Origin of the sequence: Pseudomonas oryzagri (assembly GCF_020831405.1) — a bacterium.
GTDB classification, from domain to species: Bacteria; Pseudomonadota; Gammaproteobacteria; order Pseudomonadales; family Pseudomonadaceae; genus Geopseudomonas; species Geopseudomonas oryzagri.
In genome coordinates this window covers 1-110239 of record NZ_JAJHPU010000031.1, presented here as the reverse complement: position 1 = coordinate 110239, position 110239 = coordinate 1, and the positions used below count along the sequence as shown (strand labels likewise).

The window sequence follows — 110239 nt, the reverse complement described above, 5'->3', positions numbered from 1 at the left end:
GCTGCGCTCGGCCGGCGAGCGCTGCCCGCGGCGCAGGACCTGCTCCGCGCTGCCGCGCCAGATCAGCCGGCCGTCGCGGTCGATGAAATCGAGCTGCAGCGTGCCAACCTGGTAGTCGTAGGTGCGCACCTCGGTATAGGGATAGCCCCACATGCCACCCCAGTAGCCACGGCCCCAGTAGCCGCCGCCGGCGTAGGCGGTGGCGACCTGCTCCTGGCGGCGGTCGACGATCATGAAGGCCTGCACGTGGAAGTCGGCCGCCGCCGGGTCGGCGGCCTGGCGCAGGCCGCGTTGCTCGAGCTGCTGGGCGACCGCTTCGCGCACGCGCTGGGCGGTCAGGTCGCTGCTCAAGCGCGGGTCGTCGGGGCTGTACCGGACCGCCGGCTCCTGCCAGGCCCAGCTCTGCAGGCTGGCGTAGTCACGGTGAGGGTCGAAGTCGCTGTCCAGGCGCACGGTCTGGCAGGCGGCCAGGGCGAGCAGTGCGGCAATCAGGTACAGATGGCGCAACATGAGGGAGCTCCCGCCGGCGGTTGTCGGCCGGCTGTCCTTTCAGTGTGGCGCGTCGGGGACGGGGGTCAAGGCGGCGGGAAGCTGCTCAGCGCCTCGGCCACCGCGCGGCGCAGGCTGTCGGTCACGCTGGCCGGGCCGCTGCCGGCGCGCACCGCCTCGCCGCTGCCGGTCCACACGCGCACGCCGCTGTGGATGTCGAACAGTTCGAGCTGCACCACCTCCACCGGGAAGCTGACGATGCGCACCACCGGCACCGGCGTCGTGCCCCAGTAGCCGGCATGGCGGTCGTAGATCGCGAAGCCGTCGCCGTAGGCGGGCTCGTCGTAGATCTGCCGCTGGTGGATGCTGGTGCGCTGCAGCACCCGCAGCTCCAGGGTGGCCGGCGCCTCCTCGGTGGCCGGGCGCAGGCCGCGCTGATCGAGGGCGGCGCTGACGATGCCGGCCAGCGGCTCGTCGATCGCCATGCCCCACTGCCAGTTGCGGTAGCGGCCGAGATCGATCGGTGCCGGCGGGTAGCTGCCGGGGTCGGCCTTGGCCGCCGCCTTAGAGTCGGAGGGCGTCGGCGGGTAGGGCAGGTGGCTGGCGCTGTAGGGATTGGCGCGGCAGCCGGCGAGGGCAGCCAACAGCAGCAGGACCAGTCGGCGGCGCATGGCGGCGGTTCTCAGCGGCGCGGCCGGCACAGCCAGTGCAGGTAGCGGCCGAGTCCGGCGAAGGCCGGGTGGCGGCGGTGGGCCAGCTCCATCTCCAGCAGGTCGGTCAATTCGGCGCGGGCCTGGAACTCGGTGGGCATGTAGTCGTGGAACACCCGCACCCCGCTCTGCTGCTCGATGGCGAACCAGTCGTCGAGCTGGCCGGCCAGCTCGCGCGGGTCGAGCGGGCGCTGCGGGGTGAGACTCTGCCCCTCGCCGGCGAAGCGCTCCTTGCGCAGCTTGCGGAAGTGGCCCTTGAGCAGGTTGCGGTAGATCAGCGCGTCGCGGTTGTAGAAGGCCAGCGACAGCCAGCCGTCGGCCGCGGTGAGCTGGTGCAGCACCGGCAGGATCGCCGACGGCTCGGCCAGCCACTCCAGCACGGCGTGGCAGAGCACCAGGTCGAAGGGCTGCTCGAACTGGCCGAGCAGCTCCTGCCACGGCGCCTGCACGAAGCTGGCGGCGAGCCCGGCCTCGGCGAAGCGCGCGCGGGCGCCGTCGAGCATCGGCGCGGCCGGTTCGGCGAGGGTCACCGCGTGGCCGTGTTCGGCCAGCCACAGGCTCATATGGCCGAGGCCGGCGCCGACGTCGAGCACGCGCAGCGGGCGCTCAGGCAGCGCCTCCTTGAGGTCGGCCTGCAGCACGGCGAGGCGGATGGCGCCCTTGGCGCCGCCGTAGATCTTCTCGGCGAAGCGGGTGGCCAGCTCGTCGAAGTGGCGGTCGGTGGGCAGGTGCATGTCGGCGCCGCTCATCGCTTGTAGCGCCGTTCGGTGTCGGCCAGCTTGGCGCGCACCACCTGTTCCAGGTCCAGGCCCAGCTCACCGCAGAGCAGCAGCAGGTAGAGCACCACGTCGCCGATCTCCTGGCCGGCGTGTTCCAGCTTGTCGGCGGGCAGGGCGCGCGTCTCGTCCTCGTTCAACCACTGGAAGATTTCCACCAGCTCGGCCATTTCCACGCTGGCGGCCATGGCCAGGTTCTTCGGGCTGTGGAAACGCCGCCAGTCGTTGTGGTCGCGGATGGCGTGCAGGCGGCGGGTCAGTTCGTCGATGTTCATGGGTGCTCCTTCAATGGAGCATAGCTTCGACTGCCGCCGGTCGGCCTGCAAGTCCGGCGCGGGGCGGTGCGCTATTGCAGACGGTACTTCTTGACCTTGTCGAACAGGGTGGTCTTGGCCATGCCGAGCGCCTGGCTGGCCTGGCTGAGATTGCCGCCGTGGCGCTCGAGGGCATCATGGATCAGGCGCTTCTCGAAGGCCTCCACCGCCTCGGCGAAATTCGGCCCGCCGCTTTCCGCGCAGGCGCCGCCCTTCTTGAACGCCGGCAGGCCGAGGGCGAAGCGCTCGGCGACGTTGCGCAGTTCGCGCACGTTGCCCGGCCAGTCGTGGGCCAGCAGGGCGGCGAGGGTGTGGCGGTCCAGCTCCGGCGCCGGGCGGTCGAAGCGCAGCGCGGACTGCTGCAGGAAGTGCTCGAACAGCAGGACGATGTCCTCGCGCCGTTCGCGCAGCGGCGGCAGTTCGAGGGTGACCACGTTGAGGCGGTAGTAGAGGTCGCTGCGGAACTGGCCGCTGCGCCCCAGTTCGTCGAGGTCGGCCTTGGTGGCGGCGATCACCCGGCAGTCGACGGCGATGCTCTGGTTGGAGCCGAGCCGCTCCAGGCTGTGCTCCTGCAGCACGCGCAGCAGCTTGATCTGCAGGTTGACCGGCATGCTCTCGATCTCGTCGAGGAACAGGGTGCCGCCGCTGGCGTGCTCGATCTTGCCGATGCGCCGCTTGCCGGCGCCGGTGAAGGCGTGCGCCTCGTGGCCGAAGATCTCGCTCTCGAACAGGCTTTCCGGCAGGCCGCCGCAGTTGAGGGCGACGAACGGCCGCTCCTGGCGCCGGCTGAAGTCGTGCAGGCAGCGCGCCACCAGCTCCTTGCCGGTGCCGGTCTCGCCCTCGATCAGCACGTTGGCCGAGGTGTCGGCGACGTTGGCGATCAGCTCGCGCAGCTGGGCCATGGCCGGCGAGCGGCCGATCAGGCGCTCCTCCAGGGCTTGGCGGCCGGCCAGCTGGCGGCGCAGCGCGGTCACCTCGCGGGCCAGGCTGCGCTGCTCGAGGGCGCGACGCGCGACGTCGACCAGCCGCTCGGGGGAGAACGGCTTCTCCATGAAGTCATAGGCGCCCTCGCGCATCGCGCCGACCGCCATGGAGATGTCGCCGTGGCCGGTGATCAGCACCACCGGCAGGCTGCGGTCGCGCGCCTTGAGCTCGGCGAGCAGGGTCAGGCCGTCCATGCCGGGCAGGCGGATGTCGCTGATCACGATGCCGGCGAAGTCGGCGCCGACCCGCGCCAGCGCCTCCTCGGCGCTGCCGACGCCCTCGCTGGGGATGTCCTCGAGGGCCAGCGCCTGCTGGCAGCCGAGCAGCACGTGGGGATCGTCTTCGACGATCAGGACGGTAAGGGGCTCATTCATCGCGGCGGGGCTCGGCAGGAGAGGAGGGCAGCAGCGGCAGGCGCAGCTCGAATAGCGTGCCGCCGTCCTCCGGGTGCTGGGCGGTGAGGCTGCCATGGGCGGCGGCGGCCAGGCTGGCCGACAGGGTCAGGCCGAGGCCCAGGCCCTGCTCGCCCGGTTTGGTGGTGAAGAACGGCTCGAACAGCTGCTTGCGCAGTGCCGGCGGGATGCCGGGGCCGTTGTCGCGCACGGTCAGCCGATAGTGGTCGTCCTCGCACGCGCCGTCCAGCCACAGCTGGCGATCGCTCTGCGCGCTCAGGGCGTCGATGGCATTGACGATCAGGTTGACCAGGATCTGCTCCAGGCGGGTCTGGTCGATGGCCAGACGGGCGTCGGCGCAGGCGCGGTGCAGGGTCAGCGGCGTGCGTTCCAGGCGCGGATGGAGGAGGAACAGCGCGGCGTCCACCGCCTTGCCGACCTCGGCCTGGCCGCCGTCGCCGCCGCGCTTGGCGAAGGCGCGCAGGCTGGCGGTGATGCGCCCCATGTGATCGACCAGCTCGTTGATGGTCTGCAGGTTGCTGCTGGCGGTGGCGTTGTCGCCGCGGGCGAGGAAGCGCACGGTGTTGCCGGACAGGGTGCGCAGGGCGGCCAGCGGCTGGTTGAGTTCGTGGGCGATGCAGGTCGACATCTGGCCGATCACCGCCAGCTTGCCGGCCTGGATCAGGTCGTCCTGGGTCTTGCGCAGGCTTTCCTCGGCCTGGCGGCGTTCGCGGATCTGCGCCTTGAGGTGTTCGTTGCTGGCGCGCAGGTGCTCGGTGCGCTCGGCGATCTTGCGCTCGAGCTGGTTGTTGGCCTGCTCCAGCGCCTCGCGCGCGGCCAGGCGGGTGGCCAGCACCTTGCGCCGCTCGTTCCAGGCGATCAACAGGAAGGCCAGCAGGGCGACCGCCACCGCGGCCAGCATGCCGTGGCTGGTGGCGGCGCGGCGCACGTCGCGCACCGGCGAGAGCAGGGTGAAGTCCCAGGGCTGGTCGGCGAGGCGGTGGGTCTGCGCCAGGTAGCTGACCGGCTGGCCGCCGCTGGGGTCCGGCAGGCTGAGCAGCTCGCTGTCGGCGGACAGGCGCTGGCGGCTCAGCGGCTGCAGCTCCTCGAAGCGCGTCCAGTGGTACTGCAGGCTGGTGGCCAGGGCGGCGCGCCGCGCGTCGTCGAGCGGGCGCACCGAGCGGAAGCGCCGCGCCGGGTCGCTGGAGAGGATGACGATGCCGTTGCCGTCGCTGACGTAGGCCTGCAGCTGGGCGCGCTGCCAGCGCTTCTCGAGCGCTTCGAGGCGGATCTTCACCACCGCCACGCCGACGATCTCGCCGCCCTGGCGCAGGCCGTGGGCCAGGTAGTAGCCGGGCTCGCCGGTGATGCTGTCAAGGCCGTAGAAGCGTCCCGGCTTGCCCTGCATGGCGTCCTGGAAGTAGGGGCGGAACGACAGGTCGTCGCCTTGGAAGCTGTCGGCGTCGCGCCAGTTGCTGGTCGCCACCACCCGGCCGCTGCGGTCGATCAGATAGACCACGCGGCTGCCGCTGCGCTGGTTGAGACCGGCGAGCCAGGCGTTGACCTGGGCGCGGTGTGGCTCGCTGGGCTCGCGCAGCAGGAGGCCGACACTGTCCTCCAGTTCGAGCAGGCTGGGCAGGTAGGCGTGCAGGCTGATCGCGCTTTCCAGCGCGCCGGCGTGCAGTTCGAGCTGGCGCTCGCCGTTGTCGGCCAGCGCGCGCAGCCCAGCCCGCTCGCTGAGCTGGTAGGCGACCAGGCCGCAGCCGAGCATCAGCAGCAGGACCAGCAGCGGCACGTGCAGGGGCGGGATCAGGCGCGGGTTCACGGTCAGCGAGGGCGGCAGCGCGCGAGGGGGGAGATGGGGGGATTGCATCACAGTCGGCGGCGGGCGACCAGCCCGGCGCCGTGGCGGCCGGGCTGGTCGCGGAGGATCAGTATTCCCAGAAGATCCGCTGCAGCTCCTTGCTGTCCTGGGTCTTGGTCAGCGCGACCGCGGTGAGGATGCGCGCCTTCTGCGGGTTGAGGTCGTGGGCGACCACCCAGTCGTACTTGTCGTCCGGCTGTTCGGCGTTGCGCAGGACGAAGCCGCCCTGGTTGACGCGCGAGGAGCGGACGATCAGCAGGCCGTCCTTGCGCAGCCCCTGCAGCGCCGGCACCACGGCCGCGGGCACCGAGCCGTTGCCGGTGCCGGCATGGATGATCGCCTTGGCGCCGGCTTGGGTGAAGGCCTTGTAGCTGCTGTCGTCGACGTTGTTGTAGCTGTAGGCGATGTCCACCCGCGGCAGGCTGGAGATCTGCCGGATGTCGAACTCGGAGTTCTGGGTGTGGCGCTTGACCGGCTGGCGGAACCAGTAGCTCTTGCCTTCCACCACCATGCCCAGCGGCCCCCACGGGCTCTTGAACGCCTCGGTCTTGATGTTGACCATCTTGCTGACGTCGCGGCCGGAGTGGATCTCGTCGTTCATGGTCACCAGCACGCCCTTGCCGCGCGCCTCCTTGTTGCCGGCCACGGCCACGGCGTCGTACAGGTTGAGCATGCCGTCGGCGGACATGGCGGTGCCCGGGCGCATCGAGCCGACCACCACGATGGGCTTGTCGGTGTGCTCGACCAGGTTGAGGAAGTAGGCGGTCTCCTCCAGGGTGTCGGTGCCGTGGGTGATGACGATGCCGTCGACGTCCGCGCTGTCGGCCAGTTCGGCGACCCGCTTGCCAAGCTGCAGCAGATGCTCGCTGGTGAGGCTTTCCGAGGCGATCTGGAATACCTGCTCGCCGCGCACGTTGGCGAGGTTGGCGAGTTCCGGCACGCCGGCGATCAGCTGCTCGACCGGGACTTTCGACGCCTGGTAGGTGGCGCTCTGCGCGGCGCTGGCACCGGCGCCGGCGATGGTGCCGCCGGTGGCCAGGATCACCACGTTGGCCTTGGCGGCCGGTTCGGGATCGGCCGCCTGCGCCGCGTGCGGCAACAGCAGGCACAGGGCGAGGACGCTGGGGGCGACGGTCTGCAACAGGTTCTTCATGGCTTGCCTCTCTTGTACTTTTTCTGGGTAGTGCGCTGAAGAAACTCGCCTGTGCTAGTGGCCTGTGCGGTTAGTTGGTTAACTCAAGTTCGGATGACCATGGTTCCGAGACAAGGCGCCGCGACGAGTCATAGCAGAGCTATGGCGAGGAGTGGCAACGCAGTATCGGGGCCATGGGCGCCGAAATTGACTGACTGAACTAACCAAACAGGCCACCAGGCACGGGCGAGGGTTGGGGTCAGTGCTGGAGGATCTTGGCGAGGAACTGCTGGGCGCGCTCGGAGCGGGCGTGGATGTCGCCGAAGAACTCGTCCTTGGCGCAGTCCTCGACGATCTGCCCGCGGTCCATGAAGATCACCCGGTCGGCGACCTTGCGGGCGAAGCCCATCTCGTGGGTCACGCACATCATGGTCATGCCCTCCTGGGCCAGCTCGACCATGACGTCGAGCACCTCGTTGACCATCTCCGGGTCGAGCGCCGAGGTCGGTTCGTCGAACAGCATCACCACCGGGTCCATGGCCAGCGCGCGGGCGATCGCCACACGCTGCTGCTGGCCGCCGGACAGCTGGCCGGGATGCTTGTGGGCGTGGGCCTTGAGGCCGACGCGGTCGAGCAGCTTGAGGCCCTTGTCGATGGCCTCGTCCTTGCCGCGGCCGAGCACCTTGGTCTGCGCGATGGTCAGGTTTTCGGTGATCGACAGGTGGGGGAACAGCTCGAAGTGCTGGAACACCATGCCGACCCGCGAGCGCAGCTTGGGCAGGTCCGTGGCCTTGTCGGCGATCGAGGTGCCGGCCACCACGATGTCGCCCTTCTGGAACGGCTCCAGCGCGTTGACGCACTTGATCAGGGTCGACTTGCCGGAGCCTGACGGCCCGCACACCACCACCACCTCACCCTTGTCGACCTCGGTGCTGCAGCCGGTCAGTACCTGGAAGTCGCCGTACCACTTGTTGACGTTCTGGATGGAAATCATACGGCTAACCTCTTCTGCAGGAGTTTGACCAGCTGGGACGCGATGAAGCTGACGCTGAAGTAGACCAGGCCGGCGAAGATCAGGAATTCGTGCGGCTGGCCGATGATGTCGCCGCGCGAACGGGCGCTGTTGAGGAAGTCCATGAGACCCACGGTGTAGACCAGCGAGGTGTCCTGGAACAGGATGATGCTCTGCTGCAGGAGCAGCGGGGTCATCTTGCGGAACGCCTGCGGCAGGATCACCAGACGCATGCATTGACCGTAGCTCATGCCCAGCGCCTGTGCGGCGCCCATCTGGCCCTTGGGAATGGCCTGGATGCCGGCGCGGACGATCTCGCAGAAGTAGGCCGCCTCGAACATCACGAAGGCCACCAGGCACGAGGTGAAGGCGCCGACCGGGGTGTCCTCGCCGGTGATCGCACGCAGCAGGAAGGGCACCGCGAAGTAGAACCAGGTGATCACCAGGAGCAGCGGGATGGAGCGGAAGTAGTTGACGTACAGCCCCGCCAGCCGGGCCAGCATGGGGTTGTGCGACAGGCGCATGAGCGCCAGCAGAGTGCCGAGGGCGACGCCGCCCAACACACCCAGCACCATCAGCTTGAGGGTCATCAGCATGCCCTCTGCGAGGCCGGGCATAGCCGGCAGGATTGCGCTGAAATCCATCATTTGCCTCCTACGGACATCAGGCCGGGCACCGCCACCTTCTTCTCGACCCCGCGCATGAGCAGCATCAGGCCCATGTTCAGCACGAAGTAGATCAGCGTGGCCAGGGTGAAGGCTTCGAACAGGTTGGCGGAGAACTCGGCGGTCTGCTTGGTCTGCGCGAGCAATTCCATCAGGCCGATCAGGGACGCCACCGCAGAGTTCTTGAAGATGTTGAGGAACTCGGAAGTCAGCGGCGGGATGATGATGCGGAAGGCCTGCGGCAGCAGCACGTGGCGGTAGATCTGCGGCAAGGTGAAGCCCATGGCGCGAGCGGCGGCGGCCTGGCCCTTGGGCAGCGCCTGGATGCCGGTGCGCACCTGCTCGCAGACCCGCGCGGCGGTGAACAGACCGAGGCACACCACCACGCTCAGGTAGGCCGAGGTGGCCGGATTGAGGTCCTGCTTGAACCACAGCTCCAGCGGTTCGGGCAGCAGATCGGGAACCAGGAAGTACCAGAGGAACAGCTGCACCAAGAGCGGCACGTTGCGGAAGATTTCCACGTAGGTGGTGGCGATACCGGAGGCCCAGCGGTTCGGCACGGTGCGCAGCACGCCGAGCACTGCGCCGAGCGCCAGGGCGACTATCCAGGCCGCCAGGGCGACGGCGAGGGTCCAGCCGAAACCGGTGACGAACCAGTCGAGGTAGATCTCGCTGCCGATGCCGGTGGACTTGAAGAATATGCCCCAGTCCCAGTTGTAGTTCATGCGGGTTTCCCCTTCGATGATTGACGCAAGGTCGGGTGGCCGCCGGGCAGCCGCCCGTTTCGCTTAGATCTGCTCGGCGGACTTGTCGGTGGGCTCGGCGATCAGCTTCTTGATCTGCTCGCTCATCGGGAAGTTGAGGTTGAGGCCCTTGGGCGGTACCGGCTGGAGGAACCACTTGTCGTAGATGGCGTTGATCTCGCCGGACTTGTAGGTGGCGGTGATGGCCTCGTCGACCACCTGCTTGAAGGCCGGGTCGTCCTTGCGCAGCATGCAGCCGTAGATCTCGAAGGACTGCGGGGTGCCGACCACGGTCCAGTCGTCGGGCTTTCTGGCCTTGACCATTTCGCCGTAGAGCAGCACGTCGTCCATCATGAAGGCCACCGCGCGACCGGACTCGAGCATCAGGAACGACTCGCCGTGGTCCTTGGCCGAGATGATGTTCATGCCCATCTGCTTGTCGGCGTTCATCGCCTTGAGCAGGCGCTCGGAGGTGGTGCCGGCGGTGGTCACCACGTTCTTGCCGGCCAGATCGGCGAAGTCCTTCACGCCGGAGGTCTTCTTGGTCAGCAGGCGGGTGCCGACCTCGAAGATGCCCACCGAGAAGGCCACCTGCTTCTGGCGCTCGAGGTTGTTGGTGGTCGAGCCGCACTCCAGATCGACGGTGCCGTTCTGCACCAGGGGAATGCGGGTCTGCGAGGTGACCAGGTTGTAGCGCACCTTGAGGTCGGGCATGCCGAGCTTCTGCTTGAGCGCTTCGACCACCTTGAGCTGCAGGTCGTGGGAGTAGCCGATCGGCTGGCGCGGGTCGGTGGCCAGGTAGGAGAAGGGGATGGAGGCGTCGCGGTGACCGAGGGTGACGGTGCCGGACTCCTTGATCTTCTTCAGGGTGCCGGTGAGTTCCTCGGCGGCGAAGGCCGGGCCGGACAGCAGGGCGATGGCGACGGCGGTGCTCAGCAAACGGGAGGCGATACGCATGAGTGTTTCCTCGACTTGTCGTTATGTGCGTGGACGCGATGGCGGCGATCCGCAGATGGGCGGCGGATGGCGCGACTGACAGGTCGATTGCAGGATGCGGGCCAGCTTCTTCTGTGCTGAGTCATGATCATAAGTAATTGAAAGTAAAGGATTTATTTTCAAGGTAAGGACGCTCGAAGCGCGCCGGCATCCGGATCTCCGGATAACCGGCGGCGCGGCGTTCGGAAAACCGGACGCCGCAGCGCTCAGTGCGGAAGAACCAGGTCGAGGAAGCGCCGGGCACGCTCGCTGCGCGCCGACAGGTCGCCGAAGAACTCGTCCTTGGTGCAGTCCTCGACTATCCGTCCCTGGTCCATGAAGATCACCCGGTTGGCGACCTGACGGGCGAAGCCCATCTCGTGGGTCACGCACATCATGGTCATGCCGGCGTGGGCGAGCTTGACCATGACCTCCAATACCTCGTGGACCATCTCCGGATCGAGCGCCGAGGTCGGTTCGTCGAACAGCATCACCACCGGGTCCATGGCCAGCGCGCGGGCGATCGCCACGCGCTGCTGCTGGCCGCCGGACAGCTGGCCGGGATATTTCAGCGCCTGGTCGCGCAGGCCGACCCGCTCGAGCAGCTTGAGGCCCTTGTCGGTGGCCTCCTCCTTGCCGCGGCCGAGCACCTTGATCTGGGCGATGGTCAGGTTCTCGGTGATCGACAGATGGGGGAACAGCTCGAAGCTCTGGAATACCATGCCGACCCGCGCGCGCAGCTTGGGCAGGTCGGTCTTCGGATCGGCGATCGAAGTGCCGTCGACCACGATGTCGCCCTTCTGGAACGGCTCCAGGGCGTTGACGCACTTGATCAGGGTCGACTTGCCGGACCCGGACGGCCCGCACACCACCACCACCTCGCCCTTGTCGACCTCGGTGCTGCAGTCGGTGAGCACCTGGAAGTCGCCGTACCACTTGCTGACGCTCTTGATCGAGATCATACGGTTAACCTCTTCTGCAGACGCTTGACCAGCAAGGAGGCGGAGAAGCTGAGGACGAAGTACACCAGGCCGGCGAAGATCAGGAATTCGTGCGGCTGGCCGATGATGTCGCCGCGCGAACGGGCGCTGTTGAGGAAGTCCATCAGGCCGACGCTGTACACCAGCGAGGTGTCCTGGAACAGGATGATGCTCTGCTGCAGGAGCAGCGGGGTCATCTTGCGGAATGCCAGCGGCAGGATCACCAGACGCATGCACTGGCCATAGGTCATGCCCAGCGCCTGGGCGGCGGCCATCTGGCCCTTGGGAATCGACTGGATGCCGGCGCGAACGATTTCGCAGAAGTAGGCCGCCTCGAACATCACGAAGGCCACCAGGCACGAGGTGAAGGCGCCGACCGGGGTGTCCTCGCCGGTGATGCCGCGCAGGATGAAGGGCACCGCGAAGTAGAACCAGGTGATCACCAGGAGCAGCGGGATGGAGCGGAAGTAGTTGACGTACAGGCCGGCCAGGTTGGACAGCAACGGGGCGTGAGCCAGGCGCATCATCGCCAGCACGGTGCCGAGCGCCACGCCGCCGGCGACGCCGAACACCAAGAGCTGCAAGGTCAGCAGCATGCCCTCCAATAGCGACGGCAGGGCAGCGGGAATCGCGCTGAAGTCCATCACTTGCCTCCCACGGACATCAGGCCGGGCACCGCCACCTTCTTCTCCACGCCGCGCATGAACAGCATCAGGCTCATGTTCAGCACGAAGTAGATCAGCGTGGCCAGGGTGAAGGCCTCGAACAGGTTGGCGGAGAACTCGGCGGTCTGCTTGGTCTGCGCGAGCAATTCCATCAGGCCGATCAGGGACGCCACCGCAGAGTTCTTGAAGATGTTGAGGAACTCGGAAGTCAGCGGCGGAATGATGATGCGGAAGGCCTGTGGCAGCAGCACGTAACGGTAGATCTGCGGCAGGGTGAAGCCCATGGCGCGCGCCGCGGCGGCCTGGCCCTTGGGCAGGGCCTGGATGCCGGTGCGCACCTGCTCGCAGACCCGCGCGGCGGTGAACAGACCGAGGCACACCACCACGCTCAGGTAGGCCGAGGTGGCCGGATTGAGGTCCTGCTTGAACCACAGCTCCAGCGGTTCGGGCAGCAGGTCGGGGACCAGGAAGTACCAGAGGAACAGCTGCACCAAGAGCGGCACGTTACGGAAGATTTCCACGTAGGTGGTGGCGATACCGGAGGCCCAGCGGTTCGGCACGGTGCGCAGCACGCCGAGCAGAGAGCCGAGCAGCAGGGCGATGATCCAGGCGCTCAGTGCCAGGGCGATGGTCCAGCCCAGGCCGGCGAGGAACCAGTCCAGATAGATCTCGTCGCCGATCCCGGTGGACTTGAAGAACACGCCCCAGTCCCAGTTGTAGTTCATGGTGGCATTCTCTCTTCAGCGTGGCTCAGGCATCCGCCCGTGCGGGGAGGCGCCCCGCACGGGCGGCCGACCTACATTTCCTCGGCGGACTTGTCGGTGGGCTCGGCGATCAGCTTCTTGATCTGCTCGCTCATCGGGAAGTTGAGGTTGAGGCCCTTGGGCGGTACCGGCTGGAGGAACCACTTGTCGTAGATGGCGTTGATCTCGCCGGACTTGTAGGTGGCGGTGATGGCCTCGTCGACCACCTGCTTGAAGGCCGGGTCGTCCTTGCGCAGCATGCAGCCGTAGATCTCGAAGGACTGCGGGGTGCCGACCACGGTCCAGTCGTCGGGCTTTCTGGCCTTGACCATTTCGCCGTAGAGCAGCACGTCGTCCATCATGAAGGCCACCGCGCGACCGGACTCGAGCATCAGGAACGACTCGCCGTGGTCCTTGGCGGAGATGATGTTCATGCCCATCTGCTTGTCGGCGTTCATCGCCTTGAGCAGGCGCTCGGAGGTGGTGCCGGCGGTGGTCACCACGTTCTTGCCGGCCAGGTCGGCGAAGTCCTTCACCCCGGAGGTCTTCTTGGTCAGCAGGCGGGTGCCGACCTCGAAGATGCCCACCGAGAAGGCCACCTGCTTCTGGCGCTCGAGGTTGTTGGTGGTCGAGCCGCACTCGAGGTCGACGGTGCCGTTCTGCACCAGGGGAATGCGGGTCTGCGAGGTGACCAGGTTGTAGCGCACCTTGAGGTCGGGCATGCCGAGCTTCTGCTTGAGCGCTTCGACCACCTTGAGCTGCAGGTCGTGGGAGTAGCCGATCGGCTGGCGCGGGTCGGTGGCCAGGTAGGAGAAGGGGATGGAGGCGTCGCGGTGACCGAGGGTGACGGTGCCGGACTCCTTGATCTTCTTCAGGGTGCCGGTGAGTTCCTCGGCGGCAAAGGCCGGGCCGGACAGCAGGGCGATGGCGACGGTGGTGCCCAGGAGACAGGAAGCAAGACGCATGAGGGGATCCTCCACTCCTCGAGTTGGCGGTAGGGCGATGCGCCGGGGCTCATCAATCCGACGGCCGGTCGATCGCGCTTAGGCCAAGTCTAGTCGCCGCGTGGAGGGCGGCATGGCGGATTGCCGGTTATGCGAAGCTTTTTCTCCAGGCCTGTCGGTCACGCTCAATGTCGAGGGCGCTCCAGCTCGCCGCTGAACAGCTCGTCTTCCAGATTGTCACCGGGAATCGCGTGTTCCTCGGCCGCCCAGGCACCGAGGTCGATCAGCTTGCAGCGCTCGCAGCAGAACGGACGGAACGGATTGTCGGCGGTCCACTCCACCGGGGCGGCGCAGGTCGGACAGGCGACGGTAAGCGGCTTCTTCATCAGCGGCCTCCCTTGAGGGTCAGGTAGTAGTCGTGCAGGCGTTCGACCTCGCGCTGCAGCCAGGCCAGGTCGCGGTCGTTGACCAGCACGTCGTGGGCATGGCGCAGGCGCTCCTCGCGGCTGGCCTGGGCCTGCAGGATGGCGCGCACCTGCTCTTCGGGCACGCGGTCGCGCGCCAGGGTACGCTCGATCTGCAGCTGCTCCGGTGCATCCACCACCAGCACGCGCTGGGCCATCTGCCGTTGCGGCGCGGACTCGACCAACAGCGGCGAGACCAGAATGGCGTAGGGTGAGCGCGCCTCCTCGAGCGCGTTGCGGATTTCCTCGCGGATCAGAGGATGCAGCAGTTGCTCCAGCCACTGGCGCTCATCGGGAGCCTGGAAGATTCGCGCGCGCAGCGCGGCGCGGTCCAGAGCGCCGTCGTCCCTGAGGATCTGCGCGCCGAAACGATCGACGATATGGGTCAGCGCCGGACGCCCCGGCTCCACCACCCAGCGCGCCGCCTGGTCGGCGTCCACCTGGTGCACGCCGAGGCTGGCGAAATGGCTGGCCGCGGCGCTCTTGCCGCTGCCGATGCCGCCGGTGAGGCCGAGAATCCAGGGTTTCATGGAGGTGAGAGAGTCCGTTGCCGCGATGGCGCATTATCGCCCGGTTAGCGGCGGCGCTCCACTGGAAGCGCCCTCTCCGCGGGTGGGAGAGGGCGGGACGGTCAGCCGCCGAAGCCGGCGAAGCGCAGGTAACTGCCGGTAATGACATCGCCCCACAGCAAGGCGATCCAGCCGGCGAGCGCCAGGTAGGGGCCGAACGGCAGCGGCGTGCCGCCATCGGCGCGGCGCACGCGCAGAATGATGATGCCGAGCACGGCTCCGACCATTGAGGAGAGCAGGATGGTCAGCGGCAGGATCTGCCAGCCGCCCCAGGCGCCGAGCATGGCCAGCAGCTTGAAGTCGCCGTAGCCCATGCCCTCCTTGCCGGTCACCAGCTTGAACAGCCAGTACACCGACCACAGGCTGAGATAGCCGGCCACCGCGCCCCAGAAAGCATCGCTGGGCGTAGCCAGCAGCCCCGACTGGTTGACGATCAGCCCCAGCCAGAGCAGCGGTAGCACCAGCACATCGGGCAGCAGCTGGTGGTCGGCGTCGATCAGGCTCATCGCCAGGAGACCCCAGGTCAGCAGCAGCACCGCGCCGGCCTGCCAGGTGAAGCCGAACTGCCAGGCGACCACCGCGGAAAGCACCCCGCAGGCCAGTTCCACCAACGGGTAGCGCAGGCTGATCGGCGCCTTGCAGCCGGCGCAGCGACCACGTAGCAGCAGCCAGCTGAGAATCGGGATGTTCTCCCAGGCGCGGATCTTGTGGCCGCAGTGCGGGCAGTGCGAGTCCGGCAGCAGCAGGTTGAAGCGCTCGGCCGGCTCGACGTCCTGCAGCTCCAGCACCTCGCGGGCTTGGGACTGCCAGTCGCGCTGCATCATCACCGGCAGGCGGTAGACCACCACGTTGAGGAAGCTGCCGACGAGCAGGCCAAGGATGGCGGTGCAGAAAACGAAGGCCAGTGTATGGCTGGCCAGGAGATCAAAAATATTCATGAGTCAGACGACAGAGCCCATCTGGAAGATCGGTAGGTACATGGCGATGATCAGGCCGCCGACCAATACACCGAGCACGGCCATGATCATCGGCTCCATCAGGGTGGTCAGGTTGTCGACCATGTTGTCCACTTCCGCCTCGTAGTACTCGGCGACCTTGTCCAACATACTGTCCAGCGAGCCGGCTTCCTCGCCGATGGAGGTCATCTGTACCGCAAGGGCTGGGAACACTCCGGTGGTGCGCATGGAGAAGTTCAGTTGCATGCCAGAGGTGACGTCCTGCTTGACGCGATTGACCGCCTCGCGGAATACCACATTGCCGGCGGCGCCGGCTACCGAATCCAGTGCTTCCACCAGCGGTACGCCGGCAGCAAAGGTGGTAGACAGAGTGCGAGCGTAACGCGCCACCGCACTCTTATAGGTGATCTCACCCACCAGAGGCAGTTTTAGCAGAGTGCGATCCACTTGGTTGCGGAATTTTTCCGAGCGCTGGTGGACTGCCTTAAACGCGTAGAGAGAGCCGACAATTCCTAGCAGGACAATAAACCACCATTCCTGTAATGCCTCAGAAAGATGAATCACCATCTGGGTAAAAGCCGGCAATTCGGCGCCGAAGCTGGAGAATACCTCCTGGAACTGTGGCACCACCTTAATTAGCAGGATGGACGACACGACCAATGCGACCACAACTACTGCGATCGGATAGGTCATCGCCTTCTTGACTTTGGCCTTGAGTGCCTCAGTCTTTTCCTTGTAGGTGGCGATGCGGTCCAATAGAGTTTCCAGAGCACCAGCCTGCTCACCGGACTCCACGAGGTTGCAGTAAAGATCGTCGAAATATAGTGGCTTCCTGCGTAGAGACGTAGCTAGGCTGTTGCCGGCGGCTACCTCCTGCTTCACGTCCAGCACCAGGGCACGCATGTTCTGATTTTCCACGCCGTCGGCAATGATGTCGAATGACTGCAGCAGCGGTACACCGGATTTCATCATGGTGGCCAGTTGCCGGGTGAAAAAGGCAATGTCTAGCGGCTTGATCTTCTTGCCTTTGCCGCCTAGCAGCGAGCCGGTTTTCTTCTTCACCTTGAGCGGGTTGATGCCCTGCTTGCGGAGCTGGGCCTTTGCCAGGGCCGGATCCTGAGCGCTAATCTCGCCCTTGACCTTGGCCCCCTTGCGGTCGGTGCCTTCCCAGACAAAGGTGCTGTTCTGTAGTGCTTTTGCCGCCATGGTTAATCCTTGGTCACGCGGTTGACTTCCTCGAGGCTGGTCATGCCTTGCATGGCCTTGAGCAGGCCCGAGGTGCGCAGATCGTTGAAGCCTTCTTCGCGGGCCTTGGCCGCGATTTCGAGGGAGTTACCTTCTTCCATGATAATGCGCTGCAGGCCCGGCGTGATTTTAACCACTTCATAAATACCCACTCGGCCCTTGTAGCCGCCCTTGCAGGCATCGCAGCCGACTGGCTGGTAGAGCTTGAATTTGCCGATCTGGTCTTCGGGGAAGCCTTCCTTGATGAGGGTCTCGTGCGGTACGTCATGCACCTTCTTGCATGCCGAACACAAGCGGCGTGCCAGGCGTTGGGCGATGATCAGGTTGACCGAGGTGGCGATGTTGAAAGAGGGCACGCCCATGTTGCGCAGGCGGGTGAGGGTTTCGGGAGCGCTGTTGGTGTGCAGGGTGGACATTACCATGTGGCCGGTCTGCGCCGCCTTGACGGCGATCTCGGCGGTTTCCAGGTCGCGGATTTCGCCGACCATGATCACGTCCGGATCCTGGCGCAGGAAGGCGCGCAGCGCCTGGGTGAAGTCCATGCCCTGCTTGGGGTTGACGTTGACCTGGTTGATGCCCTCGAGGTTGATCTCCACCGGATCTTCGGCGGTAGAGATGTTGATGTCGGGGGTGTTGAGGATATTGAGGCCGGTATACAGCGACACGGTCTTGCCCGAGCCGGTGGGGCCGGTGACCAGGATCATGCCCTGCGGTTGGCTGAGAGCTTTTAGATATAGCTCCTTCTGGCTTTCCTCGTAACCCAGGGCGTCGATACCCATCTGCGCGCTGGTGGGGTCAAGGATCCGCATCACGATCTTCTCGCCCCACAGAGTCGGGCAGGTGTTGACGCGGAAGTCGATGGCCTTGTTGGCCGAGATCTTCAGTTTGATCCGCCCGTCCTGCGGCTTGCGTCGCTCGGAAATATCCATGGCGGCCATCACCTTTAGGCGCGCGGAGATGCGGCTGGCCAGTTGGATCGGCGGCTTGGCCACCTCGTGCAGCATGCCGTCGGTACGGAAGCGCACTCGGTAGGCTTTTTCATAGGGCTCGAAGTGCAGGTCCGAGGAACCGCCGCGGATGGCGTCGAGCAGCATCTTGTTGACGAACTTGACTACCGGCGAGTCGTCAGCCTCGTTTGCTGCGGCTTCCTCCTTCTTTTCTCCGCCCTGCTCGATGTCGACGCCATCAAGGTCGACATCGCCTAGATCCTCCATGCCGGAGCTGGTGCTGTCGAAGAACTTATCGATCGCTTCGCCAAGCTTGTCGTCCTCGACCAGCAGAGTTTCCACGCTCAGGCCGATGCTGAACTGGATGTCGCGGATCGCCTGCTGGTTGGTAGGGTCGGAGACTCCCACGAACAGCAGATTGCCACGGCGCAGCAGCGGCAGCACGCGGTGCTCGCGGATCAGCTTTTCGCTGACCAGCTCCTTGGGCTGCAGCTCCTTGTCCAGCGCCTTGAGGTCGAACAGCGGCAAGCCGAACTGCTCGCTGGCCATTTCCGCCAGAGCTCGTGGCTTGACCAGTTTGTTCTGCACCAGATGGCTGACCAGCGGAACCTTGTTGCGCAGTGCTTCGGCCTGCGCCTGCTGCGCCGTCCTGGCATCCAGCAGCTCGGCGAACACCAGTTGGCGGGCCAGGCCGGTGAGGGCGATGGAGTCGTTCATGGGGGAGGCAACCTGCTAATCCGGTGGCTGCCTTATAGCGCAATGCCGTTGCGCTGCCAATTCCACACGGGCGGTGTGACAAAAAACGGCAGATCCTGGCGCGGGTGGGTTTCCGTGAGCCAGGTGGAGGTCTGTGAAGCCCACGGAACAAGGCTTTCGCAAAGTTGGCACGCGGGCTGCATTGACTTGATCAGGTCCGCAAGACCTCCTCTCTCTACATGGAGTACCACTGATGAAAGCGCAAATGCAGAAAGGCTTTACCCTGATTGAACTGATGATTGTGGTTGCGATCATCGGCATCCTGGCCGCCATCGCCCTGCCGGCTTACCAGGATTACACTGTTCGTGCACGTGTCACTGAGGGCCTGAGCTTGGCTTCTGGTCTGAAGGCGCTGGTGGCTGAGAACTACGCCAACGACACTACCTCCGCCACCCTCTGCCAGGGCGCTAACACCACCGCTGCGGGTCATGTGTCGACCATCACTTGCGATAACGCCACTGGCGAAATTGAAGTGACCATGGATGCTACTGCCCGTAGTGTGGTCCTGACTCTGACCCCGACTCTCGCTCCCGGAGCCCCGGTTGGTTGGGCTTGCGTAGGCTCGGACGCCACTCTGGTTCCGGCTGAGTGCCGTTAAAACTAATAGGGGACAGACTCCGGTTAGTTTAGCTTGATCCACACAACGCCCCGCTTATGCGGGGCGTTGCGTTTGTGCGTCCAGCATGGGCGCACATCCTGCGGATGTAACTGCCGTCGTAAGTTGATAACAGTGCAGGAAGGGGTGCGCGACTACTGCTGAACGTGACCGAGCGTGGAGAGAAGCGTGTGCGTATCTCAGCTTTCTCCCCGATGTAACGTGGCGTTTGAGGCAGATTGGTACTTTAGCGCGATTGCTAGTCCAGCCGTTCTTATGGCCTGATTCCCCAATCCAAATTTCCGGGGGAATCACCGTCATGAAACCGCACTGGGCCGAGCGTTTGCGCTATACCATGCATCACCAGGCCGATGCCCTGGGCAACCTGCTGGTGGAGGGCTTTCACTATCTGGCGCTGTTCGCCATCGGCGGTACCGTGGCCTGGGCGGCGGTGGTGGCGTTCTGGGGGATGGTTGGCAAGGGGGCGGCGAGCATCGACGACATCCTCCTGCTGTTCATCTACCTCGAGCTGGGCGCGATGGTGGGGATCTACTTCAAGACCAACCACATGCCCGTGCGCTTTCTCATCTACGTGGCGATCACCGCGCTGACCCGCCTGCTGATCGCCGACATCCAGCACGAGCACAAGCCGAGCATGGGCATCGTCCTGGTCTGCGGGGCGATCCTGCTTCTGGCCGTGTCGACCCTGGTGGTGCGTTATGCCTCGGCGAAGTTTCCCATTCCGGCGCAGGACTCCGGGCGCAAGGGTTTCGACGCGGCGAGCCTGGGCGACAAGCCCTGAAGCCATTGCGGGCGATCTTGGGGGCTGCTGCGTAGCCCCCTTCCATCCGTAGGCGCAAGCTTGCTCGCGACTAAGGCATCGCCCCAAGCTGGCTTCTACGCTTCTACGCTTCTACGCTTCTACGCTTCTACGCTTCTACGCTTCTACGCTTCTACGCTTCTACGCTTCTACGCTTCTACGCTTCTACGCTTCTACGCTTCTACGCTTCTACGCTTCTACGCTTCCACGCTTCCACGCTTCCACGCGGGCTGCCCTTGGCGAACGAAATCGCGAACGGGAGAGAACCTACTCGCCGAAGTGCCCCCGCAGCCGTTCGGCGCGAAACTCCAGGCTGGAGGGGCGGTAGCCGGCGCGCAGCGGCGGCAGCGGCAGGCATTCCTGCCAGTCGCTGTCCGGCAGCAGGGTATGCGGGGCGCGGTAGTGGGGGCTGTCGTAGCGGTTGTCGGCGAGGTTGATGCTGTCGCCGCTCTGGTAGGCGCCGACCTGCCAGCGCAGCTCGTGCAGAGTGGCGTCGCTGCCGTTGCGCAGATGCGCGCGCAGGGGGCGGTCGGCGGGACAGGCGGCGTCCAGCGCCAAGGTCAGCTCCACCCGCTCGAGACGTCGCTGCTCGCCCTGTTCCTGCCAGGCCAGTCCCAGCGCCACCAGCCCAAGGGCGAACACCGCCGCCAGGTTGAGCGGGATCGCCCAGGCGGGATAGCGGATCAGCAGGGCCAGCCAGCTGAGGATGAGCAGAGTGCCGATCAGCATGTCGCCCCCTCCGGCGCGTGTCAGTCCTCGGCGTGGTCGCGCAGGAACACCAGCTTGTCCGCGCTCGACTGCTCGGCGGCGTAGGAGTAGCCGGCGAGGTCGAAATCCTTGAGCGCCTCGGGATCACGCAGGCGGTTCTGGATCACGTAGCGCGCCATCAGGCCGCGGGCCCTCTTGGCGTAGAAGCTGATGATCTTGTACTGGCCGTTCTTCAGGTCCCTGAACTCGGTGTCGATCACCTGCGCCTTGAGCGCCTTGCGCTTGACCGCGCCGAAGTACTCGTTGGAGGCGAGGTTGAGCAGCAGTTCGCTACCCTGCGCGGCCAGCGCCTGGTTCAGCCACTCGCTGATGCGCTCGCCCCAGAACGCGTAGAGATCCTTGCCGCGGCCGTTGGCCAGTTTGGTGCCCATTTCCAGGCGGTAGGGCTGCATCAGGTCGAGCGGCCGCAGCACGCCGTACAACCCGGACAGCATGCGCAGGTGCTGCTGGGCGAAGGTGAAGTCGTCCTCGGCGAAGCTGTCCGCATCCAGTCCGGTGTAGACGTCGCCCTTAAAGGCGAGCAGCGCCTGCTTGGCGTTTTGCGGGGTGAACTCCGGCGTCCACTGCGCGTAGCGTGCGGCATTCAGGCCGGCGAGCTTGTCGGACAGGCCCATCAGCTCGGCGATCTGCGCCGGGGTCAGTTCGCGCAGCTGGTCGATCAGCTCCACGGAGTGGTCCAGATACTCCGGCAGGGTATGGCGCGCGGTGACCGGCGCGCTGGTGTAGTCGAGCGTCTTGGCGGGTGAAATCACCATCAGCATGGCGGGGCTCCTCGGACTTTGGCCCGATTCTAGCAGCGCTTTTCCGGCCTGGCTGCGGGCTTGACCTGGCCCCGGGGCATGGGCGCAATCTAGTCACATCCCTCTGAATGGAACCGCTCAGATGGCCGCATGCGATCACTCGCGCTGGGAATCCTCCCACGACTACCGCCCGCTGGAGCAGCGTGCCGAACGGCAGGCATGGATGGTGGTGGCGCTCACCGGCGTGACCATGCTGGTGGAGATCGGCGCCGGCAGCTGGTTCAACTCCATGGCCCTGCTCGCCGACGGCTGGCACATGGCCTCGCACATGCTGGCCATCGGCCTGACCGCGCTGGCCTACCAGATGGCGCGGCGCTATGCGCGCGATCCGCGCTTCGTCTTCGGCACCTGGAAGATCGAGGTGCTCGCCGGCTTCGCCAGCGCGCTGCTACTGGTCGTGGTGGCCGGGCTGATGGCGCTGGAATCGCTGGTGCGCCTGTGGCGGCCGGAGCCGATCAGCTTCGACCAGGCACTGTGGGTGGCCGCCATCGGTCTGCTGGTCAACCTCGCCTCGGCCTGGCTGCTGCACGACGAGCACGGCCATGATCACGGTCACGCGCATGGACATGACCACGACGGCGCCCATGCTCACCACGACCACGACCACGACCACGACCACGACCACGACCACGACCACGACCACGACCACCCGCATGCCCATGCTGAGGGACAGGCGTCCGCCGGCCGCGACCTCAATCGCCACGCCGCCTTTCTGCATGTGCTGGCCGACGCGCTCACCTCGGTGGCGGCGATCGCCGCCCTGCTCGGCGGCAAGTACTTCGGCTGGAGCTGGCTGGACCCGCTGATCGGCGTGGTCGGTGCGCTGATCATCGCGGTGTGGGCCAAGGGTCTGCTGCGCGAGACCAGCCACGCGCTGCTCGATCGCGAACTGGACGACGGCGCGCTGGCGCGGCGGGTGCGCGCGCTGGTCGAGGAAGACCCGGACAGCGAGGTGACCGATCTGCACCTGTGGCGGGTCGGCCGCGCCCAGTACGCCTGTCTGCTCAGCCTGGTGACCCACGCCGAGCGCCAGCCGGACGACTTCAAGGCGCGCCTGGGCGTGCTTGGCGAACTGGTGCACCTCACCGTCGAGGTGAACCGCTGCGACGCCGGTCACCCACCGCTGGCTGCGCACTGAAAAACAGGAGCGAAAAACTCCTGATGGCCGGCGCGCAGACGGACGGCCACCTAGACTGCAAGGCAGGAGGGAATCAACGTGGGGAGGAGGGAGTCAAAACCTGTAATCACTCGGTAAACGTTCAGGACGCAATTTGGCTGCAAGTCGCCCCCTGCCCCCAGAAACGCAGGCGGGGCGGCTCCAAGGGGCGGAGCGCCTGCGGGCATTCCGTCGCTGAGCAACGGGACCGGAGTACGAACATGGAAAATCACGCGGGCAAAACCACCTACCCCAGGCTATATGTGCTCGATACCAACGTCCTGATCCACGACCCCAATGCCCTGTTGAACTTCCAGGAGCATCAGGTGGCCATCCCGATGACCGTGCTCGAGGAGCTCGATCATCTGAAGACCAGCAAGCACAGCGTGGCGGCCGAGAGTCGCCAGGCCATCCGCCTGATCGACCAGCTGCTCGGCGAGGCCACCCCGGCCCAGGTCGAGCAGGGCGTGCCGATCCAGCGCGGCAAGGGTGCGCCCCGCGGCAGTCTGTCGATCCTCATGAGCCGTCTGGACACCACCGTCAGCGGCCTGCCCGAGCACCTCAACGACAACAAGATCATCAATCAACTGGTCGAGTTGCAGGGCCGCCGTCCGGACGTCGAGGTGGTGCTGGTCAGCAAGGACATCAACATGCGCCTGAAGGCGCGCGCCTGCGGCGTGGCCGCCGAGGACTACCACACCGACCAGCTGGTCGACGACGTGGCCCTGCTGTCGCGCGGCTACCACACCGTGCCCGGCTCGTTCTGGCAGAAGGTCGGCAAGGTCGACACCCGCCAGGAGATCGGCCGCACCCTGCACCGCGTGCAGCTCAGCGACGCGCTGCCCAACGTGCACGTCAACGAGTTCATCGTCGACGAGCAGGGCTTTGTCGGCTGGGTCAAGGAAGTGCACAAGAGCCACCTGCTGCTGCTCGACCTGCACCAGGAACCGCTGCTCCACCAGGAGGCCTGGGGCCTCAAGCCGCGCGACATCTACCAGGCGCTGGCGCTGTATGCGCTGCTCGACCCGGACATCTATCTGGTCAACCTCACCGGCGCGGCCGGCTCGGGCAAGACCATTCTCGCCCTGGCCGCGGCCATCGAGCAGACCATGGTCAGCAAGCGCTACCGGCGCATCATCGCCACCCGCAGCGTGCAGGGGCTGGACGAGGACATCGGCTTCCTGCCCGGCACCGAGGCGGAGAAGATGGAACCCTGGCTGGGCGCCATCACCGACAACCTCGAGGCGCTGCACATGGACGACGAGAGCACCCACGGCAGCGTCGACTACATCCTCCAGCGCGTGCCGTTGCAGTTCAAGTCGCTCAACTACATCCGCGGGCGCAGCTTCCAGCAGAGTCTGCTGCTCATCGACGAGTGCCAGAACCTCACCCCGCACCAGATGAAGACCATCATCACCCGCGCCGGCAACGGCTCCAAGGTGGTCTGCCTGGGCAACCTGGCGCAGATCGATACCCCCTACCTGTCGGCCCCCAGCTCGGGCCTGACCTACCTGACCGAACGCTTCAAGGACTTCCCCCACGGCGTGCACATCACCCTCCAGGGGGTGCCGCGCTCGCTGCTGGCCGAGTACGCCGAGGCGCATCTGTAAGGACCGGCCGGAAGCCGCCAGGGACGACGGCTTCCGGCACTCGGTCAACCCTGCGGGGCAATCGCCCCCCTCGCAGGAGCCAGCCGACTCCTGCGGGCGCTGCTCCGGCGGCCTGTCGTGGACGTAGAATGGCGCTCCGTTTTCCTTGCGGAGTCCTGCCGTGGCCGCCTCGTCCTCCCCTATCCGTGCTCCGCGCCGCCACTGGCGCCGTGTGCTGGCCGCGCTGGCGGGCGTGCTGCTGCTCGGTATCGCCGCGCTCGCCGCCTACCTGCACGGCAAGCAGCCGCAGCGCGCCGGCGAGCTGCATCTGGCCGGCCTCGCCGCGCCGGTCGAGGTGCGCTTCGACGCCCAGGGCGTGCCGCACATCCGCGCCGAGAACGAGGCCGACCTGTACCGCGCGCTGGGCTACCTGCACGCCCAGGAGCGCCTGTTCCAGATGGAGATGCTGCGTCGCCTGGCGCGCGGCGAGTTGGCCGAGATCCTCGGCGCCGGTCTGGTCGACACCGATCGGCTGTTCCGCACCCTGCGCCTGCGCGAGCGGGCGAGCGCGCAGGTGGCCCAGGCCGACCACGCCAGCCCGGCCTGGCACGCGCTCGAGGCCTACCTCGACGGCATCAACCAGTACCAGGCCAGCCGGCCGCTGCCGCTGGAGTTCGACCTGCTCGGCATCCGCCCACGGCCGTTCAGCGCCGAGGACAGCTTCAGCGTGATCGGCTACATGGCCTACAGCTTCGCCGCCGCGCTGCGCACCGAGCCGGTGCTGACCCATATCCGCGACCAACTGGGTGCCGACTACCTGGCGGTGTTCGGCCGCGGTGCACCGCCGTCGCCAGCGAGCCCGGCGCTGGCCGCTGCCGACTGGCGTGGCCTGCACGCCCTCGCCCGGCTCGGCGACGAGGCCCCGGGGCGCGGCGGCCTCAGCCAGTTCGAAGGCAGCAACGCCTGGGCGATCGCCGGCGCGCATACTGCCAGCGGCAAGCCGCTGTTGGCCGGCGATCCGCACATCCGCTTCAGCGTGCCGCAGGTGTGGTACAGCGCCCATCTGTCGGCGCCGGGCTTCGAGCTGTACGGCCAGCACCACGCGCTGATCCCCTTCGCCCTGCTCGGCCACAACCGCGACTTCGGCTGGTCGCTGACCATGTTCCAGAACGACGACCTCGACCTGATCGCCGAGCGGGTCAACCCGGCGAATGCCGAGCAGGTCTGGCACGACGGCCGCTGGGTGGATCTGGAAAGCCGCACGGAACGGATCGCGGTGAAGGATGCCGCGCCGGTCGAGCTGACCCTGCGCCGCGCGCCGCACGGCCCGCTGGTCAACGACGCGCTCGGCGCGCTGGCCGGACCCACGCCGATCGCCCTGCGCTGGCTGTACCTGGAGGCCGCCAACCCGATCCTCGATGCCTTCTACCGTCTCAACCGCGCCGACAGCCTGGCCAAGGGCCGCGCGGCGGCGGCCGGCATCGAGGCGCCGGGGCTGAACATCGTCTGGGCCTCGGCCAGGGGCGACATCGCCTGGTGGGCGGCGGGACGCCTGCTCGAGCGTCCGGCCGGCGCCGATCCGGGCTTCGTGCTCGACGGCGCCAGCGCCGAGGCGGCGGCGCCGCGACTGCTGCCGTTTTCCGCCAATCCGCGCGAGGAAAACCCGCCGCGCGGCTACGTGCTGTCGGCCAACCAGCGCCCGGCCGGCGATGCGGTGCCCGGCTACTACAACCCGGTGGACCGGTACCGACGCCTGCGCGAGCGTCTCGACGCCGCCGGCGTACGCTGGGACGTGGACAACAGCCAGGCGCTGCAACTGGAGGCGGGCAACGGCTTTCCGCAGCGCATTCTCGCCCCGCTGATGGACGAGCTGCGCGCCGCGGCGGGTGCGGACGAGCAGGCGCTGCTCGGCGAACTGGCCGCCTGGGACGGCGAGCACCGACTCGGTTCGCGCGCCGCGGTGCTGTTCAACCAGCTGCTCTACCAACTGGCCCGCGAGGCGATGGCCGACGAGCTGGGCGAGCCCTTCTTCAAGGCGCTGCTCGCCACCCGCGCGGTCAGCGACGCGCTGCCGCGGCTGGCCGCCGATGCCGGCGCGCCCTGGTGGGACGACCGCGCCACGCCGGCGCGGGAAAGCCGCGCGGCGATAGTCGCGCGTGCCTGGCGGGCCAGCCTGGTCCATCTGCGCGCCACCCTGGGTGCCGATCCGGCCGGCTGGCGCTGGGGCGCGGTGCACACCCTGACCTTCGAGCACCCGCTGGGCCGCGTCGCGCCGCTGGACAAGCTGTTCAACGTCGGCGCCTTCGCCGCCCCCGGCACCCACGAGGCACCCAACAACCTGGCCCAGCAGTTCGGCCCGGCGCCCTGGCCGGTCGGCTACGGTCCCTCGGTACGCCGCCTGATCGACTTCGCTGCGCCGCAGCGGGCGCTGGCCAGCAGCCCGCTGGGGCAGAGCGGGGTGCCGTTCGACGGCCACTACGCCGACCAGGCCGAGGCCTACTTGGCCGGCGCCTATCGGCCGATGGCGCTGGACGAGGCCGAGATCGCCGCGCAGACGCGTGGTGTGCTGTGGCTGCGCCCCTAGGGGCGCGAACTCAGAGCCTGCTCACGATCTGCTACGCGTCGGCCAAGCGGCGTTGAAACGTAGCGAAGCGGAGTAACAGCCGCAGGCTGGCCCGCAGGGCGAGCGGAGCGAGTCAATCGGTTTCGGACAGTGGCTTGCCACTGAACGCCCGAAGGGGCGAGCGGAGCGAGTCATGCTCATTTACCGTTCGTAAACTCCGCTTCCTCAACCGATTTCCGCGGGGCCGCCTAGGCCTTGCCTGGCTCTAGCTCGCGAGATCGTGAACAGGCTCTCAGGGCTTGGGCAGGTATACCGCCAGCACGTCGCAGGTGGCGCCGTGCAGCAGGTCGTTCGAGGTCGAGCCCCGCAGCAGGGCCATGCCGTGGCGGCCGTGGCTGCCGGTGACGATCAGGTCGCAGCCGCGCTCGTGGGCCACGCGGTGCACTTCCTGGGCGACGTGGCCGAACAGCACGTGGCAGTCTTCCGCGGCCAGTTGCGGATGCCGGCTGCGGAATTCCGCCACTTTCTGGCTGGCCTTGTCGAGCTGCGCCTGGTGCATGGCCTTCATCTGCACCTCGTCGCCCACCACGTTGGTGAAGACCAGGGTGGAAACCGGCTCGAGCACGTGCACCAGGGACAGCCTGGCCGCGCCGGCGGTCAGGGCCGCGGCGCGCTCGATCACCTTGTGGCAGTCGTCGGTCAGGTCGACCGCGATCAGCAGATGCTGGTAGAGCATGGCAGGTCCTCCTCGGCAGCAGTCAGCCAGAACAGTATGGCCGTGCCACGGAAAATCACGCGCCGGCCCGCGGACGATTAGCCGGCCCGGCGACGGCAGGCGATAATGGCCGCCCATCCCCGAGGAAACCCGCGCCCGTGATATTCGAAATCAAGCCGATGGATGCCGAGCAGTACCGCCGGCAGACGCGGCGCAGCACCCTGACCATCATCCTGACCTTCGTGCCGCTGGCCCTGCTGCTGTCCGGCCTGCTGGTGCTGCTGTTCGGCAGCCCCGGCGGCGACAACTTCCGCTGGAACCTGGGCGGGGTGATCGGCGGGCTGCTGCTCACCGTGCTGCTGGTGCGCCGCCTGTACTGGACGCAGCCGTGGATGGCCGCGGCGGTCTACGGCTGGCAGCTCAAGCGCAGCCTGATGAGCGTCACCAACGTCATGCACCAGGTTCAGGCCGGCGTCGCCGCCAACGACCCGACCGCCATCAAGCTGCTGCGCTTCTACCACCTGGGGCTTGCGCAGATGCACCAGCTGGACGGCAACTCCAGCGGCCTCAGCCAGATGGTGCACGAGATCGACGAGCATCAGGCGCGCATGCAGGCGCTGGGCATCGATACCGAGCAGAACCGCCTCGATCCGGCCTGGCTCGCCGCGCTCAAGCGCCCCGGCCGCTGAGCGCCGCGCGGGTCAGGATGCTTGGCCCAGGCGCCGCCAGGCCGCCTGCGCCTGCCAGGTGTCCAGCCAGGCGGGCAACTGCCCGGCCGGCATCGGCCGGGCGATGCCGTAACCCTGCACCAACTGGCAGCCCAGACTTTGCAGGGCCTGGCCGTGCTCGAGGGTTTCCACCCCCTCGGCGATCACCCGGCGGTTGAAGGCGGCGGCCAGGCGGATCACGCCATCGACGATGGCGCGGTCGTCGGGGTCGACCAGCATGTCGCGCACGAAGCTCTGGTCGATCTTCAGGGTGTCGATCGGCAGCTGACGCAGGTAGGTCAGCGATGAGTAGCCGGTGCCGAAGTCGTCGAGGGCGAAGCGGATGCCCAGACGCCCGCAGGCGCGCAGCACCTCGATGGCCCGCGGCATGTCGGTGAGCGCCGCCGTCTCGAGGATCTCCAGCTCGAGCAGCTCGCGCGGGATGTCGGGGTAGCAGTTCAGCAGGCTTTCCAGGCGCTCGACGAAGTCGGCGTGCATCAGCTGGTGGGCGCTGATGTTGACGCTGACATCGAGCGTCAGGCCCTCCTTCAGCCACTGGTCGAGCTGGGCCAGCGCGTTGTCGAGGACCCACTCGCCGAGCGCCCGCTCCAGCGGCTCGACGCTCTGGAAGTAGGGCAGGAACTCGCCCGGGGCGATCAGCCCGCGCCCCGGGTCCTGCCAGCGCACCAGCGCCTCGACGCCGAGCACCCGGCCGTCGCTCAGGTCGACCTTGGGCTGGTAGTGGAGGACGAACTCGCCGCGTTCGAGGGCGATGCGCAGTTGCTCCAGGTGCAGGCGGTGCCCCTGCGCCTTGCGATGGCTTTCCGGGTCGAACAGGTGGTAGCAGTTCCTGCCGGCTTCCTTGGCCAGGAACATGGCCTGGTCGGCATGCCGCAGCAGGGTGTCGCCGTCGACGTTGTCGTCGGGATACAGGCTGACGCCGACGCTCGCCGAGGTGTGCAGGGTGGCGCCGGCGACCTGCAGCGGCGCGTTGATCGCCGCCAGTACCCGGTTGAGGATGTTCGCGCAATCTTCCGGCGAGTCGATGTCGGCGAGCAGCAGGGCGAACTCGTCGCCGCCCAGGCGGGCCAGGGTGTCCTCCGCGCGCAGCACCTGCTTGAGGCCGCTGGCCACCGCCTGCAGCAGCGCGTCGCCGGCATCGTGGCCGTGCCGCTCGTTGATCTGCCGGAAGCCGTCGAGGTCGAGCAGGCACACCGCCAGCGACTTGCCGGAGCGCGCCGAGCGGGCGATGGCCTGTTCCAGGCGGTCGGCGAGCAGGCGGCGGTTGGGGGTGCCGGTCAGCGGGTCGTAGTGGGCCACCCGGTCCAGCTCGGCCTGGTGGTTCTTCAGCGGGGTGATGTCGGAGAACAGGCCGACATACTGCTGCACGGCGCCGCTGGCGTCGCGCACGGCGGACAGCGAGAGCAGCTGGGCATAGCGTTCGCCGCCCTTGCGCCGGCTCCACACCTCGCCGCTCCAGAAGCCCTGCGCCTGCAGCGCCACCCAGGGCGCGGCGTCGGCCGTCGTGGCGAAGCCCTCGGCGTCCAGCCACAGCGGCGGCTTGCCGAGCGCCTCGTCGGCACCATAGCCGGTGATGCGCACGAACGCCGGGTTGACCCGCACGATGCGCCGCGCGGTGTCGAGCACCATGATGCCCTCGTAGCTGGACTCGAACACCGCCGTCGCCTCCTGCTGGGCCAGCTCGATGCGCTTGCGCGCGGTGATGTCGCGGGCGATGGCGAACAGCCCGCTGACCTCGCCGGTTTCGTCGAGCAGCGGGCCGCGGCTGACGGAGAACACCAGCTGGCGGCCCTGGGCGGTCACCAGGTGCTCGTCGTGACTCATCGCCTGCCCGCTGTGCAGCACCTCCTGGTCGTGGCGGGCGATGGTCACCGCGGGCGCCGCGGCGAACAGCTGCGCGTCGGTCTTGCCGAGCACCTCGTCGAGCGGCCGGCCGACGAAGTCCGCGGCGGCCTGGTTGGCGAGCAGATAGCGGCCGTGGCGGTCCTTGACGACGATGGCGTCGGCGGCCGCCGCCACCAGCGAGTCGAGCAGGCGGCGGTGGAAGCCCAGTCCCTCGCGGGCGCGCTTGAGCAGCTCGATGATCACGCAGAGGGTGGCGCCGGTCAGCACGAAGAAGAACAGCTGGAGGCGGTCGATCTGTGCGTCGACCAGCAGGCTGCCGAGCGGCGGCAGCGCCAGCCAGGCGGCGCCCAGCGAGGCGAGCAGGGTCGCCAGCAGGCCGGGCAGCAGGCCGCCGATCAGGGCGCTGAGGGCAACGGGCAGAACCAGCAGGATCAGCAGGCGGTGGCCGTCGTTCGCCATGGCGAGGCTCTGCTGCAGGCCGAGGGCGACCAGGGTGATGGTCAACGTGAACAGCCAGACCAGCCAGCCGTTGCGGCGCGGCGAGATCGCCCGCACCGACAGGCGCTCGAGCAACGAATCGGCGGCCTCGGCGCGCGTGCCCGGCACGGCGCGCAGGGCGACGTAGAGCAGCGCCGAGGTGCTCAGCACGAACAGCCCGCCCTTCCAGCTCGAGGCGCGCAGGATGGAATCCTTGTCGGCGAACAGGCCGAGCAGATGGTCCGAGAGCAGGATCCAGCCGAGGCCGAACAGGAAATAGGCGAGCGTCACGAGGCGGATGAAGGTCGGCCGCGACAGGAGAACCATCGGAGTTCCTCTCCATCTTTTTGCCGCGATGGTGCCACAGCCGTCGCGCCCCTCCAATCGTCCGCCGGGCGGAAACGCCGCAGCGGCAAGCCGCCGCGCCGGTGCCGGCGGCCCGCCGCCCGGTTCCCGGCCTACTGCAGGCGCACCGCCAGCTTGGCCACGTGCTCGCCCTGGAAGCGCGCCAGGGCCAGCTCCTTGGCGCTCGGCTGGCGCGAGCCGTCGGCGCCGGCGATGGTCGCCGCGCCGTACGGCGAGCCGGCGCGCAGCTCGCTGATGTCGGTCAGCTCCGGCGCGCTGTAGGGCAGGCCGACGATGACCATGCCCTGGTGCGCGAGGGTGTGCCAGAACGAGGTGATGGTGGTTTCCCCGCCGCCGCCGGTGCCGGTGGAGGTGAACACGCTGGCCAGCTTGCCGATCAGCGCGCCCTTCACCCACAGGCCGCCGGTCTGGTCGAGGAAGTTGCGCATCTGCGCGGCCATGTTGCCGAAGCGGGTCGGCGTGCCGAACAGGATGGCGTCGTAGTCGGCCAGCTCCTGCGGATTGGCCACCTCGGCGGCCTGGTCGAGCTTGGCGCCGGCCTTGCGCGCGATCTCCTCGGGCATGGTTTCCGGCACCCGCTTGAGGGTCACCTCGACCCCCGCCACGCTGGCGGCGCCGGCTGCCACCGCCTCGGCCATCTGCTCGATATGGCCGTACATCGAGTAATACAGCACCAGAACCTTTTTCATCGGCATGACTCCAGAGGATGGCTGTGTCCGTTCAGCCTAGCCGCACGGGTGACCTTGGCCAGTGCCGGCCGCTATCATCCGTCGCCTGTTCGCAAAGGGGGTTCGACATGCTCAACGGCCTGTGGCTGGGGTTCTTCATCATCGCGGCCGTCGCCGCAGGCGCGCGCTGGCTGGTCGGCGACGACGCCGGGGTGTTCGCCGCCATGGTCGAGAGCCTGTTCGCGATGGCCAAGCTGTCGGTCGAGGTGATGATCGTGCTGTTCGGCACCCTGACCCTGTGGCTGGGCTTTTTGCGCATCGCCGAGCGCGCCGGCCTGGTCGAGCGCCTCGCCGTGCTGCTGGGACCGCTGTTCCGCCGGCTGATGCCGGAGGTGCCGTCCGGCCATCCGGCGCTCGGGTTGATCACCCTCAACTTCACCGCCAACGCCTTGGGCCTGGACAACGCGGCCACCCCCATCGGCCTCAAGGCGATGCGCGCGCTGCAGGATCTCAACCCCAGCCAGACCACGGCGAGCAACGCGCAGATCCTCTTTTTGGTGCTCAACGCCTCGTCGCTGACCCTGCTGCCGGTGTCGATCTTCATGTACCGGGTGCAGCAGGGCGCCGAAGACCCGACCCTGGTGTTCCTGCCGATCCTCCTGGCCACCAGCGCCTCGACCCTGGTCGGCCTGCTGTCGGTCGCCTTCATGCAGCGCCTGCGCCTGCACGATCCGGTGGTGCTGGCCTGGCTGGGCACCGGGGCGCTGGCGCTCGGCGCCTTCATGGCCTTCCTCGCCGGGCTCTCCGCCACCGCCCTGGCGGTGCTGTCCTCGCTGCTCGGCAACCTCACCCTGTTCGGCCTGATCCTCGCCTTCCTGCTGTTCGGCGCGCTGCGCCGCGTGCCGGTGTACGAGGCGTTCGTCGAGGGGGCGAAGGAGGGCTTCGAGGTGGCCAGGAACCTGTTGCCCTACCTGGTCGCCATGCTCTGCGCGGTGGGCGTGCTGCGCGCCTCCGGGGCGCTGGAGTTCGGCCTCGACGGCATCCGCGCGCTGGTCGAGTGGGCCGGCTGGGACACCCGTTTCGTCGACGCGCTGCCCACCGCGCTGGTCAAGCCGTTCTCCGGCAGCGCCGCGCGCGCCATGCTGATCGAGACCATGCAGAGCCATGGCGTCGACAGCTTCCCGGCACTGGTCGCCGCCACCGTGCAGGGCAGCACCGAGACCACCTTCTACGTGCTGGCCGTGTACTTCGGCGCGGTCGGCATCCAGCGCGCCCGCCACGCCGTGGGCTGCGCGCTGCTCGCCGACCTCGCCGGGGTGCTGGCGTCGATCGCGGTGTGCTACTGGTTCTTCGGTTGAGGGCGCGACGGCCGGCGGCTTGGCAGGGCACGCGCATGAATGACTGCCGCGCTGGCTGGTTCCACTGTAGGGGCGAATTCATTCGCCTTGCTCGGCCATTTGGGCGAATAAATTCGCCCCTACGGGCCGGGAAATCGGCTTCATGCGATTGCCCCGGGCGACTTGGCACCTGCCGGCCTGCGTGCTAGAGATGGCCGTCACGTTCGCCGGAGTTCGCCGCCCATGACGCCCCCTGCCACCCCCGCGCCGCCCCTCGCCGAGCTGGACAGCCTGAGCCGGCGCGCCGAGCAGTTGCGTCAGGCGGCGCAGTGGCGGCTGAGCACCCGCGATCCCGCGCAGGCCTCCAGCGGCCTGCACGAGAGCTACAGCCCGCACCGCCTGCATCTGCACGGCGATCCCGCGGCCTTCGACATGCGCCTGGCGCGCCAGCCGCTGGGCAGCCTGGAGCTGAGCTGCCTGTCGTTCGGCACCGAGGTCGAGTTGGAGCAGGCCTGGACCACCGACTTCGTACTGGTGACCACCCAGCTGTGTGGCCACTCGCGGATTCGCACCCGCGCCGACGAGGTGCAGGGCGCCGCCGGGTTGATCGTCGTCGACTCGCCGGAGGCGCCGGTCACCAAGCGCTTCAGCCCGGACAGCTGGCGCCTCAACCTGCGCATCGACCGGCCGGCCATCGAGCGCCTGTTCGAGCGTCTGTACGAGCGCCCCCTGCACGGGCCGATGCACTTCCACCCCGCCATCGCGCAGGCCAGCGCCCTGCACGAGCGCTGGCTGGCGCTGCTGCGCCTGGTGACCAGCCAACTGGGCACGCCCTCGGCGCCGGCCCTGCTCGGCCCGCTGGAAGAGATGGCGATGCTCCTCCTGCTCACCGAGCAGCCGCACAATCACGCGGACCTGGCGCAGGCCGCACCGCCCTTGCCGGCGCCCCGCCACGTGCGCCGGGCCGAGGAGTACATGCGCGCCCATCTCGGCGAGGCGCTGACCCTCGCCGCCATCGCGGAGGCCAGCGGCACCAGCATCCGCAGCCTCACCGCGGGTTTCCGCCAGTTCCGCCAGACCACGCCGATGCGCTGGCTGCACGAGCAGCGCCTGCAGGCGGTGCGTCGTCACCTGCAGCGGGCCGCCGCCCACGAGAGCGTCTCCAGCATCGCGCTGCAGGGCGGCTTCGCCCATCTCGGCCGCTTCGCCGGCGACTACCTGCGCCGCTTCGGCGAGGCGCCTTCGGCCACTCTGCGCCGCGGCTGAGCGATTTCCACCCGATCCGGACAGTCCTTGCCGGATGCGGATAGGCCCGTCTGCGGCCATCGGCCAAGCTGTGCCTGCCTGACCGCCACGCCTTGCGTGGCGCCTACAAGAACAAAAAATTGCGAGGTTCCCCCCATGAAGCCCGTGCTTTCGCGCCTGGCCGTGTCCCTGCTGCTGGCCTGCGGCGCCGGTTCCGCCCTGGCCGCACCGATCACCCTCAAGGTCGCGCACTTCCTGCCGGTCAACTCCAACGCCCAGCAGAAGGTCATCCAGCCCTGGTGCGACGAGCTGCAGCAGGCCTCGGCCGGCCGCCTGGTCTGCCAGATCTATCCGTCCATGCAGCTGGGCGGCACCCCGGCCAAGCTGGCCGACCAGGTCCGCCAGGGCACCGCCGACGTGGTGTGGACGGCGCCGGGCTACTCCGCCGGGCGCTTCCCGAAGACCGAGGCCCTGGAGCTGCCGGGCGTGCTGCCGCAGGGCGGCCTGGCCGCCGGCCGGGTGATCTGGAGCTTCTACCAGCAGCACCTGACCGACGAATACGCCCCCTACAAGGTGCTGGCCATGCACGCCGACGGCGGCATGAACCTGCACACCGCCAGCCGTCCGCTGCGCACCTCGGCCGACCTCGTGGGCCTGCGCCTGCGCGCGCCCAACCGCAGCATTTCGCGCACCCTCGAGGCGCTCGGCGCGGTGCCGGTCGCCATGCCTCCGGCGATGGTCACCGAGGCCCTGTCCAAGGGCGTGGTGGACGGCGCCTCGGCGGTGTGGGAGGTGGTGACGCCGACCAAGATGGACGAGATCACCCGCCATCACCTCGAGTCGCCGGCCGACCAGCCGGTGCTCGGCGCCACCGTACTGGCGATGCTGATGAACAAGCGCACCTACGAGCGCCTGCCGGACGACCTGCGCGCCATCGTCGACCAGCACAGCGGCTTGCCACTGGTCGAGCGCTTCGGCCGGGTGTGGGACGAGGCCGGCGAAGCAACGCGCGCCAAGGTCATCGCCGCCGGCCACGAGGTCAACCAGCTGGCCGCCGACGACTACCGGCAGATGCTCGAGCGCCTGCGCCCGGCCGAGCAGCAGTGGATCGCCGAAGCGAAGGACAAGGGTTTCGACGGCCAGGCGCTGCTGGACGCCGCGCGGGCCCAGACGGCGCAAGCCGCGCGTTGAACGCGCGACAGGCCCATTCAGGAGAGGAGAGGAACATGAGCAACAACTACTACGAGCGTCCGCAGCGCTTCAGCGAAGAGGAATGGCAGGCCCGCGTCAGGCTGGCGGCGGCCTACCGGATCTTCGACCATCTCGGCTGGTCCGAGTCGATCTACAACCACATTTCCCTGCGCGTGCCGGGCCCGGACAAGCACTTCCTGACCAACCCCTTCGGCCTGCACTACTCCGAGGTGTGCGCCTCGAACCTGGTCAAGGTCGACGTACAGGGCAACGTGATCGGCCATTCCGACTGGCCGATCAACCCGGCCGGCTTCACCTTCCACGGCGTGATCCACGACCGCCTGCCCGACGCGCACTGCGTGATGCACGTGCACACCACGCCGACCATGGGCGTCTGCTGCCTCGACGAGGGCCTGGAGTTCAGCAACTTCTACGCGGCGCAGCTGTTCGGCAAGATCGCCTACCACGAGTTCGAGGGCATCACCGTGCACGCCGACGAGGGCGAGCGCATCCTCGACAGCGCCCAGGGCAAGCCGGTGCTGCTGCTGCGCAACCACGGCCCGGTGATCATCGGCGCGACCCTGGCGCAGGCCTTCTCGCTGATCTGGCTGGTGCAGCGCGCCTGCGAGGTGCAGCTGGCGACCCGCTCGATGGGCGCGGGGCGGCTGATCCCGGAGCAGGTACTGCGCAAGTGCGTGGCCGACTCGCTGAACTTCGATCCCAAGTATGGCGCCGGCGAGGACGCCTTCTGCGCCTTCACCCGGCTGGTCGACCGCATCGACCCCAGCTACCGCCACTGAGTAGCGGCGGCGCCGCGGGGCTTGGCGAGAGGGCTCTTGTCGAGCGCCTGCGGACGATCCTATAAGGCTTCCTCGACCGTACAGGAGAATCGAACATGAAGGTCTGCATCGTCGGCGCCGGCGCCATCGGCGGTTTCCTCGGCAGCAAGCTCGCCGCCGCTGGCGCCCGCGTCAGCGTCCTGGCCCGCGGCGCCAAGCTGGAGGCCCTGCGTAGCCACGGCTGGCGTCTGCAAACCAGCGAGAGCGTGCTGCAGGTGCCGGTCACCGCGGCCGACAATGCCGAGGCGCTCGGCGTGCAGGACTTGGTCATCATCGCGGTCAAGGGCCAGGCGCTGGCCGAACTGGCGCCGCGCCTGGCGCCGTTGATCGGCGCGGATACGCTGGTGCTGCCGGCCATGAACGGCGTGCCCTGGTGGTTCTGCCAGGGACTGCCGGCCTTCGCCGAGGCGCCGCTGGCCAGCGTCGATCCGAGCGGCGCCATCGGCCGCACCATTCCGCTGCAACAGGTCGTCGGCTGCGTGGTGCACGCCAGCTGCACCAGCCCGGAGCCCGGCCTGGTGCGCCATGTGATGGGCAACGGGCTGATCGTCGGCGAGCCGGCGGGCGGTGCGTCCGCGCGCGTGCAGCGGCTGGCCGAGTGGCTCGAAAAGGCCGGCTTCGCGGTCACCGTCAGCGCCGATATCCGCTACGACATCTGGTACAAGCTGTGGGGCAACCTGACCATGAATCCGGTCTCGGCCATCACCGGCGCGACCATCGACCGCCTGCTCGAGGACGAGCTGGTGCGCGAGTTCTGCTCGGCCGCCATGCGCGAGGCCGCCGCCATCGGCCGGCTGGTCGGCTGCGACGTCACCCAGAGCCCCGACGAGCGCCACGCGGTGACCCGCAAGCTGGGCGCCTTCAAGACCTCGATGCTGCAGGACGCCGAGGCCGGACGCGCCATCGAGCTGGACGGCATCGTCGGCGCGGTGCGGGAAATCGGTCAGCGCCTGGGCGTCGCCACCCCGAGCATCGACGCGCTGCTCGGCCTGACCCGGCTGTTCGCGCGGGTCCACGGCCTGTATCCGGAGGCTGCGCAGCAGGGTTGATGGCGTAGGGTGGAAAACCCGCGTAGCGGTTTTCCACCGATATCCCCGCAGGCGTCCGGGCGGTGGACAATCGCTGTGCGAGTTGTCCACCCTGCGGTTTGTCAGCCCACAAACACGAAGCCCCCGCAATGCGAGGGCTTCGTCGTTCAGCAGTAGTAGGGTGGAAAACCGCGCAGCCTTTTCCACCAGGTGGCTCGCCGAATCAGAACGCCGGCACCACCGCGCCCTTGTACTTGTCGGCGATGAACTGCTTCACCTCCGGGCTGTGCAGGGCCTGGGCCAGCTTCTGGATGGCGGCGCTGTCCTTGTTGTCGGCGCGGCTGACCAGGATGTTCACGTAGGGCGAGTCGTTGCCCTCGATGGCCAGGGCGTCCTTGGTCGGGGTCAGGCCGGCTTCCAGGGCGTAGTTGGTGTTGATCAGCGCCAGGTCGACCTGCTTGAGCACGCGCGGCAGGGTGGCCGCTTCCAGCTCGCGGACCTGGATGTGCTTGGGATTGCCGGCGATGTCCTTGGGCGTGGCGGTGATGCCGGCGCCGTCCTTGAGGGTGATCACCCCGGCCTTGGCCAGCAGCAGCAGGGCGCGGCCGCCGTTGGTGGCGTCGTTGGGGATGGCCACGCTGGCGCCCTCGGGCAGCTCGTCGAGCTTCTTGATCTTGCTGGAGTAGGCGCCGAAGGGCTCGACGTGCACGCCGGTCACGCTGACCAGGTCGGTCTTGCGGCTGGCGTTGAACTCGTCGAGGTAGGGCTGATGCTGGAAGAAGTTGGCGTCGAGGTTGCCCTGCTGCACCTGCAGGTTGGGCTGCACGTAGTCGGTGAACACGCGCACCTTCAGCTCCACGCCCTGCTTGGCCAGCAGCGGCTTGACCACTTCGAGGATCTCCGCGTGCGGCACCGGGGTGGCGGCGACGCTGAGGGTTTCCGCCTGGGCGGTGGCGGCGAAGGCGGCGAACAGGGTCGCGGCGGCCAGCAGTTTCTTCATGGTCGAACTCCTTGTGGGATGAAACGCCGGGCCGGCGGATGGCCGGCCCGGTCGGATTACTTGCGCGAGAAACGGATCACCAGACGGTCGCCGACGCTCTGCAGCACCTGCACCAGCACCAGCAGGAGGATCACGGTGACCGCCATGACGTCGGGCTGGTAGCGCTGGTAACCATAGCGCACGGCCAGATCGCCCAGACCGCCGCCGCCGATCAGGCCGGACATGGCGGTGTAGGACACCAGGGTGATGGCGGTGACGGTGACCGCGGCGAGCAGGCCGGGGCGCGCCTCGGGCAGCAGCGCCGCGAGGATGATCTGTTTGGTGCTGGCACCCATCGCCTGGGTCGCCTCGATGATGCCGCGGTCGACCTCGCGCAGCGCGGTCTCGGCCAGGCGGGCGAACAGCGGCGTGGCGCCGACCACCAGCGGCGGGATGGCGCCGGCGGCGCCCAGCGAGGTGCCGACGATCAGCTCGGTGAGCGGGATCATCAGGATCAGCAGGATGACGAAGGGCACCGAGCGCAGCACGTTGACCACCAGCGACAGCAGGCGGTAGACGGGGGTGTTGGCGAACAGCTGGCGCGGGCCGGTGAGGAACAGCAGCACGCCGAGCGGCAGGCCGAACAGCACGGTGAACAGCAAGGATCCGCCGAGCATCGCCAGAGTGTCGAGGCTGGCCTGCCAGATCTCCGGCCAGAACACGTTGGGCAGCAGTTTCTCGAGCATCAGCGCAGTACCTCGACATGCACGTCGGCGGCGTCCAGGCGCGCCAGGGCGGCGTCCAGGTCGCCGCCGGTGAGGGCCAGGGTCAGCTGGCCGTAGGGGGTTTCGCGGATGCGGTCGATGCGCCCGGCGAGGATGCTGTAGTCGACCCCGGTGTCGCGCGCCACCTGGCCGAGCAGCGGTGCGTAGGTCGCCTCGCCGCGGAAGGTCAGGCGCAGGATGCGTCCCGGCACGTGGGCGAAGTCGTCCTGCTGCTCGCTCTCGTCGACGTGCTCGGCCTCCAGCACGAAGCGCTTGGTGGTCGGATGCTGCGGATGCAGGAACACGTCGGCCACCGCGCCCTGCTCGACGATCACCCCGCCGTCCATCACCGCCACGCGGTCGCACACGCGGCGGATCACGTCCATCTCGTGGGTGATCAGCACGATGGTCAGCTTGAGCTCGCGGTTGATCTCGGCGAGCAGCTGCAGCACCTGGCCGGTGGTCTGCGGGTCGAGGGCGCTGGTCGCCTCGTCGCAGAGCAGGATCTTCGGCTCCAGGGCCAGCGCGCGGGCGATGCCGACGCGCTGCTTCTGGCCGCCGGAAAGCTGCGCCGGGTACTTGTCGGCGTGCGCGGAGAGCCCCACGCGGGCCAGCAGCTCGCTCACCCGCGCGGCGATGGCCGCGGCGGGCAGCTCGCCGGCGAGCCTGAGCGGCAGGGCGACGTTGTCGGCCACGGTCTTGGAGGCCAGCAGGTTGAAGTGCTGGAAGATCATGCCGATGCGCTGGCGCAGGCGGCGCAGGCCGGCGGCGTCGAGCGCGGTGGCGTCTTCGCCGGCGATCAGGATGCGCCCGCCGGAGGGCTCCTCGAGGCGGTTGATCAGGCGCAGCAGGGTGCTCTTGCCGGCGCCGGAGTGGCCGATCAGGCCGAAGATCTCGCCGGCGCCGATCTGCAGCGACGTCGGCTGCAGGGCGGGAACGTCGCGGCCATTGACCCGGTACGCCTTGTGGACGTTGTCGAATTGGATCACGGGAAAACCTTGTGGGTGAGGAAACGGGCCTTGGCGGGGAAGCAGTGTAGCGGCCCGTTCTTAGTGCGAAAAATGCTTTGAATGACTATCCATATGCCTGAATGGCAGGGCGGCGGCTCACTGGGCGATGTCTTCGCCGCCGTCGCCTGCGGCCGGCGCCGCCGGCTGCAGGGTGCCGCCCAGCCCGTTGGTCAGCGCCGGGGCCTTGGGCATCAGCGCGCGGGCGCGCGCCAGGGCGGTGGTGGCGGCGTTCAGATCGCCCTTCTCGAGGGCCTGCTGGCTGCGCTGCAGCCAGGCGTCGGCGAGCAGGCGCTGGTAGGTCTCGACCTGCTCGTCGTCCTGCTCGCGCAGGTGGCCGAGGGTCAGCCCGGCCGCTTCCAGCTGGCCGGCGCCGAGCAGGCGCTCGAACTGCTGACGCTCGCGGAGCTGGGCGCGCGCCTCGGCGTTCCACGGCAGGCTGTGGCAGGCGGCGAGCAGCAGCAACGCGAGCAGCGGCAGGCAGCGAAGGGCGCGGGTCATGACACAAGCCTCGGGCTGTTCAGAAACTAGGCAATTCTACACTGCCCGGCGCGCCTGCAGGAAGCTGGGCATGGCGGGCGCCCCGCAGCGGGGCAGGAAAGCGCGAAATTCCTATACAATATCTGTCCATTTAAATATTCTTGTATAGGTTTTGGTGCGACGCATCGCGTCGCCCGCTTGCACCTGCCACAGGCCGGATGAGGGACTGCCATGAACATGTCTGCTGATGCGCCCCGGGGCCGGGAGCCCCGGCTGAAGACCGTCTGCCAGCAGCAGCTGGCCGAGCTGGCCGGCACGATGGATGGACTGCGCGTGGCCATCGTCGCCTCGGCCAGCGGCTTCCCGCTGGCCTGCATCGGCCTGGAGGCCCAGGAAGGCCGGCGCATCACCGCGCTGGGCGCGGCACTCGACGCCCTCGGCCAGCGCCTGGTGCAGGAGCTGGCACTGGGCGCACAGGAAAGCGCGCTGATCGAGTCCGCCGCGGGACTGGTGCTGTGCCGCCAGGTGGTCAACGGCATCACCCCGATGGTCCTGCTGGTGGTGACCGGCGAGAACAGCAATCCCGGCTATGCCCTGTGGGCGGTGAAGAAGGCCGCCCGTGCCCTGGGCGAATCCCTGAGCGCGCCGGGGAGCGGCGCGCCAACCACAAGCGAGAGAGAGCAATGAGCGCAATCAACGACAGCCTGGAACAACTGATGAGCATCGACGGCGCCCAGGCCTGCGCGGTGGTCGACTACGGCAGCGGCATGCTGCTGGGGGCGGCCGGCGGCGGCCTCGACCTGGAGCTGGCCGCGGGCGGCAATACCGAGGTGATGCGCAGCAAGGTGAAGACCATGCAGATGCTCGGCCTGGACGACAGCATCGACGACATCCTGATCACCCTCGGCAAGCAGTACCACCTGATCCGCCCGCTGGCCAAGGCCAGCGACCTGTTCGCCTACTATGTGCTGGACAAGTCGAAGGCCAACCTGGCCCTGGCGCGGCGCAAGCTGGCCGAGGTGGGCGACGCGCTGGAGGTGTGAAGCGTCGGGGCCGCTGTCCCGTCGCCGGGCGGCTCAGGCCCGGCGCGGCAGCAGGAAGCTCAGCAGGAACAGCGCGGCGGCGCTCACCACGATGGACGGCCCGGCCGGGGTGTCCTGGTACCAGGACAGGGCGAGGCCGGCGCACACCGCGACCAGGCCGGTCAGACTGGCGCCGGCGGCCATCTGCTCGGGGCTTTTCGCGTGGCGCTGGGCGCTGGCGGCGGGAATGATCAGCAGCGAGGTGATCAGCAGCACGCCGACGATCTTCATCGCCACGGCGATCACCACCGCGATCAAGAGCATCAGCGCCAGGCGCAGGGCGCCGACCGGCAGGCCCTCGACCCGCGCCAGCTCCTCGTGCACGGTGAGCGCCAGCAGCGGGCGCCACAGCCAGGCCAGCACGCCGAGCACCAGCGCGCTGCCGGCGACGATCCAGGCGAGGTCGCCGGTGCCCACCGCCAGCAGGTCGCCGAACAGGTAGGCCATCAGGTCGACGCGCACCGCGTCGAGGAAGCTGACGGTGACCAGGCCCAGCGACAGCGTGCTGTGGGCGAGGATGCCGAGCAGGGTGTCGGCGGCCAGCGGCTGGCGCTGCTGGAGGACCACCAGCAGCACGGCGAGGATGATGCAGCCGACGGTCACCGCCAGGGTCGGGCTGACGTCGAGCAGGAAACCCAGCGCCACGCCGAGCAGCGCGGCGTGGGCGAGGGTGTCGCCGAAGTAGGCCATGCGCCGCCAGACCACGAAGGAGCCGAGCGGTCCGGCGACCAGCGCCAGGGCGAGCCCGGCGAGCAATGCGTTGAGCAGGAAGTCGGGCATGTCAGTGCTTGCAGTTCGGGCCGTGGACGTGGGGTTGGGGGCGCAGCACCACGCTGCCGTGGAGGTCGTGCTGGTGGTCGTGCTGGTGGTGGTAGATCGCCAGGCTGCGCGCGTCGTTGCCGAACAGCTCGCGGAACACCGGGTCGCTGCTGACCTGCTCGGGATGCCCGGAGCAGCACACGTGGCGGTTCAGGCAGACCACCCGGTCGGTGGCGCTCATCACCAGGTGCAGGTCGTGGGAAACCATCAGCACGCCGCAGCCATGGCGCTTGCGCAGGCGGCCGATCAGCCGGTACAGCTCGCTCTGCCCGGCGATGTCGACGCCCTGCACCGGCTCGTCGAGTACCAGCAGTTCCGGCTGGCGGAGCAGGGCGCGGGCCAGCAGCACGCGCTGCAGCTCGCCGCCGGAGATCTTCTGCAGCGGGCTGTCGATCACCTTGCTGGCGCCCACCTCGCCGAGCGCCTCGAGGGCGCGGGCGCGGTCGACGCCGGGCACCAGGCGCAGGAAGCGCAGCACCGACAGCGGCAGGGTCGGCTCGACCTGCAGCTTCTGCGGCATGTAGCCGATGCGCAGCCTGTCGCGGCGCCATACGCTGCCGCTGTGCGGGGCGAGCAGGCCGAGCACCACGCGCACCAGGGTGGTCTTGCCGGCGCCGTTGGGGCCGATCAGGGTGACGATCTCGCCGGCCTGCAGCTCCAGCTGCACGTCCTGCAGCACGTCGGCGCCGGCGAAGGCGACGCCGACCCCGTCGAGGCGGATCAGCGGCTCGCTCATGCGGCCTCCCGGCACTGCGCGCACAGGCCGACCACCTCGACCATCTGGCTCTCCGCGGCGAAGCCGACCTCGGCGGCGGCCGCGTGGATGGCCGCGCCGATCGCCGGCTGCTCCACCTCGATGGCGGTGCTGCACTGCCGGCAGATGAAGAAGTGACCCTGGTGGCTCTGCCCCGGGTGGTTGCAGCCGATAAAGGCGTTCAGCGAGGCCAGGCGGTGGATCAGGCCGTGCTCGAGGAGGAAGTCGAGCGCGCGGTACACGGTGGGCGGCGCGGCGCGGCGGCCGTCCTCGGCGCTCAGCACGCCGAGGATGTCGTAGGCGCCGAGCGGCCGGTGGCTCTGCCAGACCAGCTCCAGCACGCGCCGGCGCAGGGCGGTCAGGCGCGCGCCGCTGCGCGCGCACACGGCGTCGGCGGCGGCCAGCGCCGCGCTTACGCAATGGCTGTGGTCGTGAGGGTGACAGGCCAGCGGGGTGGTCGCCATGGTGGCACATCCGGAGCAAAGGGATGTTATTGTATAACACTTATTCCTCGAGAGAGAGCATTGTCGTGCGCCCACGCCTGTCCCTGTTGTCCGCCGCCGCCCTCGCCTGGCTCGTGGCCGCCCCGGCGCACGCCGAGGTGCGCGTGCTGACCAGCATCAAGCCGCTGCAGCTGATCGCCGCCGCCGTGCAGGACGGCGCCGGCACGCCCGACGTGCTGCTGCCGCCGGGCGCCTCGCCGCACCACTACGCACTGCGCCCCTCCGACGTGCGCCGGGTGGGCGAGGCCGACCTGCTGTACTGGATCGGCCCCGACCTCGAGGCCTTCCTGCCGCGCGTGCTGGAGGGCCGCCGGGCGCCGACCCTGGCGGTGCAGGAATTGTCCGACCTGCACCTGCGCCGCTTCGGCGCGGAGCATCGCCACGACGACGAGGAGCATGCCGGGGAGGAACACCACGACGACGATGACGCCGAGGACAGCGGCCACGACCAGGCCCATCGTCCGGGCACCCTGGACGCCCACCTGTGGCTGCTGCCGGCCAACGCGCGGGCGATCGCCGCGCGCATGGCCGCGGATCTGGCCAAGGCCGACCCGGCCAACGCCGCGCGCTACCAGGCCAACCTGGCCGCCTTCGAGCAACGCCTGAGCGCCGCCGACGGCCGGCTCAAGGCGCGCCTGGCGCCGCTCAAGGACAAGCCGTTCTTCGTCTTCCACGAGGCCTTCGACTACTTCGAGGAGGCCTACGGCCTGCGCCACGCCGGGGTGTTCGCGCTGGGCGCCGAGGTGCAGCCGGGCGCCCGCCACGTCGCCGCGATGCGCGCGCAACTCAAGGCCGCCGGACCGAGCTGCGTGTTCAGCGAGCCGCCGCTGCAGCCGCGCCTGGCGCAGACCCTCAGCGATGGCCTGCCGGTGCATCTGGCCGAGCTGGACGCGCTGGGCTTCGACCTGAAGGCGGAGGCGGGCAGCTACGAACGGTTGCTGGAGCAGCTCGGCGACGGCCTGGCCGGTTGCCTGGAAAAGCTCTGAGGCAGGGGATAGCGTAGGGTGGGTCAGGCCGCAGGCCGTAACCCACCAACCGGCCGCCAGCCCGGCAAGGGGAGAGGCTTGGTCGGCCATAGGGGATGCCTGGCGGCATCCTTGGTGGGTTACGCCGCTGCGCGGCTAACCCACCCTACAACTACCGCGTGGATCGCCACCCGGGGGATCGCCAGCCGGCGGCCGGCCGCCCCGTGGATCGTCACCCTCCGGACGGCCACCGCGTGGAAAATCGCTGCGCGAGTTTTCCACCCTACGAACGGCCGCGGGGACGGCGTAGGGTGGGTTAGGCCGCAGGCCGTAACCCACCAACCGGCCGCCAGGCCGGCAACGGGAGAGGCTTGGTCGGCAACGGGAGAGACCGGGCCGGCAAGGCGGGATGCCTGGCGGCATCCTTGGTGGGTTACGCCGCTGCGCGGCTAATCCACCCTACAACTACCGCGTGGATCGCCACCCGGTGGATCGCCACCCGGCGGATGGCCGCCCCGTGGATCGTCACCCTCCGGACGGCCACCGCGTGGAAAATCGCTGCGCGAGTTTTCCACCCTACGAACGGCAGCGCGGAAGACGTAGGGTGGGTTAGGCCGCAGGCCGTAACCCACCAACCGGCCGTCAGGCCGGCAACGGGCGAGGCCCGGCCGGGAATAGGGGATGCGTGGCGGTATCCTCGGTGGGTTACGCCGCTGCGCGGCTAACCCGCCCTACAACCAGCGCCTGACCCGCGCACAGTAGGCGCGGTACTCCTCACCGAACAGGCGCTCGAGTGCACGCTCCTCCGGCGCGATCTGCACGCGGCCGATAAGCCAGACGAACAGCGGCAGCAGCAGGAAGTTGACCGCGTTGCCGAAACCGAGCGCCAGGGCGGCGAGGATCAGTGCATCGCCCAGGTAGATCGGGTTGCGCGACACGGCGAATACGCCCGAAGTCACCAGATGACTGGCCCGCTCGGGGGTGAGCGGATTGATCGTGGTGCGCGCCCTGAACATCGTCCACGCCGCCGCGGCCAGCAGCGCGAGGCCGGCGAGCAGTAGCAGGCCGGCCAGCGGGCGCTGCGCGGCGAAGGCGAAGCCGCCCAGCGGCAGGTGCTCGGCGAGCTGCCACATCGTGACGCCGAACAACGCGACCAGCAGCGGCGGGGGAATCAGCGGCATGGCGGCGCTCCTCACTCGTCCTGCCACGCACAATAGCAGCCCACCGCCAGGCCCCCGGTGCTGCGCACCGGCCGGCCGGCGAGCAGCGCCTCGAGCACCGGCTCGATAAAGCTGTTGGCCGAGGTGCAGGTGGCGCCCTCGCTGTACGGGCCGAGGTAGGCCAGCTTGCCGTCCTGGTCCCAGATCGCCACCGCCGGGCTGGCCGGCAGCTGTTCCGCGCCGGGCAGCTCGGCCAGCGGCTGCAGGGCCTTTAGGGTATCGGGCAGGTGGCCACGGCTGCCGGGCTTCTGCCAGACGTGGAAGCTCACCCGGTCGCCGAAGCGCGCGAGCAGTTCGGCCAGATGCTGCTGGTTGCCGACGTTGCACGGGCAGGGCGGGTCCCACAGGTGCACCACGCGGATCCTGCCCGGCCCGGCCAGCTCGGCCGGCAGGCGCAGGGTCGCGGCGTCGAACAGCACGGTGGTCTCGCCGAACGGGCGGATGTAGCGCGCCTGGTACCACTGGTAGAGGCCGCCCAGCACGAGTGCGCAGACGAGGGCGAGCAGGGCGAGGACGAGGGGCTTGCGGCGGGACATGCGGGCAACCGGCGGAAAATGACGGCCAAGCTTGCCATGTCGCGTCGCCGGTCTGAAGATCGACCATAGCCATCCATCAGCCCAAGCCGCCGCCTGCGGCCGAGTTCATGAGCGAAACCTTCGACCCCCACCGCCTGCGCCGGCAACTGCCGCCGCTGGCCACCGCGGCGGCCGAGAGCGGCCCGCAGGTGCAGGCCTACCGCCGCTACTACGGCCTGCAGCACCGTCCCGACATCCACAGCCGCCTCGGCTGGGTGGAAGTCGAGGGGCGGCGCGTCGCCGTGCAGGGCTGGTGGCGCGACGACGCGCGCGCCACCGTGTTGCTGCTGCACGGCTACTACGACCACATGGGCCTGTACCGCCACGTGTTCGACTGGGCGCTGGCGATGAACTTCGCCGTGCTGTCCTGCGACCTGCCCGGCCACGGCCTGTCCGAGGGCGTGCCGGCGAGCATCGACGACTTCGCCGAGTACCAGGCGGTGCTCGCCGCGCTGCTGCGCGCCGCCGAGCTGCTGCACCTGCCGCAGCCCTGGCACCTGTTCGGGCAGAGCACCGGCGGCGCCATCCTGCTCGACTACCTGCTGACCGGCGCGCCGCGCCCGGACCTTGGCCAGACCGTGCTGCTCGCCCCGCTGGTGCGCCCGCACGCCTGGCAGCGCGCCAAGCTCAGCTACCAGCTGCTCAGTCCGTTCGTCAGCCAGGTCGCCCGCCGCTACAGCGACAACTCCAGCGACAGCGCCTTCCTCGACTTCGTGCGCCGCGACCCGCTGCAGGCGCAGAGCCTGCCCACCGCCTGGGTCGGCGCGCTGGCGCGCTGGATCCCGCGCATCGAGAACGCGCCGGCCTCGGCGCAGCGGCCGCTGATCATCCAGGGCGACGCCGACATGACGGTCGACTGGCGACACAACCTCGACGTGCTGCGCGACAAGTTCCGCGGCGCCGAGCAGCTGATCCTGCCCGGCGCGCGCCACCACCTGGTCAACGAGGCACCGGGCCAGCGCCAGCGGCTGTTCGACCTGCTCGGCGAGCGGTTCGCCTGAGCGGCGCGCCTGCTATCATCGGCACGCCCGCCCCGCGCGGCTCCCCCAGACAACCCAGGCGCAAGAGATCCCCTTCCCATGTTTGACGGCATCGTCGACTTCATCACCCAGACCGGTTACCTCGGCGTCTTCCTGCTGATGGTGGCGGAAAACGTGTTCCCGCCCATCCCCTCCGAGCTGATCATGCCGCTGGCCGGCTTCGCCGCCGCCAAGGGCGAGCTGAGCACCGTCGGCGTGCTGCTGGCCGGTACCGCCGGCTCGGTGTTCGGCGCGCTGCCCTGGTACTACGCCGGCTACTTCTTCGGCAGCGCGCGGCTGAAGAAGATGGCCGGGCGCTTCGGCCGGGTGATGACCCTGTCGCCGCGCGACGTGGATACCGCCTGCGTGTGGTTCGAGCGCCACGGCTGGCAGGCCACCCTGTTCGGCCGCCTGGTGCCGGCGGTGCGCACGCTGATCTCGGTGCCCGCCGGCATGGTCGCCATGCCGCTGCGCGCCTTCCTGTTCTACTCGACCCTCGGCTCGCTGGTGTGGACCGGCGCGCTGACCGCCGCCGGCTACCTGCTGCACGGCCAGTACGCGCTGGTCGCCGACTACGTCGACCCGCTGTCCAAGGTGGTGGTGCTGGTGGTGGTCGGCATCTACCTGTACCGCCTGGTGACCCACAAGGGTGCCGGCGCCGAGGCCTGATCCGGCTTCCGCCCCATCCCGCGTTACCCGGCCCGAGGCATTGCCTCGGGCTTTTTATTTGCGGCGCCGGACGGGGGTGTTTTAGTAAGCCATGCATATTGTAAGCTGTGCTTACTATTTGCGAGGTGCCCATGTCCCTGCTGCACAACGACAACCTTGGCTTCCTGATCGCCGACGTTTCCCGCCTGCTGCGCCGCAGCTTCGAGCAGAGCCTGGAGGGCAGCACGCTGACCCTCGCCCAGGCGCGCGCGCTGATCTACGTGGCCCGCCGCGAAGGCTGCCGGCAGGTCGAGCTGGCCGAGCTGCTCGAGGTGCAGCCGATCACCCTGGCCCGCCTGATCGACCAGCTGGTGGCCGCCGGCCTGGTCGAGCGCCGCGCCGACCCCAGCGACCGCCGCGCCTACCGGCTGTTCCTCACCGCCGCCGCCGCCCCGCAGCTGCAGGCCATCGAGCAGACCGCCGCGCTGATCCGCGGCGCGGCGCTGGCCGGCCTCGACCAGGACCAGGTCGCCGCGCTGCTGGCCGCCCTGGGCCAGGTGCGCAGCAACCTCTGCGGCGCCTGACGCCCGCGCCGCCCCCCAGCGAGGAGCCCTGCCATGAACCAAGCCCTGCCCGTCCTCGAGCCGTCCCTGAGCGCGCCGCCGCGCCGCCAGCGCCTGCGCCTGCTGCTCCTCGTGGTGGTGCCGCTGGCCGTGCTGCTCGGTGGCGCCGCCGCCTACCTGCACGGCGGCGGCGAGGTGGAGACCGACAACGCCTACGTCGCCGCCGACAAGGTGCCGGTCAGCGCCGAGGTGTCCGGCACCGTCCGCGAGCTGCTGGTGGCGGAGAACCAGACGGTGGTCGCCGGCCAGCCGCTGTTCCGCCTCGATGCCGCGGCGTTTCGCATCGCCGTGCTGCAGGCCGAGGCGCGCCTGGCCCAGGTGCGCACCGACCTCGCCGCGCTCAAGGCCGCCTACCGCGCCAAGCAGGCGGAGATCGCCCTGGCGCGCACCCGCCGCGACTTCGCCCTGCGCGAGCAGCAGCGCCAGGCCAACCTGGTGGCGCGCAACTTCATCTCGCCGGCGCGCTTCGACGAGGTGCGCCAGACCAGCGCGCTGGCCGCCCAGCAGGTGGTCGCCCTCGACGAGGACCTCAAGCGCATCGCCGAGAGCCTGGGCGGCAGCGCCGAGGCGCCGCCCGAGGCGCACCCGCGCTACCTGGCCGCGCAGGCCGAGCTGGCCCAGGCGCGTCTCGACCTGGAGCGCTCCGAGGTGCGCGCCAGCCAGAGCGGCACGGTCAGCCGCCTGCCCAAGCCGGGCCAGTACCTCAAGGCCGGCGCCACCGCGCTGGCCCTGGTGGTCGACGGCCGCCTGTGGGTGGAGGCCAACTTCACCGAGAAGGACCTCACCCACATGCATCCCGGCCAGGCGGTGGACATCCGCATCGACACCTACCCGGATATCCGCTGGCGCGGCGAGGTGGAGAGCCTGAGTCCGGCCACCGGCGCCGAGTTCGCGGTGATCCCGGCGCAGAACGCCACCGGCAACTGGGTGAAGGTCGCCCAGCGCGTGCCGGTGCGCATCCGCCTCGCCGCCGGCGCCGACCAGCCGCCGCTGCGCGCCGGGCTCAGCGCGCTGGCCACCGTGCACACCGGCCAGCGCCGCAGCCTGCTCGGCGTGTCGCTCTGAGGCCGCCGATGAGCGCCGACAGCGCCCAGCGCGTGTTCGTCACCCTGGCGGTGATGCTGGCGACCACCATGCAGGCGCTGGACACCACCATCGCCAACGTCGCCCTGCCGCACATGCAGGGCAGCCTGGGGGTGACCCAGGAGCAGGTCGCCTGGGTGCTCACCTCCTACATCGTCGCCTCGGCGATCTGCCTGCCGCTGACCGGCATCCTCGCCGCGCGGCTGGGCCGCAAGCGCCTGTTCGTCGGCGCGGTGGTCGGCTTCACCCTGGCCTCGATGCTCTGCGGCGCGGCGCAGAGCATCGAGCAGATGGTCCTGTTCCGCCTGCTGCAGGGCGTGTTCGGCGCCTGCCTGGTGCCGCTGTCGCAGGCCGTGCTGCTCGACACCTGGCCGCCCGCGCGGCACGGCTCGGCGATGGCGCTGTGGGGCGTGGGGGTGATGGTCGGGCCGGTGCTCGGCCCCACCCTGGGCGGCTGGCTGACCGAGTACTACAGCTGGCGCTGGGTGTTCTACATCAACCTGCCGTTCGGCCTGCTCGCCTGGTTCGGCCTGGCCGCCTTCGTCCGTGATACGCCGACCGATCCGGGCCGGCGCTTCGACCTGTTCGGCTTCGCCCTGCTCAGCCTGGCGATCGGCGCGCTGCAGCTGCTGCTCGACCGCGGCCAGTCGCTGGACTGGTTCGCCAGCGCGGAGATCGTCGGCGAGGCGCTGCTCGCCGGCCTCGCCCTGTACCTGTTCGTCGTGCACATCTTCACCAGCGCGCAGCCGTTCATCGAGCCGGGGCTGTTCCGCGACCGCAACTTCAGCGTCGGCCTGCTGTGCATCTTCATGATCGGCATCATCCTGCTCGCCACCATGGCGCTGCTGCCGCCGTTCATGCAGAGCCTGATGGGCTATCCGGTGCTCGACGTCGGCGTGCTGCTGGTGCCGCGCGGGGTGGGCACCATGCTCGGCATGCTGGTGGTCGGCCGGCTGAGCGGGCGGGTCGATGCGCGCGCGCTGATCGGCTGCGGCCTGCTGCTGACCAGCCTGACCCTGTGGCAGATGACCGCCTTCACCACCGAGGTCGACGCCTGGACCATCGTCCACAGCGGCTTCCTGCAGGGATTCGGTCTCGGCCTGGTGTTCGTGCCGCTGTCCACGCTGACCTTCGCCACCCTGGCGCCGCGCTACCGCAACGAGGCCACCGCGCTGTACAGCCTGCTGCGCAACATCGGCAGCGGCATCGGCATATCGCTGGTGATCGCCTACCTGGCGCAGCGCACGCAGATCAACCACGCGCTGTTCGCCGGCCCGCTCACCCCGTTCAACCAGGCGCTCGGCCAGGCCGTCGAGGCGGGCGTCTACGACCTCGACACGGTGGCGGGGCTGGCGCGGCTGGACGGCGAGGTCGGCCGTCAGGCGGTCATCCTCGCCTACCTGCAGGACTTCCGGCTGATGATGTTCGTCACCCTGGCGACCCTGCCGCTGCTCCTGCTGCTGCGCCCGCCGCCGCGCCCGACCACGGCGGCGTGACGGCGGGCGCCGGCGGCCTCAGCGCGCCGCCTGGCCGTTGTACTTGGCCACCAGCTGGCGCGCCTCCTGGAGCAGCGCGGCGCCGTCGGCGTAGCCCTGGCCCTCGACTTCCGCCACCCACTCGTCGTCCAGCTTGCCGGCGATGGCCATCCAGCGCTGCTGCTCGGCAGCGTCGAGGAAGATCACTTGGTTGCCGCGCTCGCGCGCCAGCTGGCGGTCGGCCTCCAGGGCGCGGGTATCCCACAGCCGGCCGGCGCGCGCCGACAGGGCGCGGCCGCTGTTGGCGTCGATGATCTGCCGCAGGTCTGCCGGCAGGCTGTCGTAGCGCGCCTTGTTCATCGCCAGCACCAGCACCGGGTGCATCAGCTTGGGCATGCCCTCGGCCATCTCGGTGTGGTACTTGACCCGCTCCTGCAGCTTCACCGAGCCGACCACGTCCCACGGCACCGCGGCGCCGTCGAGCAGGCCGCGGGCCAGCGCGGCGGGCACCGGGTTGATCGGCATGGCCTGCGGCTGGCCGCCGAGCAGCTCGATCAGCCGGCTCTGCACGTGGTTGGCGGTACGCAGCTTGAGGCCGGCGAGGTCGGCCTGGCTGCGGATCGGCTGCTTGCGGCTGTGCAGCACCACGCTGTCGGTGAGGTGGGTGGCGAGCAGCTGCACGCCCTGGTACTCGCGCTGGCCGTGGCGGGCGAGAAAGTCCCACAGCGCCTGGCTGCTGGCCTCGGCCGAGCGGTTCATGAACGGCAGCTCGAAGGCGCCGGTCAGCGGATAGGCGCCACCGTTGTAGCCGGGCAGCGCCCAGACCACGTCGGCGCTGCCGCTGCGCGCCTGGTCGAGCAGCTGCGCGGGCTTGCCGCCCAGCTGCATCGCCGGGAAGAAGTGGAAGCGGATGCGCCCGCCGGACTCGCGGCTGATCCTGTCCGCCCAGGGCTGGATCAGTTCGCGCTGGGTCAGCGAGTCGTTGGGCAGGAAGTGGTGCACCTTGAGGGTGACGACCGCTTCGGGAGTGGCGGCGGCATGGGCCGCCAGGCCGGTGCTCAGGCAGAGCGCCGCCAGGGTTGAGCGCAGGTTTTTCACCGTGACTTTCCTTTGTTCTTGTGGTCTTGGTGGGGTACGACTGCCCGACCGGGCAGCGGCGCTATGCTGGTGCGCGCCCGGACCGCCGAACAATCCGCCGCGGCGGCTTGTGTGCGGTAGGCGCACACAATGTGCGGGTAAAGGCCGTGGGCCGGGTGGGGCGGGGAGGGGCGCGCGCGTTGGCCCCGCCGGCCTGTCGCGCGGAGCGCCCGCGGGGGCGGCGCGGGCGATTTTTTACCCCGTTTTTATGCCCCCGCCGCTAGGATGGCCTGTCTTCGCGCCTTCGGGATGGATCCACCGCCGCCGTGCTCGTCCGTCGCTATCTGCCCGCTCTGCTGGCCAACCTCGGTGTCACGCTGCTGATGCTGCCGCTGCACGACACCCTCGCCCTGTCCAATACCGCGCTGCCCTACGTGCTGGTGGTGGTGCTGGTCGGCAGCCGCTACGGCCGTGGCCCGGCCATCGCCGCGGCGCTGCTCGGCTCGCTGCTGTACGCCCACGTGTTCGTGCCGCCGCGCTTCTCCCTGGCGATCACCGAGGTCCAGTACCTGCTGGCCGCCGCGGTGATGCTGGTGGTGGCGCTGCTGGTCGGCCAGCTCTCCGCCTCGCTGCAGCGCCGCGTCGCCCAGGTGCAGGCGCGCGAGCGCCAGGTCCGCGCGCTGTGCGAGCTGACCCGCCAGCTGAGCGCTTCGCTGACCCCCGACGAGGTGGCGCAGGTCGCCCGTCATTTCCTCGCCAGCGTGCTGCACGCCGAGGAGTGCCGGGTGGTACCGGAAAGCGCCCTCGCCGCGCCGCCGCCCCCGCTCACCGCCGCCCTGCTGCGCGCCGCCCTGGCCGGCCGCGGCCCGCAGCTCAGCGCCGGCCGGCGGGCGGAGCAGCGCCTGGTGCTGATTCCGCTGGTCGGCTCCGCCGGCACCCATGGCGTGCTGGCCTGCGAGCTGCCCGCCGCGCAGGCCGAGGCGCCGGCCAGCGGCGAGCTGCTGGAGACCCTCGCCTCGGTGGTGGCGGTGGCCCTGGAGCGCACCCATTTCGCCGAGATGGCCCGGCAGACCGAGCTGCGCCGCTCGGCCGAGGCGCTGCGCAACTCGATTCTCGCCGCCCTGTCCCACGACCTGCGCACGCCGCTGACGGTGATGGTCGGCCTGGCCGACACCCTGGCGCTGGGCAAGGTCTCCGCGGAGCGGCAGAAGAGCATGCTCGCCGCGCTGCGCAACCAGGCGCTGTCGCTCAGCCAGCAGGTCACCAACCTGCTCGACATGGCCCGCCTGCGCTCCGGGACCATCGAGCTCAACGAGGCCTGGCAGCCCATCGACGAGGTGATCGGCGCCACCCTGCGCCTGGTCCGCGGCCAGTGGAAGGACCGCGAGATCAGCGTGGACATCCCGCCCGACCTGCCGCCGCTGCGCTTCGACGCGGTGCTGATCGAGCGCCTGCTGTGGAACCTGCTGGAGAACGCCATCAAGTACTCGCCGGCCGACACCCCGGTGGAGCTGGTGGTGCGCCGCGTCGGCGCGTGGCTCGAGGTGATGGTCTGCGACTGGGGCCCGGGCCTGCCGGCGGAGGGCGGCGAGGAGCTGTTCGGCCTGTTCCGCCGCGGCCAGAGCGAGTCGAGCATCCCCGGCGTGGGTCTCGGCCTGGCGATTGCAAGGGGTTTTGCCGAGGCCCACGGCGGTCAGGTGCTGGCGGAGAACCGTCTGGGCGGCGGCGCCTGCTTCCGCCTGCGCCTGCCGCTGGGCAGCCCGCCGACGCTCGGCGAACTGGAGGAAGCGACATGAGCGAAACGCAGAGCATCCTGCTGGTGGAGGACGACCGGCAGATCCGCGAGCTGGTCGCCGCCACCCTGGAGGGCGAGGGCTACGCGGTGGTCGAGAGCGCCAGCGCGGCGCAGGCCGCGGTGGAGGTCGGCGCGCGGCGCCCGGACCTGCTGATCCTCGATCTGGGCCTGCCGGATCGCGACGGCATCGAGTTCGTCCGCGACTACCGCGCCTGGTCGGCGGTGCCGATCCTGATCCTCTCGGCGCGCAGCCAGGAGGCCAGCAAGGTGGCGGCGCTGGACGCCGGCGCCGACGACTACCTGACCAAGCCGTTCGGCGTCTCCGAACTGCTGGCGCGGGTGCGCGCCCTGCTGCGCCGCCGCCACCTGGGCAGCGGCGAGGCCGAGCCGACCATCGCCTTCGGCGACTGCCTGATCGACTGCGTGCGCCGCGTGGTGACCCGCGGCAGCGAGCCGCTGCACCTCACCCAGATCGAGTACCGCCTGCTGATCCTGCTGGCCTCCAACCCGGGCCGGGTGCTCACCCACCGCCAGCTGCTGCAGCAGATCTGGGGCGGCCGCGCGGTGGAGAACCACCAGTACCTGCGGGTCTACGTCGGCCACCTGCGGCAGAAGATCGAGCACACCCCGGCGCAGCCGCGGCATATCCTCACCGAGATCGGCGTGGGCTACCGCTTCCAGGTCTGAGAGCCTGTCCACGATCTGCTGCGCGTCGGCGATGTGCCGGTGCAGCGCCGCGCCGCGAAGCAGCAGCCGCAGGCCGGCCCGCAGGGCGAGCGAAGCGGGTCGATCGCTGGCTCCCGCTCGCCAGATCGTGCACAGGCGCTGAACGGGTGCACAACGACGAACGCCCCGGCCCGCTCGCGCGGCGCCGGGGCGCTTTCACACCGCCACGGCAGTCGGGCTCAGCCCATCGCCAGGCGCGCCAGCCGACCCTCCAGCTGGGCGACGTGGCCGTCCTCCTCCGAGGCGAACTCGGTGGCCATCGCCCTGACCCGCGGGTTGCCGGTGGCGGCGGCGATGCCCTCGTAGAAGTCGCGGCTGCGCCGTTCGCCGTCCAGCGCCAGTTCCAGGGCGGCGGGCACGTCCATGAAGCCGTCCACGCCCTCCCAGCCGGCGGCCTCGGGGCTCACCCCGTCGGGCCAGGCGAACTCCTCGGCGCGCAGGTCCGGCGGATAGTGGAAGCCGCCGCGCTCCATGGCATCGGCCAGGTGCAGGCGCGAGAAGTGCGCCATCTGCCGGAAGAAGTCGGCGACTTCCGGGTCACCGAGGGTCTGGGTGGCGGTCGCCAATTCCTCGTAGCGGCGCGCCGACTCCTTCTCCAGGACGATGGCGTGGGCGAGGAAACGATGGATGTCGTCCATGCCGCGCCCTCAACCGAACTTGAACAGGATGCCGAACCCGCCGCGTGGCCATTCCCATTCCACGTTGCGGTGCTCGTCGCAGATGATCCGGCAGGTGCCGCACTCCAGGCAGCCGTCGGTGCTCAGCACCACCCGGCCGTTGGCTTCGGCGGTGTAGCAGCCGGCCGGGCAGCACACGGTGCACTGCTGGTTGCTGCACTGCGCGCACAGCTCGGCGTTCTTGATGGCGATGTGCGGGCGGCCGACGTCCACCCGGTAGCGGTCCTGGAACAGCTTCTCTTCGACTTTCGACATGATGGTTCTCCTTACTGGACCGCACGCCAGAACTTGAGGGCGTCGCCGAGCAGGCCCAGCAGCGAGCGGGAGGCGAGGAAGCTCTTCTTGATGTCCTTCTCCTTGGTCTTCTTGTCCACGCCGTCGACCCGGATCAGGGTCTGCGCGGCGCGCGACAGCAGCTCGGGATAGGTGGTGAAGAACTGCTTGTTGTGGTGGAAGATCTCCGGCATGCGCCGGTACTTCTTCAGGTCCTTCATGACGAAGCTGTCGTCCAGGCGCGCCTTGTAGGCGGCCAGGTTGGCGGCGCTGAACGGCTTGCCGGCGGCCTTGAGCTCGATCAGGGTCTGCGCCGCCAGCATGCCGGTGGTCATCGCCAGGTTGGAGCCTTCGCGGTGGATGCCGTTGACGAACTGCCCGGCGTCGCCGGCGATCAGCCAGCCGTCGCCGAACACCTTGGGCACCGCGTGGTAGCCGCCCTCGGGGATCAGGTGGGCGGCGTACTCCTTCATCTCGCTGCCGGCGATCAGCGGCGCGATGGAGGGGTGGGCCTTCATGCGGTCGAGCAGCTCGTAGGGGGTGACCTTCTGCTCCTTGAAGTCGGAGAGCATGCAGCCGACGCCGAGGGTGATCGACTCCTTGTTGGTGTACAGGAAGCCGGTGCCCATCATGCCGGCGCTGATCTTGCCGGCCATCTCGATGACCACGCCCTCGTCCTCGCCGATGTTGAAGCGCGCCTCGATGGTTTCCTGGGGCAGGAAGTGGATTTCCTTGACCGCCAGGGCGACGTCCTTGGGATCGATCTCGCCGCGGAAACCCGCCTTGACCGCCAGGCGCGAGTTGGCGCCGTCGGCGAGGATCACCGCGTCGGCGTAGATCTCGCCGCCCTTGCGGTCGGTGCGCACGCCGACCACCCGGCTGCCGTCCTGCAGCAGCTCGCTCACCGTGGTCTCGCAGATGGTCAGCGCGCCGGCCTCGCGGGCCTTCCTGTTGAACCACTGGTCGAAGTGCGCGCGGATGATGGTGTAGCGGTTGTACGGCGGCTTGTTGAAGTCCTCGGAGCGGTAGTGGCTGCCCATGTAGGAGGTGTCGTCGAGCACCCACACGCGCTGCTCGATCAGATGGCGCTCCAGCGGCGCGTCGTCGCGAAAGTCGGGGATGATCTTCTCGAGGGCGTCGGAGTAGAGGATCGCGCCCTGCACGTTCTTCGAGCCGGGGGTCTCGCCCCGCTCGATCTGCAGCACCTTGAGGCCGCCCTTGGCCAGAGTGTAGGCGGCGGCGTTGCCGGCCATGCCGGCGCCGACCACGATCACGTCGAATTTTTCAGCCATGGTGCTCTCCTGTCAGCCGGCCTTGCGGGCCTGGGCCAGGTGGGACTTGAAGGCATCGGTCAGCGCCGGAAGGATGGTCATGGCGTTGCCGACGATGCCGTAGTGGGCGAAGTCGAAGATCGGTGCGTTGGGGTCGCTGTTGATGGCGATGATCACGTCGGCGCCGTCCATGCCGACCCGGTGCTGGATGGCGCCGGAGATGCCGACGGCGATGTACAGCTTGGGCCGCACGGTCTTGCCGGACTGGCCGACCTGGCGTTCCAGGTCGGCCCAGCCGGCCTGCACCACCGGCCGCGAGGCGCCGACCTCGGCGCCCAGCACGCGGGCCAGCTCGTGGACCAGCTGGAAGTTCTCCGGGTTCTTCAGGCCGCGGCCGCCGGCGACGATGATGTCGGCGAACGGCAGGTTGGGCTTGTCGCGGCTGTCGTCGGCGATGAACTCCAGTACCTTGGTGACGATGGTCTGCTCGTCCATGGCGAACGGCACCGGGATGATCTCGCCGCTGCGCGCGGCGTCGGCGTCGGGCATCGACATCACCCGCGGGCGCACGGTGGCCATCTGCGGGCGGTGGCGCTGGGTCATGATGGTGCACAGCAGCGAGCCGCCGAAGGTGGGCCGGGTCGCCGCCAGGTTGCGCGTCTCGGCGTCGACCGCCAGCTCCGTGCAGTCGGCGACCAGGCCGGTGCCCAGGGTGGTGGCCACCGAGCCGGCCAGGTCGCGGCCCAGGGTGGTGGCGCCGAGCATGAGGATCTCGGGCTGGTAGGTATTCACCAGGTCGGTCAGCGCCTTGGTGTAGGGCTCGTTGCGGTAGTCGGCGAGCACCTCGTCCTGCATCAGGTAGCACTGGTCGGCGCCGTACTGGAAGGCCTCGGCGCAGATCCCCGCACCGCGCTCGCCGGGGCCGCAGATCACCACCCCGCACAGCTGCGCGCCCAGGGTGTCGGCCAGCTTGCGGCCTTCGCCGAGTAGCTCCCAGGACACCGTGTGCACCTCGCCGCGCTCGCTCTCGACCACCACCCAGACGTGCCGGTAGTTGACGAAGCGCGGGTCCAGCTCGACCTTCTTCTTCGCCGGCTTCTTCGCTTGTTCGCTCATCTTGCGCTCTCCGCTTCAGCTCGCCCGCTTGGCGATTTCCTGTTCCAGCTTGGGATGCTGGGTGAACACCTTGGCCAGTAGGGTGGCGGCCAGGTTCTTCGGGTCGTGGTCCTGGGTGTCGACGATCTCGGCGCGCTGGCTGCGCGGCTTGGGCGCGAATACCTTGCTCACCACGGTCGGGCTGCCCTTGAGGCCGATCATCTCCACCGCGTCGATGCCGGCGGCGGCGCGGTCCCAGACCTTGAGGTCGTAGCGGGCGGCGCGGAACAGGTCGTCGAGATCGCCGAAGCGCATCTCGTTGGTGCCCTCGAGCATGGTGATCAGGCAGGGGGTGGAAGTGCGCAGCAGCTGCACGCCGCCCTCGGCGCGGCGCTCGACGAGGATCTCGCGCTTGTCGCGGTCGAGGTCGACGATCTTCGACACGTAGGTGAGCAGCTGGAAGTCGAGGCGCTTGGCGATGCCCGGGCCGACCTGGGCGGTGTCGCCGTCGATGGTCTGCTTGCCGGTGAAGATCAGGTCCACCGGCATGTTGTCCATGATCTTGCGGATGGTGGCGCTGAGCGCGTAGGAGGTGGCCAGGGTGTCGGAGCCGGCGAAGGCGCGGTCGGAAACCAGGATGGCGTCGTCGGCGCCGAACGACAGGCACTTGCGCAGCGCCGCCTCGGCCATCGGCGGGCCCATGCTGACCACGGTGACCGTGCCGCCGAAGCGGTCCTTGAGGCGCAGCGCCTCTTCCAGGGCGAACAGGTCGTAGGGGTTGACGATGGCCGGCACCCCCTGGCGCATGATGGTGTTGGTCACCGGGTGCACGCGGATCTGGGCCGAGTCCGGGACCTGCTTGATGCAGACGACGCTATGCATGTCGGATGCTCCGAGAGGGTGGGGGCTCAAACGGCCTGGTAGCGCGGCACGTTCTTGTCGATGACGATGCAATCGGCCGGGCAGTTGAGTACGCACTGGGCGTCGTCGTGGTGGCCGATGCACTCGGTGCACTTGTCGGCATGGATGGCGAACACGCCGCCCTTTTCATAGATGGCGTCGTTCGGGCAGTCGGATTCGCAGGCGGCGCAGGCGGTGCATTGGGAGGCGACGATCTTGTAGGCCATGGTGGATTCTCCGAGCCGGATTAAGAGGATTGGGCAGGAGGAGAATTGCAACGGCCATGCCACGCGGTTTTTATATAAAAACCACGTAAAAATGCTTTTTAATCAAAGATTTGCAAGTTGTGATCTTTATGCGATCAAGCGCGGATAAATAAATATTTACGTCGCATTCCAATCAATCTTTTCGGGCAATGATTGGCGCCCCGTATATATATCCGCGGCCCGGTTGACGGCTTTATCGGGATGACTGAAGTGGGCCTGGCGTCACTCGGCCGCGGCGGGCTGCGCGCAGGCGCAGGGCTCGCCGTGCGCGGCGGCGACCAGATCGCCGAGGATGCCGCATTCGCCCGCGCGGTGGCTGGCGCCGCAGCGGCCGCGCAGGGCGGTCAGTTGCCGCTCCAGGGTGTGCAGGCTGTCCAGACGCGCGCGTACCCGGGCCAGATGCGCGTCGATCAGCCGGTCGATGTCGCTGCAGTCGGCGTCCGGCCGGGCGACGAATTCCAGCAGGCGCTTCACGTCCGCCAGCGGAATGTCGAGGGCGCGGCAATGGCGGATGAACGCCAGGCGCTCGAGGTGCTCGGGCCCGTAGGTGCGATAGCCGTTGCCGCTGCGCGCCGGGGCGGGCAGCAGGCCGCTCTTCTCGTAGTAGCGGATGGTTTCGACGTCGACGCCGAGCGCCCGCCCCAGTTCGCCGATGCGCATGCGCGTTCTCCCGAATTGGCCAGTCGTCGCAGGTTACGCCGCTTGACCCTGGAGTGACTACAGGGTGTGCAATGGCGGAAAACCCCCTGCAAGGAGAAAACCCATGGCCGGTTGCTGCAGCGGCTGCACCCCCGACACCCGCGCGGTCAGCCCGCGTTTTCGGCGCGCCTTGTGGCTGGCCTTGATCGTCAACGCGGCGATGTTCGCCGTCGAGATCGTCGCCGGTATGCAGGCCGGTTCGGTGTCGCTGCTGGCCGATGCCGTGGACTTCGCCGGCGACGCCGCCAACTACGCGATCTCGCTGGCGGTGCTGGCCATGGGGCTGGTCTGGCGGGCGCGGGCGGCGCTGGTCAAGGGCCTGACCATGGCCGCCTTCGGCCTGTTCGTGCTGGGCCGGGCGCTCTGGAGCGCCTACGCCGGCAGCCCGCCCGAGCCCTTCACCATGGGCGCGGTGGGCCTGCTGGCGCTGTTCGCCAACGCCGGCGTCGCCCTGCTGCTCTACGCCTTCCGCGACGGCGACGCCAACATGCGCTCGGTGTGGCTGTGCAGCCGCAACGACGCCATCGGCAACCTCGCGGTGCTGCTCGCCGCCGCCGGGGTGTTCGGCACCGGCAGCGGCCTGCCGGACGTGCTGGTCGCGCTGATCATGGCCGCCCTGGCCCTGTCCGCGGGCGTGGCGGTGGTGCGCCAGGCGCGCGGCGAGCTGGCGGCCGCGGCGCTGGCGCCCGTCACCGTCGCGTCCGCGCCGCGGCCGGTGCGTATCGAGTGACGGCCGAGGGGCGGGAGCCGTTCAGCCCTTGACGCAGACCAGCGGCCGCAGCTGCGCCACGCGCCGCGCCAGGCCCGCCTGCTCGGCGGCCTCGACCACCGCGTCGACGTCCTTGTAGGCCAGCGGCGCCTCCTCGGCGACGCCGCGCAGGCTCGGGCTGCGGATCAGGATGCCGCGCCGCGCCAGCTCCTCGACCACGCTGCGGCCCTGCCAGCGCTGCAGCGCCTCGTGGCGGCTCATCGCCCGGCCGGCGCCGTGGCAGGCCGAGGCGAAGGCGTGCTCTGGGCCGCCGCCGCCGGCCAGCACCCAGGAGGTGGTGCCCATGCTGCCGCCGATCAGCACCGGCTGGCCGACTGCGCGGTACTCCTCCGGCAGCTCCGGATGGCCGGGGCCGAAGGCGCGGGTGGCGCCCTTGCGATGCACGAACAGCCGGCGCCGCTCGCCGGCGATGAAGTGCTGTTCCTCCTTGCAGGTGTTGTGCGACACGTCGTACAGCAGCGGCATGCGGATACCGGGGAACAGCTCGGCGAACGCATCGCGGGCCAGCTGGGTGAGGATCTGCCGGTTGGCCAGCGCGCAGTTGATCGCCGCGCGCATGGCGCCCAGGTAGCTCTGCCCCAAGTCAGAATCGAGCGGCGCGCAGGCCAGCTCGCGGTCGCTGAGGGCAATGCCGGCGCGCGGCGCGGCGATCACCATCTCGCGCAGGAAATCGGTGCCGATCTGGTGGCCCATGCCGCGCGAGCCGCAGTGCAGGGTGACCAGCACGTCGCCCTCCGCCAGGCCGTAGGCCTGCGCCGCCTTTGCGTCGAACAGCGCGTCGACCACCTGCACCTCCAGGTAGTGGTTGCCCGAGCCGAGGGTGCCCATCTCGTTGCGCTGGCGGTGCTTGGCCTCGGCGGACACCTCGGCCGGCACGGCGCCGGCCATGCAGCCGTGCTCCTCGATGCGGGCGAGATCCGCCGGCGTGCCGAAGCCCTGCTCGACCGCCCACTTGGCGCCGCCGCGCAGCATGGCGCCGATCTCGGCGCCGCCGAGGTGGAACGCGCCGGTGCTGCCCAGGCCTGCGGGAATGCGCCGGTACAGCACGTCGGCCAGGCGCTCCTTGACCCTCTCGACCTCGTCCAGCGTGAGGCCGGTATGCAGGTTGCGCACGCCGCAGGAGATGTCGAAGCCGACGCCGCCGGCGGACACCACGCCGCCCTCCTCGGGATCGAGGGCGGCCACCCCGCCGATCGGGAAGCCGTAGCCCCAGTGGGCATCGGGCATCGCGTAGGCGGCGTCGACGATGCCGGGCAGGGCGGCGACGTTGGCCAGCTGTTCGCCGACCTTGGCGTCCATCGCCTCGACCAGCTCGCGCGAGGCGAAGATCACCCCCGGCACGCGCATGGCGCCGTGGCGGGGCATTTCCCATTCGAAGGGACCGCGCTGATGGAGTTGCGAAAGGTTCATGGAGCCTCCTGCCGGTCCGCGCTGGGCGGCCGGTGCAGTGGCACCCTCCCTGGCGGGGATGTCGTCGAGCCACTATAGGCCCCTGGCGGAGGCGCGGGTGGGCCGGTCATCCGCCCGCCGGGCGCGCCGCGGCGCCTCACTCCATGCCCGGCAGCGGCGGCGGCGCTTCGTGCTCGTCCTGGCCGGGCACCTCGGTCAGGGTCGCCTCGGTGAGCAGCAGCACGCTGGCCACCGACACCGCGTTCTCCAGGGCGATACGCACCACCTTGGTGGGGTCGACGATGCCGGCCGCGTACAGGTCGACGTACTGGTTGGTCGCCGCGTCGAAGCCCACCGGGCCGTTCTCGGCGAGGATGCGCGCGACCACCACGCCGGCGTCCACCGCCGAGTTCTCGGCGATGGTGCGGGTCGGCGCCTCCAGGGCGCGACGGAGGATCTGCACGCCGGTGCGCTCGTCGCCGGCGCACTGCTCCTCCAGCGCGGCCAGCGCCGGCACCGCGCGCAGCAGGGCCATGCCGCCGCCGGGCACGATGCCTTCCTCGATGGCCGCGCGGGTCGCGGCGATGGCGTCGTCGAGGGCGTCCTTGCGGGTCTTCATCTCCGCCTCGGTGGGCGCGCCGACACGGATCACCCCGACCCCGCCGGCGAGGCGCGCCAGGCGCTCCTGCAGCTTCTCGCGGTCGTAGTCGCTGGAAGCCGCCTCGATCTGCTTGCGGATCTGCGCGATGCGCGCCTCGATGGCCTCCTTGCGCCCGCCGCCGCCGATCAGCGTGGTGCTCTCCTTGTCGACCACCACGCGCCTGGCGTGGCCGAGCTGGCGCAGCTCGGCCTGCTCCAGGCGCAGGCCCAGTTCGCTGGAGATCACCTGGCCGGCGGTGAGCACGGCGATGTCCTGGAGCAGCTCCTTGCGCCGCTCGCCGAAGCCCGGCGCCTTGACCGCCACCGCGCGCAGGATGCCGCGGATCTGGTTGACGATCAGGGTGGCCAGCGCCTCGCCCTCGATGTCCTCGGCGATGAACAGCAGCGGCCGGCCGCTCTTGGCGATCTGTTCGAGCAGCGGTACCAGCTCCTTGAGCAGGCCGATCTTGTGGTCGCAGAGCAGCAGGAAGGGATCGTCGAGCACCGCCTGCATCTTCTCGGCGTCGGTGATGAAGTAGGGCGAGATGTAGCCGCGATCGAAGCGCATGCCCTCGACCACGTCGACCACCGTCTCGGTGGTCTTCGATTCCTCGACGGTGATCACCCCTTCGCCGCCGACCCGCTCCAAGGCGTCGGCCACCAGCGCGCCGATGGGGTCGTCGTTGTGCGCCGAGATGGCCGCCACTTGGGCCTTCTCCTTGCGCGTCTTGACCGGCCGCGACAGCGCCTTGAGCGACGCCACCGCCGCCTGCAGGCCGCGGTCGAGGCCGCGCTTGAGGTCGATGGCGCTGGCCCCGGCGACCACGTTGCGCACGCCGTCGGCGAGGATCGCGTGGGCCAGCACGGTGGCGGTGCTGGTGCCGTCGCCGACCGCCTCGCCGGTGCGCTCGGCGGCCTGGCGCAGCATCTGCGCGCCGAGGTTCTCCTCGGCGTCCTCCAACTCGACCAGCTTGGCGATGGTCACGCCGTCGTTGCACACCGTCGGCGCGCCCCACTTCCTCTGGATCAGCACCGACTTGGACTTGGGCCCCAGGGTCACGCGGATCGCGTCGGCCAGTTGGGTGGCGCCGCGCAGCACCTTCTCGCGCGCGGCGTTGCGAAATAGCAGCTTGGTGTGGGGCATGGGCGCGGCCCTCCCTCGGGATTCTGCCTGCAGGCTCGACCGGCGGCGGCCTGCGCACCTTGCGCGCAGTCAGGCCGCCGGCATCCTTTCAGCGTAGCGAGGGGCGGGCGGTTGCGCGCGCCTTGACGGATCGTTCACCTCGGCCGGGCGATACTGCGGCCATCCCGGTTCAGGAGGATTCGCCGTGTTGTACAGACTGACAGGTTCGCTCGCCGCCGCCGCCCTGGCGCTGCTGGCCGCCGTGCCGGCGGCGCAGGCCGGCCAGCCGGAAATCTACGGCTGGGTCGAGGAGGGCCGGCTGCTCCCCGAGGGCGTCACGGTGAAGAGCAAGCTCGACACCGGCGCGCTGACCTCCTCGCTGGACGCCAAGGCGCTCGAGCGCTTCGAGAAGAACGGCGAGAAGTGGGTGCGCTTCAAGGTCGAGGTCAAGGACAGCGACACCGGCAAGGCGGTGAGCATGCCCTTCGAGCGCCGCGTCGAGCGCGACATCAAGGTGCGCGGCGCCGGCGGCGCCGAGCGCCGTCCGGTGGTCATGATGCGGATGTGCCTGGGCGACCAGCTGCTCGACGAGCAGTTTTCCCTCAACGACCGCGGCGACATGCTCTACCCGGTGCTGATCGGCCGCCGCACCCTGGAGCACCTCGGCGCGGTGGACGTCTCGCGCACCTTCACCCATAAGCCGAGCTGCGCGGGCGGCAAGGCTCAGAACAAGTAGCGCTGCGCCAGCCAGGTGCCGAGCAGCAGCCAGAGCGCGACGATCAGCACCGCGGCGAGCCGGCTTCGCGGCCGCGCCGCGCCGGCCGCCTCCCAGGCCTGCGCCTGCTGGCGGCACGCCTCGAACACCGGCGCGGGAATCAGGCGCAGCGCCAGCAGGATGCCGAGCGGCAGCAGGATGACGTCGTCCAGGTAGCCGAGCACCGGGATGAAGTCGGGAATCAGGTCGATGGGGCTGAGCGCGTAGGCCACCACAGCGAGGGCGAGCAGCTTGGCCGCCCACGGGGTGTCCGGGTGACGGGCGCAGAACCACAGCACCATCACCTGGCGCTTGAGGCTCCTGGCCCACTGGCGCGTCCTGTCGAGGGCCTTCTTCAGCATCGTGCGGTCGTCCGGGCGGCGGCGGAAGGCCCAGCATAACGGCGCGCCGGCCGTTCAGACATCCACCACCGCCTGCGCCAGCCACTGGCCGTCGGCCTGCCGACACACCTTCAACTCGCAGAACGACACTCCCTTGGCCTCCGCCGCCGGCTGGTGGCGCGCCACGTCCAGCGCCTCGCCCCAGACGGTGGCGTGCAGGCGGCTGCCGTCGATCTGCACCTCGAAGCGCGAAAACAGCTGGTGGCGGGTGGCCATGCGGTAGATCAGCGCGTTCAGCCAGTCGACCAGCAGCAGCTCCGGATCGGGCGCGGCGCAGTCGATCTGTACCGCCTGCCTTGGCGCGACGGTGGCCGGATCGCAGATCGCGGAGGTCAAGGCCAGCGCCGCACCGGCGAACGCCTCCTCCAGCGTGGCGCCGGTGCCGCGCACGCCGATGTCGGCCTCGTGGGGGAAGGTTTGCCAGGGCATGGGAATCATCCGTCAAGAGGCTGTCGATGTGATCAAGGGGCCGCGGCTGCGGTATCCGCCTGCCGCGCCAGAAACGCCTTCACCGCCTTGCGCATGGTCGGGAAGTACAGGGTGTCGTCCGCCGCGAGCGCATGCGTCTTGCGCCATTCCACGATCTCCTGGCGCCGTCCTGCGATGACCAGTTGCACGCCCTTCTGGCGCAAAGCCGTCTTCAGGTCCTCGACCACGAAGTGGCCCGTCACATCCATCTGGGTGATCGGGATGGCATCCACGACCAGCCAGCGCAGACCCTCGCCGGCACGCGCGACGGCGCGCTCCACCTGCTGCTTGAAGTAGTTGGCGTTGAAGAACACCACCGGCGCATTGAAGCGCAGCAGCAACAGGCCGGGCCAGGTGGTCGCCTCGGGATGGTTGGCCAAGGGATGGAATCCCGATATGCCTTCCACCTTGCCCAGCACATCTACCCGGGGCCGCGAGTAGAGTTTGACGAAGCGGATCAGCGACAGGATGACCACCACCAGAATCGCCTGGATGGAGCCCACCCAGATCACGCCAGTAGTGGCCAGCATCGCGAAGGCAAACTCGATTCGGCTGAAGCGGAACAGCACTACCAGGGCACGCAGATCCAGCAGCGAGACCGACGCGATGACCAGCACCGCGCCCAGCGCGGCGACCGGCACGAAGCGCAGGGGTTCGGCGAGAAACACCAGCACGAGGCCGATCGACAGCGCCGCGATGACGCCGGTCAGCTGGGTACGGCCGCCGGCGGCATCGCTCATCGCTGTCCGTGAGTCGGCACCGCTGATGGCGAAACTCTGGGTCAGCGCTGCCGCGATGTTGGCCGCGCCGAGGGCGGCGAATTCGCGGTCGGCGTCGATATCGTAGTGGTTCTTGGCGGCGAAGCTGCGTGCGGTCAGCATCATGCTGGAGAAACTGACCAGCGCCAGCCCCGCCGCCGAAGCCGCCAGTTCGTCGAACAGGTGCAAGGGAACGTGCGGCAGCTGCAGCTCCGGCAGGCCGGCGGGCACCGCGCCGACGACGGCTACACCGTGCTGGTCGAGACCCAGGACAGCGACCACGAGCGTCGCGACGACCAGCGCCACCAGGGCCGCCGGCAGCCGCGGCAACAGGCGCGGCGAAATCAACAGCACGGCAAAGGTGATCAGTCCAACCATCAGGGTCGGCCAGTGATAGTCGGCATGCTGTGCGAGCAGCTGCACCAGCGGCCCCAGCACTCCGGGCGCATCGATGGACACGCCGGCCAGCTTGCCCAGTTGCCCGGTGAGGATGTGCAGGGAAACCCCATTGAGGAAGCCGACCAGGATGGGTTTGGAGAGAAAGTCGGCCAACGCCCCGAGGCGGATGAAGCTCGCCAGAATGCAGAACACGCCGGTCAGCCCGGCGAGGGCGACCGACAGCGACAGATAGAGCCCGGCATCGCCGGCGGCGAGCGGCGCCAGCGCCGAGGCCACCAGCGCGCAGGTGGCGGCGTCCGGGCCGACGATCAGCTGGCGCGAGGTGCCGAACAGGGCATAGACCAGCAGCGGCAGGATGCTGGCATACAGACCGACCACCGGGCTGAAGCCGGCGAGCTGGGCATAGGCGACGCCGACCGGCAGGGCTACCGCGGCCACCGACACGCCGGCGACCAGGTCGCTGGGCAGGTCGCGGGGCCGGTAGGCGAGCAGCGCGGCGAGCCCCGGGGCGATGCGTCCGAGCCAGCGCGAGAGAGGGTTGCGAGGCGTCTTGCCCATGCTGGAACCCTTTGCCAGAGGCCGGAAGTCAGCGGCGCGAAAGGAGCCGACGTTGCTCCAGGAAAGCCTAGGCGGCAATCCGGCGCCAGTCAGCTTGCACACTGGCGAGCGGGATGGCCGGAGCCGCCGAGGACCCGGTCGCCGCGACCTGAGCGCAGCAAATCTCGACAGGGGAGGCCCCGCGCGGGCGGGAGAGGGCGGATGCGGGCGCTGCAGAGCCCCGGCGCCGAACGTGTCCGGCGGCGACCGGCAGGGCGCATCTGCGGCAGCGGCGGGGGCCGCGTTCGACCCGACCGGCGGGGATGAAAGTTTGCTTGCAAACTTGAACAGTCGCCCCTGTCGCCCATACTCCAGAGCGCTTTCGCCGAACCATGGCAACTCTTCCACCCCTTAGAAACCACTCAAACGGAGGTAGCGAGCACAAGGGGGCGCCCCAGGCTGCCATGTTGTCCCTCCCCGCCCCGCGTGGTGGGCGTCTCTCGCTAAGAAATGATGAAACGGATTCCTGGACTTCGTCTCAAGGCAGGCCTGGCATTGCTTTCCCTGCTCGCTTTCACCCCGGCCCACGCGCAATCGCCAGCCGGCAAGCTGCCCGCCTACGGCGCGGCCATTCAACAAACCTCGGTGTCGGGGTTGTCGTCGGGGGCCTTCATGACCTCCCAGCTGTACGTCGCCTTCTCGGACATCATGGTCGGCGCCGGCATCGTCGCCGGCGGGCCGTATTTGTGCGCCAAGTCCTGGGCGGGCAACAGCCTGATGGAAAACGCCACGACCACCTGCATGAACCCGCTGACCGCGCGCAGCGGCCCCAACACGCCGGCGCTGGTCGAGAAGACCAACTGGCTGGCCGAGTACGGCTACATCGCCCCGCTGAGCAACCTCAAGGACGACCGCATCTATCTCTACAGCGGCGCCAGTGACAGAACCGTCACGACCACGGTGGTGAACCAGACCAAGGCGTTCTTCCAGTCCGTCGGCGTGCCCGAAGCCTCGATCAAGTACGAGAAAGGCAAGGCCGGCCACGCCCTGCTCACCAACAACAGCACCGATACCTCCTGCCCGTTGACCAAGCCGCCCTTCATCAACGACTGCGACTTCGAGCAGTCCGGCACCATCCTCAAGCAGATCTATCCGGGCCTGAAACCGCCGGCCGAGCAGTTGAGCAGCCCCATCATCGCCTTCGACCAGTCGGAGTTCCTCGACTCGCCCTACACCAGCATGAGCGATACCGCCTATGCCTATGTCCCCGCCGCGTGCCGCAACGGCACCAGCTGCCGCATCCACGTGGTGTTGCACGGCTGCAAGCAGGGCGCGCAGGTGATCGGCGACAAGTACTACGCGCAGACCGGCTACAACCAGCTGGCCGAGGCCAACGACCTGATCATCCTCTACCCGCAGGTGCAACCTTCCACTTCGACGCCGCTGAACCCCCAGGGCTGCTGGGACTTCTGGGGTTACTCCTCGCCGAACAATCCCACCCCCGACTATTTCACCCGCAATGCCCCCCAGTTGCGCGCCATCCACAAGATGATCGTCCGTCTCTCCGAGCCCAGAACCTGAGCCATTCATTTGCCAAGGGGAAACACCATGACAGCCAATACCGCAGTTACCGAGATCGATCCCAAGCTTGCCGAGGCGCTCAGGCGCTGGAGCGACTACGCGAGCGAAAGCGCCCAGGGCCTGCAGGAGCTGGGCGAAGCCTTCACGCCGGTCAAGGATGCCCTGCAGATCGGCCAGCAGATCGTGACTTCGATGCAGCGCATCAACTGGACGCCGGTCGACAACAACTGGACGAACCCCACGGCCCTGACCGCGGCCTATCGGGATCTGGCGGACATCCAGCTGGCCGCCCTGGACCGCGGGAGCGACTGCTACATCCGCTTCCTGACCACCACCCTGGGCGCTGGCAAGCAGCTCGCCGGAGCCCTGCGCGGCGTCTCGTCGCCCCAGCAGCTGCTGGCCGCCTATCTGGGCTCCAGCCTCGACATCCTCCAGCAGTACCAGGCCGACGCCGAGGAGCAGGCGGCGACGCTCAACCAGATCCAGTCGGCCTGCAATGCCTGGCTGCAAAGGATGCTGGAGGGTGGCGGCGCCCAGGGTCCGGGCCAAGCCGCCGCTTGAATGCCTCGGCAAGGGACGACAGCGCCGGGCAATCCGGCGCTGTGCTCCCGGCGCAACACCGGCGGCCTCCCGAAGTGGGGCCGCCAGCCAGGCTTGCCGCCGCGGCCCGGGTTGGCCACGGGCAAAGGTTCGCCCTCGACCGTCCTCGTCCCCGGGCGAGGGGCCGGAACGCGCCACTCCAATTGTTTAGCGATTGGTAAACCAAGCATTCGAATTGCTGGGTTTTTGCGAAGCGAATCCTGTGCGAACGTGGGCCATCCGCTCCCGCTGCGCCGGGAGCCCAGCTCATCAGGCGCCGGCAGGGCCGGCACACCACATGCACGCAGGAGAGCACGCCCATGTCGCTGGCAGAGCAACTCAAGCTGGATGCCCACTGGATGCCGTTTTCGGCCAACCGCAACTTCCAGCGTGACCCGCGGCTGATCGTCGGCGCCGAAGGCAGCTGGCTGATCGACGACCAGGGCCGCCGCATCTACGACAGCCTGTCCGGCCTGTGGACCTGCGGCGCCGGCCACTCGCGCAAGGAGATCCAGGAGGCGGTGGCCAAACAGCTCGGCACCCTCGATTACTCGCCGGGCTTCCAGTACGGCCATCCGCTGTCGTTCCAGCTGGCCGAGCAGATCGCCGAGCTGACCCCGGGCGAGCTGAACCACGTGTTCTTCACCGGTTCGGGCTCCGAGTGCGCCGACACCGCGATCAAGATGGCGCGCGCCTACTGGCGCCTCAAGGGCCAGCCGCAGAAGACCAAGCTGATCGGCCGCGCCCGCGGCTACCACGGCGTCAACGTCGCCGGCACCGCCCTGGGCGGCATCGGCGGCAACCGCAAGATGTTCGGCCAGCTGATGGACGTCGACCACCTGCCGCACACCCTGCAGCCGGGTCTGGCCTTCACCAAAGGCATGGCGGAGACCGGCGGCGTGGAGCTGGCCAACGAGCTGCTCAAGCTGATCGAGCTGCACGACGCCTCCAACATCGCCGCGGTGATCGTCGAGCCGATGTCCGGCTCGGCCGGCGTCATCGTGCCGCCCACCGGCTACCTGCAGCGCCTGCGCGAGATCTGCGATCAGCACAACATCCTGCTGATCTTCGACGAGGTGATCACCGCCTTCGGCCGCATGGGCAAGTGGACCGGCGCCGAGTACTTCGGGGTGACTCCGGACCTGATGAACGTGGCCAAGCAGATCACCAACGGCGCCATCCCGATGGGCGCGGTGGTCGCCAGCCGGGAGATCTACGACACCTTCATGCACCAGGCCAGCCCCGAGTACGCGGTGGAGTTCACCCACGGCTACACCTACTCGGCGCACCCGGTGGCCTGCGCCGCGGGCCTGGCCAGCCTGGAGCTGCTCAAGCGCGAGAACCTGGTCGAGCAGGCCGCGGAGCTGGCGCCGCACTTCGAGCAGGCGTTGCACGGCCTCAAGGGCGCCAAACATGTCGTCGACATCCGCAACTGCGGCCTGGCCGGCGCCCTGCAGATCGCCCCGCGCGACGGCGACGCCATCGTCCGCCCGTTCGAGGCCGGCATGGCGCTGTGGAAGGCCGGCTTCTACGTGCGCTTCGGCGGCGACACCCTGCAGTTCGGCCCGACCTTCAACGCCAAGCCCGAAGAGCTGGACCGCCTGTTCGATGCGGTCGGCCAGGCCCTCAACGGCGTCGCCTGATCGCTGGCGATCCCGCCACCCCCAATCCCTTTAGCCCCGCCCCCGGCGGCGGGGCTTGTCGAGCCAAGGAAAATAAAATGAGCCTCATCCCCCATCTGATCGACGGCGTACGCACCGCCAGCCAGGGCCGCAGCGCGGACGTATTCAACCCGTCCACCGGCAGCGTCAGCGGCCAGGTCGCCCTCGCCGACCGCGCCACCGTGCAGCTCGCTATCGACGCGGCCAGGGCCGCCTTCCCGGCCTGGCGCAACACCCCGCCGGTCAAGCGCGCCCAGGTGATGTTCCGCTTCAAGCAGCTGCTCGAGCAGCACGAGGCCGAGATCGCGGCGCTGATCAGCGCCGAGCACGGCAAGACCCTCGAGGACGCCGCCGGCGAGCTCAGGCGCGGCATCGAGAACGTCGAGTTCGCCTGCGCCGCCCCGGAAATCCTCAAGGGCGAGTACAACCGCAACGTCGGCCCGAACATCGACGCCTGGAGCGACTTCCAGCCGCTGGGCGTGGTCGCCGGCATCACTCCGTTCAACTTCCCGGCCATGGTGCCGCTGTGGATGTATCCGCTGGCCATCGTCTGCGGCAACTGCTTCATCCTCAAACCCTCCGAGCGCGATCCCAGCTCGACCCTGTTCATCGCCGAGCTGCTGCACCAGGCCGGCCTGCCCAACGGGGTGCTCAACGTGGTGCACGGCGACAAGGAAGCAGTGGACGCGCTGATCGAGGCGCCGGAAGTGAAAGCGCTGAGCTTTGTCGGCTCCACCCCGATCGCCGAGTACATCTACGCCGAGGGCTGCAAGCGCGGCAAGCGCGTGCAGGCCCTGGGCGGGGCGAAGAACCATGCCGTGCTGATGCCCGACGCGGATCTGGACAACGCGGTCAGCGCGCTGATGGGCGCCGCCTACGGCTCCTGCGGTGAGCGCTGCATGGCCATCTCGGTGGCGGTGTGCGTGGGCGACCAGGTCGCCGATGCGCTGATCGACAAGCTGGTGCCGCAGATCAAGAGCCTGAAGATCGGTGCCGGCACCAGCTGCGGCCTGGACATGGGCCCGCTGGTCACCGCCGCCGCGCGCGACCGGGTGGTCGGCTATATCGACGACGGAGTGGCCGCCGGCGCCGAGCTGGTGGTGGACGGGCGCGGCTTCCGCGTGGCCGGGCACGAGGACGGCTACTTCGTCGGCGGCACCCTGTTCGACCGCGTCACCGCGGACATGCGCATCTACCAGGAAGAGATCTTCGGCCCGGTGCTGTGCGTGGTGCGGGTGAACAGCCTGGAGGAGGCCATGGCGCTGATCAACGACCACGAGTACGGCAACGGCACCTGCATCTTCACCCGCGACGGCGAGGCGGCGCGCCTCTTCTGCGACGAGATCGAAGTGGGCATGGTCGGCGTCAACGTGCCGCTGCCGGTGCCGGTGGCCTACCACAGCTTCGGCGGCTGGAAGCGCTCGCTGTTCGGCGACCTGCACGCCTACGGCCCGGACGGCGTGCGCTTCTACACCCGCCGCAAGGCCATCACCCAGCGCTGGCCGCAGCGCGCCACGCACGAAGCGGCGCAGTTCGCTTTCCCGAGCAACGGCTGAGTCCCGCAAACGGGCGGACTGCCGTCCGCCCTGACCATCGGCAACGCCGCATCCCTTCGGGGACGCGGCGTTTTGCCTTGTGCGGCGGGTCGTTGCGTCAAGCCTGCCGCCGCACCGGCGCCCTTTCCCGCTCGCCAACGCGAACGCCCCGCTTCCGGAGGCCGGGAGCGGGGCGTTCGCGAGACTGGGGTCAGGCTCAGGCTGCGGCAGTCTCGAAGACCACGTACACCTTGCGCACCGGCTCCAGCACCTCCAGGGTGCCCTTGAAGCCGGCCGGGACCACCAGGCGGTCGCCGGCGCTTACGGTCTTGGCGTTGCCTTCCTCGTCGCGGAGCACCAGGACGCCCTGCAGGATCTCGATGTATTCGTGCTCGGTGTAGTCGACCTGCCACTGGCCGACCGCGCTCTCCCAGACGCCGGCGCTGAACTTTTCGCACGGGCTGGAGTAGTGATTGCGCAGGCTCTGCTCGGGGTTGCCGGCGACCAGGGTTTCTGGCTCCGGGCTGTAGTGCTCGGCAGGGGTGCTGGCCTGGGCGAAATCGACGATCTGCTGGATGGGCATGTGGGACTCTCTCGGGGAAGATTGAAGGGCGCGCGGAGGGCGGCGGCCCCGCCCCTGGAGGCGGGTCCCGACGCCGCGGGCAGCTTAATCCAGGCGGCTTTCGGCTCGGTATGCCCGGCCCCTGCCGAAGGCGCGCAGCGACTCGTGGCGGTCGTTGCCAGAATGCTCGGCGCCGCCGAGCGGCGCGCTCGGGGCGCACCGTCGCACGGCATGACTCGCCGGCTGACGGCGAGGGGGACGGTCGAAGGGGGCGGTGGAGAGGTCGCCGGCTCCTCCCGCCGCGATCACGGGCGAGTCGCTTGCGGACAGGCTCAGCCCCTGGCCTGCTCGAAGATCACGTACACCTTGCGGCACGGCTCCAGCACTTCCCAGGTGCCGACGAAGCCGGCCGGGATCACGAAGCGGTCGCCGACGCGCACGGTCCGGGCGTTGCCGTCCCGGTCGCGCAGCACCGAGACGCCCTGGAGGATCTCGCAGTACTCGTGCTCGGTGTACTCGATCTTCCACTGGCCGACCGCGCCCTCCCAGACGCCGGCGTTGAACTGGCCGCAGGGGCTGGCGTAGTGGTTGCGCACGCTCTGCTCGGGATTGCCGGCGAGCACCTTCTCCGCGGCCGGGCTGTAGCGCTCGGTCGGGGTGCTGGTCTGGGCGAAGTCGACGATCTGCTGGATGGACATGAGGGCCTCTTGTTCAAGTCGTTGCCGTGGGCTTCAGCGTAGCTTTTCCAGCACCCACCGCCCTGAACGCAGGGGGAGTCGGCTTCCCGCTGGATGGCCGCGCGGGAGCAGGTTGGGGGTGCGCTCCACGGCGGCCAGCACGGGCGGGATGATGACGTTCGTTGCGCCTGTTCCTGGCGCGGCGCTGGCGGCTCAGGCCTGGTTCAGGTACCAGCGCCAGTCCTGCTCGCCGACCTCGCTCATGAACTGGCGGTACTCGGCGCGCTTGACCGCGAGATAAACGCGCAGGAACTCGGCGCCGAAGGCATCGCGCGTCCACTCGGAGCGCTCCAGTGCGTTCAGTGCGCTGAGCCAGTCGGTGGGCAGCAGGGTCTTGGCCTGGGCGTAGCCGTTGCCTTCCACCGGCGCGCCCGGGTCGAGCCGGTCGCGGATGCCGCGGTGCACGCCGGCGAGGATCGCCGCGGCGGCCAGGTAGGGATTGGCGTCGGCGCCGCTGATGCGGTGCTCGACGTGCCGGGTGTAGGCCGGGCCGCCTGGCACGCGCAGGCTGACGGTGCGATTGTCGACGCCCCAGTTCAACGCCAGCGGCGCGTAGCTGTGGGCCTGGAAGCGCCGGTAGGAGTTGGCGTTGGGACAGAACAGCAGCAGCGAGTCGAGCAGGCTGGCGAGCATGCCGCCGACCGCCTGGCGCAGCAGCGGGGTGCCGGCGGCGTCCTCGGCGGCGAACAGGTTGTTGCCGGCGGCGTCGGCCAGGCTGACGTGCATGTGCAGGCCGGTGCCGGCGATTTCGGCGAACGGTTTGGCCATGAAGCAGGCGCGCATGCCGTGGGCGTGGGCGACGCCCTTGACCAGGCGCTTGTAGCGCACCGCCTGGTCCATGGCCTCCAGCGCCGGGCCGTGCTCCAGGGTGATCTCCACCTGGCCGGGGGCGTACTCGGAGATCGCCGTGCGCGCCGGGATGCCCTGCGCCTTGCAGGCGGCGTAGAGGTCGGCGAGGAACGGCTCGATCTGCTCCAGCTCGCGCAGGCCGTAGACCTGGGTCTGGATCGGCCGGCCGCCGTCGGTGTCCAGCGCCGGTTGCGGGCGGCCATGGGCGTCGGGGCGTTCGTCGAGCAGGTAGAACTCCAGTTCGCAGGCCATCACCGGGTGCAGGCCGTCGGCGACTAGGCGGTCGATGGTGCGGATCAGCAGGTGGCGCGGGTCGGCGACGCTGGCCGGCAGGCCTTCCTGCGGATGCATGCTGACCTGCAGCGCGCCGGTCGGCAGCTTGCGCCAGGGCAGGCGCACCAGGCTGCCGGCCAGCGGGTAGGCGCGGCAGTCGACGTCGCCGACGTCCCAGACCAGGCCGCTGTCCTCCACGTCCTCGCCGGCCAGGCTGAGGCCGAGGATGGTGCTGGGCAGCGGGCGGCCGCTGCGGTACACGGCGAGCAGCTCCTCGCGGTGCAGCAGCTTGCCGCGCGGCACGCCGTTGGCGTCGAGGATGAACAGCTCGAAGAGGTCGATGTCGGGGTTGCTGGCCAGGAAATCCTGGGCTTCCTGTTCGTGGGCGAAGTGCATGGTCGTTCTCGTCTGCGCCGGGGCGCATGGGGTCCTCCCGCCGGGCGGGTGGAGGCATTCATCGATGTGCCGCGCGTGGCGGCGTCAGTGATCGGCGATAAAGCGGCGACGGGAAGCGGGAGGCCGGGCGTGGCGGCAGTGCCAGAGCGCCCAGAAGGCGAGAATCGCGTTGAGACAGGGATTGAGCCACGCGGCGACGAACCCCGCCCGGGGCCGCAGGGTGGCGGCGAAATTGGGCGGGCTGGTACGCGGCATGGTCAGGGACATGAGCTGGCTGATGGACCGGGATCAATTGAATCTAGGTGGGTTCGGACGGGCCTGCAATAGCGCCTGTGCACCTTGTGGCACGGCCTGCCGGGGTTTGCACCACAGCCGGCGTCGGCCGGCGATGGCGCGGCCTTGCCGAGTGGCGCGCGCCTCGCCCGCGCCGGCGGGGCGCAGGCTATGCTGGGCGCAGGGCGGCCGTGCCCTGCCGGCCGCTCTGCGCCCCGGTGCCCGGAACCTTGCGCCGGCGGGCGGTCGAATGGGCAGGGACGATCCCTTTTCCGGAGAGAGCAAGGATATGTTCAAGTCGCGATCCGCCATTGTGCTGTTCACCGGCCTGGTTCTGGCGGCCGGTTCCCCGGCCCTGCTGGCCGAGCCGAAGGACAAGGATGGTCACCCGCAGCAGGCGCACGAGGGCAAGGGTGGCCAGGGCCAGAAGGGCGCCCCGCAGGGGCAGAAGCCGCCATCCGCCGGCAAGCCGAGTGGCGGGCAGTCCTACCATGACGGTCGCGGCGACTTCGCGGTCGACCACGACCGCATCCGCGTGACCATCGGCGACAGCCGCAGCTACTGGGGGCCGGAGCCGGCGCTGCCGCCGGGCATCCGCAAGAACCTGCAGCGCGGCAAGCCGCTGCCGCCGGGGATCGCCAAGAAGCACCTGGACAGCCGGCTGGTCAGCCGGTTGCCCCACTACGAGGGCTACGAGTGGCTGCGGGTGGGCACCGACCTGGTGCAGGTGTCGATCTCCAGCGGCCTGATCAACAACGTGCTCAACGACATGTTCAACTGAGGCGGTCAGTCCGTCGCCAAGGCCGGGGTCGCGAGACGCGGGCCTTTTCGTTTGCCGCGCCGCGGCGATGGGCGCCTGCGCGGGGACGCGGCAGCCACACGGCCATCGCTGCCCGGGCCGCGCAGGCGCGAGCCGGTTGGCTACCCTGCATTCAGGGGGGGGCTGGAGAAGCGGCATGAAGGGACAACCATTCATCAAGCGCGTGGGCTTCGCCCTGCACGGCCTGCAGCTGGCGGTGAGGCGCGAGGGCAGCTTCCGCATCCATCTGCTGGCCGCGGCGCTGGTCCTGCTGGTGCTGCTGGCGACGCGGCCGGGGCCGCTGTGGTGGGCGCTGCTGACCCTGGCGGTGGGTCTGGTGCTGGTTGCCGAGCTGGTCAACAGCGCGCTGGAGGCGCTCAGCGACCACGTGCATCCCGAGGAGCATCCGGAAATCGGCGCGGCCAAGGACATCGCCGCCGGCGCGGTGCTGGTCGCCAGTGGTATCGCCGTGGTGGTGGGGCTGGCTTATGCGCTGGACTGGCTGGCCGGGTGAGAGCCGGACAAAAAGACGCCGGCGCGAGGCCGGCGGGAGCACAGAAACAGGGGCTTGGGGCGGGCCGAGGAACGGGCCCCGCTTGTGGCGGGACGCCGGCCCTGGGCCGCGCCGCAAACCGGCCTGGGGTGACGCCGCGCCGGTGGGGCGCGGCGAAGTCTTGCGAAGGGCTCAGCCGCGCTTGGCCACCAGGGTCAGGATGTCGTAGCTGGCCACCAGCTCGCCGTTCTGGTTGGTGACTTCCACGTCCCAGGCCACCACGCCCTGCGGGGTGCCGAGGCTGGACTGCTTGCCCTGGTCGATCTTGCGCTTGCAGGTCAGGCGCGCCTGGATGGTGTCGCCGATGCCCACCGGGCTGACGAAGCGCAGGGTGTCGAGGCCGTAGTTGGCCAGCACCGGGCCGACGCCGGGGGAGACGAACAGGCCGGCGGCCGCCGACAGCACGAAGTAGCCGTGGGCGATGCGCTTGCCGAACTGCGATTCCTTGGCGGCGATCTCGTCGAAGTGCATGTAGAAGTGGTCGCCCGACAGGCAGCCGAAGTTGACCAGGTCGGCCTCGGTGACGGTGCGGCGGTGGGTCAGCAGCGACTCGCCGATCTGCAGCTCCTCGAAGTGGCGACGGAACGGGTGCACCTCGGTCTCGATGACCTTGGCGCCGCGCACGTATTCGCCGGTGATGGCGCTGAGCATGGTCGGCGAACCCTGCACGGCGGTGCGCTGCAGGTAGTGCTTGACCGCGCGGATGCCGCCCAGCTCCTCGCCGCCGCCGGCGCGGCCGGGACCGCCGTGCTTGAGCATCGGCAGCGGCGAGCCGTGGCCGGTGGACTCCTTGGCGGCCTCGGCGTCCAGCACGTGCACGCGGCCGTGCCAGGCGGCGGCGGCCGGCACCACCTGGGCGGCGACGCGCGGGTCCTTGGTGACCAGGGTGGACACCAGACTGCCCTTGCCGCGTGCGGCCAGGGCCAGGGCCTCGTCGAGGTCGCCATAGGCCATCAGGGTGCTGACCGGGCCGAAGGCCTCGATGTCGTGGGCGCCGCCCGCGGCGTGCGGGTCGCGGCTCTTGAGCAGGGTCGGGGCGAAGAACGCGCCCTCGGCGACCTGCTCGCCGACGAACTGGGCTTCGCCGCGGAACACCAGCTCGCTGCTGGTCAGCAGGGCGTCGACACGGCTGGCGACGTCGGCGAACTGGTCGTGGGAGGCCAGCGCGCCCATCTTCACGCCTTCCTTGCTCGGATCGCCCACCACCACCTTGGCCAGGCGCGCGGCCAGGCGCTCGCCGACCGCGTCGATGCGGTTCTCGGGGACGATGATGCGGCGGATCGCGGTGCACTTCTGGCCGGCCTTGACCGTCATCTCGCGGGCGACTTCCTTGACGAACAGCTCGAACTCCTCGTCGTCCGGAGTGACGTCGGGGGCGAGGATCGCGCAGTTCAGCGAGTCGGCCTCGGCGTTGAAGGGGATCGAGTTGCGGATCAGGTTGGGGTGTACGCGCAGGCGGGCGGCGGTGTCGGCCGAGCCGGTGAAGGTCACCACGTCCGGGCCTTCCAGGCGGTCGAGCAGGTCGCCGGTGCTGCCGACGATCAGCTGCAGGCTGCCCTCGGGCAGCAGGCCGGATTCGTACATCAGGCGCACGCAGGCCTCGGTGACGTAGCTGGTGGCGGTGGCCGGCTTGACGATGCACGGCATGCCGGCGAGGAAGGTCGGCGCGAACTTCTCCAGCATGCCCCAGATCGGGAAGTTGAAGGCGTTGATGTGCACGGCCAGGCCGCCGCGCGGCACCAGGATGTGGGTGCCGGCGAAGTGGTTCTGCTTGCCCAGCGGGATGGCCGGGCCTTCGTGGATCAGGTTGCCGGAGGGCAGCTCGCGGCTGCCCATGCTGGCGTAGGCGAACAGGGTACCGGCGCCGCCCTCGATGTCGATCCAGCTGTCCACGCGGGTCGCGCCGCTGTGGTGGCTGATCGCGTAGAGTTGCTCCTTGCGCTCCATCAGGTACTTGCCGAGCGCCTTGAGGATCTGCGCGCGGGTCTGGAAGTCGAGCTTCATCAGCTCCGCCACGCCGCTGTGGCGGGCGAAGGCTACCGCCTCGGCGAAGTCGATCTGGTCGGCGTGGGTGTGGGCGACGATGTGGCCGTCGATGGCGCTTTTCAGCGCCTGGGCGGCGTCAGCGCCGGTCCAGCGGCCGCCGATGAAACTTTGCAGGGTGCACGCGTTGGCCATTTGGGGCTCCGTCGTTGTGTCGTGGGCGGCCAACCGGCCGCGCTTGAATGCAAACGCCGGCCTCGCCAGGAGGCCGGCACGAATGGCTCAGTGCTGGCTGGCGCCGGCCGCGCCCACGCCGGTCATCGCGCGGATGAACTGGGCGGCGAAGCGGCCGCGCTCCTCGCCGGCACGCGCCGAGGCGTCGCTGACCGAGAACAGCCAGGCGCCGAGGAAGGCCAGGGTCATGGAGAACAGCGCCGGGTTGGCGTAGGGGAAGATCGCGCTGGGGTTCTTCAGCACGTTGACCCACACCGCCGGGCCGAGGACCACCAGGGCGACCGCGCTGACCAGGCCGATGACGCTGCCGGCGACCGCGCCGCGGGTGGTCAGGCCCGACCAGAACATCGACAGGAACAGCACCGGGAAGTTGACCGAGGCGGCGATGGCCAGCACCAGGCCGGACAGGAAGGCGATGTTCTGCGATTCGAAGACCAGGCCCAGGCCAATGGCCAGCACGCCGATCACCAGGGTGGCCAGGCGCGACACGCGCATCTCCTCCTGCTCGCTGGCCTGGCCCTTGCGCAGCACCACGGCGTACAGGTCGTGGGACACCGCCGAGGCGCCGGACAGCGCCAGGCCCGCGACCACGGCGAGGATGGTGGCGAAGGCCACCGCCGAGATGAAGCCCAGGAACAGGCTGCCGCCGACCGCCTGCGACAGGTGCACGGCGATCATGTTGCCGCCGCCGATGATGGCGCCGGCGCCGTCGCGGAACTGCGGGTCGCTGCCGACCATGACGATGGCGCCGAAGCCGACCACGATCAGCAGCAGGTAGAAGTAGCCGATCAGGCCGGTGGCGTAGAACACCGACTTGCGCGCCGTCTTGGCGTCGGCGACGGTGAAGAAGCGCATCAGGATGTGCGGCAGGCCGGCGGTGCCGAACATCATGCCCAGGCCCAGCGAAATGGCGTCGACCGGGTTGGACAGCAGCCCGCCCGGGCCCATGATCGCGCTGCCCTTGGCGTGCACCTTGGCGGCGCCGGCGAACATCGCCTCGGTGCTGAAGCCGAAGTGCTTGAGCACCATGAAGGCCATGAAGGTGGTGCCCGAGAGCAGCAGCACCGCCTTGACGATCTGCACCCAGGTGGTGGCCAGCATGCCGCCGAAGGTGACGTAGAACACCATCAGCACGCCGACCAGCAGCACCGCGTACAGGTAGTCGATACCGAACAGCAGCTCGATCAGCTTGCCGGCGCCGACCATCTGTGCCACCAGGTACATCAGCGCCACGGTCAGGGTGCCGAAGGCCGCGGTGATGCGCACCGGGGTCTGCCCCAGGCGGTAGGCGACCACGTCGGCGAAGGTGAACTTGCCGAGGTTGCGCAGCCGTTCGGCGATCAGGAACAGGATGATCGGCCAGCCGGCGAGCACGCCCAGGGCGTACAGCAGGCCGTCGAAGCCGGTGGCGAACATCATCGCCGAGATGCCGAGGAAGGACGCCGCCGAGACCATGTCGCCGGCGATTGCCAGGCCGTTCTGGCCCGCGGTCAGGCCGCCGCCGGCGGTGTAGAAGTCGCTGGTCGAGCGGGTGCGCTGGGCCGCCCAGCGGGTGATGCCGAAGGTGAACAATACGAACAGCAGGAACATGCCGATGGCGTGCCAGTTCAGCGGGCGGCTGGCGCCGTCGGCGGCCAGGGCGCTGGCGCTGGCCAGCAGCAGGGCGAGGGGAGCGAGGCGGGTGACGAGACGTTTCATTGGCCGCACTCCTGCTTGACCTGCTCGTTGAGCGGATCGAGATGCTGGTTGGAGCGGCGCACGTAGATGCCGGTGAGAGTCAGCGAGAAGAGGATGATGCCGACGCCGATCAGCATGCCGACGCTGGTGACGCCGCCGGCGAGCGACTGGCCGAGGGTCGCCGGGGAGAAGGCGATCAGCAGCACGAAGCCGTAGTAGACGACCAGCATGGCCACGGTGAGCGACCAGTTGAGGCGGGTTTTCTGGCGGATCAGCGCCTGGTATTGCGGGAGGCTTTGGATACGTTCGATCTGTTGCGGAGTCATGGCTGTGCTCACTTTGTTTTATTTATGAGTGACACGCTTGTTGCTGCGCCCCCGCCGTTACCGGCGGGGGCGCGATGCACGCAGGTTCGGGCGATCAGAGCTGGTCGAAGTCGAGCACAACCTCGTCGCTGACCGGGAAGGCCTGGCAGGACAGCACGTAGCCGGCGGCCACCTCGTAGTCCTCCAGCGCGAAGTTGGCGTCCATCTCCACCTCGCCCTTGACCACCTTGCACTTGCAGGTCGAGCACACGCCGGCCTTGCACGAGTAGGGCAGCTCCATGCCCAGGGCGTTGCCGGCGTCCAGCAGGCTCTGGGTGTTGCGCGCCAGGTCGAAGGTCATGCTGCGGCCGTCGCTGGTCACGGTGACGTGGCTGACCGCGCCGGAGGTCTTGGCGGCGGCTTCGCGGGCGGCGCGCTTCTGCGCGACCTCGCCCGGGGTGCCGGCGGTGAACAGCTCGAAGTGGATGCGCTCGTTGATCAGGTCGTGGCGGCGCAGGGCGTCGCGCACGCACTCGGTCATCTCCACCGGGCCGCAGATGAAGGCGGCGTCGAGGTTCGGCACGTCGACCCAGCGGGAGAACAGCGCGTCGCACTTGGCGGCGTCGATGCGGCCGTTGTACAGGTCGATGTCCTGCTGCTCGCGGCTGAACACGAAGATCAGGTTGAGGCGGTCGAGGTACTGGTTCTTCAGGTCCTCGAGCTGCTCGCGGAAGATGGTGGTGCTGCTGGCGCGGTTGCCGAAGATCAGCGTGAAGCGGCTGTCCGGCTCGGTTTCCAGGGTGGTCTTGACGATCGACATGATCGGCGTGATGCCGCTGCCGGCGGCCACCGCCAGGTAGTTGCCGGCGCGGGCCGGATTGAGCGGGATGGAGAAGTGGCCGGCCGGCGGCATCACTTCCAGGGTATCGCCGGCCTTGAGCTGCTCGTTGGCGTAGTTGGAGAACAGGCCGCCGTCCACGCGCTTGATCGCCACGCGCAGGTCGTCCTCGCTCACCGCGCTGCAGATCGAGTAGGTGCGGCGCACTTCCTCGCCGTCCATCTGGGTGCGCATCACCAGGTGCTGGCCCTGGGTGTAGTGGAAGCTGTCCTTGAGCTCGGCGGGCACGGTGAAGGCCACCGATACCGTGTCGCGGGTTTCCGGGCGTACTTCACGAATGGTCAGCGTGTGGAACTTGCTCATCTTGTTGTTCTCCAGGCTCGCGTCGCGGCGGTGGGCGAGCCGTTCAGATGCACTTGAAATAGTCGAAGGGCTCCAGGCAGGAGCGGCAGCGGTACAGGGCCTTGCAGGCGGTGGAGCCGAACTGGCTGACCACTTCGGTCTCGTGGCTGCCGCAGTGCGGGCAGCAGATCTCGTCCTTCTCGCCCAGCAGGCTGCGCTTGCTGGTGCTGCCGGCCGGCGGGGCGATGCCGTACACGCGCAGGCGCTCGCGGCCCTGCTCGCTGATCCAGTCGGTGGTCCAGGCCGGCGCCAGGCGGCGCTCCAGGCGCGGGGCGCGGAAGCCGGCGCGTTCCAGCGCGCGGCTCACCTCGGTCTCGATCAGCTCGGTGGCCGGGCAGCCGGAGTAGGTCGGGGTGACGGCCACCTGCAGGTGGCCATCGGCCCAGCTGACCTCGCGGATGATGCCGAGGTCGACCACGCTGACCACCGGCACTTCCGGGTCCATCACCTGCTCCAGCACCTGCCAGGCGCGCGGCAGGTCGGATTCGTCCGCCACGCGCGCGCCGCCGTCGGAGGCGATCAGTCCGGCGGACCGATCGCTGTTGCCCATGCCGGCGACGGGACTGCCGCCGAACAGGGCGTCGAGCTCGGATGCGTTGCTCATGGCTCCTCCGCGGATCGTCGGTTACGGACCGGGCTTACCAGGTCGCGCCGGGGTAGGCGCGCTGCAGGAACTGCATCTCCGCCAGCAGGATGCCCAGGTGCTCGGTGTGCAGGCCCTTCTTGCCGTCCAGGTAGAAGTAGCTGGAGGGCTGCGGAACCGGCAGGTTGGTGGCGCCGAACACCTGCTCGACGGTCGCCTGCCAGGCGGCAGCGACAGCTGCGGCGTCGGCGGCGATGCCGGCCTCGGCCAGGCGCTGCTGGATGGCGTCGCCGGCCAGCAGGTCGCCGGTGAAGCGCCACAGCTCGTCGATCGCGGCGAGCATGCGCTGGCGGCTTTCCTCGGTGCCGTCGCCCAGGCGCTCGACCCACTCGCCGGAGCGGCGCAGGTGGTAGGTCGCTTCCTTGACGCCCTTGGCGGCGATGGCGGCGATGCGCTCATCCTTGGAGGCGGTCAGCGCCTGCAGGGTGTGCAGGTGCCAGGCGTCGAACAGGAACAGCTTGGCGGTGGTCACCGCGTAGTCGCCGTTGGGCTGCTCGACCAAGAGGGTGTTGCGGAAGTCGCGCTCGTCGCGGGTGAAGGCCAGGCGGTCGGCGTCGCGACCGTCGGCCAGCAGCTCGGCGGCGTACTCGTACCAGTTGCGGGCCTGGCCGACCAGGTCGAGGGCGACGTTCATCAACGCCATTTCCTCTTCCAGGGCCGGGGCATGGCCGCACCACTCGCACAGACGCTGGCCATTGATCATGGCGTTGTCGGCAAGGCGCAGCAGGTATTCGATCAGATCGTTCTTGTTGTCAGTCATGACCGGCTTCCTCACATGTGACCGACTTCGTCGGGCAGCTCGTAGAAGCTGGCGTGACGGTAGACCTTGTCCTGCGACGGGTCGAAGAACGGCTCTTTCTCGTCGCCGGCGGTGGCGGTGATCTGCGCCGAGGGCACGACCCAGATGCTCACGCCTTCGTTGCGGCGGGTGTACAGGTCACGGGCGCTTTCCAGGGCCATGTTGGCGTCGGCGGCGTGCACGCTGCCGACGTGCTTGTGGTTCAGGCCGTGCTTGGAGCGGACGAAAACTTCGAAAAGGATCCATTCGGACATGACAGGGTTCTCCGGTTCAGGCGCCGATCAGGCAGCGTTTTGTTTTTGTTGGCGTTTGGCGGCGTGGGCGACGGCGGCTTCGCGGACCCACTTGCCATCGTCGAGCGCCTTGCGGCGGGTGGCGATGCGTTCGCGGTTGCACGGGCCGTTGCCCTTGAGCACGTCGTAGAACTCCTGCCAGTTGATCTGGCCGAAGTCGTAGTGGCCGCGCTCCTCGTTCCACTTGAGGTCCGGGTCGGGAGCGGTGCAGCCGAGGAATTCCAGTTGCGGCACGGTCTGGTCGATGAAGCGCTGACGCAGGTCGTCGTTGCTCATGCGCTTGATCTTCCAGGACATCGACTGCGCGCTGTTGGGCGAGTCGGCGTCGCTCGGGCCGAACATCATCAGCGACGGCCACCACAGGCGGTTGATGGCGTCCTGAACCATGTCCTTCTGGGCCTGGTTGCCGTGACGCATCATGGTCAGGAGGATTTCGTAGCCCTGGCGCTGGTGGAAGCTCTCTTCCTTGCAGATGCGGATCATCGCGCGCGAGTAGGGACCGTAGCTGGTGCGCTGCAGCACCACCTGGTTGACGATGGCGGCGCCGTCGACCAGCCAGCCCACCGCACCCATGTCGGCCCAGTTCAGGGTCGGGTAGTTGAAGATGCTCGAGTACTTGGCCTTGCCGGCGTGGAGCTTGTCGATCTCCTCGTCGCGGTCGGCGCCGAGGGTCTCCATGGCGCTGTACAGGTACATGCCGTGGCCGGCTTCGTCCTGGATCTTGGCCATCAGCTGCAGCTTGCGCTTCAGGGTCGGCGCGCGGGTGACCCAGTTGCCCTCGGGCAGCATGCCGACGATTTCCGAGTGGGCGTGCTGGGAGATCTGGCGGATCAGGGTCTGCCGATAGGCGTCCGGCATCCAGTTCTTCGGCTCGATCTTGATCTCGGCATCGATGCGTTCCTGGAAGGCGCGTTCCTCGGGAGACATCTCCTCGAGGCTCTTGACGCGCTTGACTCCGGTTTCGACGAGTTGTGCGTACATTTTCTTGTTTTCTCCGGCCGTGGTTGCAGGCAGGGCAGCGCCTGGGCTTTCTGTATTTTTATATGATACATAAATCACATGCAAGAAAATCCTTTCAGTGTCGCTTTGTATCGTTTGGCGATGAGTGAAACGGTTTTCAGAGCGATGCGCAGCGTGACTCGCGTGACGTTTGCGGCGGGCCGGTGCGCTCGCCTGAAAGGCCTATTCCAGAGCCTTTCTGGGCGGCGCCCGGGGAGGCGGTCGGGCTCCCCATGGCAAGGCCGGACGCGGCTGTTCCGGGCGCGCGGCGATATGCTTCCCGCCGGTCGGATTGGTGCGTAGGCGGCGTAACCCATTGCCCGGCCCGCTGCGTGGGTACGCTCAGCGCGAGCAAAGCGTTGCGCAGAGACGTAGGGTGGGTTAGCCGCCCCGCGGCGTAACCCGCCAACGATGCCGCCAGGCATCGCGATGGGCCGGCCTGGTGGCCGGTTGGTGGGTTACGGCCTGCGGCCTAACCCACCCTACGTACTGGTTGGATTGGTGCGTAGGCGGCGTAACCCATTGCCCGGCCCGCTGCATGGGCACGCTCAGCGCGAGCGAGGCGTTGCCCAGGGGGCGTAGGGTGGGTTAGCCGCCACGCGGCGTAACCCACCAACGATGCCGCCAGGCATCGCGATGGGCCGGCCTGGCGGCCGGTTGGTGGGTTACGGCCTGCGGCCTAACCCACCCTACGCACCACGGCGCAGGCCGGCCTTCCGAAGCGACGATGGCTCCCACGCTCCGGCGTGGGAGCCCGAGGCGGGACGCTCCGCGTCCCGGGGCGCAGGAGCGCCCGTGGCGGCGTGCCCACGCGGAGCGTGGGTACGATCAGGGCCGTGCTGGCGCTGTGCGGGCATAAAAAAGCCCCGCCGAAGCGGGGCCCGAAGGAGTACCGCGCTTAGCCGGCCTTGCGCGTGTCGTAGACGTGGCAGGCCTTGCCTTCCGAGCGCTTGAGGCTGAACGCCGGCTTGATCTGGATGCGCGTGCTGATGCCGACGCTGCTCTTGATGTGGTGCGCCAACTCGCGGCTCACCGCGTTGAGTTCGGTGTCCTCCAGGTGGCCGAACTCCGGCTTGAGCTCGACGTGCACGTCCATGCCGTCGAGGTTGCCATTGCGATACACATGCAGCTCGTATTGCGCGGAAAGCTGTTTGACTTTCAATACCTGCTCCTCGATCTGCGTGGGGAACACGTTGACCCCGCGGATGATCAGCATGTCGTCGCTGCGCCCGGTGATCTTGTCGATGCGGCGCATGGCGCGGGTGGTGCCCGGCAGCAGGCGGGTCAGGTCGCGGGTACGGTAGCGGATGATCGGCAGCGCTTCCTTGGACAGCGAGGTGAACACCAGCTCGCCCATCTGGCCGTCCGGCAGTACCTCGCCGGTCACGGGGTCGATGATCTCGGGGAAGAAGTGGTCTTCCCAGATGGTCGGGCCGTCCTTGCAGTCGGCGCACTCCATGGCCACGCCCGGGCCCATCACCTCGGAGAGGCCGTAGATGTCCATGGCCTGGATGCCCAGGCGGCTCTCCAGCTCGCCGCGCAGCTGGCCGGTCCACGGCTCGGCGCCGAAGATGCCCAGGCGCAGCGCCAGCTTGTGCGGGTTGATGCCCTGGCGCTCCAGCTCGTCGGCGATGTTCAGCATGTACGAGGGGGTGACCATGATGATGTCGGGCTGGAAGTCCTTGATCAGCTGGACCTGCTTCTCGGTCTGGCCGCCGGACATCGGGATCACCGTGCAGCCCAGGCGTTCGGCGCCGTAGTGGGCGCCCAGGCCGCCGGTGAACAGGCCGTAGCCGTAGGCGACGTGCACGCGATCCCCGGGGCGGCCGCCGGCGGCGCGGATCGAGCGCGCCACCAGGTTGGCCCAGGTGTCGATGTCGTTGGCGGTGTAGCCGACCACGGTGGGCTGGCCGGTGGTGCCGCTGGAGGCATGCACGCGCGAGACGCGCTCCATCGGCACGGCGAACATGCCGAACGGGTAGCTGTCGCGCAGGTCGCTCTTGGTGGTGAAGGGGAACTTGGCGATGTCGGCCAGCGACTTCAGGTCGCTCGGGTGCACGCCGAGTGCCTCGAACTTCTTGCGGTACACCGGCACGTTGTCGTAGGCGTGCTGCAGGGACCAGCGCAGGCGCTCGAGCTGGTGGGCGCGCAGGTGATCGAGGCTGGCGGTTTCCATCGGATCGATGAGGGCGGTGTGCGCAGAGGCGTTGTGCATGGCGTTCATGGCATCTCTCTTTGTTCTTGTCGGGAGCCGCGGGCGGTCTGTGCCGCCCGTTGTATTTGTCTTGCTGGCCCCGGCGCGCGGGCGGCGCGCCGGGGCGGGAATTACAGGCGTTCGATGATCATGGCGATGCCCTGGCCGACGCCGATGCACATGGTGCAAAGAGCATAGCGGCCCTGGCGTTCCTCCAGCTCGTTGAGCGCGGTGGTGACCAGGCGTGCGCCGCTCATGCCCAGCGGGTGGCCGAGGGCGATGGCGCCGCCGTTGGGATTCACGCGCGCGTCGTCGTCGGCGATGCCCAGCTCGCGCAGCACGGCCAGGCCCTGGGCGGCGAACGCCTCGTTGAGCTCGATCACGTCCATGTCGGCGAGGCTGAGGCCCGCCAGCTCCAGCACCTTGCGGGTCGCCGGCACCGGGCCGATGCCCATGATGCGCGGCTCGCAGCCGGCGCTGGCCATCGCCACCACCCGGCCGCGGGCCTTGAGGCCGTAGCGCTTGGCGGCTTCCGGGCTGGCCAGCAGCAGCGCGCAGGCGCCGTCGTTGACGCCCGAGGCATTGCCGGCGGTGACGCTGCCGCCGTCGCGGAACGGCGTGCCGAGCTTGGCCAGCTGCTCCAGGGTGGTGTCCGGACGCGGGTGCTCGTCCTGGTCGACCACCTTGGCCGGACCCTTGCGCTGGGCGATCTCCACCGGGACGATCTCGCGGGCGAAGCGCCCGCGGGCCATGGCGGCGCCGGTCTTCTGCTGGCTGCGCAGGGCGAAGGCGTCCTGGTCGGCGCGCGAGACGTTGAACTGCGCGGCGACGTTCTCGGCGGTCTCCGGCATCGAGTCGATGCCGAATTCCTTCTTCATCAGGGCGTTGACGAAGCGCCAGCCGATGGTGGTGTCGAAGATCTCCGCCTGGCGGGAGAAGGCGCTGTCGGCCTTGCCCATCACGAAGGGCGCGCGCGACATGGATTCCACGCCGCCGGCGATCATCAGCTGGGCTTCGCCGCAGCGCAGCGCGCGGGCGGCGCTGCCGATGGCGTCCATGCCCGAGCCGCACAGGCGGTTGACGGTGGTGCCCGGCACGTTGATCGGCAGGCCGGCGAGCAGGGAGGACATGCGCGCGACGTTGCGGTTGTCCTCGCCGGCCTGGTTGGCGCAGCCGTAGACGACGTCGTCGACGGCGCTCCAGTCGACCTGCGGGTTGCGCGCCATCAGCGCGCGCAGCGGCACCGCGCCGAGGTCGTCGGCACGCACGGCGGACAGCGCGCCGGCGTAGCGGCCGATCGGGGTGCGGATGGCGTCGATGATCAGGGCTTCGCTCATGCCTGGTTCTCCTGCGGGCGGACGGTGCCGCGAATCTTGTAGGACTTGCCGTGGAACACGGCGATCAGTTGGCCGTGCTGGTTCTCGATGCGCACGTCGTAGTTGCCGGTGCGGCCGCTGCGGCTGACCTGGGTGGCGCGCGCGGTGAGCACGTCGCCGAGGCGGCCGGGGGCGATGAAGTCGATGCTGGCGCCGAGCGCGACGGTGGCGTCGTCGTAGCTGTTGCAGGCGTAGGCAAAGGCCGAGTCGGCGAGGGTGAACAGGTAGCCGCCGTGGCAGCTGGCGTGGCCCTGGATCATGGTCTCGCTGATGGTCATCTGCAGGTCGGCTTCGCCCGGCGCCATGCGCAGGATCTTGATGCCAAGGTGACGCACGGCGAGGTCGCGCTCGTACATGGCGTCGGCGCAGGCCTCGGCCAGCTCCTGGGGCGGCAGCTGGTTATGGTTGTGCTCAGTCATGGAAACGCTCTCCGGCGCAGTGCAGGCGACGCAGCAGCAGGGACGGGCGGTAGCGGTCCTCGCCGTAGCTGCGCTGCAGGTGATCGAGGGCGGTCAGCACGGTGCCCACGCCGATGGCGTCGGCCCAGGCCAGCGGACCCTTGGGATAGTTCACCCCGGCGCACATCGCCAGGTCGATGTCGGCGGCGGTGCCGACGCCCTGCAGCACGGCGTCGGCGGCCTCGTTGGCGAGCATCGCCACGGTGCGCAGCACCACCAGCGCCGGGCTGTCGGTCACTTCGGTGACGACGATGCCGGCGGCCTGCAGGAGACCTGCGACCGCGTCGCGGGCCGCTTGGTCGCAGCCGGCGGCGAAGGCCACGGCCAGACGGGACGCTTTCGCGTAGTCCAGGGCCAGGTCGAACAGCGCCAGGTTGCGCAGGCCTTCATCGCGAGCGCGTTCGGCGGCCATGCGGCCGTCGCTCAGCGCCAGTACCGCTTCGCCGACGCGGATCAGACCGGTGCCGTCGCGGCGGACGATCTCGATGCCGGCGGCTTCGATGCGCTCGATCAGCGCGCTAGCCGGGCCGAGGTCGCCTTCCACCACCACGCAGTCGGGCTTGGCGGCGGCCGGCAGGCTCTGCGCGGCGGGGCGCTCGGCGCCTTCGGCGTAGTCGTAGAAGCCGCGGCCGCTCTTGCGGCCGAAGCGGCCGGCGTCGACCAGCTCCTTCTGGATCAGGGACGGCTGGAAGCGGAAGTCGCCGTAGTAGGCGTCGAACACCGAGCAGGTCACCGCGTAGTTGACGTCGTGGCCGATCAGGTCGGTCAGCTCGAAGGCACCCATGCGGAAGCCGCCGGCGTCGCGCAGCAGGGCATCGAGGCTGGCGCAGTCGCCGGCGCCTTCCTGCAGCAGGCGCAGGCTTTCGGCGTAGAACGGCCGGGCCACGCGGTTGACGATGAAGCCCGGGGTGGACTTGGTGTGCACCGGCTTCTTGCCCCACGCCTTGGCGGTGGCGTACAGGCAGTCGACCACCGCCTTGTCGCTGGCAAGTCCCGCGACGATCTCCACCAGCGCCATCACCGGCGCCGGGTTGAAGAAGTGCAGGCCGGCGACGCGCTCGGGGCGCTGCAAGGTGGCGGCCAGCGAGGTGATCGACAGCGAGGAGGTGTTGCTGGCGAGGATGCAGTCCGCGCCGCAGATGGCTTCCAGCTTCGCGAACAGCTCGCGCTTGATCGCAAGGTTCTCGACGATGGCCTCGATCACCAGTGCGCTGCCGGCCAGATCCTCCAGGCGCTCGGCCGGGGTCAGGCGGGCGATCACGGCGTCGCGCTCGGCGGCGTCCAGCTTGCCGGCGTCGACGCGCTTGCCGAGCTGCCTGGCGATGCCGGCGATGGCCTGGGCGGCGGCGCCTTCGCGGGTGTCGAACAGGGCCACCGGGTGGCCGGCCTGGGCCGCCACCTGGGCGATGCCGGCGCCCATCGCGCCGGCGCCGATCACCGCGATGGCGGCGTCTTTATGCAGTGCGCTCATCTCAACGGCCCTTGAATTCGGGGGTGCGCTTGGCCATGAAGGCGCTGACGCCCTCGCGGTAGTCTTCGCTGCGCCCGGCCAGGCGCTGCAGGTCGCGCTCAAGGTCCAGTTGCTCGTCGAAGCTGTTGCTGGCGCTGGCGTTCAGCGCGCGCTTGATCAGTGCCAGGCCGTAGGTCGGCTGGGTGGCCAGCTGGCGGGCCAGCTTGAGGGCCTCGTCCTGCAGGGCGGCGTCGTCGACGCAGCGCCAGATCATCCCCCACTGCTCGGCCTGCTCGGCGGACAGGCGATCGCCCAGCAGGGCGAGGGCCTTGGCGCGGGCCATGCCGACCGCGCGCGGCAGGGTCCAGGTGCCGCCCGAATCCGGCACCAGGCCGATCTTGCAGAACGCCTGGATAAAGCTGGCGGAGCGGGCGGCGAGAGTGATGTCGCAGGCCAGGGCGATGTTGGCGCCGGCGCCGGCGGCCACGCCGTTGACCGCGCAGATCACCGGCATCGGCAGGTCGCGCAGGCTGCGGATCAGCGGGTTGTAGTTCTTCTCGATCGACTCGCCCAGGTCCGGCGCGGCGGCGCCCGGCGCCACGTTGCGATCGCCCAGGTCCTGGCCGGCGCAGAAGCCGCGACCGGCACCGGTGATCAGCAGGCAGCGCACCTCGGCGTTCTGCCGGACCTGCTTGAGTGCCTCGCGGACTTCCTTGTGCATCTGCGCGTTGAAGCTGTTGAGCTGCTCGGGGCGGTTCAGGGTCAGGGTGGCGACGCCCTGCTCGATGGTGAAGAGGATGTGTTCGAAGCTCATGGGGAGGTTCTCTCTCTTATTAAAGAGGAGGGCGCGCGGGGCACCCCCGATGCAGGTGGGCGACAGGCGCGCTCAGCGACCCTTGTAGGTCGGCTTGCGTTTTTCCTGGAAGGCGCGGATGCCTTCGTTGCGATCTTCGGTGCCGGCCAGCAGGGTGAAGGCGTGGCGCTCGAAGCGCAGGCCGCTGGCGAGGTCGGTGTCCTCGGCCTTGAGCAGCGCTTCCTTGGCCAGGCGCACGGCCAGCGGCGCCTTCTCGGCGATCTTGCGGGCGATGGCGACGGCGCGTTCGACGGTCAGTTCGGGCTGGGTGATCTCGCTGACCAGGCCTGCCTCGAGGGCGCGGCGGGCGCCGATCGGCTCGCCGGTGAGGACCATCTGCATGGCCAGCGACTTGCCGACCGCGCGCAGCAGGCGCTGGGTGCCGCCGGCGCCGGGCATGATCGCCAGGTTGATTTCCGGCTGGCCGAACTGGGCGTCCTCGCCGGCGATGAGGATGTCGGCGTGCATGGCCAGCTCGCAGCCGCCGCCGAGGGCAAAGCCGTTGACCGCGGCGATCAGCGGCTTGGAGAAGCGGGTGATGCGTTGCCAGTGGGCCAGGCGCGGGTCTTCGAGGATGCCGACCAGGTCGCGCTCGGCCATCTCCTTGATGTCGGCGCCGGCGGCGAAGGCGCGGCGGCTGCCGGTGATGACCACGGCGCGGGTGTCGGCGTCCTGCTCGGCGGCATCCAGTTCGGCGGCGAGTTCGCCGAGCAGCTGGGTATTGAGGGCATTGAGCGCCTCGGGGCGCTGCAGGGTGATCAGGCGTACGCCCTGTTCGCTGGGCAGGACGCTAAGGGTCTGAGGCATGGAGACACATCCTCGCGGTGCACGCCGGCACATGGCGCCGGGCTCGTTTCTTGGAATTGTTGTCGCTGCCGGGACCCGTTCCCGAGGCCGGGACGGGGTGCTTCACGGGGCAGCCGTTTGAGCCGAGTATACTCATAAAGTGATACAGATCAACTAATGCAAAGTTGCTTTCCCGTGTCTGTTTTATCGCTTTCCGTGTCACCGCCGACGGACGGCAGGGCGCTCCTGGAGCGCTGGCGGAGCGGCCGGAATGCCGCCGCATGGGCCGTATTTACTGCCATTCCCTTGATTCGTAAGGGCTTTGCCCGGTGGGTGGATTTCTGCGCCGCACGCGGTTAAGGTGATGTGATACAAGAAAGTGGCCATGCATTAGACAAATGTCTTGTTTGTCGGGCGGGCCCGCCACCCTACGAGGAAGCCGTCGTGCCCGCATCCGTCACCGCACTCGACCTGTTCGCCCGTCACCAGCCGCTGCTCGAGCGCGCCGTCCAGGCCATCGCCGAACGTGACCACTGGACCCCCTATCCGGAAAGCCAGCGCCCCTACGGCGAGGCGGCGCAGGCCGCCGGTCCGGTCAACTTCGCCGCGCTGCGTGACCGCCACTTCGAACTGCACTGCCCGCTGGTCAAGGCGCGCGTCGGCGGCGAGCGCTCACCCTACGGCTTCGACCTGGGCATCACCTACGACCAGCCGGATCTCGACGCCCTGCTGAGCCACCTGCAGGCGCAGCTGCCGAGCTGGCGCGCCGCCGGCCCGCAGGCGTGGATCGGCGTGTGCCTGGAAATCCTCCAGCGCCTCAACGCGCAGAGCTTCGACTTCGCCCAGGCCGCCGTGCACACCACCGGCCAGGGCCCGGCGATGGCCTTCCAGGCCGCCGGCCCGCACGCCCAGGACCGTGGCCTGGAGGCGGTGGCACAGGCCTGGAAGCTGCTGCGCGAGGTGCCGGAAAGCGCGCGCTGGACCAAGCCGCAGGGCAAGCTCGATCCGCTGGTGGTCGACAAGCGCTTCCACATCGTGCCGCGCGGCATCGCCCTGGTGATCGCCTGCGCGACCTTCCCGACCTGGAACACCTATCCGGGGCTGTTCGCCAGCCTGGCCACCGGCAACCCGGTGCTGGTCAAGCCGCATCCGGCCGCCATCCTGCCGGTGGCGATGACCGTGCGGGTCTGCCAGCAGGTGCTCGCCGAGGCCGGCTTCGACCCGGCGCTGGTCAGCCTGGTGCCGGACACCGCCGATGCGCCGGTGGCCAAGCAGCTGGCCCTCGACCCGCGCGTCAAGGTGATCGACTTCACCGGCTCCAGCGCCTTCGGCGACTGGCTGGAGGCCAACGCCCGCCAGGCCCAGGTGTTCACCGAGAAGTCGGGCCTCAACAGCGTGGTGATCGACAGCGTCACCGATCTGAAGGCGGTGGCGCGCAACCTGGCGTTCAGCCTCAGCCTGTACTCCGGGCAGATGTGCACCGCCCCGCAGGCCATCTACGTGCCGCGCGGCGGCATCCGCAGCGCCGAGGGCGTGCTCGGCTTCGACGAGGTGGCGCAGACCCTGGCCGGCGCGGTGAGCAAGTTCCTGTCCGACAACGAGCGCGCCTGCGGTGTGCTCGGCTGCATCCAGTCCGAGGCGACCCTGGCGCGCCTCGGCACCTGCCGTGCGTTGGGCGAGGTGCTGCTGGATAGCGAAGCGCGCGTGCATCCCGAGTATCCCGAGGCGCGCGTGCACACCCCGCTGCTGCTCAAGGTCGACGCCAGCGAGCGCGAGGCCTGGGCCGAGGAGCGCTTCGGGCCGATCGCCTTCGTGATCGCCACCGACGACACCGCGCACAGCCTGCATCTGGTGCGCGAGACCCTGGGCGAGAAGGGCGCGCTGACCCTCGCGGTATACTCGACCGACGCGGCGGTGCTGGAGCAGGCCGAGGAGCTGGCGCAGGATGTCGCCGTGGCGCTGTCGATCAACCTGGACAACGGCCTGTTCGTCAACCAGTCGGCGGCGTTCAGCGACTTCCACGGCACCGGCGGCAACCCGGCGGCCAACGCCGCGCTGACCGACGCCGCCTTCGTGGCGCGGCGCTTCGTGGTGGTGCAGAGCCGTCGCCATGTGACGGCCGAATAAATCGATGCTCTTTCTGTAGGGGCGAATTCATTCGCCTGACGCGGCCATGCCGGGCGAATGAATTCGCCCCTACAGGAAAACAACAACAAGAAGAGGACTACCCATGCCCTGCTACCGTTTCGCCGGGGTCACCCCGGTGGTGGATCCCACCGCCTTCGTCCATCCCACCGCGGTGCTGATCGGCGACGTGATCGTCGGTCCCGGCTGCTACGTCGGCCCGCTGGCCAGCCTGCGCGGCGACTTCGGGCGCATCGTCCTCGAGGAGGGCGCCAACCTGCAGGACACCTGCGTGATCCACGGCTTCCCCGAGAGCGTCACGCGCATCGCCCGCAACGGCCACATCGGCCACGGCGCGGTGCTGCACGGCTGCCAGATCGGCGAGGACGCCATGGTCGGCATGAACGCCGTGGTGATGGACGACGCGCAGATCGCGCCGCGCTCGATCGTCGCCGCCTGCGCCTTCGTCAAGGCCGGCTTCGCCTGCGAGGAGCAGTCGCTGGTGATGGGCGCGCCGGCGCGGGTCAGCCGCCAGCTCACCGACAAGGAAGTGCGCTGGAAGCAGGCCGGCACCCGCGAGTACCAGGTGCTCGCCCAGCGCTGCCGCGAGGCGATGGAGGAGTGCGCGCCGCTCGCCGCGGTGGAGAGCGACCGGCCCAGCCTGCCGGCCTCCGAGGTCAAGCCCAAGGGCGCCGCCTGAGGCGTCGCCGCAACGAGGGAGACGAGCCGATGAGCACGCTGCCGACGACCGTGGACGCCGCCCTGGACGGCTGGCTGCAGCGCGTCAACGAACTGTGCGGGCGCTTCTGCGCCAAGGCGCTGGGCGAGGAGTTCGCCGGGCGCATCGAGCAGTACCAGGGCAGCGCGCTGCGCATGTCGGTCAACGACATCGCCCACGCGCGGCTGTACCGCACCGAGCGCGAACTGGCCGCCGCCGAGGACAAGGGCTACTTCGCGGTGTTCCAGCTCGAGGGGCGCGCGCAGATGGCCCAGGACGCGCAGCGCATCGTCCTCGCCCCCGGCGACATCACCCTGATCGACGCCGACCGGCCCAGCGAATTCGAGTACGGCGCCGGCTCGCGCCAGCTCAGCCTGATCCTGCCGCGCGCGGTGATCGAGCGCAGCCTGCGCAGCAGCCGCGTGCACAGCTGCGCGCTGATCGCCGCGCGCAGCCCGGTGGCGGTGCTGGCCCACGGCCTGGTGCGCGAGGCGGCGCGCCAGGAAGGGCTCAGCCTGGTCGAGAGCGAGGCGACCCTGGATGCACTGGTCAGCCTGCTGCGCCCGGCGCTGGGCAGCGGCGAGCGCGACGACGACCCGCACGCGCGGCTGTTCCGCCGCGCCCAGGCGTTCATCGAGCGGCACATCTGCGAGGCCGAGCTGTGCCCGGAGCTGATCGCCCGCGAGATCGGCGTGTCGCTGCGCGGCCTGTACCGACTGTTCGCCCGCCACCAGCTGGTGGTGGCGCAATACATCCGCAACCGCCGCCTCGACCTGTGCGCCGAGGCGCTGCGCCATGGCGGCGGCGAGCTCAAGCTGTCGGCGCTCGGCTACGACTTCGGCTTCTCCGACGCCAGCTACTTCTCCAGCGCCTTCAAGGCGCGCTTCGGGGTTTCCCCCGGCGAGTACCGCAAGCGCTACCAGTAGGACCGGCCGGGCCTCAGAGCCATCGCCTCGGCGTCGGCCCGTCCTGTAGGGCGAATTTATTCGCCAGGCAGGCCACCGGCCTGCCCTTGGCAACTCCGGGGCCGCGTTGCGGCGCATGGCGAATGAATTCGCCCCTACACCACTTACGCCGGCCGGGCCGCAGAGCTGTAGCCTCGGCGCCCGTCCTGTAGGGGCGAATTCATTCGCCCTCGCACGGCCTTTCGACGAACGAATCGGCCTCGACACCCCGCCAGATCGCCCCCGGCAAATACCGCAAACCCTACCGGCAGGCCCGCCCGGGCCGCGGCCGATCAGCCTGGCAGCCTCGGCAATGTGCCTGGCACGCACAGACCAGCTTCGCTTCCGGCGCCTGCGCACAATGGCCCGTCCATGAGGATGGGCCGGCCCGCGGCCGCCCGTCCGTTCCTGCGCACCGGCGCATTACCGGAATCGAGGTACCCCCATGAATGTCGTCAACGTCCTGCCGCAGGTCGCGGCCTTCCTGCAGCGTCGCCACGGCTGCTTCATCGACGGCCAGTGGCTGGTCGACGACAGCCCGCGCAGCCCGGTGGTCAACCCGGCCAGCGGCGAGCGCATCGCCGAGGTCGCCGAGGCCGACGAGGCGCTGCTCGACCGCGTCGTGCAGTCGGCGCACGCCGCCTTCAAGAACGGCGTGTGGGCCGGCCTGCGCCCGGCCGACCGCGAGCGCATCCTGCTGCGCTTCGCCGCGCTGGTCGAGGAGCACGGCGAGGAGCTGGCGCAGCTGGAAACCCTCAACCAGGGCAAGTCGATCAACACCTCGCGGATGCTCGACGTCGGCGCCAGCGTCGAGTTCATGCGCTACATGGCCGGCTGGGCGACCAAGATCGAGGGCCAGACCCTCGACGTGTCCATCCCGGTGCCGCAGGGCACGCGCTACACCGCCTTCGCCCGCCGCGAGCCGATCGGCGTGGTCGCCGGGATCATCCCGTGGAACTTCCCGCTGATGATCACCCTGTGGAAGGCCATGCCGGCGCTGGCCTGCGGCTGCAGCGTGGTGATCAAGCCGGCCAGCGAGACACCGCTGACCGCCCTGCGCCTGGTCGAGCTGGCCCATGAGGCCGGCGTGCCGGCCGGCGCCTTCAACCTGGTCACCGGCCGCGGCAGCCGCATCGGCAACGCGCTCGCCGGCCACCCGCTGGTCAGCAAGGTGTCGTTCACCGGCTCCACCGAGGTCGGCCGCGGCGTCGGCATCGCCGCCATGCAGAACATGACCCGCTTCGCCCTCGAACTGGGCGGCAAGAACCCGATGATCGTGCTGGCCGACGCCGACCTCGACAAGGCGGTGCCCGGCGCGTTGTTCGGCGGCCTGCTCAACCAGGGCCAGGTGTGCGCCGCCGCCTCGCGCTTCTACGTGCATCGCTCGCGCTACGCCGAGTTCGTCGAGAAATTGGGCGCCGCGGTGGCCGGCATGCCGATCGGCCCGGGCATGGACAGCGCGGCGGCGATCAACCCGCTGGTCTCGCGCAAGCAGCAGCAGAGCGTGCTCGAGCACATCGAGCAGGCCCGCGCCGAGGGCGCCCGCGTGGTGACCGGCGGCGCGGCGCCCGCGCTCGATGGCTTCTACGTGCAGCCCACGGTGCTCGCCGACGTCTGCCAGAGCATGGCCATCGCCCGCGACGAGGTGTTCGGCCCGGTGCTTTCGGTGCTGCCCTTCGACAGCGACGAGGAGGCCATCGCCATGGCCAACGACAGCGAATACGGCCTGGCCGCCAGCCTGTGGACCAACGACCTGGGCAAGGCGATGAACCTGGTGCCGCGCATCGAGGCCGGCACCGTGTGGGTCAACTCCCACGTGGTGCTCGATCCCAACATGCCGTTCGGCGGGGTCAAGCAGTCCGGCGTCGGCCGCGAGTTCGGCCGCGCGGCGGTCGAGGCCTACACCGAGATCAAGTCGGTGTGCATCGCGCACTGACGGGATGCGCGGTCGGTGCGACCGCGGACAGGGGAAACGGGCGGAGCAGCGATGCTCCGCCCGTTTTTGTCTGAAGCGATTGGTCCCCCGTTCAGTCCGCCGTAGCACTTGCGGTCAGCGGGATCGCGACCAACTCCCGGCAATCGCTGAGTGATAATCCGCTGTTGTCCATGAAGTGCTTGAGCGCCGGCAAAGTCTGGCGTGCCTTGGGATGCACGTCGTGGAACAGCAGGATGCCGCGCCGCCACAACAACATCAGGGTGACCACGCGATCCTGCATCGCGGCGGCCGGTAATTTGGCGTTCCAGTCCTGGGAGTCGATGTTCCACAGCACCATGCGACCGTCGCGCGTGCTGACGTAGTGCGTCTGCTCGAGCGTCCTTTGCCCATAAGGTGGCCGGAACCAGACGCCGCCGGTCGGAGTGTCGGGCTGAACACGTACGATGAGGCCGGCGGTCCTGTCCAGCGAGTCCTGCCAGTCGGCCAGCTTGGGATGCGGCGCATGGTGGTAGCCGTGGGAGGCCAGGCATTGGCCCTTGTACATTTCGCGCAGAGCCGCGGCGGACTGGTGGCCCAGGCGTCGCTCAAGGTTTTCCCCGAGGACGAAGAACAGGGCGCTGTCGCCGTTGCTCTGCAACCAGCTCAGCAGGCGTTCGCTTTCGTCGTTGCGGGAGGGGCCATCATCGAAGCTCAGTGCGAAGTGTCGGTCGGGTAGTTCAGTTCCGGTCAGCTCCTGCGGGGCAAGTCGGGCGATTTCGCTGGTGATGCGCGGGAACAGCGCGGCCAGCCGTACCTGTTCATAGAGGTAGGCGGTGTGGAAGGCTTCAGCAGCCTGGCGCCAGGCTGGGGGAGTGGCAGTAGCTGCTTGCGCATGCGCGCGTTGTTCCAGCGCCTGCCAGTCCGCCGGCGGCGGACAGACATCGGTTTCGCCGCAGTCACTGCTGGCCGCCTTGTAGTTCGCCAGGAGGCGCCGCCGCGTTTCTGCCAACCATTGAGAAACGGCGGCGCTATTGGGCGCCGTCACTCCTGTGAAGGACTGGATGCTCGTTTCGTCGCCCAGTGGGGTGCGGGCGATGACGCGCACCAACGCGAGAATTTCCTGGCGTGAGGCCCGGTCGAAGTGTTGCGGGCTTTCGATGGTCTCGGGCCACAGCGTCCGGTCGTAACTGGCGACTCGCGCCGGCCCTGCGGCCGACGCGTTGGAGGTGGCGAACGCCAGCAGCGTGGCGGCCAGGGTGGTCGGGCGGAGTATTTCCGAGTGGATGCGCGTCATGCTCCAGCTCCTGCCTCAGCGGCCCAACTTCTCATGCATCCGTTCGATGGCCTTGTCGTACACCGGATTGGCCTTGAAGTTCTGCGCCCACAGGAAGTTCTGCAGTGCCTGCTCGAACTTGTTCTGCGTCTCGAATATGCGTGCGATGTTGTAGTGCGAACTGGCCAGTACCGTGTTGCGTGTGGTGCCGCGAGCAAGAGCGATTGCCTGGCGGTTGGCCCAAATGGCATCGGCCAGCTTGTTCTGGCGCTGATGGGCCAAGCCGAGGTTGCTGTAAGCCTGTGCGAAGGTGGGGTCGTTCTTCAGGGCTTCCTTGTAATAGAACACTGCATCGTCATATTTCTTGCCGTGATAGAGCTCTTCGCCCTGGCGATTCTGCTCCTGTGCCAGCTTGGCGGTGCGTCGGATGTCGTGGGCCCGGGCGATCGGCTCAACGAGATTATCGCCGTTGAACAACTCGACCTCAGCCAGGCCGTTGTCGCCGCCAGTCGCGTCTTCCAGCGTCACTTGGAAGCGGCTTACCTGCAGCGGTGCCCCCAATGTGAACGATTGCGCCTGCGTGCCCGGCTTGAGGTCGTAGTAACGCTTGTCCTCGTCATTGATCCGCACGGCGACTCGGCGGACGGTGTTGCCAGCCGGCAGGGTCAGAGCGAAGCGGTCGGTGAGTTGGACCGCGGCGAAGTTGAGGGTTACCCATTCGCCGACGCCAGCGCCGTTCACGCCCTCCGCCCAGGTTGTGGCCGGGTTACCGTCGATCACATTGTGCGGTGCAAAGCGGCTGTTGATGCCGCTGAAGCCATCAACCCGCGAGGAGGCGCTGACCCAACTCGGTGCTTGGTACTGGCTGACGCCGTTGCCGCTGTACTCGCCCTGCAGGCCGACCTCCAGGGCACGCCAGGTGTTGTCGTAGTCCGGACGGCTGGTGGCGAGGGTCAGGCGGTAGTTGCTGGCTGAACCGCCGGCAATCTGCTCGATGATGCGCTTGAACTGACCAGAGTCCTTGTCATAGAAACTGCCGGCCAGGTTATCGGCCATCCAGCGGTACTGGTCGAGGTTCGGCCCGACGATGTTGAGAACGGCGCCGAGCTTTTGCAGCTCGGCGAGCGTGCTTTGGGTGGTCAGCGGAGTGATCTCGTCGGCGCTGTGGAAGGAGGCGTCGGTGATCAGGACGAACACCTTGCGGCGTGTGGCGTCGTGCTTCAGCGCGGTGGCTGCGTAGTGCAAGGCCTCCAGGGCGTTCTCCGGCTCGTCGCCGCCGCCGTCGGCGCGCAGGGCGGCTACCGCGGTCTTGAAATCGTTGGCCGAAGTGGTGAAGTCCACCTTGTGGCGCAGCTCATCACCGAACGAAATCAGCGCGAAACGGTAGTCGAAGCCGGAGGTCTGGACGATGTTGGCGAACTCCAGGGTCCGCTGAATGAGGCCGTCGATTTCCTCGGCCATGCTGCCGGTATCGTCAAATACGAAGACGAAATCCACGCCACGTGTGTCAGTAGTCTCCGGGAGCAGGCTCTCGATGCCGGTAATGGTGACGTCGCGCAGGTCCTCGGTGACCTTGAAGTTTGCAGCGGTAAGTCCGGCAATAGGAGCGCCGCTTTTTACGTCGCGCACGTTCACGTCGACCACGATGGTCGGAAACTGGCTAACGACCGGCTGAATAAGCAGCTCGGCATTGCCAGCCGCTTGCGCGACGCCTGTCGCGAGGAGGGTGAGGCTGGCAATGGTGCAAAGGGGGCGAAGTATTGGCATGACTAATCCTTATCATGGAGGCCGGACCTCTTGTCCGGGGGGCGCCAATTCTCGGCGCCCATTTCCTATGGTTCAACAAGCTCGTTGGGACATCTCTGAGAACTGCCGAGCTGTTTGCAGTTTTCCGTTTAACAGGTTCACGCCTCGGCGCAGGGCTCGGGAATTCCTTCCCTTGCCCCTTTCTGCTGCTGCCGGTTTTCGTCGCCGAGGGTAGCCGTGAGGCGTTTCATTCAGTTTGCTCGGTCGCCATCCTGTTTCTCCTGCGCTGGCTTGAGGCCAAAGATTTCCCAGTCGAAAGCGGCAAGCGTTGCGAAGAGGGCTGCGAACACAATCAGGGATGAAAGGATGAAGACCCTGAGGTAATTGACCTGCGGAACGTCATACGGAGAGCCGGTGATACCGATGACCGCCATCCACAGGTAGACCTTGAGCATGAGCATGCAAGCGAAAATCACGGCAGCTAATCCGGCGCAGAGGAGTATGGACTGCCATTTCTGCGGATAGTCGTTCCCCCGAACCTTTCTGCGCCCGGTCAGGATGGCTGAAATTACGCCCCCAAAGATGCTGGTGATTAGAATGCCAATGACATCGCTGACGCCAAGCAGTGCCATAGCGAGAGCCGAAAGGGTAGAAAAAGCAACAATGAACTTGAGGTCATGATTCATGGGTCAAACATTCCCTGTCTGATAGGTGGATGACAACGCTGCGTGTGGTTATGGTATTACTTGGTTCATAGCTCGAAATGTTTATCCGGAAGCTCGGCGTCATAGCCTTGCGCCGGATGGGGTGGCGGGGCCCCTCGTTAGGCTGGAGCTTCCTTGACGATTGTAAAAGCCAAGTTGTTTCAGGCTGCTTCCTTCCGCTCCAGATCAATCAACCGGCTGGTCGGCCCATCCGGGCGCAGCCGCTCTTGCACCACCTTGGGCCAACCCTTCCGAGGGCGACGCCTGGCGACGCTGTTGGTGAACTCGTGCACCCAGTTCATCGGATAGAACAGAAGGTTGCCGATCAGCATTGCGGCATCCAGCCCGCTCAGGTAGTTCTTGCCCTGGCTCTCGGCCTTGTCCTTGCGGATCTTTTCCAGGGTGTGCTTGTGCCAGTCGGTGCGCTTGATCCGTGCCGACTGCAGGCTCTTCACGTAGGCATCGGACTCGCTGTGCCGGCCGTCCTTGTCGAACCACGGACCGTTGTTCATGTAGGCGCGGATGTATTCCCAGAGGCTCTTCTGCAGGGACAGCGTCTTGCCCATGGGCAGGCCGAGACTGACCAGGATCTGCTCCTGCGGATGCTCGAAACGATGCATCAGCACCTCCAGCGAGGCGCAGCGCATGCCCCCCATCTGCGGACCGACGATCATGAATTCGCCGGCTATCGCTTGAATGTCGTCCCAGGGGGTGTGATAGAGCGTGCCGCTCTGTTCGAAGTAGACCTCGCGTGTACGGCGGTTGAAGAGAACAGGTAGGGAAACAGGCCGAAATACTTCCCAGAGGAACGGCACTATTAACATTGGCAGACATAGCCATAGCATCATTTGTGGTATGCCCCAATCGGACTTGAATGCGGCAACGAGGCAAGAAAACACAAACAACACCACCGCTCCTCCTCCGAGCGTTCCGGTGATTAGCCCTCGTTCGGAGTCACCTCCAGCATTCAGGGTAAGAAAGTTACTGGTGTGCTCCTCGGAGATAAATAACTCCAAAGGCGTTTCACCGGTTGAGCTCTCAGCCCTCATGAGCTCCATTGGGTTAGCACCGAATTTTGCGCGGGCTTGCTGAAGCAATTGGTCAAAGCTCATACCCAGGCGGCTTCCTGGATAGTTATGGGTGGCAATGCCAGGCCCGGAACTGGATAGTAAGTGAGTTGGCCGCCGATCTGGTTGAACTCCTGCCCCTTTTCCTCGTGATAGACCCGCCGATAGGTAGCAACACCAGCCTCCGTCTGCACGCGGGTGCCGCCATGGCGGTCAAAGTCCTTGCCGGTCCACTCCACAGCCTTTTTCCGGCTGCCAAAGCCCAGAATGCCGCCCCAGACTTCCTCGCCCTTGAAGTGGATCATTTCATCGGTGAGAGACATCTGGCCCGGCAGGCGCAGGATCAGGTAAGTACTCTGCACCATGCCTGTGTATGGGTTGAGCTCATTGAGGCGGTAGGCGTCGAAGCTCACCGGGAAGACCACCTTGTAGAACTCCAGCATGCTCTTCGTATAGCTGTTGGCCCAATCCGCCGAATGGGTGCCAAAGCGCGTGCCTTTTACCCAGGCCTCCAATGGCGTGTCTTTGGTATAGAGCCGCATGAAGACGCCAGCGAAGATGGTCAGCGCCAACCCCAGCGCCTTGGGCGCCAGATGAGGCATTGCGCCGATTCCCCTTGCCATTGCAGCGGCCTCACCGGCCAGTACCGCGGCCTGGGCGGCCTGGGCGGCCTGGGCGGCCCGATAGGCCCGGAAGGCTTGAACCATCAGTGTCAGGTTGGCGGCAGAGGCAACTGCGAGCCCGGAATTGATTGCGGCGGTATCCAGATCCCCGGCGCGGTAGGCCTCCAGCACCTCCATGCCGTAAACCACGGTATCCAGTCCGGAAACGATGCCCTGCAAGGCAAAGGTGTCGGCCCCCAATCCCAGCGCATGGGCCAAAGTTGCTTGTGCGGAAACTGACATGCTCCCCGTCGCTTTAACTGCAGCGTTCGGCGGGTTCGGCGCCGAGCTGGGAGTTGAAGTACGTCGTGAAGTTCTGGCCGTTGGCGTAGGCCTTTTCCAGGCGAGCGGTCTGCTCCTTCAGTGCCTGGCTGGGCTTGGCCCACTGCTCGACGGGCAGCGGCTGCGACCACTGCGCGATGCTGGCGGGCATGGTCTTCATCGCGTAGCCGTGGTCCCACTCGGCGACCCAGTAGGGGAAGCGCCACCAGGTCACCACTCGGCACAAGTACCACCAGGCGACGCCGATGGCCGAGGCATAGCCTTCGCGATAGGCCTCATGCAGGTCGGCACGCTCGATGTCGAAGGTATGGCGTCCCTCATAGGGGGCCTTGCCGGGGCAATGTTCCGGACCTTTTTCCATATAGGTGCGGATGGCTTCCCACTTGGAAATGCCGTGCGCGGGGGTAAATACCCCGTGGGTGAGGAAGTGAGTCATGTCGGTCTTGGGGTTATCGATGGCCATGCCGAAGGTGTAGGTACTCATCACCCCTTCGCCGGTGAAGCCGGTGCTGACCGAGACCCAGGCAACCAGTTCTTCCCAGGGCTGGATGATGGGTTCGTCGCTGCCCTCGGGGAAATAGCAGACTTCACGGCGTTGGCGGTTGAAGCGTAGGGGGCGGATGCGGGCTTTCTTGAATGTAGTGCTCAGCACCGGATAGATGGATAACGCGACTATTGGGAGGAATAGCCACCAGCTCACACTAACCGAGAAGGAAAAAAACTCCCAAAAGACACCCCAGAAGTCTTCTTGGTAGGGGCCGGTAGCGCGTGCTGTAGCAGCCAGTAATGGCAATATCAAAAACAACGAAAGACCTACAGACATTGTTCCCCAGATCATGAGCTGGGCCTGGAATGCCTTGTTGGTATTGCTCTGCCCAACGTCCAGATAGGTGTCGTTGACTTCTATGAAGCTGCCGCCCAGGTCCATGGGGAGATGCCCTGTGGGGACCGGTAGCGGAGCCAGGAACAGTGCCTCGCCAGTGGTGAAGCGACGGGCCTCGCCGGCGCTGGGGCGCTGGTTTCTGAGGTCGAGTTCGTCTTGGGGTTGCTGCGTCATGAATTGCTTATACGTTAGTGGTGGCGGGTTCGGCGCCGAGCTGGGAGTTGAAGTACGTCGTGAAGTTCTGGCCGTTGGCGTAGGCCTTTTCCAGGCGAGCGGTCTGCTCCTTCAGTTCTTTGCTGGGCTTGGCCCACTGCTCGACGGGCAGCGGCTGCGACCACTGCGCAATGCTGGCGGGCATGGCCTTCATCGCGTAGCCGTGGTCCCACTCGGCGACCCAGTAGGGGAAGCGCCACCAGGTCACCGCTCGGCACAGGTACCACCAGGCGACGCCGATGGCCGAGGCATAGCCTTCGCGATAGGCCTCATGCAAGCCGTCGCGCTCCAGGTCGAAAGTGTGGCGCCCCTCGTAGGGGGCCTTGCCGGGGCAATGCGCCGGGCCTTTTTCCATATAGGTGCGGATGGCTTCCCACTTGGAGATGCCGTGCGCGGGGGTGAATACCCCGTGGGTGAGGAAATGGGTCTTGTCGGTCTTGGGGTTATCGATGGCCATGCCGAAGGTGTAGGTGCTCATTACTCCATCACCGGTGAAGCCGGTGCTGATCGATACCCAGGCAACCAGTTCTTCCCAAGGCTGGATGATGGGTTCGTCGCTGCCCTCGGGGAAATAGCAGATCTCACGGCGTTGGCGGTTGAAGCGCAGGGGGCGGATGCGGGCTTTCTTGAATGTAGTGCTCAGCACTGGATAGATACACAACACGGCTATTGGGAGGAGGGTCCACCAACTCACATCTACTAAGTAGACGTAGAAGCCCTCACAAAACATGCTCCAGAAGTCTTTTTTATATGGGCCGAGTGCTTGTATGGCTGCTCCCAGGAGCGGGAGGATGAAAAGCATCGAACCGCTTGCAAACATCACTCCCCAGATCATTAGCTGGACCTGGAATGCCTTGTTGGTATTGCTCTGCCCAACGTCCAGATAGGTGTCGTTGACCTCTAGAAAGCTGCCGCCCAGGTCCATGGGAAGATGCCCGGTGGGGACCGGTAGTGGAGCCAGAAACAGGGCCTCTCCGGTAGCGAAACGGCGAGCCTCGCCAGCGCTGGGACGCTGGTTTCTGAGGTCGAGCTCATCCTGGGGTTGTTGCTGTGGATTTGGCATGGGGTCAACCGGTTTGTTGGGATGGCGAGTGCGGGCTCAGGGTATCCAGGGTTACTGGTAGCCAGGGCGCATTGAGCGTACGGGTACGCAGTAGCGCGACCTCCGATAGAGGTTTTGCGCTGCTGGTGTAGAGGGTAATGGTCTCGAAGCGTGTCTCTCGCACGGCGTCGATCCCCGTGAGTGGGTAGTAGCGCAGCTGGCAAGCCAGGCCATGCATGGCGTTGGCCTCGCTGGGGAAGACCTCCAGCCCCAGCTTGAGCGGCTCATTCATCTTGCTGAGCAGGGTGAACTGATAGAGCAACTGCTCGCTCCAGGGTTCCCAGTCGTTGCGCAGGTAGTGGGTCATCCAGTAGCCGGACAGGCTCAGGCGGCTGGCGTCCAACTCGCCGGTAACCACGCTGGGAATGGACAGGACGACCAGGGGGCCATTCTTGCCGGGTTGCAGCTCTGCCTGTGGGGCTGTGGTGATATCTGCCAGGCGCAGATGCTCCTCCTGCAAGGAGCGCTTGGCATCTTCCAAGCCCCATGGACCCTGCAGTAGCCACTCATCCAGCTTGCTCAGGTTGTTGCGGTTGTACAGCCATTCGCCACCCAGCTGCAGACCCGTCAGGGCCAGGCCGATCAGGTTTGCGCGAGCAGCGATGCTGAGGAGTCGGCCGCCGGCGGCTGCCCAGGCCAGTGCGCGGGCCTGCTGGGTGTCTTTCAGCACCTCCAGCACGATGCCTCCGGTGCGTAGGCTGGCCCAGCCATTCAAACCGACCTGGCCGGCGTCACCCAGGGCGGACATGCTGGCGCCGGCGAGCATGGCACCATCGCCACGGCGCAGACCTTCGCCCCATTTCACCAAGCTGTCCTTCAGGCTGATTGAGGAGGCTAGGGCGCTAGACACATAGGCGGGTAAGCCAAAGCTGGCGGTCAATTTACCCAGGCGAGCGGCTATATGGATTTTCCCAGCAACGCTGGTGTAGTTCTTCATGGCTGTCGAGAGGCTGGTTACGGCAATTCCCTGCGCTGCGGCAAACACACCGCCGGTCATCGAGAGGAAAGCATTTCCTAATGCTAATCGCTCGGTGAGTTCCCACTCCTTCTTCCTGCTGAGCTCAGAGGCTACGGTCAAGAAACTCCGGATCTGCATCACCGCCACAGCTGACGCGAATACATCCGCACCGCAGGATTTGAACACCTCCAGCGCTAGCCCCTTGAAGGGCCGTTTCATGTTGAAGTCTTCAACCATGCGCTGAAATTCGACGACCTGAGCGTTATTCAATCCCTTGATTTTCATGCCCGCCTTGCTCGGCCCTTCACCCACGGGGCTGATGGCGGCGGCGACCCTGCTCTCCAATGGCTGGATGGCCTGTTTCAACGCATTGCGTTCTGCCGTCAGTGCGCGGTGCGTGCCTTTGGCCATTCGTCCCCGGCGTTCGAGCGCGAGGGTCTGCCTGATTCTGTTCTTCAGCGATGTGAGCTGGCTGCGCATCTCCTGCAGCTTCACCGTGTCGGCCTCGAAGGCGCGTATCTGGTTGAGCGAGGCGAACTCCAGAGTGATACCGCCCTTGCCGAAGGCACGCAGCACGTCCAGCCAGGCTGAGCCGGGTAGATGGCGCAGCACCTTGGCTGGATCGAACGGTGTGCCCGTCCGTAATCCTTGCATGGCGTGTTCCATGGCGCTGGCCAGGCACAGCTGCTTGGCAGGCTCATAGGCGGTGTTGCGGGCCTGGTCTAAGGTGAAGCCGTCAGCACTCAGGTTGAATACGGCAGGTAGCTGCTGTTCGACCAGCCCCTTGAAGTTGAGGCTCAGCTCGTTGGCGCCCTGGTAGTCATCCTTGGCCATGCGCAGGTCGCGAATGGCTTTGGCGAAGCCAACCAACTTCGCCTGCATGTCCATCTGGTCGGTATGACTCAGGGTGAAGAAGGTCGGCAGGCTCAGCTCCGGTCTCTTGTCGAGCAGGGTAGCCATCGCCTGAGTGGCTTTGTCGGTGCGACAGAAATCCTTCAGGCAGGCGTACTCCGTGGCCAGGGCGGCTTCGACTTGCTTGCTCGACTTGGCGTCGAAATACCAGGCGCCACGGTAGAAGCGCTCGAACATCGCGATCCGGTCTTCGGTGATCAGATCGAGCCGGTTATTCCAGCGCGCCAGCTGGATGCGCTGTTGGCTGATGAAGGCCTCCATGGCGGGGCGATCGACCAGATCGTTGATGCCACGCTGGCCGATCTTGGCGCCCTCCAGGGCATCTTCGGCATTTTCGTCGAGGCTTTCGATGAAGTCCTCGTAGCGCTCGTGGAGCGGCTCGCCCAGGCTCTGGCGCATGCGGCTGAGTGCAGCCTTGATGGCACCACTGTGCGTCCCGGGGCCATTCCATTGGGTTCTGTATTTGACGCTGATGTAGTCGCTGATGCTCTGCCGTTGCTCCGGAGTCGTTTCCTGTTCCAGTTTTGCAAAGCGCGGATCATCCTTGGCCGCTTTGAGCAGGCGGGCCTCATTGAGGCTGTACAGGGATTCGATATAGCAGCCGACCACGTATTTCTTGTTGTTCGTTTCGGCGCTGCTCCAGTCGATGATCCAGCCGGTGGCCAGCTCCTGATGGGCGGCAAGATCGCGCAGAACTCCCAGGTCGTCCTGCACGACCAGGTAGAGATGGTCATGTTCGTATAGAGGATTCAGGTCTTTCTTCAGCAGACCAAGCTGAGTCTTCCTGTATAGCGTGTCGTGTTCCCAGGCGTAGTCTTGGGTCTCTGCTGGATTCGCCCCCAAGATGGCCGAACCGGTCGCCGGCTTTTCCGCCACTTCGGCCAGCCACTTGCCCGCCTGGCTGGCCGTCAACAGGTTGGCGCCGCCTTTGGCGCAGTCTACGCTGCGCAGGTCCACAGCCTGCATGAAGTACTGGCGTTCCTTGGTGCTTTTCAGCACCTGCGAACATTTCGCAGCGGTCCACTGTATTTCGGCGTAGGCGACGTGCAGCGGCTCGTTGCGCGAAAAGATCAGCTTGGCTTCTCCCACATTGCTCGTGCGTATGTCGGCGGACACTTCCGCCTTGCTCCAGAGCAACTGGGTAATGACGCCTTTCTCGATGCGGTACTCGTGCAGGATCGCTTGGGGCTTTCTTTCGACGATCACATACAGCCACCCATCGCGCAGTAGGCGAACACCCAGCGGACGCGACTTGAGTTTGTAGGGCACTACCACTTCGGCGGAAGGGTCGAGGCGTTCGACCAGACCATAGCGCAGGGGCAGCAGTTGCACCTGGTTCTTCATCAGCGGGCAGATGCCGCTGGCGGCCTTGGCGTCGCTACTGCTCTTGGGAGCAAGGTTGGGGTTTCTGTCGCTGGCGCGTGGGGGTTGCTGGGCGGTCATATGGAGTTCCCTTCCATGTGCTCGGCACGTTTCTCGGCCAGCTCGGCGGCACGTTCGATGCGTTGCGCGGGCGTTTCGAGCGATTTTTGAGTGAGTAGACGGGCGATGTCCGGGTGATCGTCCAGAGCGCGCTCGCCGAGGAAGCCGAAAATATTGGCGTAAAGCGTAATGTCGCGTTCGCTGCTGAAGCCTTGTGCGTAGGCGGTTGAAGCCAACTCATGGAGATGTTCCCAGCGTGCCGGTCCGGCTAGGCGGGGCTGATAGGACGGGAAGAACTCATGCATGTGCGTGTCGAGCTGGATGACGGTGTTGCGCATGCTCACTTCGCCGAGCAATTCCAACTGTGCATCGGAGAGCGGATAAGGCTTGTGCCGCCCAAGGCTGACGGTCGATTCAGGACGTTGATATTGATGCCAGAGGTGTCGGGTGCTGTCAGCGGCAACTATCCGCTCAAAGGGGCCGAATAGGGTAGCGTCTGCATTCTCCACTGCATGGCCAAACAGGGCATTGGCGACTGCGGGATCGGCCAAGCGCAGAAGCATGTCCTCGCCCAGAGGATGTCGTATGGTGACCAGCCAGCGCAGATGGGCGAGTAGCTCCTCCCAACGAGCTTCGCTGAAAAGCAGATAGCCCCACTCCGCGTCGGCATGTTCCATGAACTGCACGAGGATGGGGTCGTTCAGGCCGCTCAGGCGCACCAGGCAAGGCGATACATCGCTCAATTCAGCCCAGCGGGTGCTCAGGTAGAGTGGTTCGAAGCTGGGCGACGAACTCCATTCGTAAAGCCTTCGCTGCAGGCTTTCAACGCTGATGCCATCCAGCAATAGAGTGGCCTGGATGCCCCATGGCAGTTCATCAGGCAGAATGTGCCAGGCACGATCATTACTCTGCATACGAGGCCTCCTGCTTGCTGGCTTCGCAGATTGCGCACAGGGGTTTCTTCTGCAGCAGTGCCTGTTTCTGGGCCTGTACCAGTAGCTCCCCAGCCTTGTCGTTATCTGCTGCTCTCACTTCGCCCGGCAGAATCGGCGCGGCACCCGAGCCGTTGCCTGGGGCGCCTCCGGAGTTGATCCTCACCGTCGGCCCGACCAGCGTGACGCCACTGGCATCGAGCTTCACGAAGCTGCCGCCGGCCTTG

At 68.1% G+C, this 110239-nt stretch carries 107 protein-coding genes and 1 pseudogene (1 of these 108 cut by a window edge); 33 read left to right on the top strand and 75 right to left on the bottom strand.

Features of this window, described 5'->3' with window-relative positions; all coding sequences use genetic code 11:
* The 20 genes from LMJ29_RS11120 to pilB form a co-directional block, all read right to left on the bottom strand.
* Positions 1–510, bottom strand: the 5' portion of a protein-coding gene (locus LMJ29_RS11120; RefSeq protein WP_229605582.1) for a DUF4136 domain-containing protein. Its footprint begins 60 nt before the window's first position; the window shows 510 of its 570 coding nt (coding positions 1–510); it begins with the start codon at positions 508–510; its stop codon lies beyond the left edge, outside the window.
* A 65-nt stretch (positions 511–575) separates the two neighbouring features.
* On the bottom strand, positions 576–1160 hold the full coding sequence (locus tag LMJ29_RS11115; RefSeq protein ID WP_229605581.1) for a DUF4136 domain-containing protein: 585 nt from the start codon (positions 1158–1160) through the stop codon (positions 576–578).
* A gap of 11 nt (positions 1161–1171) precedes the next feature.
* Complete coding sequence (locus LMJ29_RS11110) at positions 1172–1933, bottom strand: methyltransferase domain-containing protein (RefSeq protein WP_229605580.1); 762 nt, start codon at positions 1931–1933, stop codon at positions 1172–1174.
* A gap of 11 nt (positions 1934–1944) precedes the next feature.
* Positions 1945–2250 carry a MazG-like family protein gene (locus LMJ29_RS11105; RefSeq protein ID WP_229605579.1) on the bottom strand — a complete coding sequence of 102 codons (306 nt, stop codon included), beginning with the start codon at positions 2248–2250 and terminating at the stop codon, positions 1945–1947.
* A gap of 71 nt (positions 2251–2321) precedes the next feature.
* Positions 2322–3647: a two-component response regulator AauR gene (locus LMJ29_RS11100; protein ID WP_264758851.1), complete on the bottom strand. Its 1326-nt coding sequence runs from the start codon at positions 3645–3647 to the stop codon at positions 2322–2324.
* Positions 3640–5538: a sensor histidine kinase gene (locus LMJ29_RS11095; RefSeq protein WP_229605578.1), complete on the bottom strand. Its 1899-nt coding sequence runs from the start codon at positions 5536–5538 to the stop codon at positions 3640–3642. Before LMJ29_RS11095 ends, LMJ29_RS11100 begins: the two co-directional genes overlap by 8 nt.
* A 58-nt stretch (positions 5539–5596) precedes the next feature.
* Positions 5597–6682 (bottom strand): asparaginase, encoded by a 1086-nt coding sequence (locus tag LMJ29_RS11090; protein WP_229605577.1) that lies wholly within the window; start codon positions 6680–6682, stop codon positions 5597–5599.
* 238 nt (positions 6683–6920) lie between these two features.
* On the bottom strand, positions 6921–7655 hold the full coding sequence (locus LMJ29_RS11085; protein ID WP_229605576.1) for an amino acid ABC transporter ATP-binding protein: 735 nt from the start codon (positions 7653–7655) through the stop codon (positions 6921–6923).
* Positions 7652–8320: an amino acid ABC transporter permease gene (locus tag LMJ29_RS11080; RefSeq protein WP_229605575.1), complete on the bottom strand. Its 669-nt coding sequence runs from the start codon at positions 8318–8320 to the stop codon at positions 7652–7654. The genes LMJ29_RS11085 and LMJ29_RS11080 overlap by 4 nt, the downstream gene beginning before the upstream one ends.
* Positions 8317–9063: an amino acid ABC transporter permease gene (locus tag LMJ29_RS11075; protein WP_229605574.1), complete on the bottom strand. Its 747-nt coding sequence runs from the start codon at positions 9061–9063 to the stop codon at positions 8317–8319. The genes LMJ29_RS11080 and LMJ29_RS11075 overlap by 4 nt, the downstream gene beginning before the upstream one ends.
* A gap of 63 nt (positions 9064–9126) precedes the next feature.
* A complete protein-coding gene (locus LMJ29_RS11070) occupies positions 9127–10038 on the bottom strand; it encodes a glutamate/aspartate ABC transporter substrate-binding protein (protein ID WP_229605573.1) in 912 nt (303 codons plus the stop codon).
* 245 nt (positions 10039–10283) lie between these two features.
* Positions 10284–11018 carry an amino acid ABC transporter ATP-binding protein gene (locus LMJ29_RS11065; RefSeq protein WP_229605572.1) on the bottom strand — a complete coding sequence of 245 codons (735 nt, stop codon included), beginning with the start codon at positions 11016–11018 and terminating at the stop codon, positions 10284–10286.
* Positions 11015–11683, bottom strand: a complete 669-nt coding sequence (locus LMJ29_RS11060; RefSeq protein WP_229605571.1) for an amino acid ABC transporter permease — start codon at positions 11681–11683, stop codon at positions 11015–11017. The genes LMJ29_RS11065 and LMJ29_RS11060 overlap by 4 nt, the downstream gene beginning before the upstream one ends.
* Positions 11680–12426 carry an amino acid ABC transporter permease gene (locus LMJ29_RS11055; protein ID WP_229605570.1) on the bottom strand — a complete coding sequence of 249 codons (747 nt, stop codon included), beginning with the start codon at positions 12424–12426 and terminating at the stop codon, positions 11680–11682. The genes LMJ29_RS11060 and LMJ29_RS11055 overlap by 4 nt, the downstream gene beginning before the upstream one ends.
* Positions 12427–12497: 71 nt before the next feature.
* Positions 12498–13409: a glutamate/aspartate ABC transporter substrate-binding protein gene (locus LMJ29_RS11050; protein ID WP_229605569.1), complete on the bottom strand. Its 912-nt coding sequence runs from the start codon at positions 13407–13409 to the stop codon at positions 12498–12500.
* 164 nt (positions 13410–13573) lie between these two features.
* Positions 13574–13774 carry a DNA gyrase inhibitor YacG gene (yacG, locus tag LMJ29_RS11045; protein ID WP_229605568.1) on the bottom strand — a complete coding sequence of 67 codons (201 nt, stop codon included), beginning with the start codon at positions 13772–13774 and terminating at the stop codon, positions 13574–13576.
* Positions 13774–14382 carry a dephospho-CoA kinase gene (gene coaE, locus LMJ29_RS11040; RefSeq protein WP_229605567.1) on the bottom strand — a complete coding sequence of 203 codons (609 nt, stop codon included), beginning with the start codon at positions 14380–14382 and terminating at the stop codon, positions 13774–13776. The genes yacG and coaE overlap by 1 nt, the downstream gene beginning before the upstream one ends.
* 101 nt (positions 14383–14483) lie before the next feature.
* A complete protein-coding gene (locus LMJ29_RS11035) occupies positions 14484–15359 on the bottom strand; it encodes a prepilin peptidase (protein WP_229605566.1) in 876 nt (291 codons plus the stop codon).
* Between the two features lie 3 nt (positions 15360–15362).
* Entirely contained in the window at positions 15363–16583 is a 1221-nt protein-coding gene (locus tag LMJ29_RS11030; protein WP_229605565.1) for a type II secretion system F family protein, read from the bottom strand.
* Between the two features lie 2 nt (positions 16584–16585).
* A complete protein-coding gene (pilB, locus tag LMJ29_RS11025) occupies positions 16586–18286 on the bottom strand; it encodes a type IV-A pilus assembly ATPase PilB (RefSeq protein ID WP_229605564.1) in 1701 nt (566 codons plus the stop codon).
* 232 nt (positions 18287–18518) lie between these two features.
* On the opposite strand from pilB, the gene LMJ29_RS20955 reads away from it, so the two are divergent.
* On the top strand, positions 18519–18923 hold the full coding sequence (locus tag LMJ29_RS20955; protein ID WP_319942215.1) for a pilin: 405 nt from the start codon (positions 18519–18521) through the stop codon (positions 18921–18923).
* 316 nt (positions 18924–19239) lie between these two features.
* The gene (locus LMJ29_RS11010; protein ID WP_229605563.1) at positions 19240–19722 is read left to right on the top strand and encodes a phosphate-starvation-inducible protein PsiE; all 483 of its coding nucleotides are present in this window, start codon (positions 19240–19242) and stop codon (positions 19720–19722) included.
* Positions 19723–20007: 285 nt separating this feature from the next.
* Here the strand turns inward: LMJ29_RS11010 and LMJ29_RS11005 are convergent, their stop codons facing one another.
* Both LMJ29_RS11005 and yaaA read right to left on the bottom strand, forming a co-directional pair.
* On the bottom strand, positions 20008–20469 hold the full coding sequence (locus LMJ29_RS11005; RefSeq protein WP_229605562.1) for a multidrug transporter: 462 nt from the start codon (positions 20467–20469) through the stop codon (positions 20008–20010).
* Between the two features lie 20 nt (positions 20470–20489).
* On the bottom strand, positions 20490–21269 hold the full coding sequence (gene yaaA / locus LMJ29_RS11000; RefSeq protein ID WP_229605561.1) for a peroxide stress protein YaaA: 780 nt from the start codon (positions 21267–21269) through the stop codon (positions 20490–20492).
* A 121-nt stretch (positions 21270–21390) separates the two neighbouring features.
* On the opposite strand from yaaA, the gene dmeF reads away from it, so the two are divergent.
* The 3 genes from dmeF to LMJ29_RS10985 all read left to right on the top strand — a co-directional run bounded on the left by dmeF (position 21391) and on the right by LMJ29_RS10985 (position 26637).
* Positions 21391–22446 (top strand): CDF family Co(II)/Ni(II) efflux transporter DmeF, encoded by a 1056-nt coding sequence (dmeF, locus tag LMJ29_RS10995; protein ID WP_229605560.1) that lies wholly within the window; start codon positions 21391–21393, stop codon positions 22444–22446.
* A 239-nt stretch (positions 22447–22685) separates the two neighbouring features.
* Positions 22686–24074 (top strand): PhoH family protein, encoded by a 1389-nt coding sequence (locus tag LMJ29_RS10990; RefSeq protein WP_229605559.1) that lies wholly within the window; start codon positions 22686–22688, stop codon positions 24072–24074.
* 160 nt (positions 24075–24234) lie between these two features.
* Positions 24235–26637 (top strand): penicillin acylase family protein, encoded by a 2403-nt coding sequence (locus tag LMJ29_RS10985; RefSeq protein WP_377655913.1) that lies wholly within the window; start codon positions 24235–24237, stop codon positions 26635–26637.
* A 271-nt stretch (positions 26638–26908) separates the two neighbouring features.
* Here LMJ29_RS10985 and LMJ29_RS10980 read toward each other — a convergent pair whose 3' ends face one another.
* The gene (locus LMJ29_RS10980) at positions 26909–27352 is read right to left on the bottom strand and encodes a universal stress protein (RefSeq protein ID WP_229605558.1); all 444 of its coding nucleotides are present in this window, start codon (positions 27350–27352) and stop codon (positions 26909–26911) included.
* A gap of 140 nt (positions 27353–27492) precedes the next feature.
* On the opposite strand from LMJ29_RS10980, the gene LMJ29_RS10975 reads away from it, so the two are divergent.
* Positions 27493–28020 (top strand): DUF3087 family protein, encoded by a 528-nt coding sequence (locus LMJ29_RS10975; protein WP_229605730.1) that lies wholly within the window; start codon positions 27493–27495, stop codon positions 28018–28020.
* A 12-nt stretch (positions 28021–28032) separates the two neighbouring features.
* On the opposite strand, the gene LMJ29_RS10970 is transcribed toward LMJ29_RS10975, so the two are convergent.
* A complete protein-coding gene (locus tag LMJ29_RS10970) occupies positions 28033–30708 on the bottom strand; it encodes a putative bifunctional diguanylate cyclase/phosphodiesterase (protein ID WP_229605557.1) in 2676 nt (891 codons plus the stop codon).
* Positions 30709–30839: 131 nt separating this feature from the next.
* Positions 30840–31436, bottom strand: coding sequence for an NAD(P)H:quinone oxidoreductase (wrbA, locus tag LMJ29_RS10965; protein ID WP_229605556.1), 597 nt, complete (start codon positions 31434–31436; stop codon positions 30840–30842).
* A 107-nt stretch (positions 31437–31543) separates the two neighbouring features.
* On the opposite strand from wrbA, the gene LMJ29_RS10960 reads away from it, so the two are divergent.
* The 5 genes from LMJ29_RS10960 to LMJ29_RS10940 all read left to right on the top strand — a co-directional run bounded on the left by LMJ29_RS10960 (position 31544) and on the right by LMJ29_RS10940 (position 37076).
* Positions 31544–32773 carry a nucleoside recognition domain-containing protein gene (locus tag LMJ29_RS10960; RefSeq protein ID WP_229605555.1) on the top strand — a complete coding sequence of 410 codons (1230 nt, stop codon included), beginning with the start codon at positions 31544–31546 and terminating at the stop codon, positions 32771–32773.
* A gap of 222 nt (positions 32774–32995) precedes the next feature.
* Positions 32996–34018 (top strand): AraC family transcriptional regulator, encoded by a 1023-nt coding sequence (locus LMJ29_RS10955; RefSeq protein WP_229605554.1) that lies wholly within the window; start codon positions 32996–32998, stop codon positions 34016–34018.
* Between the two features lie 135 nt (positions 34019–34153).
* Positions 34154–35188 (top strand): TRAP transporter substrate-binding protein, encoded by a 1035-nt coding sequence (locus LMJ29_RS10950; protein WP_229605553.1) that lies wholly within the window; start codon positions 34154–34156, stop codon positions 35186–35188.
* 35 nt (positions 35189–35223) lie between these two features.
* The gene (locus tag LMJ29_RS10945; protein ID WP_229605552.1) at positions 35224–35988 is read left to right on the top strand and encodes a class II aldolase/adducin family protein; all 765 of its coding nucleotides are present in this window, start codon (positions 35224–35226) and stop codon (positions 35986–35988) included.
* A 95-nt stretch (positions 35989–36083) separates the two neighbouring features.
* Positions 36084–37076 carry a 2-dehydropantoate 2-reductase gene (locus LMJ29_RS10940; protein WP_229605551.1) on the top strand — a complete coding sequence of 331 codons (993 nt, stop codon included), beginning with the start codon at positions 36084–36086 and terminating at the stop codon, positions 37074–37076.
* A 202-nt stretch (positions 37077–37278) separates the two neighbouring features.
* Here the strand turns inward: LMJ29_RS10940 and LMJ29_RS10935 are convergent, their stop codons facing one another.
* The 4 genes from LMJ29_RS10935 to LMJ29_RS10920 all read right to left on the bottom strand — a co-directional run bounded on the left by LMJ29_RS10935 (position 37279) and on the right by LMJ29_RS10920 (position 40306).
* A complete protein-coding gene (locus tag LMJ29_RS10935) occupies positions 37279–38055 on the bottom strand; it encodes a MetQ/NlpA family ABC transporter substrate-binding protein (RefSeq protein ID WP_229605550.1) in 777 nt (258 codons plus the stop codon).
* Between the two features lie 56 nt (positions 38056–38111).
* Positions 38112–38780 carry a methionine ABC transporter permease gene (locus tag LMJ29_RS10930; RefSeq protein WP_229605549.1) on the bottom strand — a complete coding sequence of 223 codons (669 nt, stop codon included), beginning with the start codon at positions 38778–38780 and terminating at the stop codon, positions 38112–38114.
* On the bottom strand, positions 38780–39787 hold the full coding sequence (locus tag LMJ29_RS10925; protein WP_229605548.1) for a methionine ABC transporter ATP-binding protein: 1008 nt from the start codon (positions 39785–39787) through the stop codon (positions 38780–38782). The genes LMJ29_RS10930 and LMJ29_RS10925 overlap by 1 nt, the downstream gene beginning before the upstream one ends.
* Before the next feature lie 117 nt (positions 39788–39904).
* A complete protein-coding gene (locus LMJ29_RS10920; protein WP_229605547.1) occupies positions 39905–40306 on the bottom strand; it encodes a hypothetical protein in 402 nt (133 codons plus the stop codon).
* A 210-nt stretch (positions 40307–40516) separates the two neighbouring features.
* Here LMJ29_RS10920 and LMJ29_RS10915 point away from each other — a divergent pair, with 210 nt between their 5' ends.
* Both LMJ29_RS10915 and LMJ29_RS10910 read left to right on the top strand, forming a co-directional pair.
* Entirely contained in the window at positions 40517–40972 is a 456-nt protein-coding gene (locus tag LMJ29_RS10915; protein ID WP_229605546.1) for a roadblock/LC7 domain-containing protein, read from the top strand.
* Positions 40969–41328 (top strand): hypothetical protein, encoded by a 360-nt coding sequence (locus tag LMJ29_RS10910; protein WP_229605545.1) that lies wholly within the window; start codon positions 40969–40971, stop codon positions 41326–41328. Before LMJ29_RS10915 ends, LMJ29_RS10910 begins: the two co-directional genes overlap by 4 nt.
* Positions 41329–41361: 33 nt before the next feature.
* Here the strand turns inward: LMJ29_RS10910 and znuB are convergent, their stop codons facing one another.
* From znuB to LMJ29_RS10895, 3 genes are read right to left on the bottom strand one after another with little or no spacing between them, the layout of a single operon-like run.
* A complete protein-coding gene (gene znuB / locus LMJ29_RS10905; protein WP_229605544.1) occupies positions 41362–42147 on the bottom strand; it encodes a zinc ABC transporter permease subunit ZnuB in 786 nt (261 codons plus the stop codon).
* A 1-nt stretch (position 42148) separates the two neighbouring features.
* Positions 42149–42922 carry a zinc ABC transporter ATP-binding protein ZnuC gene (znuC, locus tag LMJ29_RS10900; RefSeq protein WP_229605543.1) on the bottom strand — a complete coding sequence of 258 codons (774 nt, stop codon included), beginning with the start codon at positions 42920–42922 and terminating at the stop codon, positions 42149–42151.
* The gene (locus tag LMJ29_RS10895) at positions 42919–43404 is read right to left on the bottom strand and encodes a Fur family transcriptional regulator (RefSeq protein WP_229605542.1); all 486 of its coding nucleotides are present in this window, start codon (positions 43402–43404) and stop codon (positions 42919–42921) included. The genes znuC and LMJ29_RS10895 overlap by 4 nt, the downstream gene beginning before the upstream one ends.
* Before the next feature lie 59 nt (positions 43405–43463).
* Here LMJ29_RS10895 and znuA point away from each other — a divergent pair, with 59 nt between their 5' ends.
* Positions 43464–44429 (top strand): zinc ABC transporter substrate-binding protein ZnuA, encoded by a 966-nt coding sequence (gene znuA / locus LMJ29_RS10890; protein WP_229605729.1) that lies wholly within the window; start codon positions 43464–43466, stop codon positions 44427–44429.
* A gap of 710 nt (positions 44430–45139) precedes the next feature.
* Here znuA and LMJ29_RS10885 read toward each other — a convergent pair.
* The gene (locus LMJ29_RS10885; RefSeq protein WP_229605541.1) at positions 45140–45589 is read right to left on the bottom strand and encodes a methyltransferase family protein; all 450 of its coding nucleotides are present in this window, start codon (positions 45587–45589) and stop codon (positions 45140–45142) included.
* Positions 45590–45600: 11 nt separating this feature from the next.
* The gene (locus LMJ29_RS10880) at positions 45601–46164 is read right to left on the bottom strand and encodes a DUF6436 domain-containing protein (RefSeq protein WP_229605540.1); all 564 of its coding nucleotides are present in this window, start codon (positions 46162–46164) and stop codon (positions 45601–45603) included.
* 107 nt (positions 46165–46271) lie between these two features.
* On the opposite strand from LMJ29_RS10880, the gene LMJ29_RS10875 reads away from it, so the two are divergent.
* The 5 genes from LMJ29_RS10875 to LMJ29_RS10855 all read left to right on the top strand — a co-directional run bounded on the left by LMJ29_RS10875 (position 46272) and on the right by LMJ29_RS10855 (position 51072).
* A complete protein-coding gene (locus LMJ29_RS10875) occupies positions 46272–47204 on the top strand; it encodes an alpha/beta hydrolase (RefSeq protein WP_229605539.1) in 933 nt (310 codons plus the stop codon).
* A 78-nt stretch (positions 47205–47282) separates the two neighbouring features.
* Positions 47283–47891 carry a DedA family protein gene (locus LMJ29_RS10870; RefSeq protein ID WP_229605538.1) on the top strand — a complete coding sequence of 203 codons (609 nt, stop codon included), beginning with the start codon at positions 47283–47285 and terminating at the stop codon, positions 47889–47891.
* Positions 47892–48022: 131 nt separating this feature from the next.
* A complete protein-coding gene (locus LMJ29_RS10865; protein WP_229605537.1) occupies positions 48023–48454 on the top strand; it encodes a MarR family winged helix-turn-helix transcriptional regulator in 432 nt (143 codons plus the stop codon).
* Positions 48455–48487: 33 nt separating this feature from the next.
* Positions 48488–49558, top strand: a complete 1071-nt coding sequence (locus LMJ29_RS10860) for an HlyD family secretion protein (protein ID WP_229605536.1) — start codon at positions 48488–48490, stop codon at positions 49556–49558.
* Positions 49559–49566: 8 nt separating this feature from the next.
* Positions 49567–51072, top strand: coding sequence for a DHA2 family efflux MFS transporter permease subunit (locus tag LMJ29_RS10855; RefSeq protein WP_229605535.1), 1506 nt, complete (start codon positions 49567–49569; stop codon positions 51070–51072).
* A gap of 18 nt (positions 51073–51090) precedes the next feature.
* Here LMJ29_RS10855 and LMJ29_RS10850 read toward each other — a convergent pair whose 3' ends face one another.
* Positions 51091–52149, bottom strand: a complete 1059-nt coding sequence (locus LMJ29_RS10850; RefSeq protein ID WP_229605534.1) for a TRAP transporter substrate-binding protein — start codon at positions 52147–52149, stop codon at positions 51091–51093.
* A 305-nt stretch (positions 52150–52454) separates the two neighbouring features.
* Here LMJ29_RS10850 and LMJ29_RS10845 point away from each other — a divergent pair, with 305 nt between their 5' ends.
* Together LMJ29_RS10845 and LMJ29_RS10840 are read left to right on the top strand one after the other, a co-directional pair.
* Positions 52455–53924 carry a DUF4118 domain-containing protein gene (locus LMJ29_RS10845; RefSeq protein WP_229605533.1) on the top strand — a complete coding sequence of 490 codons (1470 nt, stop codon included), beginning with the start codon at positions 52455–52457 and terminating at the stop codon, positions 53922–53924.
* A complete protein-coding gene (locus tag LMJ29_RS10840) occupies positions 53921–54610 on the top strand; it encodes a response regulator (RefSeq protein WP_229605532.1) in 690 nt (229 codons plus the stop codon). The genes LMJ29_RS10845 and LMJ29_RS10840 overlap by 4 nt, the downstream gene beginning before the upstream one ends.
* A 218-nt stretch (positions 54611–54828) precedes the next feature.
* Here LMJ29_RS10840 and LMJ29_RS10835 read toward each other — a convergent pair whose 3' ends face one another.
* The 7 genes from LMJ29_RS10835 to cadR form a co-directional block, all read right to left on the bottom strand.
* A complete protein-coding gene (locus LMJ29_RS10835) occupies positions 54829–55287 on the bottom strand; it encodes a ferritin-like domain-containing protein (RefSeq protein WP_229605531.1) in 459 nt (152 codons plus the stop codon).
* Positions 55288–55296: 9 nt separating this feature from the next.
* The gene (locus tag LMJ29_RS10830; protein ID WP_229605530.1) at positions 55297–55581 is read right to left on the bottom strand and encodes a ferredoxin family protein; all 285 of its coding nucleotides are present in this window, start codon (positions 55579–55581) and stop codon (positions 55297–55299) included.
* An 11-nt stretch (positions 55582–55592) separates the two neighbouring features.
* Entirely contained in the window at positions 55593–56891 is a 1299-nt protein-coding gene (locus tag LMJ29_RS10825; RefSeq protein ID WP_229605529.1) for an FAD-dependent oxidoreductase, read from the bottom strand.
* A gap of 12 nt (positions 56892–56903) precedes the next feature.
* Positions 56904–57986 carry an electron transfer flavoprotein subunit alpha/FixB family protein gene (locus tag LMJ29_RS10820; RefSeq protein ID WP_229605528.1) on the bottom strand — a complete coding sequence of 361 codons (1083 nt, stop codon included), beginning with the start codon at positions 57984–57986 and terminating at the stop codon, positions 56904–56906.
* Between the two features lie 15 nt (positions 57987–58001).
* The gene (locus LMJ29_RS10815) at positions 58002–58847 is read right to left on the bottom strand and encodes an electron transfer flavoprotein subunit beta/FixA family protein (protein ID WP_229605527.1); all 846 of its coding nucleotides are present in this window, start codon (positions 58845–58847) and stop codon (positions 58002–58004) included.
* A 26-nt stretch (positions 58848–58873) separates the two neighbouring features.
* A complete protein-coding gene (locus tag LMJ29_RS10810; protein ID WP_229605526.1) occupies positions 58874–59092 on the bottom strand; it encodes a 4Fe-4S binding protein in 219 nt (72 codons plus the stop codon).
* 261 nt (positions 59093–59353) lie between these two features.
* Positions 59354–59791 (bottom strand): Cd(II)/Pb(II)-responsive transcriptional regulator, encoded by a 438-nt coding sequence (gene cadR / locus LMJ29_RS10805; RefSeq protein ID WP_229605525.1) that lies wholly within the window; start codon positions 59789–59791, stop codon positions 59354–59356.
* A 103-nt stretch (positions 59792–59894) separates the two neighbouring features.
* Here cadR and LMJ29_RS10800 point away from each other — a divergent pair, with 103 nt between their 5' ends.
* Positions 59895–60560: a cation transporter gene (locus tag LMJ29_RS10800; RefSeq protein WP_229605524.1), complete on the top strand. Its 666-nt coding sequence runs from the start codon at positions 59895–59897 to the stop codon at positions 60558–60560.
* 21 nt (positions 60561–60581) lie between these two features.
* Here the strand turns inward: LMJ29_RS10800 and LMJ29_RS10795 are convergent, their stop codons facing one another.
* Together LMJ29_RS10795 and groL are read right to left on the bottom strand one after the other, a co-directional pair.
* On the bottom strand, positions 60582–62009 hold the full coding sequence (locus LMJ29_RS10795; protein WP_229605523.1) for an RtcB family protein: 1428 nt from the start codon (positions 62007–62009) through the stop codon (positions 60582–60584).
* A 136-nt stretch (positions 62010–62145) separates the two neighbouring features.
* Positions 62146–63771, bottom strand: a complete 1626-nt coding sequence (gene groL, locus LMJ29_RS10790; protein WP_229605522.1) for a chaperonin GroEL — start codon at positions 63769–63771, stop codon at positions 62146–62148.
* A gap of 184 nt (positions 63772–63955) precedes the next feature.
* Between groL and rloA3 the strand changes: the two genes are divergently transcribed.
* Positions 63956–64486, top strand: a complete 531-nt coding sequence (gene rloA3, locus LMJ29_RS10785) for a retropepsin-like aspartic peptidase RloA3 (RefSeq protein WP_377655898.1) — start codon at positions 63956–63958, stop codon at positions 64484–64486.
* On the opposite strand, the gene LMJ29_RS10780 is transcribed toward rloA3, so the two are convergent.
* From LMJ29_RS10780 to LMJ29_RS10770, 3 genes are read right to left on the bottom strand one after another with little or no spacing between them, the layout of a single operon-like run.
* Positions 64474–64866 (bottom strand): YkvA family protein, encoded by a 393-nt coding sequence (locus tag LMJ29_RS10780; RefSeq protein WP_229605521.1) that lies wholly within the window; start codon positions 64864–64866, stop codon positions 64474–64476. The two genes, rloA3 and LMJ29_RS10780, sit on opposite strands and share 13 nt — an antisense overlap.
* Positions 64867–64920: 54 nt before the next feature.
* Positions 64921–65334, bottom strand: a complete 414-nt coding sequence (locus LMJ29_RS10775) for an archease (RefSeq protein ID WP_229605520.1) — start codon at positions 65332–65334, stop codon at positions 64921–64923.
* A 32-nt stretch (positions 65335–65366) separates the two neighbouring features.
* Positions 65367–67190, bottom strand: coding sequence for a SulP family inorganic anion transporter (locus LMJ29_RS10770; protein ID WP_229605519.1), 1824 nt, complete (start codon positions 67188–67190; stop codon positions 65367–65369).
* 432 nt (positions 67191–67622) lie between these two features.
* Here LMJ29_RS10770 and LMJ29_RS10765 point away from each other — a divergent pair, with 432 nt between their 5' ends.
* From LMJ29_RS10765 to LMJ29_RS10750, 4 genes are all read left to right on the top strand, one after another.
* Positions 67623–68648, top strand: a complete 1026-nt coding sequence (locus LMJ29_RS10765; protein ID WP_454824035.1) for an extracellular catalytic domain type 2 short-chain-length polyhydroxyalkanoate depolymerase — start codon at positions 67623–67625, stop codon at positions 68646–68648.
* Between the two features lie 27 nt (positions 68649–68675).
* Positions 68676–69209 carry a hypothetical protein gene (locus LMJ29_RS10760; RefSeq protein WP_229605517.1) on the top strand — a complete coding sequence of 178 codons (534 nt, stop codon included), beginning with the start codon at positions 68676–68678 and terminating at the stop codon, positions 69207–69209.
* Positions 69210–69547: 338 nt separating this feature from the next.
* Positions 69548–70870: an aspartate aminotransferase family protein gene (locus LMJ29_RS10755; RefSeq protein ID WP_229605516.1), complete on the top strand. Its 1323-nt coding sequence runs from the start codon at positions 69548–69550 to the stop codon at positions 70868–70870.
* A 77-nt stretch (positions 70871–70947) separates the two neighbouring features.
* Complete coding sequence (locus LMJ29_RS10750; protein WP_229605515.1) at positions 70948–72444, top strand: CoA-acylating methylmalonate-semialdehyde dehydrogenase; 1497 nt, start codon at positions 70948–70950, stop codon at positions 72442–72444.
* 196 nt (positions 72445–72640) lie between these two features.
* Here the strand turns inward: LMJ29_RS10750 and LMJ29_RS10745 are convergent, their stop codons facing one another.
* The 4 genes from LMJ29_RS10745 to LMJ29_RS10730 all read right to left on the bottom strand — a co-directional run bounded on the left by LMJ29_RS10745 (position 72641) and on the right by LMJ29_RS10730 (position 75507).
* A complete protein-coding gene (locus LMJ29_RS10745; protein ID WP_229605514.1) occupies positions 72641–73006 on the bottom strand; it encodes a cupin domain-containing protein in 366 nt (121 codons plus the stop codon).
* A 311-nt stretch (positions 73007–73317) separates the two neighbouring features.
* Complete coding sequence (locus LMJ29_RS10740) at positions 73318–73683, bottom strand: cupin domain-containing protein (protein ID WP_229605513.1); 366 nt, start codon at positions 73681–73683, stop codon at positions 73318–73320.
* 192 nt (positions 73684–73875) lie between these two features.
* Positions 73876–75240: a glutamine synthetase family protein gene (locus tag LMJ29_RS10735; protein WP_229605512.1), complete on the bottom strand. Its 1365-nt coding sequence runs from the start codon at positions 75238–75240 to the stop codon at positions 73876–73878.
* Positions 75241–75324: 84 nt separating this feature from the next.
* Positions 75325–75507, bottom strand: a complete 183-nt coding sequence (locus tag LMJ29_RS10730; RefSeq protein ID WP_229605511.1) for a hypothetical protein — start codon at positions 75505–75507, stop codon at positions 75325–75327.
* Positions 75508–75802: 295 nt separating this feature from the next.
* Here LMJ29_RS10730 and LMJ29_RS10725 point away from each other — a divergent pair, with 295 nt between their 5' ends.
* Complete coding sequence (locus LMJ29_RS10725; RefSeq protein WP_229605510.1) at positions 75803–76294, top strand: anti-virulence regulator CigR family protein; 492 nt, start codon at positions 75803–75805, stop codon at positions 76292–76294.
* Positions 76295–76469: 175 nt separating this feature from the next.
* Positions 76470–76826 carry a diacylglycerol kinase gene (locus tag LMJ29_RS10720; protein ID WP_229605509.1) on the top strand — a complete coding sequence of 119 codons (357 nt, stop codon included), beginning with the start codon at positions 76470–76472 and terminating at the stop codon, positions 76824–76826.
* Positions 76827–76997: 171 nt separating this feature from the next.
* Here the strand turns inward: LMJ29_RS10720 and paaZ are convergent, their stop codons facing one another.
* The 14 genes from paaZ to paaF form a co-directional block, all read right to left on the bottom strand.
* Complete coding sequence (paaZ, locus tag LMJ29_RS10715) at positions 76998–79043, bottom strand: phenylacetic acid degradation bifunctional protein PaaZ (RefSeq protein WP_229605508.1); 2046 nt, start codon at positions 79041–79043, stop codon at positions 76998–77000.
* Positions 79044–79130: 87 nt separating this feature from the next.
* On the bottom strand, positions 79131–80780 hold the full coding sequence (locus LMJ29_RS10710) for a cation acetate symporter (protein ID WP_229605507.1): 1650 nt from the start codon (positions 80778–80780) through the stop codon (positions 79131–79133).
* A complete protein-coding gene (locus LMJ29_RS10705; protein ID WP_229605506.1) occupies positions 80777–81085 on the bottom strand; it encodes a DUF485 domain-containing protein in 309 nt (102 codons plus the stop codon). The genes LMJ29_RS10710 and LMJ29_RS10705 overlap by 4 nt, the downstream gene beginning before the upstream one ends.
* 94 nt (positions 81086–81179) lie before the next feature.
* Positions 81180–82265: a 1,2-phenylacetyl-CoA epoxidase subunit PaaE gene (gene paaE / locus LMJ29_RS10700; RefSeq protein WP_229605505.1), complete on the bottom strand. Its 1086-nt coding sequence runs from the start codon at positions 82263–82265 to the stop codon at positions 81180–81182.
* Between the two features lie 43 nt (positions 82266–82308).
* Positions 82309–82854 (bottom strand): 1,2-phenylacetyl-CoA epoxidase subunit PaaD, encoded by a 546-nt coding sequence (paaD, locus tag LMJ29_RS10695; RefSeq protein WP_229605727.1) that lies wholly within the window; start codon positions 82852–82854, stop codon positions 82309–82311.
* Between the two features lie 88 nt (positions 82855–82942).
* A complete protein-coding gene (gene paaC, locus LMJ29_RS10690; protein ID WP_229605504.1) occupies positions 82943–83707 on the bottom strand; it encodes a 1,2-phenylacetyl-CoA epoxidase subunit PaaC in 765 nt (254 codons plus the stop codon).
* A gap of 11 nt (positions 83708–83718) precedes the next feature.
* Positions 83719–84000, bottom strand: a complete 282-nt coding sequence (gene paaB, locus LMJ29_RS10685; RefSeq protein WP_090212460.1) for a 1,2-phenylacetyl-CoA epoxidase subunit PaaB — start codon at positions 83998–84000, stop codon at positions 83719–83721.
* A gap of 27 nt (positions 84001–84027) precedes the next feature.
* Entirely contained in the window at positions 84028–85020 is a 993-nt protein-coding gene (gene paaA / locus LMJ29_RS10680; protein WP_229605503.1) for a 1,2-phenylacetyl-CoA epoxidase subunit PaaA, read from the bottom strand.
* 916 nt (positions 85021–85936) lie between these two features.
* A complete protein-coding gene (gene paaK, locus LMJ29_RS10675; protein WP_229605502.1) occupies positions 85937–87262 on the bottom strand; it encodes a phenylacetate--CoA ligase PaaK in 1326 nt (441 codons plus the stop codon).
* 101 nt (positions 87263–87363) lie between these two features.
* Entirely contained in the window at positions 87364–88569 is a 1206-nt protein-coding gene (gene pcaF, locus LMJ29_RS10670) for a 3-oxoadipyl-CoA thiolase (RefSeq protein WP_229605501.1), read from the bottom strand.
* A complete protein-coding gene (paaI, locus tag LMJ29_RS10665; RefSeq protein ID WP_229605500.1) occupies positions 88566–89027 on the bottom strand; it encodes a hydroxyphenylacetyl-CoA thioesterase PaaI in 462 nt (153 codons plus the stop codon). Before paaI ends, pcaF begins: the two co-directional genes overlap by 4 nt.
* Positions 89020–90537: a 3-hydroxyacyl-CoA dehydrogenase PaaH gene (gene paaH, locus LMJ29_RS10660; protein WP_229605499.1), complete on the bottom strand. Its 1518-nt coding sequence runs from the start codon at positions 90535–90537 to the stop codon at positions 89020–89022. The genes paaI and paaH overlap by 8 nt, the downstream gene beginning before the upstream one ends.
* Before the next feature lies 1 nt (position 90538).
* Entirely contained in the window at positions 90539–91330 is a 792-nt protein-coding gene (paaG, locus tag LMJ29_RS10655; RefSeq protein ID WP_229605498.1) for a 2-(1,2-epoxy-1,2-dihydrophenyl)acetyl-CoA isomerase PaaG, read from the bottom strand.
* Between the two features lie 72 nt (positions 91331–91402).
* Positions 91403–92176, bottom strand: a complete 774-nt coding sequence (gene paaF, locus LMJ29_RS10650; RefSeq protein ID WP_229605497.1) for a 2,3-dehydroadipyl-CoA hydratase PaaF — start codon at positions 92174–92176, stop codon at positions 91403–91405.
* Between the two features lie 423 nt (positions 92177–92599).
* Here paaF and paaN point away from each other — a divergent pair, with 423 nt between their 5' ends.
* The 4 genes from paaN (at position 92600) to LMJ29_RS10630 (ending at position 97877) form a co-directional block, all read left to right on the top strand.
* Positions 92600–94282 (top strand): phenylacetic acid degradation protein PaaN, encoded by a 1683-nt coding sequence (paaN, locus tag LMJ29_RS10645; RefSeq protein WP_229605496.1) that lies wholly within the window; start codon positions 92600–92602, stop codon positions 94280–94282.
* Positions 94283–94385: 103 nt separating this feature from the next.
* On the top strand, positions 94386–94979 hold the full coding sequence (locus LMJ29_RS10640) for a phenylacetic acid degradation protein PaaY (protein ID WP_229605495.1): 594 nt from the start codon (positions 94386–94388) through the stop codon (positions 94977–94979).
* Positions 94980–95008: 29 nt separating this feature from the next.
* On the top strand, positions 95009–95923 hold the full coding sequence (gene feaR / locus LMJ29_RS10635) for a transcriptional regulator FeaR (protein WP_229605494.1): 915 nt from the start codon (positions 95009–95011) through the stop codon (positions 95921–95923).
* A 463-nt stretch (positions 95924–96386) separates the two neighbouring features.
* Positions 96387–97877: an aldehyde dehydrogenase family protein gene (locus LMJ29_RS10630; protein ID WP_229605493.1), complete on the top strand. Its 1491-nt coding sequence runs from the start codon at positions 96387–96389 to the stop codon at positions 97875–97877.
* A 91-nt stretch (positions 97878–97968) separates the two neighbouring features.
* On the opposite strand, the gene LMJ29_RS10625 is transcribed toward LMJ29_RS10630, so the two are convergent.
* The 10 genes and pseudogenes from LMJ29_RS10625 to LMJ29_RS10580 all read right to left on the bottom strand — a co-directional run.
* Entirely contained in the window at positions 97969–99150 is a 1182-nt protein-coding gene (locus LMJ29_RS10625) for a polysaccharide deacetylase family protein (protein ID WP_229605492.1), read from the bottom strand.
* Positions 99151–99165: 15 nt separating this feature from the next.
* Positions 99166–100896 (bottom strand): NADase-type glycan-binding domain-containing protein, encoded by a 1731-nt coding sequence (locus LMJ29_RS10620; protein ID WP_229605491.1) that lies wholly within the window; start codon positions 100894–100896, stop codon positions 99166–99168.
* 230 nt (positions 100897–101126) lie between these two features.
* The gene (locus tag LMJ29_RS10615; protein ID WP_229605490.1) at positions 101127–101561 is read right to left on the bottom strand and encodes a hypothetical protein; all 435 of its coding nucleotides are present in this window, start codon (positions 101559–101561) and stop codon (positions 101127–101129) included.
* 179 nt (positions 101562–101740) lie between these two features.
* Positions 101741–102691, bottom strand: a complete 951-nt coding sequence (locus tag LMJ29_RS10610) for a DUF6708 domain-containing protein (protein WP_229605489.1) — start codon at positions 102689–102691, stop codon at positions 101741–101743.
* Positions 102688–103551 carry a hypothetical protein gene (locus LMJ29_RS10605; RefSeq protein ID WP_229605488.1) on the bottom strand — a complete coding sequence of 288 codons (864 nt, stop codon included), beginning with the start codon at positions 103549–103551 and terminating at the stop codon, positions 102688–102690. Before LMJ29_RS10605 ends, LMJ29_RS10610 begins: the two co-directional genes overlap by 4 nt.
* A 13-nt stretch (positions 103552–103564) precedes the next feature.
* The gene (locus tag LMJ29_RS10600; RefSeq protein WP_229605487.1) at positions 103565–104647 is read right to left on the bottom strand and encodes a DUF6708 domain-containing protein; all 1083 of its coding nucleotides are present in this window, start codon (positions 104645–104647) and stop codon (positions 103565–103567) included.
* Between the two features lie 7 nt (positions 104648–104654).
* Entirely contained in the window at positions 104655–105749 is a 1095-nt protein-coding gene (locus LMJ29_RS10595; RefSeq protein WP_229605486.1) for a DUF6708 domain-containing protein, read from the bottom strand.
* A 4-nt stretch (positions 105750–105753) separates the two neighbouring features.
* The gene (locus tag LMJ29_RS10590) at positions 105754–109101 is read right to left on the bottom strand and encodes a toxin VasX (RefSeq protein ID WP_229605485.1); all 3348 of its coding nucleotides are present in this window, start codon (positions 109099–109101) and stop codon (positions 105754–105756) included.
* Positions 109098–109994, bottom strand: coding sequence for a DUF4123 domain-containing protein (locus LMJ29_RS10585; protein ID WP_229605484.1), 897 nt, complete (start codon positions 109992–109994; stop codon positions 109098–109100). The genes LMJ29_RS10590 and LMJ29_RS10585 overlap by 4 nt, the downstream gene beginning before the upstream one ends.
* Positions 109984–110239 (bottom strand): annotated as a pseudogene (locus LMJ29_RS10580) (type VI secretion system tip protein VgrG); the annotation flags it as partial. The pseudogene LMJ29_RS10580 and the gene LMJ29_RS10585, both read right to left, overlap by 11 nt.

Coding starts and splice junctions, on each gene's coding strand:
- LMJ29_RS11115 (WP_229605581.1), bottom strand. CDS start 1,160: ATGCGCCGCCGACTGGTCCTGCTGCTGTTGGCTGCCCTCGCCGGCTGC.
- LMJ29_RS11110 (WP_229605580.1), bottom strand. CDS start 1,933: ATGCACCTGCCCACCGACCGCCACTTCGACGAGCTGGCCACCCGCTTC.
- LMJ29_RS11105 (WP_229605579.1), bottom strand. CDS start 2,250: ATGAACATCGACGAACTGACCCGCCGCCTGCACGCCATCCGCGACCAC.
- LMJ29_RS11100 (WP_264758851.1), bottom strand. CDS start 3,647: ATGAATGAGCCCCTTACCGTCCTGATCGTCGAAGACGATCCCCACGTG.
- LMJ29_RS11095 (WP_229605578.1), bottom strand. CDS start 5,538: ATGCAATCCCCCCATCTCCCCCCTCGCGCGCTGCCGCCCTCGCTGACC.
- LMJ29_RS11090 (WP_229605577.1), bottom strand. CDS start 6,682: ATGAAGAACCTGTTGCAGACCGTCGCCCCCAGCGTCCTCGCCCTGTGC.
- LMJ29_RS11085 (WP_229605576.1), bottom strand. CDS start 7,655: ATGATTTCCATCCAGAACGTCAACAAGTGGTACGGCGACTTCCAGGTA.
- LMJ29_RS11080 (WP_229605575.1), bottom strand. CDS start 8,320: ATGATGGATTTCAGCGCAATCCTGCCGGCTATGCCCGGCCTCGCAGAG.
- LMJ29_RS11075 (WP_229605574.1), bottom strand. CDS start 9,063: ATGAACTACAACTGGGACTGGGGCATATTCTTCAAGTCCACCGGCATC.
- LMJ29_RS11070 (WP_229605573.1), bottom strand. CDS start 10,038: ATGCGTATCGCCTCCCGTTTGCTGAGCACCGCCGTCGCCATCGCCCTG.
- LMJ29_RS11065 (WP_229605572.1), bottom strand. CDS start 11,018: ATGATCTCGATCAAGAGCGTCAGCAAGTGGTACGGCGACTTCCAGGTG.
- LMJ29_RS11055 (WP_229605570.1), bottom strand. CDS start 12,426: ATGAACTACAACTGGGACTGGGGCGTGTTCTTCAAGTCCACCGGGATC.
- LMJ29_RS11050 (WP_229605569.1), bottom strand. CDS start 13,409: ATGCGTCTTGCTTCCTGTCTCCTGGGCACCACCGTCGCCATCGCCCTG.
- yacG (WP_229605568.1), bottom strand. CDS start 13,774: ATGAAGAAGCCGCTTACCGTCGCCTGTCCGACCTGCGCCGCCCCGGTG.
- coaE (WP_229605567.1), bottom strand. CDS start 14,382: ATGAAACCCTGGATTCTCGGCCTCACCGGCGGCATCGGCAGCGGCAAG.
- LMJ29_RS11035 (WP_229605566.1), bottom strand. CDS start 15,359: ATGAATATTTTTGATCTCCTGGCCAGCCATACACTGGCCTTCGTTTTC.
- LMJ29_RS11030 (WP_229605565.1), bottom strand. CDS start 16,583: ATGGCGGCAAAAGCACTACAGAACAGCACCTTTGTCTGGGAAGGCACC.
- pilB (WP_229605564.1), bottom strand. CDS start 18,286: ATGAACGACTCCATCGCCCTCACCGGCCTGGCCCGCCAACTGGTGTTC.
- LMJ29_RS20955 (WP_319942215.1), top strand. CDS start 18,519: ATGAAAGCGCAAATGCAGAAAGGCTTTACCCTGATTGAACTGATGATT.
- LMJ29_RS11010 (WP_229605563.1), top strand. CDS start 19,240: ATGAAACCGCACTGGGCCGAGCGTTTGCGCTATACCATGCATCACCAG.
- LMJ29_RS11005 (WP_229605562.1), bottom strand. CDS start 20,469: ATGCTGATCGGCACTCTGCTCATCCTCAGCTGGCTGGCCCTGCTGATC.
- yaaA (WP_229605561.1), bottom strand. CDS start 21,269: ATGCTGATGGTGATTTCACCCGCCAAGACGCTCGACTACACCAGCGCG.
- dmeF (WP_229605560.1), top strand. CDS start 21,391: ATGGCCGCATGCGATCACTCGCGCTGGGAATCCTCCCACGACTACCGC.
- LMJ29_RS10990 (WP_229605559.1), top strand. CDS start 22,686: ATGGAAAATCACGCGGGCAAAACCACCTACCCCAGGCTATATGTGCTC.
- LMJ29_RS10980 (WP_229605558.1), bottom strand. CDS start 27,352: ATGCTCTACCAGCATCTGCTGATCGCGGTCGACCTGACCGACGACTGC.
- LMJ29_RS10970 (WP_229605557.1), bottom strand. CDS start 30,708: ATGGTTCTCCTGTCGCGGCCGACCTTCATCCGCCTCGTGACGCTCGCC.
- wrbA (WP_229605556.1), bottom strand. CDS start 31,436: ATGAAAAAGGTTCTGGTGCTGTATTACTCGATGTACGGCCATATCGAG.
- LMJ29_RS10960 (WP_229605555.1), top strand. CDS start 31,544: ATGCTCAACGGCCTGTGGCTGGGGTTCTTCATCATCGCGGCCGTCGCC.
- LMJ29_RS10955 (WP_229605554.1), top strand. CDS start 32,996: ATGACGCCCCCTGCCACCCCCGCGCCGCCCCTCGCCGAGCTGGACAGC.
- LMJ29_RS10950 (WP_229605553.1), top strand. CDS start 34,154: ATGAAGCCCGTGCTTTCGCGCCTGGCCGTGTCCCTGCTGCTGGCCTGC.
- LMJ29_RS10945 (WP_229605552.1), top strand. CDS start 35,224: ATGAGCAACAACTACTACGAGCGTCCGCAGCGCTTCAGCGAAGAGGAA.
- LMJ29_RS10940 (WP_229605551.1), top strand. CDS start 36,084: ATGAAGGTCTGCATCGTCGGCGCCGGCGCCATCGGCGGTTTCCTCGGC.
- LMJ29_RS10935 (WP_229605550.1), bottom strand. CDS start 38,055: ATGAAGAAACTGCTGGCCGCCGCGACCCTGTTCGCCGCCTTCGCCGCC.
- LMJ29_RS10930 (WP_229605549.1), bottom strand. CDS start 38,780: ATGCTCGAGAAACTGCTGCCCAACGTGTTCTGGCCGGAGATCTGGCAG.
- LMJ29_RS10920 (WP_229605547.1), bottom strand. CDS start 40,306: ATGACCCGCGCCCTTCGCTGCCTGCCGCTGCTCGCGTTGCTGCTGCTC.
- LMJ29_RS10915 (WP_229605546.1), top strand. CDS start 40,517: ATGAACATGTCTGCTGATGCGCCCCGGGGCCGGGAGCCCCGGCTGAAG.
- LMJ29_RS10910 (WP_229605545.1), top strand. CDS start 40,969: ATGAGCGCAATCAACGACAGCCTGGAACAACTGATGAGCATCGACGGC.
- znuB (WP_229605544.1), bottom strand. CDS start 42,147: ATGCCCGACTTCCTGCTCAACGCATTGCTCGCCGGGCTCGCCCTGGCG.
- znuC (WP_229605543.1), bottom strand. CDS start 42,922: ATGAGCGAGCCGCTGATCCGCCTCGACGGGGTCGGCGTCGCCTTCGCC.
- LMJ29_RS10895 (WP_229605542.1), bottom strand. CDS start 43,404: ATGGCGACCACCCCGCTGGCCTGTCACCCTCACGACCACAGCCATTGC.
- LMJ29_RS10885 (WP_229605541.1), bottom strand. CDS start 45,589: ATGCCGCTGATTCCCCCGCCGCTGCTGGTCGCGTTGTTCGGCGTCACG.
- LMJ29_RS10880 (WP_229605540.1), bottom strand. CDS start 46,164: ATGTCCCGCCGCAAGCCCCTCGTCCTCGCCCTGCTCGCCCTCGTCTGC.
- LMJ29_RS10875 (WP_229605539.1), top strand. CDS start 46,272: ATGAGCGAAACCTTCGACCCCCACCGCCTGCGCCGGCAACTGCCGCCG.
- LMJ29_RS10870 (WP_229605538.1), top strand. CDS start 47,283: ATGTTTGACGGCATCGTCGACTTCATCACCCAGACCGGTTACCTCGGC.
- LMJ29_RS10865 (WP_229605537.1), top strand. CDS start 48,023: ATGTCCCTGCTGCACAACGACAACCTTGGCTTCCTGATCGCCGACGTT.
- LMJ29_RS10860 (WP_229605536.1), top strand. CDS start 48,488: ATGAACCAAGCCCTGCCCGTCCTCGAGCCGTCCCTGAGCGCGCCGCCG.
- LMJ29_RS10855 (WP_229605535.1), top strand. CDS start 49,567: ATGAGCGCCGACAGCGCCCAGCGCGTGTTCGTCACCCTGGCGGTGATG.
- LMJ29_RS10840 (WP_229605532.1), top strand. CDS start 53,921: ATGAGCGAAACGCAGAGCATCCTGCTGGTGGAGGACGACCGGCAGATC.
- LMJ29_RS10835 (WP_229605531.1), bottom strand. CDS start 55,287: ATGGACGACATCCATCGTTTCCTCGCCCACGCCATCGTCCTGGAGAAG.
- LMJ29_RS10830 (WP_229605530.1), bottom strand. CDS start 55,581: ATGTCGAAAGTCGAAGAGAAGCTGTTCCAGGACCGCTACCGGGTGGAC.
- LMJ29_RS10825 (WP_229605529.1), bottom strand. CDS start 56,891: ATGGCTGAAAAATTCGACGTGATCGTGGTCGGCGCCGGCATGGCCGGC.
- LMJ29_RS10820 (WP_229605528.1), bottom strand. CDS start 57,986: ATGAGCGAACAAGCGAAGAAGCCGGCGAAGAAGAAGGTCGAGCTGGAC.
- LMJ29_RS10815 (WP_229605527.1), bottom strand. CDS start 58,847: ATGCATAGCGTCGTCTGCATCAAGCAGGTCCCGGACTCGGCCCAGATC.
- LMJ29_RS10810 (WP_229605526.1), bottom strand. CDS start 59,092: ATGGCCTACAAGATCGTCGCCTCCCAATGCACCGCCTGCGCCGCCTGC.
- cadR (WP_229605525.1), bottom strand. CDS start 59,791: ATGCGCATCGGCGAACTGGGGCGGGCGCTCGGCGTCGACGTCGAAACC.
- LMJ29_RS10800 (WP_229605524.1), top strand. CDS start 59,895: ATGGCCGGTTGCTGCAGCGGCTGCACCCCCGACACCCGCGCGGTCAGC.
- LMJ29_RS10795 (WP_229605523.1), bottom strand. CDS start 62,009: ATGAACCTTTCGCAACTCCATCAGCGCGGTCCCTTCGAATGGGAAATG.
- groL (WP_229605522.1), bottom strand. CDS start 63,771: ATGCCCCACACCAAGCTGCTATTTCGCAACGCCGCGCGCGAGAAGGTG.
- LMJ29_RS10780 (WP_229605521.1), bottom strand. CDS start 64,866: ATGCTGAAGAAGGCCCTCGACAGGACGCGCCAGTGGGCCAGGAGCCTC.
- LMJ29_RS10775 (WP_229605520.1), bottom strand. CDS start 65,334: ATGCCCTGGCAAACCTTCCCCCACGAGGCCGACATCGGCGTGCGCGGC.
- LMJ29_RS10760 (WP_229605517.1), top strand. CDS start 68,676: ATGACAGCCAATACCGCAGTTACCGAGATCGATCCCAAGCTTGCCGAG.
- LMJ29_RS10755 (WP_229605516.1), top strand. CDS start 69,548: ATGTCGCTGGCAGAGCAACTCAAGCTGGATGCCCACTGGATGCCGTTT.
- LMJ29_RS10750 (WP_229605515.1), top strand. CDS start 70,948: ATGAGCCTCATCCCCCATCTGATCGACGGCGTACGCACCGCCAGCCAG.
- LMJ29_RS10745 (WP_229605514.1), bottom strand. CDS start 73,006: ATGCCCATCCAGCAGATCGTCGATTTCGCCCAGGCCAGCACCCCTGCC.
- LMJ29_RS10740 (WP_229605513.1), bottom strand. CDS start 73,683: ATGTCCATCCAGCAGATCGTCGACTTCGCCCAGACCAGCACCCCGACC.
- LMJ29_RS10735 (WP_229605512.1), bottom strand. CDS start 75,240: ATGCACTTCGCCCACGAACAGGAAGCCCAGGATTTCCTGGCCAGCAAC.
- LMJ29_RS10730 (WP_229605511.1), bottom strand. CDS start 75,507: ATGTCCCTGACCATGCCGCGTACCAGCCCGCCCAATTTCGCCGCCACC.
- LMJ29_RS10725 (WP_229605510.1), top strand. CDS start 75,803: ATGTTCAAGTCGCGATCCGCCATTGTGCTGTTCACCGGCCTGGTTCTG.
- LMJ29_RS10720 (WP_229605509.1), top strand. CDS start 76,470: ATGAAGGGACAACCATTCATCAAGCGCGTGGGCTTCGCCCTGCACGGC.
- paaZ (WP_229605508.1), bottom strand. CDS start 79,043: ATGGCCAACGCGTGCACCCTGCAAAGTTTCATCGGCGGCCGCTGGACC.
- LMJ29_RS10710 (WP_229605507.1), bottom strand. CDS start 80,780: ATGAAACGTCTCGTCACCCGCCTCGCTCCCCTCGCCCTGCTGCTGGCC.
- LMJ29_RS10705 (WP_229605506.1), bottom strand. CDS start 81,085: ATGACTCCGCAACAGATCGAACGTATCCAAAGCCTCCCGCAATACCAG.
- paaE (WP_229605505.1), bottom strand. CDS start 82,265: ATGAGCAAGTTCCACACGCTGACCATTCGTGAAGTACGCCCGGAAACC.
- paaD (WP_229605727.1), bottom strand. CDS start 82,854: ATGGGCAACAGCGATCGGTCCGCCGGACTGATCGCCTCCGACGGCGGC.
- paaC (WP_229605504.1), bottom strand. CDS start 83,707: ATGACTGACAACAAGAACGATCTGATCGAATACCTGCTGCGCCTTGCC.
- paaB (WP_090212460.1), bottom strand. CDS start 84,000: ATGTCCGAATGGATCCTTTTCGAAGTTTTCGTCCGCTCCAAGCACGGC.
- paaA (WP_229605503.1), bottom strand. CDS start 85,020: ATGTACGCACAACTCGTCGAAACCGGAGTCAAGCGCGTCAAGAGCCTC.
- paaK (WP_229605502.1), bottom strand. CDS start 87,262: ATGAACGCCATGCACAACGCCTCTGCGCACACCGCCCTCATCGATCCG.
- pcaF (WP_229605501.1), bottom strand. CDS start 88,569: ATGAGCGAAGCCCTGATCATCGACGCCATCCGCACCCCGATCGGCCGC.
- paaI (WP_229605500.1), bottom strand. CDS start 89,027: ATGACTGAGCACAACCATAACCAGCTGCCGCCCCAGGAGCTGGCCGAG.
- paaH (WP_229605499.1), bottom strand. CDS start 90,537: ATGAGCGCACTGCATAAAGACGCCGCCATCGCGGTGATCGGCGCCGGC.
- paaG (WP_229605498.1), bottom strand. CDS start 91,330: ATGAGCTTCGAACACATCCTCTTCACCATCGAGCAGGGCGTCGCCACC.
- paaF (WP_229605497.1), bottom strand. CDS start 92,176: ATGCCTCAGACCCTTAGCGTCCTGCCCAGCGAACAGGGCGTACGCCTG.
- LMJ29_RS10640 (WP_229605495.1), top strand. CDS start 94,386: ATGCCCTGCTACCGTTTCGCCGGGGTCACCCCGGTGGTGGATCCCACC.
- feaR (WP_229605494.1), top strand. CDS start 95,009: ATGAGCACGCTGCCGACGACCGTGGACGCCGCCCTGGACGGCTGGCTG.
- LMJ29_RS10630 (WP_229605493.1), top strand. CDS start 96,387: ATGAATGTCGTCAACGTCCTGCCGCAGGTCGCGGCCTTCCTGCAGCGT.
- LMJ29_RS10625 (WP_229605492.1), bottom strand. CDS start 99,150: ATGACGCGCATCCACTCGGAAATACTCCGCCCGACCACCCTGGCCGCC.
- LMJ29_RS10620 (WP_229605491.1), bottom strand. CDS start 100,896: ATGCCAATACTTCGCCCCCTTTGCACCATTGCCAGCCTCACCCTCCTC.
- LMJ29_RS10615 (WP_229605490.1), bottom strand. CDS start 101,561: ATGAATCATGACCTCAAGTTCATTGTTGCTTTTTCTACCCTTTCGGCT.
- LMJ29_RS10610 (WP_229605489.1), bottom strand. CDS start 102,691: ATGAGCTTTGACCAATTGCTTCAGCAAGCCCGCGCAAAATTCGGTGCT.
- LMJ29_RS10605 (WP_229605488.1), bottom strand. CDS start 103,551: ATGTCAGTTTCCGCACAAGCAACTTTGGCCCATGCGCTGGGATTGGGG.
- LMJ29_RS10600 (WP_229605487.1), bottom strand. CDS start 104,647: ATGACGCAGCAACCCCAAGACGAACTCGACCTCAGAAACCAGCGCCCC.
- LMJ29_RS10595 (WP_229605486.1), bottom strand. CDS start 105,749: ATGCCAAATCCACAGCAACAACCCCAGGATGAGCTCGACCTCAGAAAC.
- LMJ29_RS10590 (WP_229605485.1), bottom strand. CDS start 109,101: ATGACCGCCCAGCAACCCCCACGCGCCAGCGACAGAAACCCCAACCTT.
- LMJ29_RS10585 (WP_229605484.1), bottom strand. CDS start 109,994: ATGCAGAGTAATGATCGTGCCTGGCACATTCTGCCTGATGAACTGCCA.